Source organism: Bacillus glycinifermentans, from assembly GCF_001042475.2.
Classification (GTDB): Bacteria; Bacillota; Bacilli; order Bacillales; family Bacillaceae; genus Bacillus; species Bacillus glycinifermentans.
In genome coordinates this window covers 1-115,343 of record NZ_LECW02000021.1, presented here as the reverse complement: position 1 = coordinate 115,343, position 115,343 = coordinate 1, and the positions used below count along the sequence as shown (strand labels likewise).

Below are 115,343 nucleotides of genomic sequence, written 5' to 3'. Positions count from 1 at the left end.
GGTCTTCCCGCTTGAATTTCTTTTCCCATCGCCCTTAGACGGTTTACGGTGTCGGGATCGGCCACGACTGCAGCATTGGCACCGTACGGATCGTTTTTCAGCGCTTGGACGACGGAGTATTTAACGGACTCGACTTTGCTGCGCTCCAAATTATCTTTGACATCGATGCCGACGACGGCGAGCCTGCCGAGAACGACGGCTGTTGCATCATTGACTCCAGGAACGCTTTCGGTAATTTTCACGAGTCGTCTGGCAATGGCTTGGCCGTCTTTGCGGCCGACCGGCTCCTGGGCGGTGTTTTTCACTTGAACGGTCCCGTTGCGCGGACGTTCATTCGCGTTATTTTGTGCATTATTTTGAATGCCGCAGGCTGAAAGGAGCATAACGGTTTGAATGAAGATCAAAAAAAAGATTCGCACTTGAGGTTGCCTCCTTAAAAATGCTTTCAATATTTTTATTGTTGAATTAACCTTCTATCTTTATTCACGAAAACATATATTTTAGCGGGCGCTCCATCAGCTTTTAACCCGATTGAAACGAAAAGGCTAAAAATCCTGATCAGGAGGCGAAAGATTGAGTAAAATTTATGTGTTAGATACGAATGTGTTATTGCAGGATCCAAATTCAATCTTTTCTTTCGAGGATAATGAGGTTGTCATTCCGGCTGTTGTATTGGAGGAGGTAGATTCTAAAAAACGCTATATGGATGAAATTGGAAGAAATGCGAGGCGCGTATCTAAACTGATAGATGATTTGCGTGAAAAAGGAAGGCTGTATGAAAACGTATGGCTTCAAAATGGAGGGAGCATCAGAATCGAACTCAATCACCGCTCCTTTCATCAGCTTCAGGAAATTTTTGTGGAAAAAACAAACGACAACCGCATTTTAGCCGTTGCGAAAAACTTGAGTCTTGAGGAAGAAACGAAAGAGGACGGGCGTCCCGTCATCCTCGTCAGCAAAGACATGCTCGTCCGCGTCAAAGCCGATGCGATCGGCTTGATGTCAGAGGATTTTCTGCATGACCGGGTTGTTGAAAATGATGATATATACAGCGGTTTTACCGAATTATATATTCATGCCGACCAGATGAACGCTTTTTACGAACGCCATTGTTTGCCTCTTGATGAGATCAGCAGTGAACCGTTTTGCCCGAACCAGTTCATCATCATGAAGGATGCGCTCGGCGGCTCATCATCTGCGGTCGGGATCGTCGATCAGAGTGGAAAAGCCGTCAGAAAACTGATTTTTGATCAGGAGCAGGTTTGGGGTATCCGCTCGAGAAATGTCCAGCAGACGATGGCGCTTGAACTTCTTTTGAGGCGGGATATTCCGCTTGTCACGCTGATCGGAAAGGCCGGCACAGGGAAGACGCTGCTTGCGCTGGCTGCCGGCTTATTGCAGACGGAAGACTTGGGGAACTTTAAAAAGCTGGTCGTCACAAGGCCGATTGTGCCTGTCGGGAAGGATATCGGATATCTGCCCGGGGAAAAAGAAGAAAAGCTCCGCCCGTGGATTCAGCCGATTTTTGATAACCTGGAATATTTATTCAACGCGAAAAAGCCCGGGGAGCTTGACGATATTTTAGCCGGGATGGGTTCCATTCAGGTCGAAGCTCTCACATATATACGGGGCCGAAGCATTCCCGATCAATTTATTATCATCGACGAGGCGCAAAATCTGACCAAGCACGAAGTCAAAACGCTCCTTACACGCGTCGGAGAGGGCAGTAAAATCGTCTTGATGGGGGACACCGAACAAATCGACCATCCGTATTTGGATGCGATGAACAACGGCTTGGCCTACGTCGTGGAGCGCTTTAAAGATCAGAAAATTTCCGGAAACGTTAAGCTTTTAAAAGGGGAGCGCTCAGGGCTTGCAAGGCTGGCCGCCGATCTCTTGTAAAGAAAAAACCTGGACGGAATCCAGGTTTTTTCTTAGAATGCGCTAGATCATAGGCTTATTGAACATGAATTTCTTTTACGTTTTTGATCGGGTTTGTCCGGTTTGAGCCGTCTGCGAAATAAACATGGACGGGCCCGTCTTCTGTCAGCGGCTTTCCGTTTTTGCTGAAGCAGAGAAGGATGCCGCCGGCTTCCCCGATCGGAACTGAGAAATCTCCTGCTTCTGTTTTAAAAATGCAAAAAGCGGCAGTCTCAGACACTTCCGCGTTGTGTAAAAACGGTTCGAGCTTGATCGCGAATGTCCCGTCAAGCAATTTTTCCCGTTCGTATTTCTTCTCTGATTTTAGAGTCGGGGGCGATACGGCGCCTTCCCTGATGATGCGCTCACGATCGATGTCAAGGTACTCCTGCTCCTGTTCCGCCTCTTTTGAAAAAAAACGGTCCAGTTCGAATTTTCGGTCGTCAAAAATCCAGACGCTCGGATCAAGCGTAATCGCGTATTTCACATTTCCTGTAATCGTTATGATCTCCATTGTTTCTCACCACTCCCTCACAGAGATTATAAGCGCTTTCTTTCGGATTGTCACTTCTCATAACGCGGGCTTTCTCAGGGAAAGATAAAAGAAACTCATGCTTTGGATGGAGGGAAGAGACGTGAATTGCCGGCATAATGACGAGCTCGAACATTTTGTCACGGAAGCGAAAAAAGTAACCGTAAAAGGAAAGGTAGCCTCATACATACCGGCTTTAGCGGAGCAGTCAGGGGATGATTTGTCGGTTGCGGTCTATTATACGGATGGGACGTGCCTTTCGGCGGGGGATGTGAAAGAAGTCTTTACGCTTCAAAGCATTTCAAAGGTGCTGGCGCTGGCGCTCGTTTTGATGGAACACGGACCTGAAAAAGTGTTTCATTTTGTAGGGAAAGAACCGACGGGCGACCCGTTTAATTCGATCATCAAGCTCGAAACCGTTAATCCTGGCAAGCCGCTGAACCCGATGATCAATGCCGGCGCACTTGTCGTAACCAGCATGATGAAAGGGTCGACATCTTCTGAAAGAATCGGCAGGCTCTTGGAGTTTGTCAGGGCGCTTGCAAACAATCGGAGCATCTCTGTTTGCAAAAAGGTCGCGGAATCGGAATTTCAAACGTCAATGGTCAACAGGGCGATGTGTTATTACATGAAAGAGCACGGGATTTTTCAGGCGGAAGTAGAGGACGTTATGGATCTGTATACGAAACAATGCGCCATTGAGATGAACAGCCTTGACTTGGCGAAGATCGGCTGTGTGTTTGCCTTAAACGGCAAACACCCCGAAACAGGGGAACAGCTCATTCCGAAAGATATAGCGAGAATTTGCAAAACGTTTATGGTGACCTGCGGCATGTACAATGCAAGCGGTGAATTTGCGATTAAAATCGGAATCCCGGCAAAAAGCGGCGTCTCCGGCGGAATCATGGGGCTTGTTCCGTACAGCTTCGGAATCGGCATTTTCGGCCCTGCTCTGGATGAAAAAGGAAACAGTATCGCCGGAATCCGCCTGCTCGAGCTTTTGTCCGAAAATTACAGCCTAAGCATTTTTTAAGATCCAAAATGATCCCGAGATGCGCCGAAGGGGCAGAAATAGCTTGCAATTTTATAGGTTAGGCTTTATTATAAATAGAAGAATTAGGTACTCGCCTGGGGAACGGAGGGATACTTTTGGCGTCTGAGATTGTAGTCAATCATCGTGAAAAAGCACTTGCTCTTTTAAAACGTGATGCTGATAAAATTTTGAAGCTGATTCAAGTGCAAATGGACAACTTAACGATGCCTCAATGTCCTCTTTATGAAGAGGTTTTAGATACACAAATGTTCGGACTTTCAAGGGAAATTGACTTTGCTGTCCGCCTTGGATTGGTAGAGGAACAAGAAGGAAAAGAACTGCTTTACAGGCTTGAGCGAGAATTGTCTGCATTGCATGAAGCCTTTACAAAAAAATAAACGGATAGCTAAAGGGGATGCTTCTTTAGTCTGAGTCAGCTTGTCGACGACGTGTCTGTAAGTACAGATGGCCGGCAGGCTTTTTTTATTAGGAATAAACGAAGATGCCCGTTCTGCCGATAAAAAACAGACCGGGATATCGAAGGTTTATAAAAGGGTATCTTTCGTTCTTTTAAAGAAAGTGTAGTAAAATAACGAAAGATCATATCAAATTTTAAGGGCAAAAGTAAGGAAGAGGATAATATGATAAAAAGAGTACTCAAATCGTATGATTATTCACTAATCTTCGCTGTATTTCTCCTGTGCGGGTTCGGACTCGTGATGGTGTACAGCTCAAGCATGATCACGGCGGTGACAAGGTACAATAAAGACAGCTCCTATTTTTTTGACAAGCAGCTCACGTTCCTGGTGTTCGGAACGATCGTCTTTTTATTCACGGCGCTTTTTCCGTACAAGGCATTCGCCGATCAAAAATTCCAAAAAATATTGCTGCTTACTTCCGTCATCGCCCTGGTCGCCCTGTTTGCAGTCGGTCATGTAGCGGGAAACGCCCAAAGCTGGTACAAGTTGGGGAGCTTAAGCATTCAGCCGGGAGAATTCGTCAAGCTGACGATCATCTTGTATCTTTCTTCCGTGTATGCCAAAAAACAAAGCTACATCGACAACTTGGGAGCGGGAATCGCCCCTCCGGCGCTGATTACGCTCATCATCTGCGCATTGGTAGCCGCTCAGCCCGATGTTGGGACAGCGACGATCATCGGTTTGATTGCGTTGTGCATTATTCTGTGTTCCGGATTCAGCGGGAAGACGCTGCTGAAGCTTCTGATGCTGGCGGGCATTGTTCTTTTGCTTGTCAGTCCCCTGATTTTGCTGAATTTGGACAACATCTTAACCCCGGGGCGGCTGAGCCGGTTTGAAAGCTACCAAAACCCGTTTGAGGATGCTCAAAAATCGGGATTTCAGGTCGTCAATTCATACCTTGCGCTCGGTTCCGGAGGGCTTTTTGGCCTCGGACTCGGAGAAAGCGTCCAGAAGTACGGCTATCTGCCTGAATCGCACACCGATTTCATCATGGCGATCATCGCCGAAGAGCTCGGTATATTCGGCGTTTTATTTGTCGTGCTGCTGCTCGGCTTCATCGTTTTAAAAGGTTTTTATATTGCGAGAAAATGCGATGACCCGTTTGGGAGCCTTTTAGCGATCGGGATATCAAGCATGATTGCGATCCAGTCGTTCATCAACCTGGGAGGCATCTCGGGCCTGATTCCTTTGACAGGCGTCACGCTTCCGTTCGTCAGCTATGGAGGCTCATCGCTCATATTGCTTATGGCATGCGCCGGGATACTGGTGAATATCAGCATGTTCAATGAATATTTTGACAGATACAAGCGAAAAGAGTCTGTTGATACTACAAAAAATAAAGAAAATCAATATAAAAAAAGTATAAATTTTTAAAAAAGTAATCGTGTACAAGCCTCATTTGATTCATTTAGAATAGATACATATGAAAACAGCGGATGAGGAGGAGCGACATGTCACAACAGCCTATACAAAAAATACTTGTTGCAAACAGGGGGGAAATCGCAATTCGGGTGTTTCGCGCCTGTACAGAACTGAATATTCACACGGTGGCGATTTACTCAAAAGAAGACAGCGGATCCTATCACAGATACAAGGCTGATGAAGCGTATTTGGTCGGCGAAGGGAAAAAGCCGATCGATGCTTATCTGGATATTGAAGGCATCATCGAAATCGCCAAGCGAAACCACGTAGATGCGATACATCCGGGTTACGGATTTTTATCGGAGAATATCCAGTTTGCCAAGCGCTGTGAAGAGGAAGGCATCATTTTTATCGGTCCGACCTCAAAGCACCTCGATATGTTCGGGGATAAAGTCAAAGCCCGTGAACAAGCGGAAAAGGCGGGCATTCCGGTTATTCCGGGAAGCGACGGCCCTGTCGCAAGCGTCGAAGACGTCAAGCGTTTTGCTGAACAATTCGGATATCCGTTTATCATCAAAGCATCCCTTGGCGGGGGAGGCCGCGGTATGCGGATCGTCAGAAACGAGTCCGAATTGGAGGAGTCTTATAACCGGGCGAAGTCAGAAGCGAAAGCCGCTTTTGGGAATGATGAAGTTTATGTTGAAAAGCTGATCGAAAAGCCGAAGCATATTGAGGTTCAGGTGATCGGGGACAAGGAAGGAAATGTAGTGCACCTCTATGACCGCGACTGCTCCATACAGAGGCGCCATCAAAAGGTCATCGAAATCGCACCGAGCGTTTCGCTTTCCGATTCCCTGAGGGAAAAAATCTGTGACGCCGCCGTTGCGCTCGCGAAAAACGTTGATTACGTCAATGCGGGGACGGTCGAATTTTTAGTCGCAAACGACGAATTTTTCTTTATTGAAGTCAATCCGCGCGTTCAAGTTGAACACACCATCACGGAGATGGTGACGGGCGTTGATATCGTTCAGACGCAGATTTTGATCGCCGGCGGGCTGAGCCTGAAGAGCAAAGAGGTGAACATCCCGGATCAGGATGCGATCACTTTGCACGGCTATGCGATTCAGTCGAGGGTGACGACAGAGGACCCGTCAAACAACTTTATGCCTGATACCGGAAAGATTATGGCATACCGGTCAGGCGGCGGATTCGGCGTTCGCCTTGATACGGGGAACAGCTTCCAGGGAGCGGTGATTACGCCTTACTACGATTCTCTGCTCGTCAAGCTGTCGACCTGGGCGCTGACGTTTGAGCAGGCTGCCGCGAAAATGGTTCGAAACCTTCAGGAATTCCGGATTAGAGGAATTAAAACGAACATTCCTTTTCTTGAAAATGTGGCGAAACACGAAAAGTTCCTGACAGGGCAATACGATACATCATTTATCGATACGACGCCTGAGCTCTTTGTATTTCCTAAACAAAAAGACCGCGGCACAAAGATGCTGACCTATATCGGAAACGTAACGGTTAACGGGTTCCCAGGCATCGACAAAAAGGGAAAACCCGAGTTTGACAAGCCGCGAATTGTCAAAACAGACGTTGATCAGCCGCTTGCAAACGGCACGAAACAGATCCTTGACGAACAGGGAGCCGACGGGCTGGTCAAGTGGGTGAAAGAGCAGGAATCGGTGCTTTTGACCGATACAACGTTCCGAGACGCCCATCAGTCACTGCTCGCGACGAGGGTCAGAACCCACGACCTGAAGAAGATCGCTAACCCGACGGCTGCGCTCTGGCCGGAGCTGTTCAGCCTCGAAATGTGGGGCGGGGCCACATTTGACGTGGCATACCGCTTCCTGAAAGAAGATCCGTGGAAACGGCTCGAGGAACTGCGGGAAGAAATTCCGAACACAATGTTCCAAATGCTGTTAAGGTCGTCAAATGCGGTCGGTTATAAGAACTATCCGGACAATCTGATCCGGAAGTTTGTCAGTGAATCGGCAGCAGCCGGGATCGACGTGTTCCGTATTTTTGACAGCCTGAACTGGGTGAAAGGCATGACGCTTGCGATCGATGCCGTCCGCGAATCCGGAAAACTCGCCGAGGCGGCGATCTGCTATACCGGGGACATTCTTGATCCGGCAAGAACGAAGTACAACCTCGAGTATTACACATCGATGGCTAAGGAACTCGAAGCGGCCGGTGCCCACATTCTCGGCATTAAAGATATGGCCGGTTTGTTAAAGCCTCAGGCAGCCTATGAATTGGTGTCTGCGCTGAAAGAGACGGTTGATATTCCGATTCATTTGCATACGCATGATACGAGCGGAAACGGCATTTACATGTATGCAAAGGCGATCGAAGCCGGCATCGACATCGTAGACGTGGCCGTCAGCTCCATGTCGGGATTGACGTCACAGCCGAGCGCAAGCTCTCTATATCACGCGCTTGAAGGCCATAAACGCCGTCCTCAGCTAAATGTCGATGCGGTTGAATCGTTGTCCCAATATTGGGAATCCGTCAGAAAATATTACAGTGAGTTTGAGAGCGGAATGAATGCGCCTCATACCGAAATCTATCACCACGAAATGCCTGGCGGACAATACAGCAATCTTCAGCAGCAGGCCAAAGGCGTCGGCCTCGGCGAACGCTGGAACGAAGTAAAAGCGATGTACAGGCGGGTCAACGATCTGTTCGGAGATATCGTAAAGGTTACGCCGTCTTCCAAAGTAGTTGGAGATATGGCGCTTTACATGGTACAGAATAAACTGACTGAAGAAGATATTTACGAAAGGGGAGAATCCCTTGACTTCCCTGATTCGGTCGTTGAAATGTTTAAAGGATATATCGGCCAGCCTCACGGCGGGTTCCCGGAAAAGCTCCAAAAGCTCATTTTAAAAGGACAGGAGCCGATTACCGTCCGTCCTGGAGAACTGCTTGAACCGGTCTCCTTTGATGGGATAAAGGCGGAATTTTTGGAAAAACACGATGTTGAGCTTTCTGATCAGGATGCCGTTGCCTACGCGCTCTATCCGAAAGTGTTTACAGAATATGTTCAAACCGCTGAGCTTTACGGAAATATTTCCGTTTTGGACACGCCGACCTTCTTCTACGGCATGACGCTCGGTGAAGAGATTGAAGTCGAGATCGAAAGAGGAAAAACGCTGATCGTGAAGCTGGTCTCCATCGGTGAGCCTCGCTCTGATGCGACGCGGGTCGTCTACTTTGAGCTGAACGGACAGCCTCGTGAAGTGGTCATCAAAGATGAGAGCATCAAATCATCCGTTCACCAGAAAGTAAAGGCGGACCGTTCTAATCCGAATCATATCGCGGCATCGATGCCGGGAACGGTGATCAAGCTCTTGGTCAGCAAGGGAGATCAAGTCAATAAAGGCGACCATTTGATGATCAATGAAGCGATGAAAATGGAAACGACCGTCCAGGCTCCGTTTTCGGGCACAATCGAAAACATTCATGTCGTAAACGGGGAAGCAATTCAAACCGGAGACCTTCTCATCGAAATGAAGAAATAAACAAAACAGGCTGCCGATAAAAATCGGCAGCCTGTTTTGCACAGTTCAAAAGCCCCCGCTTCATGATGCAGGGGCTTTTGCCGTCTGTTTTTAATGTTTTGTTTTGGCTTGATGACGATAACGGGATACGAGCAGCAAGAAGTAGCAGAGAACCCCGAACAAGCATGAAATAAAGAATGCGTGAGCAAGAGCCAGGCTTAGCTGCAGGCGGGTCAGAACGACCAAAATTCCTGATACGGCCTGAAGGATGATCAATATAACCGAAATCATCCAGCCCCAATAAATCCGCTTCCGGTTTTTATAATGTCTTGCTGCGTGAACAGCCGCTATGATGATCCAGGCGAACAGAAGAAAGGCTGCCGCTCTGTGGCCCATCTGCACCCATTCGTGGAACTGCGACGGCGCCCAGCCTTTCACCCTGCTGCACATCGGAAAGTCCAGGCAGGCGAGGCTTGATTCTGTATGCCGGACATAGGCTCCCGTATAAACAACGATATACGTGTATACGGCGATTCCCGTCATATGAAACCGCATCGTTTTTCCTATATGAAAAGACTCAGACTTTTCATTGCTGTCGGCTTCGAATATGAGAAGCGTCAGCAGAAGAACCGAAGCGAAGGAAATGAGTGAAATCCCAAAATGCAGAGCCATAATTAAAGCCGATGAGCCGAAGACGACAGCTGCTGCCCCGAGAAGCGCCTGGAGAATCAGAAAGATGACCGACATCACCGCAAGGAATTTCGTTTCCCTGATATGGCCGATTTTTTTCCAGCTCCATATCGCAAGCGCCAGCACGAGAATGCCGGAGGTTCCGCTCACAAATCTGTGGCTCCATTCGATAATCGATTCCAATGTCAGCTCAGGGAATATGCTTCCGTGACAGAGCGGCCACGATCTGCCGCAGCCCATTCCGGAACCGGTCTTCGTGACCAGAGCCCCGCCGATCAGCACGAAGAGCATGGCGATAGTCGTAATAATTCCCAGCCATTTTAATGCTTTATTCATAAATTCAATTCCCCTTTTAATCCAAACTGCCTGATAAAAATAATTTTTATCCACTCTCAAGTTTAAGCGAATTTATGTTCTGCTGCAATTCATAATGATTATTGTTCACAAAAATGCAATACAAACCGTTCACATTTTTCTTGAATTTGAAGACTTGATTATTCCGGTCCGGTTTGATAGAACTATATTTGAATAGCGGAGATTTCTTCGCTCTCGTTCACAATTTTTCCTTCATCTGTAATGAAAGTCATAAAAAGTTCACAAATATAAACCGGTTTGTCGATTAATATCTAATAGGATGTTTTTTTCCATCCGGTAATCTTGTATGATAGAGTTGTAGGTTTTTTATGAATATACGGCTTCTCTTGACGTGATGAAGGTTTGAGTAAGGGGGGTTAACGTTATTGGCTAATTCAAGAATTACAGCTGATACAGCAATGAATGGACAAATAGAAGAAACAACGGCATGGAAGGATTTCCTCGCCCTGATCAAAGTCGGGATTGTATACTCAAACCTGATAACAACATTTACAGGCATGTGGCTTGCCTTTTATTTATCAAATCAGAGCTTTCTTGGAAATCTGGATATCGTGCTGTTCACATTGGCAGGGTCGTCGCTCATCATAGCGGGGGCTTGCGTCATCAACAACTACTATGACCGCGATATCGACCGGCTCATGCAGCGGACGAAAACGAGGCCGACTGTAACCGGCAAAATCCAGCCCTCCCAGGCATTGTGGTTTGGCATTTTGCTGATTGCGTTCGGTTTTATCATGCTTCTGATGACAACCGTTATGGCCGCTGTCGTCGGATTCGTCGGCGTCTTTACGTACGTTTTTCTCTACACGATGTGGTCAAAGCGCCGCTATACAATCAATACGATTATCGGCAGTATTTCCGGGGCCGTTCCTCCGCTGATCGGCTGGACTGCTGTCGAAGGATCGATCGGCGTTGTGGCGTGGGTTCTGTTTTTAATCATGTTTATTTGGCAGATTCCTCACTTTCTGGCGCTTGCCATCAAGAAGACGGAGGAGTACAGAGCTGCGGACATTCCGATGCTGCCGGTTGTCCACGGATTTGAAGTGACGAAAAGGCAGATTATCATCTGGACCGCCTGCTTAATGCCGCTGCCGTTTTTCCTCGGCGGACTCGGCATGCCGATCGTCGTCCTCGGGACGGTATTGAACATCGGCTGGCTCGTCTGCGGTCTTTTAGGCTTCAGAAGCAAAGATATCATGAAGTGGGCAACGCTTATGTTTGTATATTCATTAAATTACTTGACCATTTTCTTTGTGGCAATGGTCGTTCTTACGCTATTTAAGATTGGATAAAAACTCTATATTCATCACATTGAAGGCTGTCACCTAAACACGGAAACAGACAACAATCTTGTAAAAGCCGCCTTAGACGATTACTCGATCATCTGATATGGGCGGCTTTACGTTCATACATAGATGGTATTTTGAGTAAAAATGATCATTATTTAAGAAAAGAGGAAATGTAAGTGCTTTACTGGGGATGGGAGTCAGATGGGTGAATGGGTGTTCTATAAAGATGGAGTAGTGAAAGTTTCAAAAGGATTCATTGAAAAGGGGTTGGGGTGAAATGTTAAAGAAATGGCGTCTGATTTCGCTGTTCACTATTTTGACGCTCGTTTTAGCAGGATGCGGAGAGCCGTTTTTATCAACGCTGAAACCCGCGGGAGAAGTGGCTGATCAGCAGTATTTCCTGATGATTCTCAGCACGCTGATCATGGTGGTCGTCGTCATCGTAGTGAGCTTCATTTTCATCTTTGTCATCGTGAAATACAGAAGGTCCCGTCTCGGCGAAGACCACATGCCGAAACAGATTGAGGGAAATCGCAATTTAGAAATTTTATGGACTGTTATTCCGATTATTCTTTTGCTTGTACTGGTCGTTCCCGTCGTCGCGCAAACCTTCAGCCAGGCGGATACGAAGCCGATGGATAAGAAGAACAGAGACCCTGAAAAAACGCTTGTCGTCAATGTCAGGGCAAATCTTTACTGGTGGGAATTCGAGTATCCTGATTACGGCGTCGTGACGAGCCAGGAGCTGGTCGTGCCGACGGATGAACGCGTTTATTTTAAACTGAAGGCTTCAGACGTGAAACATTCCTTCTGGGTGCCTTCCGCCGGCGGTAAGATGGATACGAACACAGACAATGACAACAAATTCTTTCTGACATTCGATTCAAAGAAGGCTGAACAGGCGGGCGAATATTTTTACGGCAAATGCGCCGAGCTTTGCGGTCCATCCCACGCGTTAATGGATTTTAAAGTTAAGGCGCTTTCAAAGGCTGAGTTCAAACAGTGGATGAAGAACATGGAAAACGAAAAAGCAAAGCCGAAAACAGACCTCGCTGTTGAAGGGGAGAAGGTTTTCAAAGAAAAAAACTGCCTGAGCTGCCATGCGACCGATTCGAAGGATCAGAGGGCGGAAGCGGCCAGAACGGCGCCGAACCTCGCGACTTTTGGGGAAAGGTCGAAAATAGCGGGCGTCAAAGACTTCAATGACGAGAACCTGAGAGCGTGGCTCAAGGATCCTGAGAGCATTAAACCGGGGAATAAAATGACGGGAACATACCCGGCTTTAAACGATAAGGAGCTCGATGCACTGACCGAATACTTAAAGGGGCTAAAAACACAAGATTAACGCTTCAAAGGGAGAAGAGGGAGGTTACATTGTGAGTACGCTTAGAAAAAAGCAAGGTTTTGGGGCTGTGTTATGGGACTATTTAACGACTGTCGATCATAAAAAAATAGCCGTGCTTTATTTAGTGGCCGGGGGATTCTTCTTTGTGCTCGGCGGAATTGAAGCGATGATGATCAGAATTCAGCTGATGTTTCCGCAAAACGACTTCGTCAGCGCCGGCGTCTACAATGAAATTATGACGATGCACGGTACGACGATGATCTTCCTGGCGGCCATGCCGCTGTTGTTCGCCTTGATGAATGCGGTCGTCCCGCTTCAAATCGGGGCGAGGGATGTCGCGTTTCCATTTTTGAATTCACTCGGATTTTGGCTGTTCCTGTTCGGCGGCATCTTTTTGAACTTAAGCTGGTTTTTGGGAGGGGCGCCTGACGCCGGCTGGACGTCGTATGCTTCATTGTCCCTTCATTCAGAAGGGCACGGAATCGATTTCTTTGTGCTCGGTCTGCAAATCTCCGGGATCGGCACGCTGATTGCGGGCATCAACTTCATCGCTACGATCATCACCATGAGGGCGCCGGGGATGACCTACATGAGACTCCCGCTTTTTACGTGGACGACGTTCGTCTCTTCCTCCCTCATACTGTTTGCGTTTCCTCCGTTAACGGTCGGAATCGCGCTCTTAATGTTTGACCGCCTGTTCGGCACGAGCTTTTTCAACCCTGAATTAGGCGGAAATACGGTAATCTGGGAGCACCTGTTCTGGATTTTCGGCCACCCTGAAGTGTATATTCTCGTCCTTCCGGCATTCGGAATTTTTTCCGAAATTATTCCGGTTTTTTCGAGAAAAAGGCTTTTCGGTTATTCGTCAATGGTATTTGCGACAGTATTGATCGGATTTTTAGGCTTCATGGTATGGGCTCACCACATGTTTACAACCGGGCTCGGTCCCGTTGCAAACGCCATTTTTGCGGTGGCGACGATGGCCATCGCGGTTCCGACGGGGATCAAAGTATTCAACTGGCTGCTGACGATCTGGGGCGGCAGCATCAAGTTTACGACGCCGATGCTTTATGCGGTATCATTTATTCCGTCTTTCGTCCTCGGCGGGGTGACCGGGGTTATGCTTGCCGCCGCGCCTGCCGACTACCAGTTCCATGACACGTACTTTGTCGTCGCCCATTTCCATTACGTCATCATAGGCGGAGTCGTGTTCGCTATCTTAGCCGGAGCTCATTACTGGTGGCCGAAAATGTTCGGGAAAATGCTCTATGAATCTTTAGGGAAGATTACGTTCGTGCTCTTTTTCATCGGCTTCCATCTGACGTTTTTTATTCAGCACTGGCTCGGGCTGTGGGGAATGCCGAGACGCGTGTTCACATTTTTGCCGAATCAGGGGTTTGAAACGGCGAACATGGTCAGTACGATTGGAGCATTTTTGATGGCTGTGGCCGTCATCATTCTGGTGATTAATATCATCGCAACGACAGTGAAAGGGGAAAAAGCCGGCAGCGATCCGTGGCTTGACGGAAGAACGCTGGAATGGGCCGTTTCGTCCCCGCCGCCTGAATATAACTTTAAACAGCTGCCTTTGGTCAGGGGACTTGATGCATTATGGATCGAGAAAAGGGCAGGAAAACGGTCATTAACGGCTGCGGAGCCGCTGCAGGATGTCCACATGCCGAACGGTTCCATTCTTCCTTTCTTTATTTCTTTCGGCCTTTTTGTATCGGCATTCGGCTTTATGTACCGTTCGGAGTTTGCCTGGGGCTTGCCTGTCATCCTGATCGGACTCGGGATCACATTCTTTTCGATGCTCCTTCGTTCGGTTATTGATGATCACGGCTACCACATTCATAAGGAAGATCTGATGGATGACGATGACAAAGGGGTGAAGGCATAATGCACACAGAAGAGAAATTAACGGCTGAAACCTTCCCGGCTAATCCTGAAAAGGCAACCTTAGAAGGAAAAAACAAGTTTATCGGATTTTGGCTGTTTCTTGGAGGAGAGACGGTTCTGTTTGCGTCTCTCTTCGCAACCTTTATCGCGCTGAGGGACTCTACAGCAGGAGGGCCGAAAACGAGCGAAATGTTTGACCTCGGCCTTGTGTTTCTTGCGACGATGCTTCTGTTGACGAGCAGCTTAACAAGCGTGTATGCGATGCATCACATGAAGAATTTTGCCTTTAAAAAAATGCAGATTTGGCTCGGGATCACCGTTTTGCTGGGCGCAGGCTTTCTTGCGCTTGAGATTTATGAGTTTACACATTACATTCATGAGTATAAATTCAGCATTACGAGCTCCGCTCTCGGCTCTGCTTTTTATACGCTTGTCGGCACGCACGGAGCCCACGTAACCTTCGGGCTTCTCTGGATTCTTGCACTGATAATCCGGAATATGAAACGGGGATTGAACCTGTACAACGCTCCGAAATTTTATGTAGCGAGCCTTTATTGGCACTTTATCGACGTTGTCTGGGTGTTTATCTTTACCGTTGTATATTTAATGGGGATGGTGGGATAACATGGTCAATAACGAAAACAGAGGGAACCCCAAAACAGATCTCGTGTACCGCAGAAAGAAAAATGCGGAGGATATGAGATATCAGGTGATTTCATTCGGCTTGATGATCGGTTTGACCGTTGTCGCATTTTTAGCGGTGGCCGCTGATGTCGGGGTGTGGTTTACGGTTCCGTTCATTCTTCTGCTTGCGATCATTCAGGTTGCGTTTCAGCTGTATTATTTTATGCACATGAGCCAGCGGGGGCATGAAGCGCCTTCCTTGTTTCTCTACGCAGGGATTTTGGTCGCTTTCGTCACCGTCTTAGCGTTTATGACCTTGATCTGGTGGTAAAGAAAGGAGGATGCTCACATGGGCACCCTTGAGATATTCGGCTTTCGCGCCCTTTGGAGCCCCTATTTCCTAGGGGCCGTCCTTTTCCTGATCGCTCTTTATTTTGTGCTGATCAGACGTTTTGGTTCTGAAGACGAACGGGCTTCACGGAAAGAAATCATCCTGTTTTTGTCGGGCATGGTTCTTTTATATGTTTCCAAGGGAAGTCCGCTCGACTTGCTAGGCCATATTATGTTCAGCGCGCATATGGCACAGATGGCGATTTTATACTTGGTTGTGCCGCCGCTTCTCATCCTTGGAGTACCGGCCTGGTTTTGGAAAAAAGCGATTTTTCGTCCGCTTGTAAAGCCCTTGTTTCAGTTTTGTTCCAAGCCATTAATAGCGATCATCGTTTTTAACGGTTTATTTTCGATGTACCATATTCCGCTCGTGTTTGATTTTATTAAAACAAACGCCGTTTATCACGCGGCTGTTACCGTTTTGATCTTTATCGCCGCATTTTTCATGTGGTGGCCGCTTATTCACCGGGTGAAAGAACTGCCGCACATGAACGGCCTCTTGAAAATGGGCTACATCATGGCTGACGGCATATTGCTGACGCCTGCCTGCGCATTGATTATGTTTAGCGGTACGGCCCTGTATTCGACGTATTCGGATCCTTCGGCATGGGCGGAAGCAATGAAGCTGTGTGTTCCGCTTGACATGCTGAGCGGCATGACGCTCACAGGACCGGAGATGTTCAGCAGCATGCCGGTCATTGAAGACCAGCAGCTGGGAGCGATCATTATGAAGATCATCCAGGAAATTGTGTATGGAACATTTTTAGCGATCGTCTTTTTCAGCTGGGCTAAAAAGGAGAGGGCCAAAGATGAACTGGAGGAGCCTTATTCTCCGTCAACGGTTCATTGAAACGAAAAAGGGTACAGCCGGGTTGGGCTGTACCTTTTTATGTAAGCTTAAACGTTGAGAGCGGATACTTTTTCTTTTATTTTTTTTAAAACGTTATCGCTCGTTTGCAGCAATTGCTTTGGAAAATACTCTTCTTCACCATACTCGACACCGTGCGGGTAATAATATTTTCCTAAAAGCGGTGTCAGCAGTTTGATGACTGCTCGCCTTGCGCCGACATCGCCTTCGACTGTATATCCGAAAACGCGCAAGTAGTATCTTCCCTCCACCATGTCAAACTTGCGGTCATAGGTGACTCGTTCATAATCCCATTGTCCAGCCCTGACGAATCCTTCTTCTTTCATGATATCGTCAAGCCGGTTAAGGTCAGCGGTAAGCCCTTCAATACCGGATTCTTCAAATTTCATCCCTTAAAGCCCCCTTTTTAAAAAATTACCTTTACTGACAATCATAGTATGAAAGCGTTAAACTTTCAATCCTGCTGAAGCCTGTAATCTAAATATTTTTGTGAAAGTATGAATCATGAAAGGCTTGACGACAATAGGAACAAAAAGAGGAGGTCTTTGTTTTGGCAAGTGTTAAGGATATCATGACAAAGGAATTGTTATATTGTACGGTTCTCGATAATGTATACGAAGCAGCGGTGAAAATGAAGGAAGGCAACATTGGCGCGGTTCCCGTCGTTCGCGATGACAGCCTTGAGCTTGTCGGCATTGTGACTGACAGGGACTTGGTGCTGCGGGGCATAGCCGAGAGAAAGCCGAATTCGCAAAAAGTAACAAATGTTATGACGACAGATCTTGTGACATTGCAAGAAGATGATTCCCTCGAAAAGGCAATCGAGCTCATGGGCGATCATCAGATCAGGCGGATCCCGGTTACAAACGGGAAAACATTAACGGGAATCATCACGCTGGGGGATGTCTCGACTTACGAAAAATCAAACCGTCAAGCAGGAGATGCGCTGACGTTTATTTCGGAAAATGAAGAGAGATCAGGCGATTTTCTTCATTAAAAAACATATTTGCGGTCATTTGCAAATAGGCTGTATTGTGATTGAAAATTCGTCCGAGTTCTGTTTAAATGACACTAAAGACAAGTTTTTCGGCGGAATGCGATGTATGCCGTTTATGTGATATATTGATCCGTTGGCAGGAGGTGGAAATTTGAAGAATGTATTAAGAGCTTTCTTGATCCTTCTCATTGTTGCGGCATCGTATGCTCTTTTTATCCAATACGGTTCAAGCCCTGAAAAAATCGTCAAAGAAGACAAGCCGCAAGTGTCCAACGATGATGCGAAGAAGGAAAGAGCGCTGAACATCCCTTCATCCGGTTTGCTTTCATTCATCGGGAAATCGGCTGATACGGTGGAAAAGAAGCTGGGCAAACCGGACAGGATCGACCCGTCTGCTTACGATTACAAATGGTGGGTGTACAATAAGGGGCCGGAACAATACGTTCAAATCGGCATTTTGGATCATAAGGCTGTCACGCTTTTTGCGACAGGCGAGAAGATCAATACGGCACCGTTTAAAATCGGGCAGCCGGCAAGGGACGTGTTTAAGAAAACCCAAATTGCTCCATACGTTAATGTCAAATACGACGGTAGCTCGTACCGGTTTGAGTTTTCAGAGGAAGATATGAACACGAGGCCGACTGTAAAAGCAGGCGATCTTTATGTTCAGCTGTATATGGATAAATTCGAAGGAACGCTGTCAAGCGTCAGGGCGTTCGATGCCGAAACGCTGATCAAGCAGAGGCCGTATGAGGTCGTCTACAGGGGAACGCTGATCGAACCGAAGGCGCTGACTGAATCTGATTGGCAGCAAGTCGAGAAAGCAAATGAAAAACAAATCTTTGATTTGACAAACGTGATCCGTGCAAAGCGCGGACTGTCCCGGCTTTCCTGGGATGAAGCCGTCGCAAAGGTCGCCTACGGCCACAGCCGCGATATGAAAGAACACAGCTATTTCTCTCACGTTTCCAAAACGGACGGCACGTTAAAGGACCGTCTTGAAAAAGGACACGTGAACTTTGAGCAGGCGGGGGAAAACATCGCCCTCAATTACGTTGACGGCCCGGCTGCGGTTGAAGGCTGGCTCAACAGCGAAGGACACAGAAAGGCTCTGTTAAACGCCGATTATACCCATCTGGGGGTAGGTGTGGATCAGAAGTATTATACGCAAAATTTTATCAAACAGTGGAATTGAGTAAGAGCCCGGGGATGCCCCGGGCTTGTCTTATATACGATTTCACAGCAATTCGATCGTCCTGTTCGCGGTGACGCTTTTTTTATTGCCGATCCTTTCGGAGATGGAGGTTCTGGAGAAAAACGGCATTGAGACGATTCCGCCCGGCGTTTCAGAGATTCGAAAAATGGGAGGCGGCATTCACTGTTCGACGCTTCCCTTTTAAGGAAAGACATTCAGCAGGGGAATTTTAGGCGAACACATTTTGCATGATCACGATACATTATAGTAGGCACTTGTTTTTCGGAGGGGGTGTAGACGTTGGCAAATCAAAACGCAAAATCATCGATCGATGAATTTAAGCGGTTTATTAAGCGGCATCCTAAGCTGATTTCCGCGGTGCGGAAGGAGGAGAAAAGCTGGCAGGAAGTGTATGAGAACTGGGTTTTGCTAGGGGAAAACGACGCGATTTGGGAGCCGTACAGAGAGGAAAAAGAGATGAAAGAAAAGCCGTCCGGCGGGGGCGGGAAAAACGATTTCATTTCGAAAATGGTGACGGCCGTCAAAAGAATGGACGCCGACCAAATGAACGAACAAATCAATAAAGTGAGCCAGTCTATTTCTTCACTGCAAAGCTTGCTCAGCCAGTTTTCCGGAGGCGGCCAAAAAAATGTGAACCATAGCGGTGGACAGCATCCGTTTTCTTTCCGAAAAGATTAACAAAGGAGTTTGTCATGCGTAAAGAAGTGCAGGAATATGTGTTCGCAAGTGAGGAGCGCCGCCGCTTTATCCGGGAGCAGCCGGTCTGGTACCGCAAGCTTTCGCGCCGTCCGGATGATTTGTCAGAGTTTCAGCTTGATATGATGAATTTTTACGAAAAAACGATTCCCCACCGTGTAAGCCAGTTTTCAAGCAGCCTACAGATGGCCCAAATGATGATTCAAATGTTTCAGGCCATGCGAACTCAGGACTAATCGGACCCTGAGTCTTTTTTTATGATCATAAAACATCCCTCATCAGTCAAAACTAGCCGGTAAGGGAGTTGATCCACATGAAGAAAAGGTGTCTGATTGCCTGCGTTTGCCTGCTTTTGGCCGGCTGCACGACTTATAAGCCGAAGCCTAAAGGCATCACAGAAGAAGATATGCTGAAAGCTTTCGATGTATCAAAGACAATAGACATTTTGAAAAATGCCGTTTTATGATACACTAATATTCGGAGGTGCATGTCAATGTATGCCACAACGGAATCCTTGCGGCTTCAAAACGAAGCGGATGTTTTGGCCAACATGATTCTTCAATCAGAGGCGGCTGAACATTACAGAATGTGCTACAAGCGTCTCCGAGAAGATGAAGAGGCCGGGCGTATCATCGCTTCATTCACAAAAGTAAAAGAACAATACGAGGATGTACAGCGTTTTGGGAAGTATCATCCTGATTATAAAGAGATTTCAAAAAAAATGAGGGATATTAAACGAAAGCTGGACCTTCATGATACAGTCGCCGATTTTAAAAAGGCGGAAACCGAGCTGCAAAGCATACTTGATGAGGTCAGTGTAGAGATCGGCCGGGCGGTGTCAGAACACATCAAAGTACCGACTGGAAATCCTTATTTTGACAATCTTTCATCCTGCAGCGGCGGCTGCGGATCAGGCGGAAGCTGCGGCTGTAAAGTATCCTGACGAGACCCTTTTTAGTCTCGTCCTTTTTCTTAGAACGTGACATAGCGACAGGCAGGTGAAAAATATGGAAGATCGACGTCAAGGATTAATCGTCTGGCTCCATTCCTTAAAGCAGGCGAAAATGCTCAGGAAATTCGGGAACGTTCACTACGTCTCAAAACGTTTGAAATATGTAGTTGTTTACTGCAATATGGATGAAGCTGAAAGAATCGCGGCTAAGATTGGTTCGTATTCTTTTGTCAAACAGGTGGATCTGTCCTATAGACCGTTTTTAAAAGTGGAATTTGAATCTAAGCTCGACAAGGCAAAAGAGTACGATTATAAAGCAGGAATTTAATATTTTGTTAAAAAAATCCCCGCAGAAAACCTGCGGGGTCCTTCTATTCCTTAACGATTTAAGGAGAAGGCAAAGGGAGAGGAGAAACCGGAGGAAGAACTTATGGGGAAACGTAAGTCTTCTCCGCGGTTGGCAACAACATCAATCGATGCTGTTGCTACTAGTATCACCAGGTGTTCAGTCTCCTATACATAAGAAATCACACTTTGGCTGTTTGTGCCAAAAAACACTTTATGATAAGATAGTGATGATTTTTTTCGAGTTTTAAGGAAAAAGTGGTGGAAATATGAGAGTGATTTCTGGGACTTATAAAGGGCGTGCATTAAAGGCGGTTCCCGGCACGTCAACAAGGCCGACGACTGACAAAGTGAAAGAATCCATTTTTAATATGGTCGGCCCTTATTTTGACGGCGGAGACGGCCTTGATCTGTATGCGGGGAGCGGCGGATTAGGCATCGAAGCGCTCTCCAGAGGCTTTGACCGGATCGTTTTCGTTGACCGGGATTTTAAAGCGATTCAAACCGTAAAAAACAACCTGCAAACATTGGGGATCCAAAAGCGCGCGGAGGTCTACAGAAACGACGCTGACCGGGCTTTGCACGCATTGGTGAAAAGGGGCTTGACGTTCGATGCGATTTTTTTGGATCCGCCATATCGGGAGCAAAAACTGGAAGCGCTTCTTTCGATCGTTGACAAAGCCAATATGTTGACTGATAAAGGGTTTATCCTGACGGAGCACGCAAAAGAAGTGGTGCTGCCGGAACAAGTGGGCGAACTCCTGAGAACACGGCAGGAAATATACGGTGTAACAGGGGTAACGATCTACAGAAAGAGAGGGAATGGGGATGGCTAGCATTGCCGTTTGTCCCGGAAGTTTTGATCCGGTGACCTTTGGACATTTGGATATCATCAGACGCGGAGCGAAAGTGTTTGACCGGGTCTATGTATGCGTTTTAAACAATTCTTCAAAACAGCCGTTGTTTACGGTAGAGGAGCGCTGTGATCTGCTGCGTGAAGTCACGCAGGACATCCCGAATGTCCATGTTGACTCATTTCAGGGGCTTTTGATCGAATATGCGAAAAGCAAGGACGCGAACGTCATCTTGCGTGGGCTGAGAGCTGTCTCCGATTTTGAATATGAGATGCAGGGGACCTCGATGAACAAAGTGCTTGACGAAAATATTGAAACGTTTTTCATGATGACAAACAACCAGTATTCGTTCTTGAGTTCAAGCATCGTCAAAGAGGTGGCGAAATACAAAGGATCAGTAGCAGAACTCGTGCCGGAAGCGGTAGAAGCTGCGCTTGAAAAAAAGTTTGCAAAAGAATGAGCGGCCTAAAACGGCTGCTCATTTTTTCGCAGTTGCCGTGCGTTTTGTGTAAAGAACGATGTAAAGCAAAAGAGTTGCAATTGTAAGAAGCGGGCCCGTTTGAACGATGGCATTCCACGTCTGTGTAAAAAACGTTTCAGGTTTCCCGTCCCGCAAAAATGAGAAAGCAGGCTGATTCGGGTAATGGAAGGCTGTGTAAAGAGGCTTCCATAGGATAAGGGCAAAAGCTGCAGCATAGATTCCCTGCAGGAGCCGTGCGAAAAAAAACGGTTTGAAACGAATGTCCGTTTCGGCCAAAATACCGGCGACCTGCGCCTGTACGCTGAACCCGCTGAAGCCTAAAATGAAGCTGACAACGATAGCTTTTTGCAGCAGATCGGCATCTGTTGCGCTGACAAGCTTGCTTCCGAGCGTGATCTCAAACAAGCCTGACAGTAAGGGCTTGTCAAAGCTTGCGGGAAAATGGAGCGCTGTCATGATCGAACGGGTGGCATAAGAAAGAACATCGGCAATTTTCACGGCGGAAAGAATGTTGTTGAAGACAGAAAAAAGAATGATGAAACCGCCGACCATGAGAAGCGTCTGCACGGAAGAAATAACAGCATCGCTCAATAGTTTTCCAAGCGGTCTTTTTTCTTGAAGCCTTGCCTGGTGAAGGGCTTTGAAGGCATCTTTCATGGAAGGCAGGGGAAGCTTCTTTTTTCTGGCGTGGAGGATTTCTTCTTTTCTTCCATATGATCGCATTGTCAGCCCGACAGCCAAATTGCCTAAATAGTGAGCCGCGGCAAGCAAGATGCCTAGCGACGGATTATGAAAAAAGCCGACCGCGACAGCCCCGAAAATAAAGAGCGGGTTCGACGAATTCGTAAATGAAACGAGCCGCTCGGCTTCAACCCGGGAAATCTGCCGTTCCTGCCTGAGCCTTGAGGTGAGCTTTGCTCCTGCAGGGTTTCCGGAAGCCATGCCCATCGCGAGAACGAATCCGCCGACGCCGGGAACCCGGAAGACGGGTCTCATAAAAGGCTCGAGGAGGAGCCCGACAAACTTGACGATCCCGAACCCGATTAAGAGCTCTGATAAAATGAAAAAGGGCAATAAGGAAGGGAAAACGACTTCCCACCACATGGCAAGCCCGCTTTTTGAAGCGTTTAGCGATTCCTGCGGGTGGGTGATGACGGCAGCGGTAAACATAAGCAGCACACCGGCAATGAGTATAGTCTTTATCTTTGACATGTCCATTTCTATCCCTCCTTACGGCTAACTGCACACCTAAAAAACCGGATCATGGTAAAATAAACGGGAGCGAAGAATCCTCCCAAGAAACTTCTTTATCATTATACGAGGCTTGGTCTGCATTTTAGACCATCAGATTCTCTCCCGTTTTTTGACAAAAAGCTGAATGTCTTGACCATACTAAACCCGAAAAGCTCTTCTCTTGAAATGGGGTCAATAGAAGGTATTTGGACATTCATACAGGCCGGGCGCGATGCCGGCCCGCTGTCAGCACGTTAATTTAAAGATGGAGGGTTACATATTCATGCTAAAAAGAAGATTTATCCGTATCGCATTATTGATCATGATCATCGGGGCCGCCCTGTCATTTGTCAAGCTGCCGTATTACATTACAGAGCCCGGCGAAGCGACGGAGCTCAATCCGTTAATCAAAGTGGACGGCGGGTATTCCGAAAAAGGCAGCTTTTCTTTGATGACCGTAAAAGTAGGGCCCGCAAATCCGATTACATACCTATGGGCAAAGGTGCGCCCTTATCATGAAATTCTTCCTGAAGACAACTTTAAACAAAAGGGCGAATCTGATGAGGAATATATGAAAAGACAGCTGCAGATGATGAGAGATTCCCAGGAAAATGCGATGATCGCCGCCTATAAGCGGGCGGGGAAAACCGTCAGCTACACATCGAACGGCGTTTATGCCATGGCGGTTGTTGACGGCATGCCTGCCAAAGGGAAGATAAAGGTCGGAGACAAAATCAAAAAAGTTGACGGAAAAACGTTTCAGTCGGCGGAGCGCTTTGTCCGCTATATCGAAACGAAAAAAGCCGGAGACACCGTCAAAGTCGTCATCGAACGGGATAACAAAGATGCGACATACGACATGAAGCTGAAAACGTTCAAGGACGATCCGAACAGAGCGGGACTGGGCGTTTCCCTTATAACGGACCGGAAAGTGAAAGTAAAACCGGCTGTTAAAATGGATATCGAAAACATCGGCGGACCGTCAGCAGGGCTGATGATGTCCATGGAGATCTACAATCAGCTCACAAAACAAGATGAAACAAAGGGTCATCACATTGCCGGAACAGGAACGATCGACGATGAAGGAAAAGTCGGACCGATCGGCGGAATCAGTCAAAAAATCGTTGCCGCAGACCGGGCGGGAGCCGATATCTTTTTTGCGCCGAATGAAGGAGGGAGAAAAGGGTCAAACTATGAGGAAGCGGTCAAAACAGCGAAAGATATTAACAGCGACATGAAAATCGTCCCCGTCGATACGATGGATGACGCGATCGAATATTTGAACAAAAAGGTAAAAAGCGCCTGAGTGAAAGACAGGCGCTTTTTTATGTTCGCAAAAATGTCCGGTTTTCTTCATCATATATGACCGGTGACAGCGAATACTCCTGCCCGGTCAGCATCGTTTGTGCGGGCTCCTTCAGCGGTGCGCTGTAAACCCGTCCGGCTTTGATGTCCAGGTCGAGGGACGGGTGGGAAAAGGCTCCGATTTTGGTGATGAGCGGAACGCGCAGCTCCTTTTTCTTTTTCGAAAGATACGCCTGCCCTTTTTTTGTCATCCCGAGAAGCCTGATGTAGGAAGGACGCTTTTCGGCAAGGATGCTGCGGATATCGGCTTTTTTTGCCCTCGTTAAAATGTGTGTGTTCATCCGCTGCAGCCGCGTCCATGTGTACCGTTTCGTTTTTAGCTGCTCCATGTACTCCGAATAAGAACGGGCGGTGCGGATTGCTTTCGCAATGCGATGCTCAAGGCCTTCTTCAACCTCATAAATCCCCTCTAACTCTTTTGTATCCATCGTATGGATGCTGTATTTCAAAAACGGAAAATAATTTTCCGGCGAGTGCCAAAGGCCGAAGGTTCCGGCGTATTCCTCGAGCTCCTCAGCCGATGCTTCAGGGAGAAAGGAGCTGCTGTCTGAAAGGCTCATCGTTTCCAGGATCGATTTGCGGATTGATGTCGCGCTTGCGATATGGCTTGGTCCTTCGGGGAGGTCGATATCATGATAGTCGGAGGAAAGGCGCGTTAAGGTTGCAGGTTTCATCCCGATATCATCCTGAAGGATCGCTTTGACATAGTGAAATCCGAGAATATTGTTCGGTTTTGACAAGTCGAGCGCGCGCGTTCCGTCTGACACGTTATGAAACGCCTTTGCCATCGCAGCGGGATAGCTCATTCCCGTTGATATATGCCGCTTCACTTCTTCATCGAGCTCATCTTTATGCTTGATCGTATAAATTGCCGTGTCAAGAAACGAATCAATATCGCCGTTTTCGCTTCCGAAAAACAAGGAAGTGCACTGCAGTTCGCCGAGGATCGAAACGGCGCCTTCGGCAAACGTTTCGGCCTTTTGGACGGCGAAAGCGTACGGAAGCTCAACGACGATATCAGCGTGGGACTTGAGCGCCATCTTCGTCCTCGCCCACTTCGAGACGATGGCGGGCTCGCCCCGCTGCAAAAAGTAGCCGCTCATCACTGCGATCGCAACATCGCTATGAGTCTGTGCCTTTGCCTCTTTTATATGGTATAAGTGACCGTTGTGAAAAGGGTTATATTCAACGATAACGCCGACCGCTTTCATTTTTCCACCTCTCTTGCATCTCTTGAAATAGTTGTGATACATTTACACAAGGAATGTGCAGAATGCCCGCTGTCAGCGGTGTTTTTTCTAAGTGTATGAATTGTTGTTCACGATGTCAACGCATGACTGAAGCGGGCCTGTGATCTGTAAAGAAAAAATATTGACAAAAAACATGATGAAAGCTATAATCATGTTTGTTGCTCTCTTAGAGGTGATACAATGAAATGGACGATACATCAGCTGAATCAAATGCCGAAGACGGGCTTTGAATTTGATGAAACAGTTGATCTGAGCGAACTCTCTCAACACTCGGATATACGCAGCATTTCACCGGTGCGGGTGAAAGGAAATGCGGAGATCGGATCAAAGCAGGCTGCATTTGATTTTACCATTTCGGGCGAGATGATCTTGCCTTGTTCCAGAACGCTTGTTGATGTTCGTTATCCATTCAGTATTTCAACAAAAGAACTGTTTATATTTCATAAGACCGACGAAATGGAGGATGAAGACGTCCGCATCGTTGAGGATGATCTGATCGATTTGACGCCGGTCGTAAAAGAAGAAATCCTTCTTGAGATCCCTATGCAAATCTTTTGTGAATCTGTTCAAAACGAAGAAGGTGCTCCACAGGAAGGCAAGGATTGGAAAGTCATTACAGAAGATGACCGGAAAAATCAAATCGATCCCAGACTTGCCGGTCTTGGGAAGCTCTTAAAACAAGAAGATGAATCTTAACGCTCTTTAAGGAGGTGGGAATAATGGCTGTACCTTTTAGAAGAACTTCTAAAATGAAAAAAAGACTTCGTCGTACTCACTTTAAATTGCAAGTGCCTGGTATGGTAGAATGCCCAAACTGCGGTGAGATGAAACTTTCACACCGCGTCTGCAAAGCATGTGGATCATACAAAGGAAAAGACGTAAAAAGCAACTAATCCATAAGAAACGAAAACACAAGACTTCCCGTCTTGTGTTTTTTTTGCGCGAAATCCCCTTCTAAAAAGAAAATAGTCTATCTACTCTATTAGCTGCATATGTATGAATTAAATTCATAAAGTCATGGAGGGGGATAACTTTTGACGGTTACAAGACAGGATGCATGGACGCAGGATGAAGATATATTGCTGGCTGAGGTCGTATTGCGGCACATCAGGGAAGGCGGCACACAGCTGTCGGCGTTTGAGGAAGTCGGCAAAGCGCTGAGCAGGACGGCCGCTGCCTGCGGCTTCCGCTGGAATTCCTTTGTCAGAAAGCAATACCAGTCTGGCATCGAGCTGGCCAAAAAACAGCGCAAAGAATTGCGGAAAAAAATAGGAATCCACTCGGCCAACATGCCGAATGCGGTAAAAAGCATTTCCGGAGGCGCGGCGGACAGCCTGACGATTGACGATGTCATCCGTTTTTTAGAAAAATTGAAACATGCACCAGGCCACAAAGATGCGAGCGATGAAAAGGAGCGGCTTATCGAAGAAGTCAACGCCTTGAAAGAAGAGGTTGAAAAGCTCAAGAGTGAAAACGAATCGCTGAAGAAACAGCTTGAACTGACAGAGGAGGATTATAAAGCGCTGATCGAAATCATGGAGCGGGCCAGAAAAATGGTGGTTCTTCAGGAGGATGAACGGAACAAAAAGGCCAAATTTCAAATGGAACCGAACGGGAGCCTCGAAAAAATGGAAAAGTAGAGAACCGGCCATTGTTTTCGGCCGGTTTTTGCTTATGCGGATTCAGAGCTTTGCCCGGTTTCGCTGTTTGGATGCCAAATCAGCGGATTTTCCCCTTTGTCACGGGCCATGTCGTATTTGACTAATTGGAAGCCCATTTTGTTCCAGAAGTCTGAAGATTTCACGCGCGGACTTGTGCGAATCGGGAGCCCGAACGATTTGGCGAATTCCACCAGCATTGTCCCGTACCCGTTGCGCTGATAGCCCGGCAATACTTCGAGCTTCCAAAGCTCAAGGTAATCTTCGCCTTCATCGAAATATTGATTGTATTTCCCATCCGCTTTATACAGGCTCATTCTTGCCACGAGCCGATCCCCGTAATAGATGCCGTAAAACGGCGAGTCGCTGTCGTTTTCGATCATATTGCTTTCAAGGTCCTCCAGCATGGAAAGCTCTTGAATCCCGTATTCCCGGAATTTTTTAAATTCCTCAAGCGTTTTATAATTGATCTGCAAACGTTCGACTTTGACCATTTTGTTACCCCCTTGTTTGTGGTCTATCTATATTGTAATCGCTTTATTGGAAAAATCCAAATGATAATAAATTTTCTAAATAAACGCGCAAAACGATTTTCTGAAAATTTGAAACGCCCAGGAAGTCAACCGTTTAAATTTTTGCTATGATATACAGTATATAAAAAACGGGCAGGATGTGAGAATTTGAAAATCGGAGTAATTGGAGGAGGCTCGGTCGGGCTCCTTTTTGCGTATTATTTTTCGTTCCGCCATGAAGTGACGGTGATCACAAAAAGGCGGGAGCAGGCGGAAGCGATTCGGCAAAACGGTATCCGCCTTATAGCGGATGGAAAAGAAGGTGCCGCCAAAACGGAAGCAACCGTAAAGCCTGATGCGGCATACGACCTTCTGTTTGTCGCGGTAAAGGCGCATCAGCTCGAATCCGTTTTGCCGCAATTGGAAAATGCGGCTCCCCGGAATATTATGTTTTTGCAAAACGGTATGGGTCACATTCCCGAGCTTGAGAAATGGGATGCCGGGCACCGCGTTTTTGTCGGGGCCGTGGAGCACGGAGCCGTTAAAGAAAATGACTATACGGTCCGCCATACCGGAAAAGGGGCCGTCAAATGGAGCGCGTTTTCAGGGAATTCAGCTTCGGAGGCGCTTATCAAAGAGCTGGCTTCCGTTCATGAAGCGTTTCCTTTCATGTGGCAGGAAGACTGGTACGACATGCTTGCCGGCAAATTGATCGTCAACGCGTGCATCAACCCGATGACGGCACTTTTGCGGGTGAAAAACGGCAAGCTCGTCGAAGAACAGGCCTATTTTTCATATATGAAGCTCGTTTTTGAAGAAGCGAGCCGGATTTTAGCCGTTGAAGATCCGGAAGCGTCCTGGGAAAACGTTCTGTCGGTTTGCCGAAACACAAAGCGGAACACTTCTTCGATGCTTGCGGATGTTGCTGCAGGAAGGAAAACGGAAGCTGATGCCATTATGGGCTATTTGCTGAAACGGGCGAAGGAAGCTGGGGAATCCGCTCCTCATCTCGCCTTTTTATACGACAGCATCAAGGCGCTGGAAAAGGGATGAAGCTAAATCTTTTGACCAAAACGCCGAACGTGCTATACTCTTTTCGGAAAGCTAACTATTTACTGGAGAAAGGAAGTTCGAAAGATGCAGCTTACTGAACTTTCCATGAAAAGTCAAAACCCATTTGTACGAGACTATCTAGATGGAAAAGAGGAGACAACTCCATTTTTTGATTACGGTTTAAACAGAGAAGATTGGGAAGTCCGGTTGTGCGATCTTTCCTCAAGGACATATGACCGCAGCGCCTTAGCCGATTATCTGCTCGGCTACCACAGCAAATTCCGGTCAAAAAAGATGAATGAGGCAATCGAGCGGCTCCGCGATCCCGCGAGCGTCGCAGTCGTCGGGGGACAGCAGGCCGGTCTTTTGACAGGGCCCCTATACACCATACATAAAATCGTATCGATCCTTGTGTTTGCACACGAAAAAGAACAAGAACTGAACGTTCCGGTCGTTCCTGTTTTTTGGGTGGCGGGGGAAGACCACGATTTAGACGAAATCAATCATCTGTATGTATCAGACGGCGGAAATGTGAAAAAGCACAAGCTCGCTCAAGCTCATTGGAAGAAAAGCCAGGCCGCAAAAACGGCGCTTGATTCCGATAAAGCCGAGCAATGGCTGAACAGGTTGTTCGCTTCCTTTGAAGAAACCGAGTACACGAACGGGCTTCTCTCAAAGCTGAAGCGATGTTTGCGGCAATCTTCTTCCATTGCCGAGTTTTTTGAATATATCATCGCCGATCTGTTCGAGAATGACGGGCTCGTCTTGCTGAATTCGGGCGATCCTGGACTAAGGTCTCTTGAGGTTCGTTTTTTTCAGGAATTGCTTGAGAAAAACGATGAGCTCTCCCAAGCCGTGAAACAACAGCAGGCGCACATGGAGGAACTGGGCTATTCCCCGATTATTGAAGGGGCGGCTGAGCATGCGAACCTTTTTTACGAACACGACGGAGAGCGGTTTTTGATCGAAAAAAAGGACGGTGCTTTTTTCGTAAAGGAGCTTGAACTCGAGTTGACGCGGGCAGAGCTTCATCAGCTGATGGGCGAACAACCTGAAGCATTCAGCAACAATGTTGTCACAAGGCCGTTAATGCAGGAATTTCTCCTTCCGACCCTGGCATTTATCGCAGGGCCGGGCGAAATCAATTACTGGGGAGAGCTAAAAAGCGCTTTTCAAGTGATGGGCTTTAAAATGCCGCCTGTTGTGCCGAGGCTGAACATCACGTTTTTGGAACGGCATATCGAAAAAAAACTGGCTGAGCGGGGCATTGACCTCAAGGAAGCGCTGGAACAGGGATCTGCCGCCAAAAAAGAGCAGTTTTTCGAAAGCAGGGTGCCAAGCGGGTTTACTGAGGCCGTCAAACGGGCCAAAGAAGAAATCGAAAGCATTCATTCCGGCATCCGGATAGAAGCGCTCGACATTGACCGCAGCCTTGAGCCTCTTCTTGAGAAAAACGCCGGCTTTATTCAGGATCAGCTATCATTCGTCGAAAGAGCGGTCATCAGAAGGATTGAGGAAAAGGAAAACAACATTCTGCGCGATTTTGACAAAATTCAAACGAGCATCAGGCCGTTGGGTGCTCCGCAAGAGAGAATTTGGAATATCATGTATTATTTGAACAAATACGGTCCTGATTTCTTGGAAAACTACAAAAAATTACCATATTCTTTTCAGAATATGCATCAAGTTGTCAAACTTTGAAATAATTTTTTAAAAAACCTTGACTAGTTCAGGGTTTTTTTTTGTTCTAAAACAGTGTAAAATGAATTTGTGGAGGGAAGTGGTGGATAGTGGTGAGTTAAGGAACGAAAGTGGGGGCCGAGATCATGTTTATGGGTGAATATCAGCATACGATAGATGCAAAAGGCCGCATGATCGTTCCGGCAAAGTTCAGAGAAGGCCTCGGCGAGCAGTTTGTACTGACGAGAGGGCTTGATCAGTGCCTGTTTGGCTATCCCATGTCCGAATGGAAACTCATCGAAGAAAAATTGAAGGCTCTTCCTCTCACTAAGAAAGATGCACGCGCGTTTACCCGCTTTTTTTTCTCCGGCGCCACGGAATGCGAGCTGGACAAGCAGGGAAGAATTAACATTGCCTCTCCGCTGTTAAGCTACGCGAAGCTTGAAAAGGAATGCGTGGTTATCGGGGTTTCAAATCGGATTGAATTGTGGAGCAAAGAGATTTGGGAACAATATGTAGAAGAGCAGGAAGATTCATTTGCCGAAATTGCTGAAAACATGATCGGCTTTGATATATAATGAATCTTTGCGAGATGAAAGCAACGCTCACAGCCAGTTCATTTGAAAAAAAGGTGGGACTAGTTAAGAAATGTTTCAGCATACAACAGTACTATTAAAGGAAACAGTTGACGGTTTAAACGTAAAAGAGGACGGTACATATGTAGACTGCACGTTAGGCGGAGCAGGACACAGCGCATATTTACTTTCCAAGCTGTCAAAGGACGGCAGATTAATCGCTTTTGATCAGGATGATACAGCGCTCCGCCATGCGCAGGAAAAACTGGCGGATGATGAAGGGAAAGTGACTTTCATAAAAAGTAATTTTCGGTATTTAAAAGACCGTCTAAACGAAATCGGCATCACAAAGGTGGACGGTGTTTTATTTGATTTGGGCGTCTCATCTCCTCAGCTGGACACGCCTGAAAGGGGATTCAGCTATCATCATGATGCCCCGCTCGATATGCGTATGGATCAATCCGCAAGCCTTTCGGCGAAAGAAGTCGTCAATGAGTGGCGCTACGAGGATCTGGTCAGGATTTTCTTCAAATACGGCGAAGAAAAGTTCAGCAAACAGATTGCCAGAAAAATCGAAGAGGCAAGAGGAAAATCGCCTATTCAAACGACAGGGCAGCTTGTCGATATCATTAAGGAAGCAATTCCGGCACCCGCGAGACGAAGCGGCGGCCATCCCGCCAAGCGGATTTTCCAGGCGATTCGGATTGCGGTAAACGATGAGCTGAAGGTATTTGAAGAAGCGCTTATACAGGCGGTTGACGTTCTCAAACCGGGCGGAAGGGTGTCTGTCATCACATTCCACTCGCTGGAGGACCGGATCTGCAAAACGGCGTTTAAAGAAATGTCTTCACTGCCTGAACTGCCTCACGGATTGCCGGTGATTCCAGAGGAGTTTGAACCGAAATTAAAATTAGTCAATAAAAAGCCGATCACTCCTTCGAAAGAGGAGCTTGAAAACAATAACCGCGCCCGTTCAGCGAAGCTGCGCATCGCGGAAAAAGCACGAGAATGAGCGATGAATAAAAAGGAGGTCATCAGTCTATGAGCAATTTAGCTTATCAAGCGGAAAAACAGCAAAGACATACACAGCAAAGCCCGGAAAAATCCGTTGTCATCCGGAGAAGGGCATCGATCACATTGGGGGAAAAGGTGCTGATCGTCCTGTTCGCCCTGGCTGTTCTCGGCGGTTCGCTCTTTATGATTTCACGAGCGTTCGCTGCGTACCAGACGAATATCGAAATCCAAAAACTCGAAAAAAAGGTTGAAGCGGAAGGCAATAGAGTTGATGACCTCAAAAAGACGGCAGATGAGCTGAAGGAACCTGAACGGATCATGGAAATCGCGCGGAAAAAAGGCCTTCATTTAACAGACAAAAAAGTGAAAAACATACAGGAATGATGCGAAATGCCGAAAAAGAATAAATTTATGAACAGAGGAGCGGCAATACTCAGTATTTGTTTTGCCCTCTTTTTCTTTGTCATTTTAGGAAGATTCGTCTTTATTCAAGCGACAGGCAAAGTCAACGGGGAAGTTCTTGCCGTCAAGGCGAAAGAAAAGTATGAAAAAAAACGGACGATCGAAGCGCATAGAGGATCGATCCTTGACCAAAACGGAAAAGTGCTGGCAGAGGACACCTCGACCTATAAGGTGATCGCGATTTTGGATAAAAAGATGACAGTGGATATGAAACACCCTCAGCACGTCGTCAACAAGGAAGAAACGGCGAAAAAGCTCGCCCCGATCCTAGGAATGGATGAAGGAAAAATACTTGACATCCTCAATAAAAAAGGATTCCAAGTCGAATTCGGTTCAGCAGGCCGCGACATTTCGTACAGCCAAAAAGAAAAAATCGAAAAGCTCAACCTCCCGGGCATCGCCTTTATCCGCGATACAAAACGATATTATCCGAACGGAATTTTCGCTTCCAACCTGATCGGCTACTCCCAGGTGAACGGGAAAACGGGTGAAATGAAAGGCATGATGGGCCTCGAAAAAACGCTGAACGACTATTTGAAGGACACGGACGGCTATGTCACATATGACACGGACAGAACAGGGTGGCGCCTGCCGAACAGCGGCGAAAAAGTGACAGCGCCCAATAACGGGGACAACGTGTACTTGACGGTCGACCAGAAGATCCAAGCCTTTTTGGAAGACAGCATGACGACGGTTCAGAAGGAATATCAGCCGAAGAAAATCATGGCAGCGGTCGTCGACCCGAAAACGGGCAAAGTGCTTGCGATGGGGCAAAGGCCGAGCTTTGACCCGAACAAGCGGGATGTCACCAACTATTACAACGACCTGGTCTCCTACAGCTTTGAGCCGGGATCGACGATGAAGATCTTCACCCTGGCGGCCGCGATCGAAGAAGGCGTCTATAACGGGGGAGATTCATACAAGTCGGGCACCTATTCGGTCTCCAAAAAGGATAAGCCGATTCAAGACCACAACAACGGCAACGGCTGGGGACCGATCACGTTTAATGAAGGCGTTGAGCGCTCTTCAAACGTCGCCTTTGCGATTCTTGCCAACGAAAAGCTCGGAACCGACCGCTTCAACCAGTATTTAAGGAAGTTTCATTTTTATGATAAAACAGGCATCGATTTGCCTGGAGAAGCGTCCAGCAAAATCAACTTTAAATATTTGCGGGATAAAGTATCTACTGCCTTTGGTCAAAGTTCAGCGGTAACGCCGATCCAGCAGCTCCAGGCTGCGACAGCGATCGCCAACAACGGAAAGATGGTGAAACCGTATGTGATCGATCATATCGTTGATCCGGACGACAAGAAAACGGTTATGCAAAATAAACCGAAGCAGGTCGGCCAGCCGATTTCCGCGAAAACGGCGAAAGAAGTGCGCGATCTTCTCGGTAAAGTCGTCACCTCCAAAAAAGGGACGGGGCAGCCGTATCAGATCGAAGGGTTTGACGTCGCCGGAAAAACGGGAACGGCGCAGATCGCAGGCCCTGACGGCAAGTATTTAACCGGAAAGGACAACTACGTGTTTTCCTTCATGGGAATGGCACCGAAGGACGATCCGAAGCTGTTGATCTATGTCGCCGTCCAGCAGCCGAAGCTAAAAGATACAGAAACGGGATCAGCACCTGTTGCAAAGATTTTCAATCCGGTTATGAAAAACAGTCTTCACTATTTAAATATCACGCCGTCGAGCAGCAAGAAGGACGGCAAAAAAGACCAGGACAAGGAAATAACGATGCCTGACCTGACAGGCAAACGAACAGAGTCTGCGGCAAAAGAGGCGAAAGAGGAAGGCCTTGATCCGGTTGTGATCGGCGACGGAATGGCCGTGATAGAACAGTATCCGAAAGCAGGCGAAGAAGTGCTCCCGAATGAACGGGTATTCTTAAAAGCAGACGGGAAGATCACGATGCCTGACATGACGGGCTGGTCAAAACGCGACGTCCTCCGCTTCGCTTCGGTTTCGGGCATTCACATCGAAACGAGCGGACAGGGGTATGTGACAGGTCAAAGCGTGAAAAAAGGCAAGACATTAAAAACAAAAACAGTCATAAAAGTGACTTTGAAAAACTCTTAAAGCAAATCTAAAAGGCTGTCGGCTAAGGTCGATAGCCTTCTATATTGCAAGAGGCGGCGCCTGGTCCGAAAATAGAGAAAACGAGGCCGTTCTATCAAAACGCTCCAAAGCATAAAATGAAACAAGCCTATATAAGGAGTGAACGGTCCCTTGCGCGTTTCTAATGTGACTGTCAGAAAACGCTTAATTTTTGTTCTGATTTTTGGCGTGATCATCTTTTTGATTATCGATACAAGGCTCGGATATGTTCAATTTGTGCTGGGAGATAAGCTGACGTCTTTGGCAAAGGATTCGTGGAGCCGGAATCTCCCATTTGAACCGGAACGCGGGGAAATTCTTGACCGGAACGGGGTCAAGCTTGCGACAAATCAAAGCGCGCCGTCTGTTTTGGTCGTTCCGAAGCAGGTCGACAACCCGATCAGAACGAGCAAACTGCTGGCCAATGTTCTAAATATGTCAGAGGAAAAAGCGTACAAACACGTGACGAAAAAAACTTCCATTGAAAGGATCAATCCGGAAGGGCGGAAAATATCACACGAAAAGGCAAAAGAAGTCAGGGATTTGAATTTAAAAGGCGTGTATATCGCAGAAGACAGCATCCGCCATTATCCGTTCGGCAGCTATCTGTCCCACGTTCTCGGCTTTGCGGGGATCGACAACCAGGGGCTGCTTGGACTTGAAGCGTTTTACGATGACGAGCTGAAGGGCGAAAAAGGCTATGTGAAGTTTTACTCTGATGCAAAAGGAAAAAGAATGCCGGGCGAAGCTGATGACTATACGCCGCCAAAAGACGGTCTCGATATGAAGCTGACGATCGATTCGCGGGTGCAGACGATCATGGAGCGCGAGTTTGACATCGCTGAAGCCAAATACAACCCGGACGGGATGGTCGGCGTTGCGATGAATCCGAAAAACGGCGAGATTTTGGCGATGGTGAGCAGGCCGGATTTTGATCCGGCAAACTATAAATCTGTCGATCCGAAAATCTATAACCGGAATTTGCCGGTATGGAGCACGTACGAACCGGGGTCGACATTTAAGATCATTACGCTTGCGGCAGCCCTTGAAGAGCAAAAAGTCAATCTGCAGAAAGATCATTTCTACGATAAAGGATCTGTTGAAGTGGACGGGGCGAGGCTGAAATGCTGGAAGCGGGGCGGGCACGGATCACAGTCGTTTCTCGAAGTCGTCCAAAATTCGTGCAACCCGGGCTTTGTCGAGCTCGGCCAGCGGCTCGGCAAGGATAAGCTGTTCAGCTACATTAAAGATTTCGGCTTTGGCAAAAAAACCGGGATCGACCTTCAGGGGGAAGGTACAGGCATTTTGTTCCCGCTTGACCGCGTCGGCCCCGTCGAACAGGCGACAACAGCCTTCGGGCAGGGCGTATCAGTGACGCCGATTCAGCAGGTTGCAGCCGTATCAGCGGCGGTCAACGGAGGAACGCTGTACACGCCGTACATCGCGAAAGAATGGATCGATCCAGCCACAAAACAAACCGTCAAAAAACAGACGCCGATGCCGAAAAAGAAGGTCATCTCTGAAGAAACGTCCAAACAAATCCGCTATGCGCTCGAGAGCGTCGTCGCCCAAGGGACGGGACGGAACGCGTTTGTCGACGGCTACCGCGTCGGCGGCAAAACGGGTACCGCGCAAAAAGTTAAAGACGGCAAGTACTTGAAAAACAACCATATCGTTTCATTTATCGGCACTGCGCCTTCTGACGATCCGGGCATCGTCGTGTACGTTGCCGTCGATAATCCGAAAGGAACGATTCAATTCGGGGGTACCGTCGCGGCTCCGATCGTCGGCAATATTATGAGAGACAGCCTCCCGCAGCTCGGCATCGAAAAGCGAAAAGACCAAATTGAACGCAAGTACCAATGGCTGGACAAAAAACTGGTGGAAGTCCCGAACCTTATAGGGCTGTCTGTGACAGAGCTTGAACCGCTGCTCATCAACCTCAACCTGAAAGCATCGGGGAAAGGGGACGTCGTCGTTCAGCAATCGCCGAAACCGGGCGAGAAGGTAAAAGAAGGTTCGACGATCCGTATATATCTTGACGACCAAGATTAATATAACGATAGACAAAAACGGCAGCCGGCTTTCTCAGCGGTTGCCCGTTTTTCAAAAAATGCATAGATTTTAAAGGATTAGCTGGATGTCTCCTCTTTTTTGCGCTAAAATATGAACTGTATGTCTGGCGCACCTTAAGTGGGCGCAAACCGTTAAAAACGGGACAGCGAATGAGATCCAATAGAACGCGAGAGGTTTGATACAATGAAATTAACGAAGCTTCTTACATACTTAAAAAACGAACCTTCCTATAAAGGACAAGAAGACCCTGACATTACTTCGATCGAAATGGATTCCAGGGAAGTCAAGACAGGAAGTCTTTTTGTTTGTATAAAAGGATATACAGTCGACGGGCACGACTACGTCCGGCAGGCCGCTGATAAAGGAGCGGCGGCGATCGTGGCCGAAAGGCAGGTCGATGCCGATGTTCCCGTGATTATCGTCCGCCAATCGAAGAGGGCGCTTGCCGTGCTTTCCGATGCCTTCTACGGCCAGCCGACCAAGCGGCTCAGACTCGTCGGCATCACCGGCACGAACGGGAAGACGTCGACGTCCCACATGGCTGAAGAAATCTTCAGAAAAGCGGGCTGCAAGACGGGCCTGATCGGCACGATGTACACGAAGATCAACGATGAGACATTCGATGTGAAAAATACGACGCCTGAAAGCGTAACTCTCCAAAAAACGTTCAAAAAAATGGTTGACCGCGAAGTGGATACAGCCATTATGGAAGTTTCTTCACACGCTCTTCATATGGGCCGGGTGCACGGCTGTGATTACGATATCGCCGCTTTTACCAACCTGACGCAGGATCACCTCGATTATCATCAGACAATGGACGAATACAAGCATGCGAAAAGCCTTCTTTTCTCACAGCTCGGCGGTTCTTTTAACCACGAACGTCCGAAGTGGGCCGTGTTAAATGCAGATGATCCCGCTTCAGAATACTTTGCCCAGGTCACGTCAGCCCATCTTCTGACTTACGGAATCTCCAATCGCGCCGATATCATGGCAGACAATATCGAGATGGCCCCGAAAGGGACAACCTTTGATCTCGTGACGCCGAAAGGGACGGAACGGGTGACGATCCCGCTCGTCGGCCTGTTTAACGTGTATAACGTGCTGACGGCGGCAGCGATCGGCTTCGCTGCGGATATTCCGTTTTCCGTGATTGTCGAAGCGATTAAGGGCTTAAAAGGCGTCAGGGGAAGATTTGAACTCGTTGATGCCGGACAGGACTTTCCGGTGATCGTCGACTACGCCCATACGCCGGACAGCCTTGAAAACGTCCTGAATACGTGCAGGGGCCTTACGGAAGGAAAGCTGTTTGTCGTCGTCGGCTGCGGGGGCGACCGCGATAAAACGAAGCGCCCGAAAATGGCGAAAATCGCCGCTGAATTGGCGGATGAGCCGGTCTTTACAGCCGACAACCCGAGAAGCGAGGATCCGCTCGCGATTTTGCGCGACATGGAAGAAGGGGTCAAAGGCGCTTATTATCACAGCATCGTCAACCGCGAGCAGGCGATCTTTTTCGCAATCGCAAACGCCAAAAAAGGCGACGTTGTCCTCATCGCCGGCAAAGGCCATGAAACCTATCAGCAAATCGGCGGCGAGACCTTCGACTTTGACGATGCCGAAGTGGCGAAACGAGCTGTTCTTGAGCTGAAATAAAACGAAAAAGATCTAGAGGAAAGAGTTGTTAAAGTGATGGATGCGTTTAAAATAAATCAACATATGAAAAAAAACGGTGAATATGATAAATGCGTATGCTGTTTCTTAAAAATCGGGGAAGGAGAGAAGAACAATGCTTGAACAAGTGATTTTGTTTACGATCATCATCGGCTTTTTAATCAGCGTTGTTTTGTCTCCGGTGTTTATCCCGTTTTTAAGAAGGCTGAAATTCGGTCAGAGCATCCGCGAGGAAGGGCCGAAGTCCCACCAGAAAAAATCGGGTACGCCGACGATGGGCGGCGTGATGATCATCATATCGATCATCATCACAACGATTGCCATGACGATCAAATTTTCCGAAGTCAGCATGAATATGTTCATGCTGCTGTTTGTTACGGTTGGGTACGGACTGCTCGGCTTTTTGGATGATTATATAAAAGTTGCGATGAAGCGGAACCTCGGCCTTACGTCAAAGCAAAAGCTCATCGGGCAAATCGTGATTGCCGCCGTGTTCTACGCCGTCTATTATGCTCAGGGGCTGCCGACGGACATCCGCATTCCGGGCACGGACGTATCGTTTGATCTCGGCTTTGTTTATCCGATCCTTGTGATCTTTATGCTTGTGGGCGGCTCAAACGCCGTCAACTTGACAGACGGGCTTGACGGGCTTTTGTCCGGGACAGCGGCGATTGCTTTCGGAGCATTTGCAATTTTGGCATGGAATCAGTCGCAATACGATGTCGCGATTTTCTCGGTTGCCGTCGTCGGGGCTGTTTTAGGCTTCCTTGTCTTCAATGCCCATCCCGCGAAGGTCTTCATGGGAGATACGGGATCGCTTGCCCTTGGCGGCGCGATCGTGACGGTTGCGATTTTAACGAAGCTCGAAATTCTGCTCGTGATCATCGGCGGTGTATTCGTCATCGAAACCCTTTCTGTCATCTTGCAGGTAATCTCGTTTAAAACGACAGGTAAACGAATCTTTAAAATGAGCCCGCTTCATCATCATTATGAGCTTGTGGGCTGGTCGGAGTGGAGAGTTGTCGTCACATTTTGGACAGCGGGTCTTCTGCTTGCCGTCTTAGGAATATACATCGAGGTGTGGTTATAAGTGGATACTCAAGATTTATTACAAAATCAAAACGTCCTAGTTTTGGGACTGGCAAAAAGCGGATATGCGGCTGCTTCGATCCTGCATGAAAGAGGCGTACACGTTGTGGTGAACGACCAAAAGCCTTTTGAAGAAAACGAGGAGGCCCAGATTCTTGCCGGAAAAGGGGTCGAAGTCATCTGCGGCTCCCATCCGACGGAGCTGTTCGACCTCCATTCCATCAGCATCCTGATTAAAAATCCGGGCATTCGCTATGAAAACCCGATGGTCGAGGAAGCGCTGAATAGAAACATCCCCGTCTGGACGGAGGTCGAGCTCGCGTATCATCTGACCGATGCGCCGTTCATCGGCATTACGGGTTCAAACGGAAAAACGACAACGACAACGCTTGTTTATGAAATGCTGAAAGCCGATTCCAAAAAAGCGCTTGTCGCGGGAAATATCGGAACGGCGGCGAGCGAGGTGGCTAACCGGACGAAAGGGAACGAATGGATCGTTACAGAGCTTTCCTCTTTTCAATTGATGGGGACGTATCAATTCAGGCCGAAAATCGGTTTATTATTAAACGTATTTGACGCCCACCTTGATTATCACCATTCACGGGAGAATTATGAACTTGCCAAGCAGCAGATATACCGAAATCAATCGGAAACAGACGTTGCCGTTGTCAATTTGGACGATGATACCGTTGTGAGGCTCGCCGAGTGTTCAAAAGCGGAAAAGGTCTGCTTCTCTGTCAGACAAGAGCTCGAACAGGGAGCCTGCGTTAAAGACGGAATGATCATGTTTAACGATCAGCAGGTGATGCCGCTGAAAGATGTCGTGCTGCCGGGCGAGCACAATCTTGAGAACATTTTGGCCGCAGTGTGCATCGTCAAAACGGCGGGAGTTTCCAATGAGGCGATCCGCCGAGTGCTGACAAGCTTTACAGGGGTTAAGCACAGAATGCAGTACGTGGCCACGATTCAAAACAGAACGTTTTACAATGACAGCAAAGCGACGAACATCCTCGCGACGAAAAAGGCGCTGTCATCCTTTGAAAAACCGGTGATTTTGCTTGCGGGAGGGCTTGACCGCGGAAACGAATTTGACGAATTAAAGCCGCACATGTCTTCTGTTAAAGCGATCATCACATTCGGCGAAACAGCGCCGAAGTTTGAGAAGCTGGCTGAGGATTTGGGAATACAACAGGTTAAACGTGTCGATAATGTTGAACAAGCAGCATCTGCGGCGTTCAGCCTGTCAGACGAAGGAGATGTCATTCTTCTGTCACCGGCATGCGCAAGCTGGGATCAGTACAAAACATTTGAAGAACGTGGTGACATGTTTGTAAACGCCGTGCATATGCTTAAATAAGGGCTTGTCTTTTAGTCTGAAAGCCCAAAGAAATGAAGCTTGGGGTGTTCGGCTTTGCAAACAAAAAAAACGTCACCGGATTTTTTACTGGTTATCATTACGTTATTATTGTTAACAATCGGGCTCATCATGGTATACAGCGCCAGCGCGGTATGGGCGACATACAAATATGACGATTCCTTTTTCTTTGCCAAACGGCAGCTGTTGTTTGCCGGCATCGGGATCATCGCCATGTTTTTCATTATGAACGTCGACTACTGGACGTGGAGGACGTATGCGAAAATCCTGATTATCGTTTGTTTTTTTCTCTTGGTCATCGTTCTCATTCCGGGGATCGGCATGGAACGAAACGGATCGCGGAGCTGGATCGGAGTCGGCGCGTTCAGCATTCAGCCGTCCGAATTTATGAAGCTTGCGATGATCGCGTTTTTAGCCAAGTTTTTATCGGAAAGGCAAAAGAACATCACATCGTTCAGAAAAGGCTTTGTGCCGGCGCTCGGCATCGTCTTTTCCGCGTTTCTCATCATCATGATGCAGCCTGACCTCGGAACGGGAACGGTCATGGTCGGCACGTGCATCGTCATGATCTTTGTGGCCGGGGCGAGAATTTCGCACTTTGTGTTTCTCGGTCTGATCGGCCTCAGCGGCTTTGCCGCCCTCGTCCTGTCGGCCCCATACCGGATCAAAAGGATTACGTCTTACTTAAACCCGTGGGAAGACCCTTTAGGAAGCGGCTTTCAGATCATTCAGTCGCTTTACGCGGTCGGTCCGGGCGGACTTTTTGGCCTCGGACTCGGCCAGAGCAGGCAAAAATTCTTTTATCTCCCTGAGCCGCAGACGGACTTTATTTTTGCGATTCTGTCGGAAGAGCTCGGATTTATCGGGGGATCGCTCATTCTGCTGCTCTTCAGCGTCCTTTTATGGAGAGGCATCAGAATCGCGTTGGGCGCGCCCGATTTATACGGCAGTTTCGTCGCTGTCGGAGTCATTTCGATGATCGCGATCCAGGTGATGATCAATATCGGAGTCGTAACCGGATTGATTCCTGTAACAGGCATTACCCTCCCGTTCTTAAGCTACGGAGGGTCATCGCTTACCCTGATGCTGATGGCGGTCGGCGTGCTGCTCAATGTCAGCAGGTATTCAAGATATTAGCGTCAACATCGTTTTGCCGGATAACCCTGTTCGAAAAAGCAGGGTTATCGTTATGTACATAAGAAATGAGGGGGAAACCAGATGCGGATCGTTGTAAGCGGAGGCGGAACGGGCGGACATATTTATCCCGCCCTCGCATTTATTAAAGAAGTCAAACAGCACCATCCCGACGTGGAGTTTTTGTACATCGGAACAGAGAAAGGCCTTGAGAAAAATATCGTCGAGCGGGAAGACATCCCGTTTAAAGCGATTGACATCACAGGCTTTAAACGAAAGCTTTCATTTGAAAATGTCAAAACGGTGATGCGGTTTTTAAAAGGAGTCAAGGAGTGCAAGAAGGAGCTAAAGCGCTTTAAGCCCGATGCGGTGATCGGAACGGGCGGCTACGTGTGCGGACCGGTCGTATATGCCGCCTCGAAATTGGGAATTCCGACGATCATACACGAGCAGAACAGCCTTCCTGGACTCACCAATAAATTTTTATCCAAATATGTTGATAAGGTAGCCATTTGTTTTGAAGAGGCAAAAGCACATTTTCCGGCTGAAAAAGTTGTATTCACAGGAAACCCGAGGGCCTCTGAAGTCGTCTCAATAAAAGGGGCCCAGTCTCTGAAGTCCCTCGGGCTTCAGGAAAACAAGAAAACGGTCCTCATTTTCGGAGGAAGCCGCGGCGCCGCTCCGATTAACAAAGCTGTGATCGGCATGCAGCAGGAGCTCAAAACACGGGATTATCAAGTTCTTTATGTAACAGGGGAAGTTCACTATGATAAAGTAACGGAAGAGCTGAAAAAACAGGGTGCGGCCGAAAATATGGCCGTCAAACCGTTTTTGCATCAAATGCCGGAATATTTAAAAGCGCTGGATGTCATCGTGGCGCGGGCCGGAGCGACGACCATCGCCGAAATCACCGCGCTCGGCATTCCGAGCGTCCTGATACCGAGCCCGTATGTTACGGCCAACCACCAGGAAGTCAATGCGCGCTCGCTCGGCGACCGGAACGCCGCAGTCGTTTTGAAAGAATCAGAGCTTAATGGACAGCGGCTCATTCAGGCGATCGATCATATTTTACAAGACGAAAAAACGTTACAAGAGATGAGCGAGCGTACGAAGTCTCTCGGTGTTCCAGACGCGGCCCAGCGTTTGTATCAAGTATTGAATGAACTAAAGCAAGCGAAATAAGTTTATAAGAGTTTTTGGAGGTTTTTCGATGGATAAGGTGATACAAGAATTAAAAGATCTTCAAGTCGGCAAAGTTCTGGAAAATGAACCGCTCGCAAATCATACGACGATTAAAATCGGCGGCCCTGCCGATTGTCTCGTCATTCCAAAGGACATTCAGGCCGTCCGCGATACGATGGAAGTCGTGAAAAAGCATGGCGTCCAATGGAGGGCGATCGGCAGAGGCTCAAACCTTCTCGTTCTTGATGAAGGCATTAGGGGCGTCGTCATCAAGCTCGGAGCAGGGCTCGATCATATGGAAATCGACGGCGAGCAGGTGACGGTCGGCGGGGGCTATTCCGTCGTGCGGCTGTCTACGAGCATCAGCAAAAAAGGGCTTTCAGGCCTTGAATTTGCTTCAGGCATTCCGGGATCTGTCGGGGGAGCGGTGTACATGAACGCCGGCGCCCACGGCTCAGATATCAGCCGGATTTTGGTTAAAGCTTTGATTCTCTTTGAAGACGGGACGATGGAATGGTTGACGAACGAAGAGATGGAATTCAGCTACCGCACATCAATCCTGCAGAACAAGCGGCCGGGTATTTGCCTTGAAGCGGTTTTGCAGCTCGAACAAAAAGAGCGCGATGCGATCGTCACACAAATGCAAAAAAACAAAGACTACCGGAAGGAAACGCAGCCTGTCTCAAACCCTTGCGCCGGAAGCATCTTCAGAAATCCCCTGCCGGATCACGCCGGAAGACTTGTTGAACAGGCCGGGCTGAAAGGGCATCAGATCGGCGGAGCAAAGGTTTCCGAAATGCACGGCAACTTCATCGTTAACGCAGGCGGCGCAACCGCAAAAGACGTTCTTGATTTGATTGCGTTTATCCAAAAAACGATTAAAGAAAAATACGATATCGACATGCACACAGAAGTTGAAATCGTCGGAGAAAAACGGTAAACGACAAGACCGCCTTATGATATAATGTAACAAAAAACAAACGGCATCCTCAGTATGTCGTTTGTTTCGCTAACGGAAGTTTTTCGTTTTCAAGTCTCCGTTTGGGGGCTTAGCGTCTTCTTCCCGAATAAATATAAGCAAATAAAAGTTTTTTTGTCTGCTTGATTGAACCTGAGGTGAGCCCAACGTGAAACCCGGTATTGATAAGGAAAAAGTAGTAAATATAGAAGAGCGGATTCCAAAAATCAAAGAACAGAGAAAGCAAAAGGCAAACCGCCGGCTGATCACATTTATTCTGCTTTTTTTTACGATGATGCTGATCATCATCTACCTTCAGACCCCGATCAGCAAGGTGTCCGAAGTCGAGATCAAAGGCAATCAAAACGTTCCGGCAGACGACGTCATTTCACAGTCCCAAATCTATAAAGGGCAGACGGAATTTTGGAGCCTCAGTAAAGAAAAAACCGAAAAAAGGCTGGAGGAAAATAAATTAATAAAAAAAGCCGAGGTATCAAAAAAGCTGCCCAACAAAATCGCAATCTCGATCGAAGAATATAAGAGTATCGCGTTTTTGCAAAAGCATAATGTGTATTACTCGGTGCTTGAAAACGGGACGGTCCTCCCTGAAGAAGTGACGCCGACTGACAATGGACCGATATTGAACGGCTGGACGGAGGACAAAAAGCTCGTTCAAATGGCCAGACAGCTGGACAAACTCCCTGATTCAGTAAAGGATTCGATTTCTGAGATCGACTACGCGCCTCAAAAATCAAACCCTTGGCTCGTCAGGCTGTATATGAATGACGGCTACACCGTCACGGCTTCAATTAAAACATTTGCGAAAAATATGAAGAACTATCCCGCCATCGTCAGCGAGCTTCCAAAAGGAGAAAAAGGCATCATCCATTTGGAAGTTGCGGCATACTTCGAATCTCTGCAAAAGAAGTCCAAAGACAGCAAGAAGGAAGACGGACGTTGAAGAGGCATACGGTCAACCTCTCGCTTGCCATGCTCGTATTGGGTTTCCTTTTGTCTTTTTCCTACCAGTTCACAAAAGAAAACAAAGACCGCGGAGAAGCCGCAGAGGACTGGAAAACGGAATATTCCCTCCGCGACCGGCTGATAACGGAGGAAAAGCAGAACAAAGCGCTGGAAAAGGAATTATACAAGAAACAGCAGGAAGTGCAGAAAACGGAAGCATCGCTCAAAAACGAGAAAAAGGAATACTACAACATTGTGGAAGATGTTGAAAGATACAGAATGTTTGTCGGCGAAATCGGCGTTCAGGGAAAGGGCATTGAAGTCACGCTGAAAGATTCATCATATGTGCCGGAAGGGGAGAATGTAAACAGTTATATCGTCCATGAAAGCCACATTTTCCGCCTGCTGAATGAATTGTGGATCTCAGGCGCGGCTGCTGTATCGATTAACGGACAGCGCGTGACGCATCATTCCTATATTTCCTGCAACGGACCGGTCATCACGGTTGACGGCACACAGCATCCGGCTCCGTTTGTCGTTTCGGCCATCGGGGAGGCGGACGTGCTGCTCTCTGCGCTGAACATAGAGGGAGGCATCGTCGACCAGCTGACCCGTGACCATGTTTCAGTCAGCATCGAGAAAAAAGATAAAATCGAGATGGAGCCTCTTTTGAAACAAGGGGAATGAAGAAGAAAAGTTGGTGGGCGGATCTTGAAAAAACACGATCGTTTCGTCAGTTTAAGCGCTTTGATGCTCATATTCGGGATCATGCTGGCCGTTCAGTTTAATTCCTTGAAGGAGCCCGAAGTCCGCGACACAAGGGATATTTGGCAGCTTCGCGAGGATTTAAAAAAGGAGCAGAAAAAGCAGCTTGAACTGATCGGCGAAATCGACAAATACGAAAACATGCTCGGCACGTACAGCCGGGAGGAAGACCATTCGCGGACAAAAGCGCTGAATGACACGCTTCAGCACTTAAAAAAACAGGCCGGCTTCACCGATGTCACCGGCAGCGGCATCACGATCACGATCTCCCGGCTGTTCTCCGATGAATTAACGGGAGAGCCCCTCAAAAACCCACCCCCCGATCTTTTGAAAAAGCTGATCAATGAATTAAACATGTATGAGGCGGAGGACATTTCCATCAATGACAGGAGGGTTGTCAATACGACCGTGATCAGAGACATCAATGGAACGACGAAAATAGACGGCTATCCTTTGGACAACTATCCGATAACAGTAAAAGTCATTGGGAAAGACGCCGATAAACTATATAGCCGAATGAATGCTTCATCCCTTCAAGATCTGTTTGCGGGAGAAAATCTGGATTTGCAAATCAACAGACCTGAAAAACGCATCAAAATCAAGGCTTACGATGGTCAAATGCAAGTGGCACCATTGAAACCGCTCGAAAAATCAAAAGGAGAGAATTCCTAATGTGGCTTCCGGTTTTAGGGCTTTTGCTCGGAATTGCCATCGGGTTCAGCACGAACTTGACAATTCCGGAAGAGTACTCGAATTATTTGTCCTTAGCCATTCTCGCATCGCTCGATACGCTGATCGGGGGAATTAGGGCCCATTTACAATGTGTATACGATGAACTAGTTTTTGTGACGGGCTTTTTTTTCAACATCATTCTCGCGATAAGTTTGGCTTTTCTGGGCGTTCATCTTGGTGTAGACTTGTATTTAGTCGGCATGTTCGCGTTTGGCGTCAGACTGTTTCAAAACATAGCGGTCATCAGAAGAATATTGCTCGCCAAATGGACGGCCGCAAGGAGAAAAAAATAAAAAAAATCGGATTTAAAAGAGGATATACATAGGATATAACGAATATTCACAGTAATCCTAAAACTAAACAGAAGCGTGTTGGTTCGTTATTTATTGTTACACACTTGTAAAACCAGATTCATTGTATTGTTGTTCGGCAAATAATAGAATAGAATTGACTGAAATGTGAGGAGGTGCCATAGAATGAACAACAATGAACTTTACGTCAGTCTAGACATCGGTACGTCCAATATAAAAGTGATCGTCGGTGAAATGTCAGATGAATCGCTAAACATTATCGGAGTCGGAAATGTTCCCTCAGAGGGGCTGAAAAAAGGATCAATCGTTGATATAGATGAAACGGTTCATTCTATAAAAAAAGCGTTTGAACAAGCTGAAAGAATGATAGGTTTTCCGCTGAGACACGCCATTGTCGGGGTTAACGGCAACTACATCCATATCCAGGATACGAACGGCGTTGTGGCGGTTTCAAGCGAAAACAAAGAGATACACGTTGAAGATGTACGGCGGGTCATGGAGGCGGCCCAGGTCGTCTCCATCCCTCCCGAACAGCTGATTGTCGATGTGATTCCGCGGCAATTTATCGTTGACGGAAGAGGCGACATTACAGATCCGAAGAAGATGCTCGGCGTCCGCCTTGAAGTTGAAGGCTCGCTGATCACCGGTTCAAAAACGATTCTACATAACCTGCTCCGCTGTGTGGAACGGGCAGGAATTGAAATTACGGATATATGCCTGCAGCCGCTGGCTGCCGGATCTGTCGCTTTATCGAAGGACGAAAAGAACCTCGGGGTGGCTTTAATCGATATCGGAGGCGGCTCGACGACGGTCGCCGTATTTGAAAACGGCCATCTGCTGGCGACCCGCGTCGTTCCGCTCGGGGGCGAAAACATTACGAAGGACATTTCGATCGGTCTCCGCACGTCTACGGACGAGGCCGAGAGGGTGAAAAAACAGTTTGGACATGCTTTCTACGAAGAAGCGTCAGAAGAGGAAGCATTCGAGGTCGCCGTGATCGGGACAGACCAAAAACAGACGTTCACCCAGCGGGAAGTGGCTGACATCATCGAAGCCAGGCTCGAGGAAATCTTTTTGTTTGTGGCGGAAGAGCTTCGGAGCATGGGGATTAAAGAATTGCCTGGCGGGTTCGTCCTTACGGGCGGACAGGCGGGAATGCCGGGTGTCCTCAGCCTCGCACAGGAAGTTCTTCAAAACAACGTCAGAGTGGCTAGCCCGAATTATATCGGCGTGAGGGAGCCCCAATACATGACAGGGGTCGGGCTCATCCAATTCGCATACCGGAACGCAAAAATCCAAGGCAGAAAAGTAGGCTTTAAAATGCCGGCGGAAGCGGTTCAGGAAGTCGCGGCAACTCACCAGAAAGAAGTGCAGCAGCGTCCGAAGCCAAAATCCAAGCAGCAGGCTCAACCTGAGAAAAAGCAAAGCAAAATGAAGAAAATATTTAACTTCTTTTGGGAATAGAGATTAGTCATTCGACGGATTAGGAGGATATAGCATGTTAGAGTTTGAAACAAATATAGACGGCTTAGCATCGATTAAAGTAATTGGAGTAGGTGGCGGCGGAAACAATGCCGTCAATCGGATGATCGAAAATGACGTTCAGGGAGTCGAGTTTATCGCGGTCAACACCGATGCTCAAGCCCTTAACCTTTCAAAAGCGGAAACGAAAATGCAGATCGGCGCGAAGCTGACGCGCGGCCTCGGTGCCGGAGCCAATCCGGAAGTCGGCAAAAAAGCGGCAGAAGAAAGCAAAGAACAAATCGAAGAAGCGTTAAAAGGCGCTGACATGGTGTTCGTTACAGCCGGAATGGGCGGAGGAACAGGAACAGGAGCCGCACCGGTTATCGCCCAAATCGCCAAAGACCTCGGCGCGCTGACTGTCGGCGTCGTGACAAGACCGTTTACGTTTGAAGGAAGAAAAAGACAGCTTCAAGCAGCAGGCGGCATTTCGGCAATGAAGGAATCGGTCGACACATTGATCGTCATCCCGAATGACAGACTTCTTGAGATCGTTGATAAAAATACACCGATGCTTGAAGCGTTCCGCGAAGCGGATAACGTCCTCCGCCAAGGTGTTCAGGGCATTTCAGACCTGATTGCAACACCGGGACTGATCAACCTTGACTTCGCCGATGTCAAAACGATCATGTCAAACAAGGGGTCTGCACTGATGGGTATCGGTATCGCCACAGGCGAAAACCGCGCTGCCGAAGCCGCTAAAAAAGCCGTTTCCAGCCCGCTTCTTGAAACGGCGATTGACGGCGCACAAGGCGTCCTCATGAACATCACGGGCGGAACGAACCTGAGCCTTTATGAAGTGCAGGAAGCGGCTGATATCGTCGCTGCTGCGTCAGATCAGGACGTCAACATGATCTTCGGATCTGTCATCAATGAAAACTTAAAAGACGAGATTGTCGTAACCGTTATTGCGACCGGGTTTATCGAACAGGAGCCGGATGCAGCAAAGCCGCAGAACAGACCTTTAAACCAAGGCTTCAAACAGCATCAGCCAGCTCCGAAACGCGAACCGAAGCGCGACGAACAGGTCAGCATGCCTCACCGCAGCCAATCCCAGCCTGCCGAGGATACGCTTGACATCCCGACTTTCTTGAGAAACCGCAATAACCGCTAATGAATAAACGAGAGGCTGCTGATCCATTCAGCAGCCTTTTGAATGTAAATGAACATCCCCATCGCTTTCCACCTGATACAACCAGAACAAAAGGCTTGCTTCTCCATATGCCCTTTCTGCCTACAATTGGGGTATGGCGGCAAGTACGGCGGACTATACCGTAAACACGCGGATACGTAAAAAGTATCAATTTATCGATTAATTGCAGCGCGGTGACAAAAACCGACAAAATCTACGAGCTTTTTCTTTTACATTATAGATGCCTTCTTTTTTCTAGACATAGAAATGCAAGAAGCGGCAAATCACGACTAGATTCGCAATGTAAAAGGAGGATGCCAGTTGAAGAAAAAGTCAATATATCGCACATTGACGTGCGCGGCAATCATCGGTGCACTGCTGGTGCCTGGGGCTGTCCAAGCCGACGGCGGCACAGCGGGGAATGACGCGAAGGGACACAATAAAATATCAGACTCTCTTTACAAAGACTTTGAATCACACAAAAAGGTCACATTTTTAATTAAAATGAAAGATCAGGCCAATCCGCAGCAAACCGCACGAGTGGCAGAGACGAATGCCAAGGCGAGCATTATGACAAAGAAAAGGGTAAAAGAGCTCAAACGTTCGGCAGTACTCACCTCTTTAAAGACAAAAGCCGAAAACACGCAAAAAGACTTGAAAACGTATTTGCAGACACAAACGAAAAAAGGTGCAGCATCGCAGGTGGAATCATTTTATATCGTAAATGGAATGGCGGTGACGGCCACAAAAGAAGTGATGGAAAAAATAGCGGCATTTCCAGAAGTGGAGCAGGTGCTTCCAAATCAAACGATCAAATTGAGCGAAACGGAAAAAGCCACAATCGATACAACGTCGAAAGCTTCATCTTCCGAGGCAGACGCAAACATCAAGCAAGTGCATGCGCCTGATGTCTGGAAGAAACGGTATAAAGGCAAAGGAACTGTCGTCGCATCGATTGATACCGGCGTTGAATGGGATCATCCGGCATTAAAGAAAAAATACCGCGGATATAATCCTTCAAAGCCGAACAGCCCGAACAACGAATATAACTGGTTTGACGCCACAAGCAATAAAAAAACGCCGTACGACGATCTCGGGCACGGCACACACGTGACCGGAACGATGGTCGGATCAGAATCAGGCGGAAAAAACCAGATCGGTGTTGCACCTACTGCGAAATGGATTGCTGTCAAAGCTTTTTCTGAAGAGGGCGGAAGTGAAAAAGACCTTTTAGAAGCGGGCGAATGGATTTTGGCGCCGAAGGATGCAAAAGGAAAACCGCACCCTGAAAAAGCTCCGGATGTCGTCAATAACTCCTGGGCCGGCGAGCGCGGGCTTAATGAATGGTATCGCGACATGGTGAAGGCTTGGCACGCGGCGGATATTTTCCCTGTATTCGCAGCGGGCAATGTGAGCGAAACCGAGCCGGGCGGACCGGGATCTGTCGAAAATCCTTCCAACTATCCGGAATCTTTTGCAATCGGTGCGGTTGACAGCACGAACGCTTTAGCCGATTTTTCATTGCAGGGGCCATCTCCATACGATGAAGTTAAACCGGACCTTTCTGCTCCCGGCGTGAGCATCCGCTCAGCTTATCCGGGACACAGATACGCAACGATGGACGGCACATCGATGGCGACTCCGCATGTTTCAGGCGTCGTCGCATTAATGAGGCAAGCAGATCCGAACATCACCGTTGATGAAATCGAACACATTTTGCGGAAAACGGCGAAGCCTCTGACGGACAAAACGTTTAAAAGTTCGCCAAACAACGGGTATGGATACGGATTGGTCGATGCGCTAAAAGCGTTCAAAGAGGCCAAGAAATAAATATCTTCTCAAAAAAGACAAAACCTTTTACCGGTTTTGTCTTTTTTTAACTAATTTTAAAAAGCCATGACAAATAACGACAAAAATATTAACCAATATTTACTATATTTAAAGGAACAACCCGGTCAGACAAAAGATTACAAACGAGAGGAGGATCGTCTGCATTTACCCATTTTTAATTGAAAAAGGGGGATTTCATTTGAAAAGAAAGCTGAAAAAGAAGGCCTTCTGTTCCATGTTAAGCGGGCTTCTGGCCGCATCTATGCTGATGCCCTCCGCTTCTGCCGCAGAATCGGCATCACCGCTCACTTCTTACAAAGAACAAGCAAAACAAAATGCTTCCATCAAGAAAAAAATTTCGTCATCCCTTGTCAAACAGTTCAAAAAAGAAGATCAAGTCACGTTTTTGATTAAAATGAAAGATCAAGTCGACACGCAAAAAGTCGCGAAACAGGCGGAAAAGAAAGCAAAATCGAAATCTCTGAGCTCGGCGAAAACGGAATATCAAAAACGTTCAGCAATTGTTTCATCATTAAGAATCAAAGCGGATGAGACGCAAAGTCATCTTCAAAGCTATTTAAAAAAGCAAGCGAAAAAGGGTAAAGCAAAAGATATTCGCTCATTCTACATCGTGAACGGAATGGCGGTCAGGGCGACAAAAGACGTGATGGAGCAGGTGGCCTCCTTTCCTGAAGTCGAAAAAGTGCTTCCGAATGAAACGAGGCACTTGATCAAACCGGCCAACAAGTCCGTCAGCAAAAAATCGGTCCAAGCCAGTGACGGTATCGAATGGAACATCGATCAAATCGGCGCTCCGAAAGCATGGGAGGCTGGGTATGACGGAAGTGGAACCGTCGTCGCTTCCATCGATACGGGCGTTCAGTGGGATCACCCGGCGCTTAAAGAAAAATACCGCGGATACGATCCGGCGCATCCTGACAGTCCAGATCACGAATTCAGCTGGTTTGACGCAACAGCCGGAAGATCAGAGCCTTATGACGACCTTGAGCATGGAACGCATGTGACAGGCACAATGGCCGGCTCAGAGCCCGGCGGCAAAAATCAGATCGGTGTGGCGCCTGGAGCCAAATGGATTGCGGTGAAAGCTTTTTCCGAAGATGGCGGTACAGATGAGGATCTCCTCGAGGCGGGGGAATGGATTTTGGCGCCTAAGGACAAAGACGGAAATCCGCACCCTGAAATGGCTCCGGATGTCGTCAATAATTCATGGGCAGGCAATGCCGGTCTTGATGAATGGTACAGGGACATGGTTAAAGCGTGGAGAGCCGCCGGCATTTTCCCTGAATTTTCCGCAGGCAATGTCGATTTCTTTAACCCGGGAGGTCCGGCTTCAATCGCAAACCCGGCAAATTATCCGGAGGCGTTTGCAACGGGTGCGACAGACATCAACAAGAAACTGGGCGACTTTTCTTTGCTTGGTCCGTCCCCTTATGATGAGACAAAACCCGAAATCACCGCCCCCGGCGTAAACATTCGATCATCGGTTCCGGGAAGCGGATATCAAGACGGCTGGGACGGCACTTCAATGGCCGGGCCGCATGTCTCGGCTGTTGCAGCACTTTTAAAACAAGCAGATTCATCGCTTTCCGTCGATGAAATTGAACAGATTTTAATGGATACAGCAACACCTTTGACTGACAGCAAATTTACCGAATCGCCGAACAACGGGTACGGTCACGGGCTCGTCAACGCGTATGAAGCGGTATCAGCCGTCACGGTAGGACTCGGCAAAGCCGAAGGCACAGTCGGAAAAGAAGGGGAAGACCAAAATCCGCCGGCCGTAAGCCATGAAGCGCAGAAAGAGGTATTTGCAGGCGTCGATATTCCGTTTACGGCTGAAGCAGAAGATGACGTTAGCATCGTCTCGGTCAAACTGAGCTATAAAACGGATTCTTCCGATTGGCAGACGGTAGATGCGAAGCGAATCAGCGGCGATCATAAAAAAGGTTCGTATGAAGCGGTCATTCCTTCTTTGGAAGGAAAAGTCCTCACCTATAAGTGGATCGTTGCGGACTTCGGCGGAAATCAAACGGAATCCGACGTATATGAAGTACCGATATCTCCGGCGGTGTCAACCGGCTATAAACAGGATTTCGAGAAGCCTGCGCTCGGCTGGTCAAGCAACGGCGAAAAAAACTCGTGGCAGCAGGGAGTCCCGGAATCAGGTCCGAAATCAGCCGCCTCAGGCAAGCAGGTATACGGGACGAATTTGACAGGTCCGTATGATGATTCAGCCAATATGAATCTTTTGATGCCTCCGGTCCACGTGCCACAAAATCAAAAGCTGTTTCTTCATTTTAAGTACTGGCATGAATTTGAAGAGGACTTTGACTACGGCTTCGTTTTCATACAGCCTGAAGGAAAAGAAGAATGGGTGCAGGTTATTCAATTCAATGGCGTAACGCCTGATTGGATGGATGAAGAAATCGATCTGTCTCAATACGCGGGGCAGACGATCAAAATCATGTTTAACCTTCAATCTGACGACAGCATTTCAAAAGACGGCCTTTACATCGATGATGTCGAACTCATCAAGGAGCCGAAAGGTGTCGGCAAGAAAAGCCGCTTAGGCGTTGAAAAACGTTCGGCGGGCATGAAGGACAGAAATTCGAAAAAGCAGACGATCGATCCGAAAAAAGCGAAACCTGCTGATGCCATCGTGCGCGGGCAGCAGAACGGAAAAGCGTCACCGGCTGTGCTTCCGCTCAGGGCAAAGGTGAGCGTGCTCGAAACGGGAAAATCGACATACTCAAGCCAAGCTGACGGATCATACAGCATGGCTCATTCGCCGGGAACGTATACGATGAAAGCCGAGGCGTACGGATATGAGTCAAGCGAACAAACCGTAACCATTGAGGCTGATAAGACGACAGCCGCCGACTTCGTGCTGAAGGAATTGAAAAAAGGCACGATCACGGGGACTGTGAAAAACAAAAAAACCTGAGAACCCGTTCGAAACGCAAAGTTGTACATCCTTGAAGATGCGGCCGTCAAACCGGTGCAAACCGATGAAAACGGCAAGTATTCAATAACGGCCTACGAAAATTCCTACACGGTAAAAGTCGGGGCGAAAGGGTATTACAGCAGCGAATTTACGGTTGACCTAAAAGGCGATGTCACAAAAGACATTGAGCTCGACCCTTATATCGGCTATCCGGGAGAAATCGGCTATGATGACGGAACCGCAGAAAACGCTTATGCTTTTTATGACAAAGGCAATGCGGTCGCCGTCAAAATGACGCTTGACAAAGGACAGGAAAAAGCGATGCTGAAAGGCGGTATATTTAAATTTTGGGGAGCCGATTTTCCGGATCCGGGCGGCACCGATTTTGCGGTCGAAGTCTATGATGCGTCAGGCGATAAAGGATCTCCGGGCAAAAAAATCGCCGGCCCGTTCAAGGGTGAAGCGCTGCGGAACGGCGAATGGACCGATGTTGATCTGAGCGAAGAGGGCATTATCGTCGGGAAGGATTTTTACCTCGTATATGTCCAAACGAACGATATGGATCATTCCCCTGGCCTCGCCTCTGACGAAGACGGGGAATACTCGGGACGGAACTTTCAATTTACGGACGGCGCCTGGTCGAAAACGCCTGCAGAACAAGGCAATTTCATGATCCGTGCCCTCGTCGACTACGAGGTATCAGTCCCGGTTATCACATCGCCGAAAGACGGACTGGTCACCAATCAGAAAAAAGTCGTCATCGAAGGAACGTCTTCTCCGACAACGACCGTGCATCTATTTAACGGCAAGGAAGAAATCGGAACGGCAGAAACAGCAGAAGACGGCACATTTTCAAAAGAAATCGAGCTTCAAAAAGGGGAAAACGTCATAACCGCCAAAGCTTCCGCGGCTTCGGGAACGACGGATGCCTCATCTCCGGTGCGGATCGTACTTGACCAGACAAAACCGCGGCTTTCCATTGATTCGCCTGAAGACGGATCAAAGCTTAACAAAGAAACCGTAACTGTAAAAGGAACCGTCTCAGACGATAATTTGGATTCGGTAAAAGTGAACGGCAAAAAAGCAACAGTTGAAAACGGCCAATATTCGGCCCGGATTCTCCTGGACAACGGGAAAAACGAAATCAAAGTGACGGCGGCTGACGCGGCGGGAAATAAAACGACCAAAAAGCGGCCGATCGATGTGAACTTTGAAGCGCCGAACATCACAAATTTAAAGCCGGATGAGGATCGGCAGCTGAAAACGGGAGAAACGGTAAAAATCGAGTTTGAAAGCAGCGCCGATTTGGAGGCCGTGTTTGTCATCAGAATGCCGCTGACTAACTTAAAAACAGCCGCGCAAAACGTGACTGAACTTCCGCTGAGAGAAGTGTCGAAGGGCAAGTATGAAGGCTATTGGACCGCCACCTCAGCTTCAAAAGCAAAGGGAGCGGAAATCGAAGTCATCGTCCGCGATGATTACGGGAATGAAGCAAGAAAAACGGCAAAGGGCAAGCTGTATATTAATGAAAAACCTTAAAATAAAGGTGAAGCGCTGTCGGATGACGACAGCGCTTCTTCTTTTTGTCATCGACAAATTCGGTATGAATTTCTCAAAAAATGTGCCATCTGCGCAACATTAATTGACAGACTTTCCCTTTGGGCTTGATTTATACTTATGAAAACAACTATGCAGGAAAGAGAATACGAACCGAAAGGGGACGGACGTGGAAGTTTATTTGGATGCGATTTGGCTGTTGAATTTTTGTTTTGACTTGCTGCTTTTACTGTTGACCGCATTTATGCTGAAGCGGAGGGTTAAAAAGCGGAGGCTGATCTTAGGGGCGCTTATCGCGTCAAGCATCGTTCTGTTCATGTTTACTCCTTTTTCGCCGTATGTCCTCCATCCGGCCGGCAAGCTGTCTTTTTCCATCGTGATCGTTCTTTCGACTTTCGGGTTTAAACGGTTTCGCTTTTTTTTGCAGCATTTGTTTTCTTTTTATTTTGTCACTTTTTTAATGGGAGGGGGAATCATCGGAGTTCATTCTTTGATGGAGACGGACTCGATCATGGAAAACGGCGTCTTTATGACCAATTGGTCCGGATTTGGCGACCCTGTCAGCTGGCTGTTTGTTGCTGCGGGATTTCCGGCTGTCTGGCTGTTTTCCAAAAAGCGTTTTGAGGACGTCGAGGCGAAAAAGATCCAATACGACGAACGCGTTTTGCTAGAGGTGGATGTCGAGGGGCATACGCTTCATTTTCATGGACTGATCGATTCCGGCAACCAGCTCTATGACCCGATTACAAAAACGCCTGTCATGATTGTCAATATCGGAAAACTGAAAAGCATGCTTGGCGAAGATGCAAGCGCGGTTATCATGAAAAACAGCCCGCTTGACGCCGTCGGCCTGCTCGATGACCGGTTTCCGCACATCGGCCGAATCCGCTTGATCCCATACAGGGGCGTCGGCCATCAGCATCAGTTTTTGCTGTGTGTAAAGCCGGATCGTGTGCTCATTTATACGAAAAAGGAGGTTCTTGAAGCGCCCAAATGCCTGATCGGCATCAATACGTCGCCGCTTTCGGCCGACGATGAATTCGATGCGATCGTCCACCCGAAAATGATGTCCGGCCATCCTGTCAAACGCGTTTCGTAAAACCTCGGGCCCCGTTACACTATCATACTCCCGGGGACGCTTATTTAGAAGGGGGAGGAAAATGAAAAAACTAAAATTAAGGCTGACCTATCTATGGTATAAACTTTTAATGAAGCTCGGTTTAAAAAGCGATGAAATTTACTATATCGGAGGAAGCGAAGCACTGCCGCCTCCATTATCGAAAGACGAGGAACAGGTGCTTCTCCATAAGCTGCCAGACGGCGATCAGGCGGCGCGGGCAATTTTGATCGAACGCAATTTGCGGCTTGTCGTATATATCGCCAGAAAATTTGAAAATACGGGCATCAACATCGAGGATTTAATTTCGATCGGCACGATCGGCCTCATCAAGGCGGTGAACACGTTTAATCCCGAGAAGAAAATCAAGCTGGCTACATATGCTTCAAGATGCATTGAAAACGAAATATTAATGTACTTGCGGCGGAACAATAAAATCCGTTCCGAAGTATCGTTTGACGAACCGTTGAACATCGACTGGGACGGAAACGAACTTTTGCTTTCGGATGTGCTCGGCACGGAAAACGACATCATCACGAAAGATATCGAAGCAAACGTCGACAAAAAGCTGTTGAAAAAAGCGCTCGAGCAGCTGAACGACAGGGAAAAGCAAATCATGGAGCTGCGATTCGGCCTTGTCGGAGGAGAAGAAAAAACGCAAAAAGATGTGGCGGATATGCTCGGTATATCGCAATCGTATATTTCCCGGCTTGAAAAAAGGATCATCAAAAGGTTGAGGAAAGAATTCAACAAAATGGTGTAATTTTTTTATAAAAAATTGAAGCATTGGCAGCAAAGGGTTTGTCTGATCACCTGCTTATTTTTGGGAATTCACGATGCATATTTTTCCCACCCGAGGAGATACTGAACTTTGTACAGCAGCTCCTGTAGGGAGGGAAAAAAGTGTCGAGAAATAAAGTTGAAATCTGCGGGGTTGATACATCAAAACTGCCCGTGCTCAAGAATGAAGAGATGAGAAAGTTATTCAAGCAAATGCAGGAAGAAGGAGACCGCTCAGCAAGAGAAAAGCTTGTTAACGGCAATTTGCGCCTTGTCTTAAGCGTCATTCAAAGGTTTAACAACAGAGGAGAATATGTTGATGACTTATTTCAAGTCGGCTGTATCGGACTAATGAAATCAATTGATAATTTTGATCTGAGCCACAATGTTAAGTTTTCAACATACGCTGTACCAATGATCATTGGAGAAATCCGCAGATATTTGCGCGACAACAATCCGATCCGCGTATCGCGGTCACTCAGGGATATCGCGTACAAAGCGCTTCAGGTAAGGGAGCGTCTCATCAGTGAGACAAGCAGGGAACCGACAGCCGAAGAAATCGCCAAAGTACTGGAAGTCCCTCACGAAGAAATCGTCTTCGCCCTCGATGCCATCCAGGATCCCGTATCGCTGTTTGAGCCGATCTATAATGACGGTGGAGATCCGATCTATGTGATGGATCAAATCAGCGATGAGCGGAACAAAGATACGCAATGGATTGAAGAGCTTGCTTTAAAAGAGGGCATGAGACGGCTCAATGAGCGCGAAAAAATGATCCTCAGAAAGCGCTTCTTTCAAGGGAAGACGCAAATGGAAGTCGCCGAGGAGATCGGAATCTCCCAGGCTCAAGTATCACGGCTCGAAAAAGCCGCAATTAAACAAATGAATAAGAATATCCATTAAAGCCGCAGACAACCTGCGGCTTTTACATGTTCACAAATGGAAAATGATCATTCACATTGCCGTCTTTATAAGCTATAATAAAAGAATTATATTTTAATTTATCAGAATATTTACATAAAGAGAGAGGGGCATAACGATGGGTTTACAGCTTGAACAAGCGTCATTAAAGCGAAACGGAAAATGGATATTAAAGGGAGTGGACTGGACCGTAAAGGGTGGAGAGCACTGGGCGCTTTATGGTTTAAACGGCGCCGGCAAAACGGCTTTGCTCAATATGCTGTGCGCATACTATTTTCCTACTACAGGAAGGGTGAACGTACTCGGGCATGAGTTCGGCAAATCGGAGCTCGGCGAAAAACTCCGCCGCAAGATCGGGCTTGTCTCAGCCGCATTGCAGCAAAAGCTCCACCCTGAGGACTCAGCCTTTGAAATCGTCCTCAGCGGCGCATTTGCTTCGATCGGACTGTACCAAACACCGACACAAGACATCAGGAAAAAAGCCATTTCCTTTTTGGAAGAATTCGGGTCGATCGATTATGCGGACAGAAGGTATGAAACGCTGTCACAGGGAGAAAAGCAAAAAGTGCTGATCTCACGGGCGCTAATGGCCGACCCCGAGCTCCTGATTCTTGATGAGCCTGTCACAGGCCTTGATTTTATCGCTAGGGAACAGGTGCTGGAAACGATCGAAAGCATAGCGAAAAAAGAAGGCGCGCCATCGATGCTGTATGTCACTCACCACGCCGAGGAAATTCTTCCGGTTTTCGGCAAAACGCTGCTGCTGAAAAAAGGGGAAGTGTTTGCAAAAGGGAAAACGGGCGAGATGATGTGTGACGACGTTCTGTCCGCTTTCTTTGAAACGCCTGTAAAAGCCGTCTGGACGGATGGCAGGCCGTATTTATCAAAGAAAAAGCCCGCCAATGTGAACGGATAGATTCAAGGAACGGCGGCTGATGAAAGCGGAAGCCGTCTTCTGAATGTCTGTATCAAACAAATGCCGCTTTCCAAATCGGCAAGGTATAAGTTAAGATATAGAAGAACGTCATTAATAAAGGAGTTCATCATCATGATCATCCAATTCATTCGCTACAGATAATAAAAGGTATAGACAAACGAACGGCACCCACACTGTCGGTTTTTTAACAATCCGATTGGGCGGGTTTATTTGTCTATGCCTTTTTCATTTATCTAACAAACGAATGAATGAGGTGTAACATGATGAATAAGAAGTTAAAAAGCGCAGCTCTCATGAAGAGGCATGAGACGATGTTTCAATGCCCGCTTTGCTCCGCAGATATGACCGTTATCGATTTGAAAAGTTTTATTTGCAGAAACAGGCATACATTTGACATTGCAAAAGCAGGGTATCTGAATGTCGTGCAGCATTCTTCCGCTGTCAAATATGACAAGGATTTGTTTGAAGCAAGGAGAGCAATAGCCGCCGGCGGCTTTTTCGAACCGCTCGAAAGAATGGTCACAGACCGGATGAAACAAGCAGGTCTGCCGTCCGGCAAAACCGTTACAATCCTTGATGCAGGCTGCGGAGAAGGCTCTCATTTGGCTAGAATTACCGAAAAACTTCAATCGGGCTCAGGGCTGTCCCTTCTTGGCGTCGGGATGGATTTGTCGAAAACGGGGATTTTGGCGGCAGCCAAGCATGAAAGAGAGGCGATTTGGTGTGTCGCCGATCTGGCAAACGCCCCGTTTCGGAACCGTTCAATCGATGTGATCCTCAATATTTTGTCGCCTTCCAATTATGCGGAATTTAAGCGGCTGTTATCAGACGACGGCATCGTCATCAAAGCGATTCCAAAGGGCGGCCATCTGAAGGAATTAAGGGAAGCCTTCTACGATGCTCCGGAAAAGCCGTCCCGGTCCGACCCGGCAGACCGATTCTGCGCGCACTTTGACCTGAAAGACAGGACGGAGCTTATCTACCGCACTGTTTTAGACCGGCAGCAGCTTCTGCCGCTCATCAAAATGACGCCTTTATCCTGGAACGCAGAGAAGGAACGGATCGCATCCTTTGCCAAAAAAGAATCGGCTTCCATTACCGTTCACCTTGATATTTTAATCGGCGGAAAAAAAGCTGAATAAAGTAACCGAAAAGGCAGTCTAAATGAGAGACTGCCTTTCATATAAATAGAAAAGGACAGCTGATGATAAGGGAGGCGCGCTTAAAAAAGATGATGAACATTTCCGAATTCCAGGTGAAGGATGTCGTCAATGTGTCAAACGGAAAAAAGCTCGGCAGCATCGGCGACATTGACATCAATGTGACAACAGGGAAAATCCAGGCGATCGTGATCGGGGGAACGGGGAAAGTATTCGGATTTTTCGGAAAAGAAGAGGAGATTGTCATTCCGTGGCGAAATATAGTTAAAATTGGGGAAGACGTCATTTTAGTTCGTTTAAGCTAAAACATATTTCAAAAAATACATTTCGTTTAGTTTTTTGAAACGAAACTAAACGAAAGCGGAAAGTTGTGTTAAAATAGGAGCGATATGATGTAAGAATAAGACGTTTGTCGAAAGGCTGATCAGCATGAGTACATATAAACCCTTTCGTCTTGATGCTCCGTCATTGCTTTTGATCGAGGATTGGGATCAGCCGGCGGAAGCCGGCGGAGCGATTACAGCGGGATTTACGACAAAAAACGGCGGGGAAAGTAAGCCGCCTTTTCAATCATTAAATACAGGGCTGCACGTTCAGGATGATGAGCGGCATGTCGAAAAGAACCGAAAAAAGATTGCCGGCTTTCTGCAAACAGATCTCCGTAACTGGGTGTTTGCCGACCAGACGCATGAAGACCGCATTCAAAAAGTGACGCGCGAACACGAAGGCAGAGGCGCTTTCCAATATGACACGGCTTTAGAGGCAACAGACGGGCTTTATACAAATGAGAAAAATCTATTTTTAGCACTCTGTTTTGCCGATTGCGTTCCTGTTTATTTTTACGACCCCGTGCGCTCGCTTGTCGGTGTCGCCCACGCGGGATGGAAAGGAACCGTCAAGGGAATTGCCGGGAAAATGGTTGAAACCTGGGTCACCCGTGAAGGGTCTAATCCAGGGGATATCCAAGCCGTGATCGGTCCTTCAATCGGCGCTTGCTGTTACACGGTGGACGACCGCGTCATCAACAAAGTGAAACAGCTTCCGCTTCAAGAGGAAGACAAAGCTTTTTTGCCGATAAAAGAAGGGGAGTTCCGCCTGGAACTGAAAGAAGTGAACAGGCAGCTTCTTAGACATGCGGGAATTCCCGACGCGCAAATTAAAGTCAGTTCGCTGTGCACAAGCTGCGAGCGCTCCCTGTTTTTCTCCCACCGCAGAGACCGGGGAAAGACGGGACGGATGATGTCCTTCATCGGGTTAAAGGAGGTATAGCTAACAGGTGGATGTAAAAAGCAATCTACGACATATACAGGATAGAATAGACGAAGCGTGTAAAAGGGCGGGAAGATCGCCCGGCGAGGTATCCATCATCGCTGTTACCAAATACGTCTCGCCCGAGAGAGCGAGGGAAGCGCTTGATGCAGGGATCAAGCATTTGGGTGAAAACCGGGATTCCGGGCTGCTTCATAAGCATGAGCTGCTGAAGGATGACGGTCCGGTATGGCATTTTATCGGAACGCTGCAAACGAGAAAAGTAAAAGCGATTATCGATCACGTTTCATATATTCATTCTTTGGACAGGCTTTCGCTTGCAGATGAAATCCAAAAAAGGGCGGGAAAACAGGTTGACTGTTTCGTGCAGGTCAATACGTCCCTTGAGACTTCAAAACACGGCATGGCGAAGGAAGAGGTTCTTCCTTTTGTGAAAAAACTGTCCGCTTATGAAAACATCAGAATCGTCGGGCTGATGACGATGGCCCCGTTTACGGACGATGAGGCGGTAATCAGAAACTGTTTTCGCCAGCTGAGAGAGCTGCGCGACGAGGTTCGGAAGCTGGATCAATGGAACGCGCCGTGCAGCGAGCTGTCGATGGGAATGTCGAATGATTTTACAATCGCTGTCGAGGAAGGCGCGACATTCGTCAGAATCGGATCTTCCTTAGTCGGAAATGAAACTGGAGGTGGACAATCATGAGTCTTAAAAACAAGTTCAAAAACTTTTTTTCCTTAGAAGATGAGGAATATGAATACGAATATATTGAAACAGACAGGGAGGAAATCCCTGAAGAAGAGGAATCAAAAGACAGAACCGCCTACCAGTCAAAAGCGGCTGGGAAGCAGAATGTCGTAAGTTTGCAAAGCGTTCAAAAATCTTCTAAAGTAGTGTTAAGTGAGCCTCGGGTGTACGCGGAAGCCCAGGAAATTGCAGACCACGTGAAAAACCGCCGCTCCGTCGTCGTCAACCTGCAGCGCATTCAGCACGATCAGGCCAAAAGAATCGTCGATTTCTTAAGCGGAACGGTCTACGCCCTCGGCGGCGATATTCAGCGGATCGGATCTGACATCTTTTTATGCACGCCTGAAAACGTCGATGTCTCCGGCACGATTTCCGAGCTCATAGAAGAAGAACATCAGAGGTGGTAAATCATAGATGATCCTACTTTATAACATTTTAAGCTCGCTTTTGACCGTTTATTCCTTTGCGCTGATCATTTACATCTTTATGTCCTGGGTGCCGAACGCCCGGGAAACATCGATCGGCAGGGTGCTGGCATCTTTATGCGAACCGTATCTTGAGCCGTTCAGAAAAATCATTCCGCCGATCGGCATGATTGACATTTCTCCGGTCGTGGCGATTTTCGTCCTGCGATTTGCAGACATGGGTCTTGCTGCGGTTTTCAGAATGCTTTCTTCGATTTAAGCGCTTGTCCTGTAAGGCCGGCGGAATCAAGACTCGCAGCATCTTGAGCGCCGCCTCCGGGATGAGCGGGCAAGCTTTGGGCTTGGCCTTCAAAAGCCGGCCCTCTTTACATAGAAAGGGAAGACGATGAGCGATATTTACCAGCATTTCAGAAAAGACGAAGAGCCATTCATCGACCAGGTGCTCGAATGGAAAAGAATCGTGACAGAACAATACCGGATGAAGCTGACCGATTTTCTCGATCCTCGGGAACAGGTCATTGTAACATCCGTCATCGGCCGGTCGGACGAAGTGAAGCTGGCTTTTTGCGGCGGCTACCCCGAAGCAGAGCGGAAACGGGCCGTGCTTTATCCGGAATATATAGAGCCTGACGCGGAAGACTTTCAGCTTCAGGCCTGGGAAGTGGCGTATCCGGAGAAGTTTGCTTCGATCGAGCATCGCGAGCTTCTCGGGTCGCTGATGGGGATCGGGCTGAAAAGGCAAAAATTCGGCGACCTCATCTTTTCGGGAGAAACGCGGCAGTTTATTTGTTCAGAGGACGTTGCCGATTTCGTTTTTTCCCAGCTGACTCATGTCGGGAGGGTGAAGGTGTCTCTCGAAAAAATTCCGCTGTCAAAGCTTAAAATCCCTGAACAAGATGTCGAAATGAGAGATGACACAGTTTCATCCTTGAGGCTTGATGCACTTTGCTCGTCAGTGAGCAGACAATCCCGGCAAAAAGCGCAGACGCTTGTCAAAAACGGTCTTGTGAAAGTGAACTGGAAGATGGTCGATGATCCTTCTTATTCGCTCGCGGAAGGGGACATGCTGTCTGTCCGCGGATTCGGCCGTTTCACGCTGAAAAGCATTGAAGGGAAAACGAAAAAGGGCAAGTGGAGAGTAACGTTTGCAAAACAAAAATAAGCCGTTTTACAGTTTTTTTCTCCGTCCGGTCGAATTTTGCTTTATAATGTTGAATAGGACGTTTGTACATACAGAAAAATAATGGAGGTGGGCAGAATGCCTTTGACGCCAAATGATATTCATAATAAGACATTTACCAAAGCGTTCCGCGGCTATGATGAAGACGAAGTGAACGAATTTCTGAACCAGGTGAGAAAAGATTACGAAATCGTTCTCCGCAAAAAAACGGAGCTTGAAGCAAAGGTAAATGAGCTTGATGAGCGTCTCGGACACTTTTCAACGATTGAAGAGACGTTGAATAAATCGATTCTTGTCGCACAGGAAGCAGCAGAGGACGTAAAGCGCAGCTCTGAAAAAGAAGCGAAGCTCATCGTCCGCGAAGCTGAGAAGAACGCCGACCGGATCATCAATGAAGCATTGTCCAAATCGAGAAAGATCGCCATGGAAATCGAAGAGCTGAAAAAACAGTCAAAAGTATTCAGAACCCGCTTCCAAATGCTGATCGAAGCGCAGCTTGACCTTCTGAAAAACGACGATTGGGATCATTTGCTCGAATACGAAGTGGACGCTGTCATGGATGAAAGGGAATAGATTTTCCGTTCAATCTTGACATGTTTGTGCCAATTCGCATATAATACGTTCATAAAATCGAGATGAAAAACGTTTGAGAGGGACCGGCATCAATTCCTAAAAAGCAATCGAAGCGACCCGGGGGCGGTGTGAGCCCGGGATTGCCGGAATTTTTGTGAATCAGCCCTCAAGTTTCCTTTCTGAACCTTGCAGTAGGAAAGGACGTCCCATCACGTTACGATGTTTGAGCGGATAAGCCGAAATCAGGCTTATCTAAAAGGGTGGTACCGCGAGATCAAAGCCTTCTCGTCCCTTATGGGATGAAAAGGCTTTTTTTGTTTTACAAAAATGGTTTGGAGGAATGGGAATGGATTACAAAGATACGCTCTTGATGCCGAAGACGGATTTTCCAATGAGGGGAAACCTGCCGAAGCGGGAGCCTGAGATTCAGGAAAAATGGGAGGATATGGACATCTACCGCCTCGTTCAGAAACGGACGGAAGGCAGACCGCTGTTCGTCCTGCATGACGGACCTCCGTATGCGAACGGCGACATCCATATGGGGCATGCCCTCAATAAAATCATGAAGGATATCATCGTCCGTTCCAAATCGATGAACGGCTATCATGCGCCATATGTGCCCGGCTGGGACACCCACGGGCTGCCGATTGAAACGGCCCTTACGAAAAACAAAAAAGTAAAGCGCAAAGAAATGTCTGTAGCCGAATTCCGCAAGCTTTGCGAAGAGTATGCGTGGCAGCAAATCGAAGGCCAAAAAACGCAATTTAAGCGCCTCGGTGTCAGAGGAGATTGGAAAAATCCGTATGTGACGCTAAAACCTGAGTTTGAAGCGCAGCAAATTAAAGTGTTCGGCGAAATGGCGAAAAAAGGCTATATTTACAAAGGCTTAAAGCCTGTTTACTGGTCCCCTTCAAGCGAATCCGCTTTGGCTGAAGCGGAAATCGAATATTACGACAAACGCTCGCCGTCAATCTATGTTGCGTTTGACGTAAAAGACGGAAAAGGCGTTTTGACAAACGGCGAAAAATTCATCATCTGGACGACGACGCCTTGGACGATTCCGGCAAACCTTGGAATCGCCGTGCATCCTGATTTGGAATACAGTGTCGTCGCTTCAGGCGGCTCACGCTATGTCATCGCAAGCGCATTGGTCGACAGCACGGCACAAGCGCTCGGCTTTGAAAATCCGGAAGTCGTCAAGACGGTAAAAGGAAAAGATTTGGAACACATCACAGCCATCCATCCGTTATACGGCAGAGACTCGCTCGTTATGCTCGGCGAGCACGTGACGACAGACGCCGGTACGGGGTGCGTTCATACCGCTCCCGGACACGGGGAAGACGACTTTATCATCGGCCAGAAATACGGCCTTGACGTTCTGTGCCCTGTCGATGAGAAAGGAAATATGACAAGCGAAGCGCCGGGATTTGAAGGACTGTTTTACGATCAGGCCAACAAGGCGATTACGGAAAAGCTTGAAGAAAACGGCGCTTTGATGAAGCTCGATTTCATCACTCACTCTTATCCGCACGACTGGAGAACGAAAAAACCGACGATTTTCCGCGCGACTGCGCAATGGTTTGCGTCAATCAAAGATTTTAGAGACGAGCTGCTCGAAGCCGTTAAGGAAACAAAATGGGTGCCTGAATGGGGCGAAACGCGCCTTTACAATATGGTTCGCGACCGCGGCGACTGGTGTATTTCAAGACAGCGCGCATGGGGCGTGCCGATTCCGGTATTCTACGCCGAAAACGGCGAACCGATCATTACCGATGAAACGATTGAACACGTTTCTGCATTGTTCAGGGAGCACGGATCAAACATTTGGTTTGAAAAAGAGGCGAATGAGCTGCTTCCTGAAGGCTTTACACATCCTGGAAGCCCGAACGGCAAGTTCACGAAAGAGCAGGATATCATGGATGTCTGGTTTGATTCCGGTTCATCCCACCAGGGCGTGTTAGTAGAACGGGAAGAACTGGTCAGACCTGCCGACTTATATCTTGAAGGCTCTGACCAATACCGCGGCTGGTTCAACTCATCGATTTCAACAGCGGTCGCCGTAACCGGAAAAGCGCCGTATAAAGGCGTGTTGTCTCACGGATTTGCGCTCGACGGAGAAGGTCGCAAAATGAGCAAGTCCCTCGGCAATGTCGTCGTTCCGGCTAAAATCATGAACCAGTTCGGCGCTGATATTTTGCGGCTGTGGGTGGCATCTGTCGACTATCAAGCAGACGTCCGCGTATCAGACGCGATTTTGAAGCAAGTCGCTGAAGTGTACCGGAAAATCCGCAACACGTTCCGCTTCCTTCACGGGAACATTGCCGATTTTGACCCGGCAAAAGATGCGGTACCAGTAAAGGATCTCCGTGAAGTGGATCAGTACATGCTGATCAAGCTGAACAACGTTATTGAAAAAGTTAAAAAAGCGTATGAAGAATACGAATTTGCCGCGATCTATCATACGATCCACAACTTCTGCGCAATCGAGCTCAGCTCATTTTACATGGATTTCGCAAAGGATGTCGTTTATATTGAGCATGCCGATCAAAAAGACCGCCGCTCAATGCAGACCGTGTTCTACGAAACATTGGTCGCACTCGTTAAGCTCGTTACGCCGATCCTGCCGCATACGGCAGAAGAAATGTGGAGCCACTTCACATTTGTAACGGAAAAAAGCGTGCAGCTTACCGATATGCCGGAAACGAAAGAAATTCCGAATGCGAAAGAGACGGAAGAGAAATTCGACCGCTTCATGAACCTTCGCGACGATGTGTTAAAGGCGCTTGAAACAGCGCGGAACGAAAAGGTGATCGGAAAATCTTCCGTTGCCAGCCTGACGCTGTATCCAACCGAACAGTCAAGGGCGCTGCTTTCTTCGATCAAGGAAGATTTGAAACAGCTCTTTATCGTTTCCGAATTGACCATCGCCGAAACGGAAGCTCCGGAAGATGCGCAAACGTTTGAGACGGGTCAAATCGTCGTTAAACAGGCGGAAGGCGAGACTTGCGAACGGTGCCGCATGGTTTCTAAAGAAATCGGCCATGATCCTGATCATCCTGAGCTTTGCCCTCGCTGTGCAGAGATCATCAAAACGTATTATTAACATTACTCAAAAAGCGGTTCGGACATCCGAACCGCTTTTTTTGCCTGCTTTCCCAAACCTGACACTGTTTTGAACGTCAGGAAAAATCTTATGGGCTTTGAGATCTGCATTGTCGGTAACACTAAAAGTACAACGATAAAAGCAGGAGTTGATGCAGGAGTGAACGATCAGCTGGCAAACATACAAGACGAACTTCTTCAAATGAAGCAGGAACTCGAATCACGGTTGTTTGAGTATTCCTTTTTTCAGCAGGATTCTCAGGCAAACCTGTCCTATCAGCAGACGACTCTTATATACCATGTGAAAGAAGAACTCCAGGATGTGCTTTTAGCCCTTTCAAAAATAGAAAACGGCACGTACGGGATTTGCGAGGAAACAGGAAAGATGATCCCGTATTCAAAGATGGCCGTTTTGCCGACGGCAAGGACGGCGGATGACTTTTTGTACCATATCCAGTTTGAGAAAAAGACGCTTCCTATTTGGGCTGAAACAGACGAAACGTACGATGAGGCGCTTTATTCGTAATGTTGGAAAGGGGGCAGGCGGTCCGCCCTCTTTTCAGGATGTCAATGATTATTCCTTTACTCCTTTTCTTTTTCTTGATAAAATGCTTAAATGAAGAGAAACAGAAACTGGAGGAACGGTTTGTGCCTTATTACATACTTGCATTGTTTATTATCGGCATCGATCAATTGACGAAATGGCTTGTCGTGAGCAACATGGTATACGGGGAAAGCATTCCTGTCATCGGCAGCTTCCTGCAGATCACGTCACATCGGAATACCGGAGCGGCATGGGGAATTCTGGCCGGGCAGATGTGGTTTTTCTACATCATCACAACGGTTGTGATTATCGGCATCATCTACTACATCCAAAAGCATGCAAAAGGGCAGAAGCTGCTCGGCATCTCGCTCGGTTTGATGCTCGGCGGGGCAATCGGCAATTTTATCGACCGCGTGTTCAGACAAGAGGTCGTCGATTTTATTCATGTGACGATCGTCAACTATCATTACCCGATTTTTAATGTTGCCGATTCGTCTTTATGCATCGGCGTCCTGCTCTTGTTTGTGCAAATGCTGTTAGACGGAAAGAAGAAGAAGGAGCTGTAACATGGAGCAATACGAAATGACCGTTCAAAACGACCATAAAAGCGAACGGATTGATAAATACTTGACCGGGATGGAAACGGACTGGTCGCGGACGCAAGTTCAGCAGTGGATTAAAGAAGACCGCATTCATGTGAACGAAAAGGCTGTCAAAGCAAACTACAAAGTACAGCCGGGCGATGTCGTAAAAGTCGTTGTCCCTGACCCGGAGCCGCTCGACGTTTTGGCTGAACCGATGGATCTCGATATTTATTATGAAGATCAGGATGTCCTTGTCGTTAACAAACCGCGCGGGATGGTCGTCCATCCGGCTCCCGGCCATCTGACGGGAACGCTTGTCAACGGTTTGATGGCGCATTGCGATGATCTGTCAGGCATCAACGGTGTTATGCGTCCGGGGATCGTGCACCGGATTGATAAAGATACGTCAGGGCTTTTGATGGTCGCCAAAAACGATATGGCCCATGAGTCGCTTGTATCCCAGCTTGTCAATAAAACGGTGACAAGGATCTATACGGCGCTCGTTCATGGCGTGATTCCCCATGACCACGGAACGATCGATGCGCCGATCGGAAGAGATAAAAAAGACCGGCAGAGCATGACGGTCACAAGGGAAAACGGAAAGCATGCGGTGACTCATTTCGAAGTGAAAGAGCGGTTTGACGATTTTACCGTGGTCGAATGCCGGCTGGAGACTGGAAGAACCCATCAGATTCGGGTGCATATGAAATACATCGGCTTTCCGCTTGCCGGAGACCCGAAATACGGACCGAAGAAAACGATCGATTTCAACGGCCAGGCTCTGCATGCCGGTGTTTTAGGGTTTGATCACCCGCGGACCGGAGAATATATCGAATTTAAGGCGCCGCTGCCTGACGATATGAAAAATCTTCTCGACAAACTTCGAAATAATCATTGACAGGAGATTTCTTTTTTGAAATAATAAACGAAGTTAGAACAGATTCTTTAACACAGTCCAGAGAGGCTGAGAAGGATATCGGACAAGTGAATGAGTATATTCGCTTTAAAGACCCCTCTCTGCCCGATGCAGAAGGGGTTTTTGTTTTATCCTTTTAACAAGAGATGAGGTGCATCTGTCATGGAAGAACAGGAAAAGGCTGTTGTACTTGACGAACAAGCGATCAGAAGGGCGCTGACAAGAATCGCCCACGAAATGATCGAGCGAAACAAGGGAATGAACAACTGCATCCTCGTCGGAATCAAGACGAGAGGGATTTATTTGGCAAAGCGCCTTGCCGAACGAATCGAACAAATTGAAGGAAACAAAGTGATCGTCGGAGAACTCGACATTACGCTGTACAGAGACGATCTGTCCAAAAAAACGGCCAATGAGGAACCGCTAGTCAAAGGCGCGGATATTCCGGTTGACATTACCGATCAAAAGGTGATCGTCGTCGATGATGTCCTCTACACGGGAAGGACGGTCAGAGCGGCGATGGACGCGCTCGTAGACGTCGGACGGCCTTCCGCAATCCAGCTCGCCGTCCTCGTTGACCGCGGTCATAGGGAGCTGCCGATCAGGGCTGATTTCATCGGAAAAAACATTCCGACTTCAAAATCCGAAAAGGTCATGGTTCAGCTCGAAGAAGTTGACGGCCGCGACCTTGCGGCGATTTATAAAAAATGAATGATCATATCCTTTTTTAAGTGCATTCCAGAGAGTTTGCAAAGAGGGATTAGACGGGATTAGTCACTTCATAGCAGTGACGATTTTGGTCTGCCTCTTTGCGCATATGCAAAGAGGCTTTTTTAATGGTCGTTATCTTTACCGGATTTAAGACATCATAGAAAATGAGTCGATCATCAGGAGGAAAAATTATGAGTCAGAAAAACGTTAACTTAGATGTAAGAGAAGTACCAAAACCGCTGAATTGGCTTTCATTCAGTCTTCAGCATTTGTTCGCCATGTTCGGATCGACCATCCTCGTGCCGAAACTGGTCGGCTTGAGCCCGGGTGTCGCGCTGATTACGAGCGGACTCGGAACACTCGCATACCTGTTGATTACAAAAGGACAGATTCCCGCTTACTTAGGATCATCGTTCGCGTTTATCGCTCCGATCCTTGCGGCTAAAGCGGCCGGCGGCCCTGGAGCGGCCATGATCGGCGCGTTTATGGCCGGGATTGTCTACGGCCTGATCGCTTTATTCATTCAGCGGCTCGGCACGGGCTGGCTGATGAAGCTTCTGCCGCCGATTGTCATCGGACCGGTCATCATCGTCATCGGGCTCGGACTGGCGAGCACAGCGGTTAATATGGCGATGTACGAAAATCCGAATGCCGAAACGCTCGTTTACAGCGCGAAGCACTTCGGAGTAGCCGGGTTTACGCTTGCTGTGACGATCGTATGCGCAATCTTCCTGCGCGGTTTTTTCAGCCTGATTCCGGTACTTATAGGAATCATCTGCGGATACTTGTTCGCCCTCACCCAAGGAATCGTCGACTTTCAAATGGTGGCGGAAGCCAAATGGTTCGCGGTTCCGGATTTCGTTCTGCCGTTTGTTGATTATACGCCGACCACCGCAGCTGCCGTCATCGGACTGGCCATGGTGCCCGTCGCATTCGTAACCATGTCTGAGCATATCGGACACCAGATGGTTCTAAGCAAAGTCGTCGGCCGGGATTTCATTAAGAAGCCCGGGCTCCATCGCTCAATCTTAGGAGACAGCGTCGCGACGATGATCGCTTCTTTCATCGGCGGACCGCCGACAACGACATACGGAGAAAACATCGGCGTTTTGGCGATCACGAGGGTCTTCAGCGTGTTCGTCATCGGCGGAGCCGCTGTCATTGCATTGTGCTTCGGCTTCGTCGGCAAAATTTCCGCGCTGATCAGCTCGGTTCCTTCAGCCGTCATGGGAGGCGTGTCCTTCCTGCTCTTCGGCATCATCGCATCAAGCGGGCTCCGCATGCTGATTGACAATAAAATCGATTTGGAAAACAAACGAAACTTGATCATTTCATCCGTCATTCTCGTCATCGGCGTCGGCGGCGCATTCATCAAAATCTCCGGATTTGAGCTGTCCAGCATGGCGCTTGCCGCAATCGTCGGCGTGATCTTAAACCTTGTCCTGCCGGAATCAAAAGAAGATCAGGGTGGGACAGAAGCTTAAAAAACGTATACAGAAGACCTTTTAAATGAAGTCCAGAGAGGCTTGAAAGGGTTGTTGAAAGGGAAGTGCATAAGCGCATTCTCTGATTCACTATACCCCAAGCCATTCGGTTTGGGGTTTTTTTATAAAAACATTCAATGAAAGCGGAGGGGTAACAATGAAACATTTGACCGCAATGAACGAGCTGAGTCTTGAGGAGATTTTCAGTCTGATTGAAGAGGCGGAAGCGCTGAAAAAAGGCAAATCTGATCGCGTTCTCTCCGGAAAGTTTGCTGCTAACTTGTTCTTTGAGCCGAGTACACGGACGCGCTTCAGCTTTGAAGTTGCAGAGAAGAAGCTCGGCATGAATGTTTTGAATTTGGACGGTGTATCGACAAGCGTTCAAAAAGGGGAGTCATTGTACGATACGGTACGAACGCTTGAATCCATCGGCGCCGATGTTTGCGTGATCAGGCACTCAGAGGATGATTATTACAAGGAATTGATCGGGCGTGTCGGCATACCGGTAATCAATGCCGGAGACGGCTGCGGCCAGCATCCGACGCAATCTCTGCTCGACTTAATGACGATTCACGAGGAATTCGGCAAATTTGACGGACTGACCGTATCGATTCACGGCGACATCAAGCACAGCAGAGTGGCACGGTCGAATGCCGAAGTGCTCTCAAGGCTCGGGGCCGCGGTTATTTTCTCAGGACCGGACGAGTGGCGGGATGCGGATAATCCGTACGGGACTTATGTGCCGGCGGACGAAGCCGTCGCCAATTCAGACGTCGTGATGCTGCTTCGGATTCAGCACGAGCGCCATCATACGAAAACGGCCGATCGAGGATTTTTGCAAACATTCGGATTGTCGCTGGAGCGGGCGAAGCGTTTGAAAAAGGGTGCGATCATTATGCACCCGGCCCCGGTCAATCGCGGCGTCGAAATCGACAGCGCGCTCGTGGAATCGGCGCAATCAAGGATTTTTAAACAAATGGAAAACGGGGTCTACATCAGAATGGCGGTTTTAAAAAGAGCGCTTGAGAAACGCGAAAATGAAAAAAGGGGAGATCAGGCTTATGTCTTATTTAATTAAAAACGGCTTCATGCTGGATGAAAACGGCGAAAAAATAAAGCGTGACATCAGGATAGATGGAGAAGTCATAAGCGGGATCGGCACCCTTGAGGCCGAACCGGGCGAATCGGTCATTGATGCAGAAGGACTGTTCGTCTCTCCCGGGCTCATCGACCTTCACGTCCATTTCAGAGAGCCGGGCGGAGAGAAAAAGGAGACGATTGAAACGGGTGCACAAGCAGCGGCAAGAGGCGGTTTCACAACGGTAGCTGCGATGCCGAACACACGCCCTGTCCCTGATACGAAAGAACATATGGAGTGGCTGACAAATCGTATTCAGGAAACGGCATCTGTCAGGGTCCTTCCGTACGCCTCGATTACGGTCAGACAGACCGGCGAAGACATAACCGATTTCGACGAATTATCGGAAGCCGGCGCATTCGCCTTTACAGACGACGGAGTCGGCGTCCAAACTGCCGGAATGATGTTCGAGGCCATGAAAAAGGCGGCCTCGATCAACAAAGCGATCGTCGCCCATTGTGAAGACAATTCGCTGATCTACGGGGGAAGCGTGCACGACGGGGAATTGGCAAAAAAACACGGTTTAAACGGGATTCCTTCGATCTGTGAAGCGGTTCATATTGCGCGGGATGTGCTGCTGGCGGAAGCGGCCGGCTGCCATTATCACGTCTGCCATATCAGCACGAAGGAATCGGTCAGGACCGTCCGCGACGCCAAAAAGGCCGGAATCCGCGTCACTGCGGAAGTGACGCCGCACCATTTGCTGCTTTGCGACACCGATATACCGGGGCTTGATACGAATTACAAAATGAATCCGCCTCTCAGAAGCAAAGAAGACAGGGAAGCGCTTTTGGAAGGGCTTCTTGATGGAACGATCGATTTTATCGCGACAGACCATGCCCCGCATACGGAAGCGGAAAAACAGCAGACGATGAGCCTCGCCCCGTTCGGAATCGTCGGCTTGGAAACGGCTTTTCCGCTTCTGTACACGCACTTTGTCAGAAACGGTGCCTGGACATTAAAACAGCTTGTCGATTATATGACGGTTAAGCCTTGCGAAGCATTCGGACTGCCATACGGAAAGCTTGAAGCCGGACGCCCGGCGGACATCACACTGATCGATCTTGAAAAAGAAGACAAAATCGATAAAAACCGCTTCCTTTCCAAAGGAAAAAATACGCCGTTTGACGGCATCAGCTGCTTCGGCTGGCCTGTATTGACAATGGCTGCGGGAAAAGTCGTTTACAAAGAGGGGAGACTCGTAAAATGAAAAGACGTCTAGTGCTGGAAAACGGAACGATATTTGAAGGGAAGGCCTTCGGCAGCCTGGAGAACACGATGGGAGAAGTCGTGTTCAACACGGGGATGACGGGTTATCAGGAAATCCTCTCAGACCCTTCCTACTGCGGGCAGATTGTCACATTAACCTATCCTCTGATCGGAAACTACGGCATCAACAGAGACGATTTTGAATCGATCACACCTTATGTCAAAGGGTTTATAGTAAAAGAGTTATGTCAACTTCCTTCAAACTGGCGTTCGGCATATACGCTTGATGACTATTTGAAAATGAAGAACATTCCGGGCTTATCAGGGATTGATACGAGAAAGCTGACGAGAATGATCCGTACGGCAGGGACGCTGAAAGGGATGTTCGCCGGTCCTGATGAGGACGCGGACGCCTTGATCAGAAAAATGAAAGAAACAGAGCTTCCGCGGGATCAGGTCAGCCAAGTGTCAACGAAAACCGCCTATCCGAGCCCTGGAAGAGGCAAGCGGATCGTACTTGTTGATTTCGGCATGAAACACGGCATCTTAAGAGAATTGAACAAGCGCAAATGCGATTGTATCGTCGTCCCCCATCATGTAACCGCTGAAGAAATCATGCAGCTCAAGCCTGACGGCGTCATGCTGTCAAACGGACCCGGAGATCCGAAGGACGTACCAGAAGCAATTGAAATGATCCAAAACATTCTCGGCAAGGTGCCGCTGTTCGGAATCTGCCTCGGACATCAACTGTTCGCGCTCGCATGCGGCGCTGAGACCGTCAAGATGAAATTCGGCCACCGCGGCTCCAACCACCCGGTAAAAAGCTTGAAAACCGGCAAAGTATCGATCACGGCGCAGAACCACGGCTACACGGTTTCATCTGTTGAAAATACGCCGCTTGAAGTGACGCACGTGGCGATCAATGACAACACGATCGAAGGGCTGAAACATAAATCAGAGCCTGCCTTTACCGTGCAATATCACCCGGAAGCTTCACCGGGACCGGAGGATGCCAACCATTTATTTGATCAATTTCTGCAGATGATTGAAACGACAGAGAAAGAAGGGGAAACGGTATGCCTAAACGCGTAGACATTCAAAAGATTTTAGTGATCGGCTCAGGTCCGATTATTATCGGCCAGGCGGCAGAATTTGATTATGCAGGTACCCAAGCGTGCCTTGCTTTAAAAGAAGAGGGCTATGAAGTCATTCTTGTCAACTCCAATCCGGCGACGATCATGACGGATACGGAAATGGCCGACAGGGTTTATATCGAACCGCTGACGCTCGAGTTTTTAACGCGGATTATCCGTAAAGAGCGACCTGATGCGATTTTGCCTACCTTGGGCGGCCAGACAGGTCTGAATTTGGCGGTCGAATTGTCAGAGAACGGCATTTTGGAAGAGTGCGGCGTGGAAGTGCTCGGCACGAAATTGTCCGCGATTCAAAAGGCGGAAGACCGCGATCTGTTCAGAAGCTTAATGAATGAGCTTAACGAGCCGGTACCGGAAAGCGACATTATCCATTCGCTAGCCGAAGCCCAAGATTTTGTCGGGAAAATCGGGTTTCCGGTCATCGTCAGACCTGCATACACGCTCGGCGGAACCGGCGGAGGGATCTGTTCAAATGAAGATGAACTGAAGGAAATCGTTGAGAACGGCTTGAAAATGAGCCCTGTTCATCAATGTCTGCTCGAAAAAAGCATTGCCGGATATAAAGAGATCGAATATGAAGTGATGAGAGACTCGAGCGATCACGCGATCGTTGTCTGCAATATGGAAAACATCGATCCCGTCGGCATCCATACCGGGGACAGCATCGTCGTCGCACCGAGCCAGACGCTGAGCGACCGCGAATACCAAATGCTTCGCAACGTATCGCTCAAAATCATCCGCGCGCTCGAAATCGAAGGAGGCTGCAATGTGCAGCTGGCGCTTGATCCGGACAGTTTCCAATACTACATTATCGAGGTCAATCCGCGGGTCAGCCGTTCTTCGGCGCTCGCTTCAAAGGCGACAGGGTACCCGATCGCAAAGCTTGCTGCCAAAATCGCCGTCGGCTTGTCTCTTGATGAAATGATGAATCCTGTGACAGGAAAAACGTATGCTTCGTTTGAGCCGGCGCTTGATTATGTCGTCTCAAAGATTCCGCGTTGGCCGTTCGATAAGTTTGAATCGGCAAACCGAAAACTCGGCACGCAGATGAAAGCGACGGGCGAGGTGATGGCGATCGGCAGAACGTTGGAGGAATCGCTTCTTAAAGCGGTCCGCTCGCTTGAAGCAGACGTGTACCACCTTGAATTAAAAGATGCGGAAGACATTACTAATGACGTGCTTGAGAAGCGGATCAAAAAAGCGGGCGATGAACGGCTCTTCTATTTGGCAGAAGCGTTCAGAAGAGGCTACACCGTCCTTGATCTCCACGAATTTTCTAAGATTGACGTTTTCTTCCTCTATAAACTGGAAGGGATCATCCGCTTCGAAGAAATGCTGCAAGCGGAGCGCGGTGATCTTGAGATGCTGAAAAAGGCGAAAGAACTCGGTTTTTCAGACCGCTTCATCAGCCGCCTGTGGGAAATGCCTGAACGAAAGGTGTATGAGCTTAGAAAAGAAGCGGGCATTACGCCGGTTTATAAAATGGTTGATACGTGCGCGGCCGAATTTGAATCGGAAACGCCTTACTTTTACAGCACGTATGAAGAAGAAAACGAGTCTTTAAGAACCGGGAAAAAGAGCGTGGTCGTTCTTGGCTCAGGTCCGATTCGGATCGGCCAGGGGGTTGAGTTTGACTATGCGACTGTGCATTCGGTCTGGGCGATTAAAGAAGCCGGCTATGAAGCGATTATCATTAACAACAACCCTGAGACTGTGTCGACGGACTTCAGCATTTCCGACAAGCTGTACTTTGAGCCGCTGACGATTGAAGATGTCATGCATGTCATCGACTTGGAGCAGCCGGAAGGCGTCGTCGTCCAATTCGGCGGACAAACCGCGATCAATCTCGCCAATGAACTGGCAGAGAGAGGGGTAAACATTCTCGGAACGTCGCTGGAGGACTTGGATCGCGCCGAAGACCGCGACAAATTCGAGCATGCGCTTGAAACGCTGAACGTTCCTCAGCCGCTCGGCAAAACGGCAACTTCTGTGGATGAAGCCGTCACAATCGCAGGCCGCATCGGCTATCCGGTGCTTGTGCGCCCATCCTACGTTCTCGGCGGACGGGCGATGGAGATCGTGTACCATGAAGAAGAGCTTCTTCATTATATGGAACATGCGGTCAAAATCAACCCGCTGCATCCCGTTCTCATCGATAAATATTTAATCGGAAAAGAAATCGAAGTCGACGCGATTTCCGACGGGGAAACGGTCGTCATTCCGGGGATCATGGAGCATATCGAACGGGCGGGCGTCCACTCCGGAGACTCGATTGCCGTGTATCCGCCGCAATCGCTCTCTATAGAGATCAAGAAAAAGATCGAAAAGTATACGATCGAACTTGCGAAAGGCTTGAACATCATCGGACTGCTCAACATTCAGTTCGTCCTTTCAAAAGATGAGGTTTATGTCCTTGAGGTGAATCCGCGCTCAAGCCGGACGGTGCCGTTCCTCAGCAAAATCACCGGAATTCCGATGGCGAATCTCGCGACAAAGGTCATTCTCGGCCGGAAGCTTGCGGACATGGGCTACTGCAGCGGCCTTCAAAAAGAACAGGAAGGCGTCTATGTAAAAGTTCCGGTCTTCTCCTTCGCAAAGCTGAGAAGAGTGGATATCACGCTCGGTCCGGAAATGAAATCGACGGGTGAAGTCATGGGGAAAGATACGACACTCGAAAAGGCGCTTTACAAAGGGTTAATCGCCTCAGGCATCCAGATTCCGAATTACGGATCTGTGCTTCTGACCGTCGCTGATAAGGACAAAGAGGAAGGACTTCTCATCGCCAAGCGGTTCCACGCCATCGGCTATAAAATCCTGGCGACAGAAGGAACGGCAGACTGCCTGCGGGAAGCATCCGTCCCTGTGAGAACCGTCGGAAAAATCGGCGAAGATGGCACGAATCTGCTTGACGTCATCCGCAACGGGGAAGCGCAGTTCGTCGTGAATACTTTGACAAAAGGAAAGCAGCCGGCAAGGGACGGTTTCAGAATCAGACGGGAATCGGTGGAAAACGGCGTGGCCTGCCTGACGTCATTAGACACGGCAGAAGCGATTTTGAGGGTGCTTGAAAGCATGAGTTTCCGCGCCGATCATATGCCCGCTATCAAAGTCGGTCAAGAGGCGGCGGCTGTCAGATGAAAAAAGGATATATGACGGTTCGTTCCAACGATTGTATTGCTGATAACATTTATCAAATGGTGCTGAAAGGGGAGCTCGCTGAATCGTGCAGCGCCCCCGGCCAGTTCCTTCATTTGAAAGTCGCCGAGTCTGTCACCCCTTTGTTAAGGCGGCCGATCAGCATCGCCCGCATTGATCAGGACAACCGGGAAATCACGATTATTTTCCGAAAGGACGGAGAGGGGACACGGCTTCTCTCATTAAAGAAAAAGGGGGATATCGTTGATGTGCTCGGACCGCTCGGAAACGGATTTCCGCAAGATGCGCTTGCTCCCGGCCAAACGGCTCTTTTAGTCGGAGGGGGAATCGGCGTCCCGCCGCTTTACGAGCTCGCAAAGCAGCTGAATAGACAGGGAGTCAATGTCGTGCATGTGTTAGGATTTGCGTCAGCCAAAGACGTTTTTTACGAGCGGGAATTCTCTGAGTACGGCCCTGTCTATATCGCCACAGCGGACGGCACCCATGGAACGAAGGGGTTTGTCACAGATGTCATCGAAGCAGAAGAGCTTCAGTTTGACTGCCTTCTTGCCTGCGGGCCGACGCCGATGCTGAAAGCGTTAAAGGAGCGCTATCCGGATAAAGACGTTTACTTGTCGATGGAAGAGCGGATGGGCTGCGGAATCGGCGCTTGCTTTGCCTGTGTATGCCATACGGATGAAAGTGAAAAGCCGTACGTGAAAGTCTGTCTGGACGGCCCTGTTTTTAAAGCGCAGGAGGTGCTTTTGTAATGCTTGAAGTAAATTTGCCCGGCCTCAGGTTGAAAAATCCGATCATTCCGGCTTCCGGGTGCTTCGGTTTCGGAAAAGAGTTTGCAAACTTATATGATCTTTCATGCCTCGGGGCGATCATGATCAAAGCGACGACGAGCGAACCGCGCTTCGGGAATCCGACGCCGAGGGTCGCGGAAACGCAAGCCGGCATGCTGAATGCGATCGGACTGCAAAATCCCGGCCTTCAGGCTGTCATGGAACACGAACTTCCGCGGCTCGAACAATTCGATACGCCGATTATCGCCAATGTAGCCGGTTCACAGCTTGAAGATTATGTCGAGGTTGCGCAAGAAATCAGCAAAGCGCCGAATGTCCATGCGCTCGAGCTGAACATTTCCTGTCCGAACGTCAAAACGGGCGGGATCGCGTTCGGCACGCGGCCGGAAATGGCGGCCGAGCTGACGAAGGCGGTTAAGGAAGTTTCCGATGTGCCCGTTTATGTGAAGCTGTCGCCGAATGTCACAGACATTACTGAAATCGCCCAAGCGATCGAAGAAGCGGGCGCCGACGGGCTGACGATGATCAACACCCTGATCGGCATGAGGCTCGACTTGAAAACAGGCAAGCCGATTTTGGCGAACAAAACCGGAGGATTATCAGGTCCGGCCGTAAAACCGGTCGCGATCAGGATGGTTTATGAAGTCAGCCAGGCGGTCAGCATTCCGATCATCGGCATGGGCGGCGTGCAGTCGGCGGAAGATGCACTTGAATTTCTGCTGGCGGGGGCGAGCGCGGTCGCGGTCGGCACAGCCAATTTCGTCAATCCGTTCGCCTGTCCGGAAATCATTGAAGACTTGCCGCGCGTTTTGGAAAAATACGGATACCGATCTATTGATGAATGCATCGGAAGGAGCTGGAAACATGAACAATACGCCGCCCATCATCGCGCTTGATTTTCCATCCGCACAGGAAACGTTTGCGTTTTTGAAGCAGTTTGACGGAGAAAACCTTTTTGTAAAAGTCGGAATGGAGCTCTTTTATCAGGAAGGTCCTTACATCCTTGAGCAGCTAAAGAAGCAAAACTGCCGGATATTTCTCGATTTGAAGTGCCATGACATTCCGACGACCGTATATAAGGCGATGAAGAGGCTGGCGGGTTTTGGCGTCAGTCTTGTCAATGTGCACGCAGCAGGCGGAAGCCGGATGATGGAGGCTGCGCTTGAAGGCCTTGAAGCGGGGACTGCCGCAGGGCAGAAACGGCCGTCATTAATCGCTGTGACACAGCTGACAAGCACGTCGCCTGAGATGCTGCAGCATGAGCTTTTGATCAAAACGCCGCTTGAAGAAACCGTTCTTCGCTACAGCAAGCTTGCAGAAGAGAGCGGGCTTGACGGCGTCGTCTGTTCGGTTCACGAAGCGGAGCGGATCTGCAGGGAGACGTCTCCTTCCTTTCTGACGGTGACGCCGGGAATCCGGCTTGCCGATGATAAAAAGAACGATCAAGTCAGAGTGGCAACACCAGCCATGGCGAGGGAAAAAGGCGTTTCCGCGATCGTGGTCGGCCGTTCGATCACACAAGCGGAAGAGCCGGTTTCGGCTTATCGAAACATAGTGCGTGAGTGGGAGGGAATCAAAGCATGAAAACAGAAATTGCAAAACATCTATTAGCGATCAAGGCGGTTTTCCTTCGGCCGAATGAGCCGTTTACATGGGCGAGCGGCATGAAGTCGCCGATTTACTGCGACAACCGGCTGACGCTTTCGTATCCTGAGGTAAGGGCTGACATCGCATCAGGCCTTGCCGGGATGATCAAAGACAAATATCCGGAAGCGGAAATCATTGCGGGCACGGCGACAGCGGGAATTCCTCACGCTGCGCTTGCCGCTGACAGGCTCCGCCTGCCGATGTGCTACGTCAGAAGCAAGCCGAAAGCGCACGGAAAAGGAAATCAAATCGAAGGAGCGGTCAAAAAAGGGCACAAAGTCGTTGTCATCGAAGATCTGATCTCGACCGGCGGAAGCGTTCTTGAAGCCGTCTCCGCTTTAAAGGATGCCGGCTGCGAGGTGCTTGGCGTTGCTGCAATCTTCACGTACGGTCTTCCGAAAGCGGGTATCGCCTTCGATGGAGCGGGCGTTGAATACCATACCCTGACCGACTACGACACGCTGACAGAAGCAGCGCTTGCCGAAGGTTATATCAGCGAAGCCGATGCCGCAAAGCTGAAAGAATGGAAAGCAGATCCGCAATCAACAGCATGGATGAAAATATGAAGAAAACCGTCGCCTCTTTTGAAGGGGCGGCTTTTTTGATCCTCTATAAAAATAGTAAAATCGAACCATTTTTATTTTTTATTAATCCTATAAAAAAAGTCGGGTTGACTTTTATTCGAATTGTGCTAAAATTTAAAAATACAAAAGCAAACTTATCAAGAGCGGTGGAGGGACTGGTCCGATGAAACCCGGCAACCTGCGTGTATTCGTAAGGTGCTACTTCCAGCAAAATGCGCTCATTTTGAGAGATAAGGAATATATAAAGTTCCTCGTCTTTCTTTCACATTTGGAAGAAAGATTTTATTTTTCGGGGCAAAAGGAGGAGCTGGCAATGAAAACGGATGAGCAGCTGGACAAAGCGATCATCACAATGAAAGACATGCTGAAGGATATGAGCTACGGATCCATCACAATCGTTGTCCAGGATGGAAAGGTCATTCAAATCGAAAAAAATGAAAAAATAAGATTGAAATAGCTGACTAGACAAACTAGAGGCGGTTTTCACAGAGTTTTTTTCTGCTGAAAGCCGTTTTTTTGTTGGCAAAAAAAGGGGGAACCAAAAATATTTACTTACAGTACATGGGAAGAACCGGCGATCACGTTTCAGGAGGATGATTCTTATAAAGGCGCGCTGTCCGTCCTCAAATGGGCGTACGGCCATTACGGCGATCAGCTCGTATACGCTTGCAGCTTCGGAATCGAAGGGATCGTCCTCATTGATTTAATCTACAAGGTGAAAAAAGACGCCGTCATCGTTTTTCTTGATACAGGGCTTCATTTTAAAGAAACGTATGAAACGATAGAGGCTGTCAAAGAACGATATCCGGGCCTTCAGATTATGATGAAGAAACCGGAACTTACAGTCGAACAGCAGGCTCAGGAATACGGGGACAAACTTTGGGAGACCAACCCGAACCTCTGCTGTGAAATGAGAAAGGTCATCCCTCTCCGCGAGACGCTTTCAGCATATCCGGCATGGCTGTCGGGGCTGCGCCGCGAGCAGTCCGAGGGACGGAGCAAGACGAACTTTTTAAATAAGGACGATAAATTCAAGTCGATCAAAGTCTGCCCGCTCATCCATTGGACATGGAAGGATATTTGGAGATATGTGACAAAGCACGATCTGCCGTACAATCCGCTTCACGATCAGGGCTATCCGAGCATCGGCTGCGCCCCGTGCACGTCGCCGGCCTTTAAGATGGACGATCTCCGCTCCGGCCGCTGGAATGGATTGAATAAAACAGAATGCGGATTACACGAGTAAGGAGATGAGTCATGGAACTTGCCGCCATTATATTTAGCCTGTTTTTTGCGATGAATATCGGTGCGAGCGGTGCAGCGGCCTCGATGGGCATCGCCTACGGGTCGGAAGCTGTGAAAAAACAGTTTCACGCGCTTCTGATCTGTGCGGCTGGCATTCTTCTCGGAGCCGTTATCGGCGGAGGGGAAGTCGTCAAAACGATCAGCTCAGGGATCATTCCCGAACGGGTGATTACGCTTGAAATCGTCTGCATCATCATCGGATCCGCAGCTTTGTCGCTCTTTATCGCAAACGTTCTCGGCATTCCTTTATCTACAAGTGAAGTGACAGTCGGATCTGTCGTCGGTGTAGGTGTCGCGTATCAAGTATTGTATGTCAAATCTTTGACGGTGATTGTCGCGTTTTGGGTGATTATCCCTTTTATCGCGTTTTGTTTTACTTACGTGATGGCCAAGATCATGAAAAAGATGGTCAAACCGGCCTCAGGAAAAAAACTTCAGATCCTGACAGCCGTTCTGGTCATCGCCGGTTTTATGGAAGCTTTCTCGGCGGGAATGAACAATGTCGCAAACGCTGTTGGGCCGCTGGTGGCGGCGCATGTTTTGACCGTCGGCCAAGGAACGCTGTACGGCGGGGTGTTTGTCGCGATCGGCGCCCTTTTATTGGGCCGGCGCGTCCTTGAAACAAACGGCAAAAAGATCACCAGATTCTCCAAAGGAGAGGGGATCCTTCTTTCGGGGACTGGATCGGGCCTTGTCATTATCAGTTCTATTTTCGGCCTTCCGGTTCCGCTCACGCAAGTGACATCATCTTCTATTATAGGGATGGGAATGGCGAAAAACGGCGGCAATGTTTTTCATAAACAGGTGGTCAAAACGATGCTGAAAGTGTGGATCGTTTCGCCATTTCTTTCCTTGAGCCTGTCTTATATGCTGGTCAGCCTTTTCTTAAAAGGAGACTACTATTCTCTCATCGTTGTCACGAGCGTTCTTCTGGCATCAGTAGGAACGATCAGCCTGATGAGAGCAGTAAAAAAAGAACACAGCTCCGTTCATGAACAGGGCGGGGGAATTTAAACACCAAGTAGGGGGAAATAAAGTTATGAGTTTAGCGCCACACGGCGGTGTATTGGTTAACCGCGTCAATGAAGCATACGATGTGAAACATATCGGACCTGAAATCGAACTTGACCTGATCGCATTCGCCGATCTCGAATTGATCGGGATCGGGGCGTACAGCCCGATCGAAGGCTTTTTAACGGAAAAAGACTACCTTTCTGTCGTAGAAACGATGAGGCTTGCAAGCGGCGATGTTTGGACGCTTCCGATCAGCCTTCCCGTTGACGGGCAAAAAGCCGCCGAATTCAAAACAGGCGACACCGTCCGCCTCACATACAAAGGAGAAACATACGGGGTCATCGATATCGAAGACATCTATAGGCCTGATAAGAATAAGGAAGCTGTGAACGTCTATAAAACCGACGACCTGAACCATCCGGGCGTCAAAAAATTGTTCGAGCGGGGCGATGTCTATGTCGGCGGCCCGATCACACTCATCAAACGGAGCGAAAAGCAGTTCCCTGCCCATACGTTTGAACCGGCGGAAACGAGACGGAAGTTTGCCGAGCTCGGCTGGAAAACGATCGTCGGATTTCAAACGAGAAATCCTGTGCACAGAGCACATGAATACATTCAAAAAACCGCGCTGGAAACAGTTGACGGACTTTTCCTCAATCCGTTAGTCGGAGAAACGAAGTCAGACGATATTCCGGCAGATGTCAGGATGAAAAGCTACCGGGTGCTGCTTGACGGATATTACCCGAAAGACCGCGTCTTCCTCGGCGTCTTCCCGGCAGCGATGCGTTATGCAGGCCCGAAAGAGGCGATTTTCCATGCGCTCGTCAGAAAAAATTACGGCTGCACCCATTTCATCGTCGGAAGGGACCATGCGGGTGTCGGCGATTATTACGGAACATATGAAGCGCAGGAGCTGTTCGATCAGTTCACGCCTGAAGAAATCGGCATCACTCCGATGAAATTTGAACACAGCTTTTACTGCAATGTGTGCGGATCAATGGCGACGGCGAAAACATGCCCGCATGACAGGGAGCACCATGTCATTTTGTCCGGCACAAAGGTGAGGGGAATGCTGAGAAACGGCGAGTTCCCACCAAGCACATTCAGCCGTCCTGAAGTCATCGAAACATTAATCAAAGGCTTAGCAGCCGGCGTTTCTTAAAGGGAGGAAAAACTGTTGGTGAATAAAGACATCGTCTGGCATGAGGCATCCATTACAAAGAAGGAATATCATGAAAAAAACGGCCATAAAAGCGGAATTATTTGGCTGACAGGTTTGAGCGGCTCTGGGAAATCAACGATTGCCAACGCAGCCGCCCGCCAGCTGTTTGAAGAAGGCTTTCAGGTGACGGTGCTTGACGGCGATAACGTCAGACACGGCCTGAACAAAGACCTCGGATTTTCGGATGAGGACCGGAAAGAGAACATCCGCCGGATCGGCGAAGTCGCAAAGCTGTTCGTCGAGCAGGGTACGATCGTGATTACGGCGTTTATTTCTCCTTTTAAAGAAGACCGCGATCTTGTCAGACAGCTCGTCGGGGAAAACGAATTCCACGAAGTGTACGTCAAATGCGATTTGGAAACGTGCGAAAAAAGGGATCCGAAAGGCTTGTACAAAAAAGCGAGAAACGGGGAAATTCCATTTTTCACGGGCATCGATTCGCCGTATGAAGAACCTGAATCGCCTGAGCTCATCCTTAATACGAGTGAGCATGAAAGGAACGAGTGCAAAGACAGGCTCGTTGAATACGTGAAAAACGAAACGAAATAAAACGCTTGGCAAATAGGAAAGTGCATCGACTGCACTTTCCTATTTCATAAAGAAAACGTTTGGCGTGTTGTGACATTTTCATCACCGAACGCTTTCTTTATGATTTATAATGAAGTGAAACGATTTTGATCGATCGGGGGAAAGTGCAAGATGGGGAAAGTATATATCGTTGGGGCAGGTCCTGGAGACCCCGATTTACTGACAATCAAAGCTTTGAAAGCGATCCAGAAAGCCGACGTCATTTTATACGACCGGCTTGTCAACAAACAGATCCTTCAGCACGCAAAAGCGGGAGCAGACCTCATATATTGCGGAAAGCTTCCCGATTATCATATGATGAAGCAGGAGACGATCAACCATTTTCTCGTCAAATATGCGAAAAAAGGAAAAATCGTCGTCAGATTAAAAGGGGGAGACCCTTTCGTTTTCGGCAGAGGAGGAGAGGAAGCCGCGAGCCTCGCAGAAAACGGGATTCCTTTTGAAATCGTTCCCGGGATCACTTCAGGAATCGCAGCGGCCGCTTATGCCGGCATCCCCGTAACTCACCGGGATGCGAGTTCAAACGTCGCTTTCGTGACGGGCCATTACAAGGCGGAAGAAGACTTTGAGGAAAAGTGGAAAGCGCTGGCGACGGGCATCGATACCCTCGTCATCTATATGGGGATCAAAAACGTGAAGCAAATCGAAAGGCTTTTAATCGAAAACGGCAGAGACCGTTCAACACCGGCTGCTTTCATCCACTGGGGAACGACGGACAAGCAGAAAACGGTGATTTGCACGGTTGAAACGCTTGCCGAAACCGCTGAAAACGAAAAAATCGTTAACCCGAGCCTCATCGTCATCGGCGATGTGGTCAACTTCCGCTCGCGTTTAAACTGGTATGAAACCGAGCTGAAAAATACAGCATTAAGCGAGGCGCTTTAACATGAAACAAGCCATTTTGTATATCGGCCACGGCAGCCGTCTGAAAAAAGCACAACAAGAAGCAGCCGCTTTTTTGGAAGGGTGCAGAGGCGACATGTCCGCATCCATTCAGGAAATCTCTTTTTTGGAGCTTGCACCGCCTGATATTGAAACGGGATTTAAAGCGTGCGCGGAAAAGGGCGCGACGCATATCGCCGCGGTGCCGCTTCTCCTTTTGACCGCCGCACACGCCAAAAAAGACATTCCGGCAGAAATCGCCCGTGTTTCTTCCCAATATCCTTCCGTAAGCGTCACTTACGGAAAGCCGATCGGCGTTGATCAGGAGGTCGTCAAAGCCGTTTTGACGCGGATCGAAGAGACTGGCGTTCCTTATGAACATGCGAGGATCGTATTGATCGGAAGGGGGAGCTCAGATCCGGATGTCTTGCGGGATGTCACAGAGATCGCAGCCCGCCTCAAAGCGATGGCTCCGGTTGATGAGGTCATTCCTTGTTTTATGACCGCCTGTAAACCGCATTATCGCGACGTTTTTTCACAGCTTAAAGAAAGCGGCGGAAAAACGACATTCATCGTTCCGTATCTGCTGTTTACCGGGATGTTGATGAAGGAGATCGAAAGGGAGACCGAAAAGCTGAAGGAAACCAATCCCGACGTTGTGCTCTCTGAATATCTCGGCTTCCATCCGCACGTCAAAAACGCCTTTTTAAACCGCGTCAAGGAAGCCGTTATGAATCATGACCGTTCCTTCGATTTCAAAGGAGCCGCCGATGCTGCCGCTTCACATTAACATGAGCGGCAAGCCCGTCGTCATCGCAGGCGGGGGACGGATCGCGGCAAGGCGGCTGAAAGCGGTGGCGGGTGAAGGTGCATCTGTTACCGTCATAAGCCCTGACGTATCGGCTGACATGCTCGAGCTGATCGAAAAACACGGGGTTTGCTGGAAGCGGAAAAAAGCAGAGCCGGAAGATGTAAAAGGCGCATTTCTCATCATACTTGCAACAGATGATTGCGAGGCGAATAAGCGGATTGCAAGATCAGCCGGAGAAGGCCAGCTCGTCAATGTTGCGAGCGAGGCTGAGCTCGGAAATGTGTACGTTCCGAAAATCGTCAAAAAAGGAAACATCACCATCAGCGTTTCGACAAACGGCGCAAGCCCGAGCCATACGATCGAATTGGCCGGGCGGATCGACGGACTGATCGATGACGAGCTCATCAGGGAGATCGATGAGCTTTTCCGAAAAAGAAGAGGCCCGAACCGATAACGGTTCAGGCCTTTTTTTCGTTTAGCGCGATGTTTTCAGCTTGATGACAAGGTCTTCATCAGGCGTCACGAAAACGGTTTGCTGTCGGTCATATGTGACAAAGCCGGGCTTTGCGCCGTTCGGCTTTTTGACATGGCGTATTTTCGTATAGTCGACAGGGACTGAAGCTGAGTTTTTCGCTTTGCTGAAGTATGCTGCGATCCGGGCTGCTTCAAGGATCGTTTGTTCGTCAGGGTCGCTTGCGCGGATCACGACGTGCGAGCCCGGAATATCTTTCGTGTGCAGCCAAAGGTCGTCCCGGGCGGCAAGCTTCATCGTCAAATATTCGTTCTGCTTGTTGTTTTTTCCGACGAGGATCGTTTCTCCTGCCGTAGATTCATAAGTTTCCAGAGAAGGCGCTTGTTTTTTCTGCTTTTTCTGGCCCGGCTGCTGTTTGGCGCGCAAATAGTTTCCTTCTTGAAGCTCTTCGCGAATTTCCTGCAGATCCTTTGGCGATGCAGACGCGAGTTGCTGCATCAGCTGGTCGAAATAAGCGATCTCTTCCTCAGCGAGCCTGATTTGTTCTTTGACGACCTCCACTGAATTTTTCGCCTTCTGATATTTTGTAAAATAGCTTTGCGCATTTTCAGACGGCGTTTTATTCGGATTGAGGGAAATTGTGACCTCCCCGCCGTTTTCATCATAATAGTTGACGACTTTGGCTTCTTTATCGCCTTTTTTCAGCTTGTAAAGGTTTGCCGTCAACAGCTCTCCGTACAGCTGGTATTCCTTGGCGTTTTCGGAATCCGCCAGCGTTTTTTTGAGCTTTTTGATCTTGTTTTCGTTCTTTTTCTTTTCGTTCATGACGAACCGTTCCAAGTCATGAGCCTGCTGTTTGACGCGGTCCCTTTCCGCTTTTCCGAAATAGTAGCGGTCAAGGAGTCCGCTCAGCGTCCCGAATGGCCGCCTGTCTCCTTTTACATGCGTCAAATCAAGCAGATAGAAATATTCCTTTCCGTCTTCTGTCACAAGCTGAGGGGTAAAGCACCGGTTTTTGACGTCGGCAAACATCGTCATGAGCGCATCTGGAAGCGTTGCCCTGTTTGCAAGCCCGGCCCGAAACACGGCTTCTTTTGCAAAGAGGGGGGAGATCCCGGAGAAGGTGTCGACGATCTGTCTGTCCAATTTTCCCTCCTGAAAATTGAGATGGCGGAGAATGTCTTCCTTATCCGCCTCAAGCAGTGACAGCTTGTTTTGCGCGGGCGGCAGGATGTAATCATAGCCTGGAAGAACGGTCCGATAGCTGTTAATCGATGGAGAAAGGTGCTTTAAGCTGTCAATGATGACGCCTTTTTCCCCGTCGGTCAAGACGATGTTGCTGTGCCTTCCCATGATTTCCACGACGAGCTTTCTCGTGAGCATGTCGCCGACTTCATTGCGGCTTTTCATGTGAAATACGATCACCCTGTCCATGCCGACTTGTTCGATCTGTTCGACGAAACCGCCCTCCAAATGCTTGCGAAGAAGCATGCAAAACATCGGCGGAGCGCTCGGATTGTCGTACGCTTCCTCTGTAAGATGAACCCTGGCATAGCTGGGGTGGGCGGAGAGCAGCAGTTTGCGGTTTTTTCCGTTCGCCCTGATGTGAAAAATCAGCTCGTGCTTAAACGGCTGATGGATTTTGGTGATCCGCCCGCCCCTAATCGTTTCATTCAATTCTCCTATCATTCCGTATGTAAAAATGCCGTCAAAAGACATATTAAAAACACCCTTTTCTTATTAATCCTCTTCATCATGTGTCTGTCCGAATAATTATAGCATGATTTAGGACGAGTCTGAATAAATTGACTTATAGAGACAAAGGAAAGCTTTAAGGGCAGAAGGAGTGGACGATTCAATGAAATGGCACGAGATGGGACAAACCGAATTGTTAAACGTAACAAAAACGTCCATTGAGAAAGGGCTGACAGAAAAAGAGGTTAAAAAGCGGCTTGAAAGACACGGGGCAAACGAACTTCTTGAAGGCGAAAAAACGTCGGCACTGGCTTTGTTTTTTTCGCAGTTTAAAGACTTCATGGTTCTTGTGCTGCTTGCGGCGACGTTGGTTTCCGGCTTTTTGGGTGAATATATCGACGCGATTGCCATCATTGCGATCATCTTCGTAAACGGCATCCTCGGTTTTTTCCAGGAACGAAAGGCGGAGAAATCGCTTCAGGCATTGAAGGAACTGTCCGCCCCGCAGGTGACGGCGCTCCGCGACGGAAGCTGGGTTAAAATTCCTTCAAAAGAGCTTGTGCCGGGAGATGTTGTGCGCTTTTCAAGCGGGGACAGAATCGGCGCTGATCTCAGGCTGATCGAGACGAAAAGCCTTGAAATAGAAGAGTCGGCCCTTACCGGCGAGTCGCTCCCGGTATCAAAGCAGTCGGAACGTTTTCAGGCTTCGGATGTGTCGCTCGGCGATTTGAAGAATATGGCCTTTATGGGAACGCTCGTGACAAGGGGAAGCGGGATCGGCATCGTCATTGGCACCGGGATGAACTCGGCGATGGGAAAAATCGCCGATATGCTTGAATCGGCCGGAAATGCGGCGACTCCGCTACAAAGAAGGCTGGAGGAGCTCGGAAAAATTCTGATCGTGGCGGCGCTGTTATTGACGCTCCTTGTCGTGGTGGCAGGCGTTGTGCGAGGCCATGATCTGTACAGCATGTTTTTAGCCGGCGTTTCGCTCGCCGTCGCCGCCATTCCTGAAGGGCTGCCGGCGATTGTCACGGTCGCCCTGTCCCTCGGCGTTCAGCGGATGATCAGGCAAAAATCGATCGTCAGAAAGCTGCCCGCCGTTGAAACGCTGGGATGCGCTTCGATTATTTGCTCCGATAAGACGGGAACGATGACGCAGAACAAAATGACCGTCACCCACGTATGGTCAGAGGGGAAAACGTGGAACGTGTCAGGCATCGGCTATGATCCCCAAGGCTCTTTCAGCATGAACGGCCGGGATATTCAAGTCAAAAACCACAAGTCATTGCAGCAGGTGCTCCTGTTTGGGGCATTGTGCAATTCATCCTCGATCATTGAAGAAGACGGCGAGTTCCGCCTCGATGGAGACCCGACGGAAGGCGCTTTGCTGACGGCCGCCAAAAAAGCGGGGTTTACGGACCGGTATGTCGGCGAACATTTTAAGATTGTCGAAGAGTTTCCGTTCGATTCCGCCCGGAAAATGATGTCCGTCGTCGCGGAGGATGCAAGCGGCAAGCGCTTTGTCATTGCCAAGGGAGCTCCCGATGTGTTAATGAAGCGCTCCTCCGCCGTTTATAAAGAAGGCAGGCGAGAGCCGTTTTCAAAAGAGAGACTCGCCGAAACGAACACAGCGCTGGAAATGCTCGCATCCCAGGCGCTGAGGACGATTGCAGTGGCCTATAAACCGGTCAAGGAATCTGCGAATCTCTCCATTGAGAAAGCGGAGTCCGACTTAACGTTTATCGGGCTTATGGGAATGATTGACCCGCCTCGGCCTGAAGTAAAACAGGCCATTAAAGAATGCCGCGATGCCGGGATCAAAACGGTCATGATCACAGGCGACCACGTGACAACGGCACAGGCGATTGCGAAACAACTGGGGCTCTTGCCGCGGGGCGGTAAAGTCATGGACGGGCAGACGCTCAATGAGCTTACACAGGAAGAGCTGACAGAAATCGTCGAAGATGTGTACGTGTTTGCCAGAGTATCGCCAGAGCACAAGCTGAAAATCGTCACCGCCTATCAGGAAAACGGCCATGTGGTCGCGATGACAGGTGACGGCGTCAATGATGCGCCGGCGATCAAGCAGGCCGATATCGGCATCGCGATGGGCATCACCGGAACGGACGTTGCCAAAGAAGCTTCATCCCTCATTCTCGTCGATGATAATTTTGCCACGATCAAGTCGGCGATCAAAGAAGGGCGGAACATCTACGAAAATATTAGGAAGTTTATCAGATATCTGCTCGCTTCAAATGTCGGGGAAATTCTTGTCATGCTGTTTGCGATGATGCTTGCCCTGCCGTTGCCGCTCGTTCCGATCCAGATCCTTTGGGTCAACCTTGTGACGGACGGACTGCCGGCCATGGCGCTCGGAATGGATCAGCCGGAAGGCGATGTGATGAGGCGGAAGCCGCGCCACCCGAAAGAGGGGGTCTTTGCGAGAGGCCTTGGCTGGAAAGTCGTATCGCGCGGCTTTTTAATCGGGGCGGCGACGCTTGCGGCGTTCATGTTTATCTACCACCGCAACCCGGATGCGCTTGCATATGCCCAGACCGTCGCGTTTGCTACTCTGGTGCTTGCCCAGCTCATTCACGTGTTTGACTGCCGCAGCGAGCGGTCCATTTTTGAACGGAACCCGTTTGAAAACGTTTATTTGCTCGGCGCTGTGTTGTCTTCGATCGTATTGATGCTTGTCGTCATTTACTATCCGCCGCTGCAGCCGATCTTCCACACCGTGCCGATCTTAATGGCGGACTGGCTGCTGATTATCGGAATGTCGGCCATCCCAACTTTTTTGCTTGCCGGGTCACTTTTGACAAGAAAAAAGTAGGCTTGTATGATATAATCTTAAAGGTAATAGAGGTTTCTATTGCCTTTTTAAGCTTGCCGGAAAACGCTCCGGCTTTTTCGGGGAGAAGGCACGTCATTGCCTAAAGCATCATCAATTTTTGATGAAAGTATACAGAATTGGGTGTGTTTTATGATACGGAGTATGACCGGTTTCGGCAGCGCGAGCAAAGCGGAGGATGGTCTGACAGTAGCTGTTGAGCTGAAATCTGTCAACTATCGCTTTAAAGAAGTGAACGCCCGCATGCCAAGGCCATTGCTCTATTTGGAAGACAAAATAAAGCAGACGATTTTTAAACATATACAAAGAGGACGGCTGGAGCTGTTCGTTTCGGTTGACGACGAGGCGCTCATCAGCCGGAAAATCCAGGTCGACTGGCCGCTGCTTGAAGAATACATGAAAACGGCTGACGAGCTGAAAGACCGCTATAAGCTTTCAGGCGAGATCACGCTTCATGACGCCTTTCGGTTTGAACACGTCATTCAAATCGAAGAGGAGCCCGTTTATCACGAACACCTTGAGCGGGTTCTCCTTGAGACGGTTGAAGCGGCCGTCAGCGAACTGTGCAGCATGCGCGAAGCTGAGGGAGCGAGGCTGAAAGACGACTGCCTTCAGCACATCGCTAAGCTTGAGAAGCTGACCGGCGAAATCGAAGCGCTCGCCCCCGCGGTCGTCGACCATTACCGCGAACGCCTTGAATCAAGGCTTGAAGAATGGTCGGCCGACCGTTTTGACGAAAGCCGCCTGCTGACGGAAGTGGCCTTATTTGCAGACCGCTCCGACATCACGGAAGAAGTAACGAGGCTGAAAAGCCATTTCCGCCAGTTCCGCGATATTTGCGAAGCGGGAGGCGCCAGCGGCCGCAAGCTCGACTTCCTCGTTCAGGAATTAAACCGCGAAGCCAACACGATTGGTTCAAAGGCAAATGATCACCGCATCACAAAATGCGTGGTCGAAATGAAAAGCTCTATTGAAAAAATAAAAGAACAAGTGCAAAATATAGAATAGCGATTGTGCGTATTGTTTACGGACGTTCTCATCAGGTTAAACTAGAGACGTCCAAATATACAGGGGGAACGTATAGGATGACGATTAAACTGATCAATATCGGCTTTGGAAATATCATATCCGCCAACCGGCTCATCTCGATTGTGAGTCCTGAGTCCGCGCCCATCAAACGGATGATCCAGGATGCGAGGGACCGCGGCATGCTCATAGATGCTACATATGGAAGAAGAACGCGTGCGGTTGTCATTATGGACAGTGACCATATCATCTTATCTGCCGTCCAGCCTGAGACAGTAGCACAAAGGCTTTCTGTAAAAGAAGAAATCATGGATGAAGGGCAGGGATAAAGAGCCTTATGAAAGAAAGAGGATTATTGATCGTTCTCTCCGGCCCTTCAGGCGTCGGCAAAGGAACAGTCAGACAGGCGCTGTTTGCTCAGGAGGACACAAAATTTGAATATTCGATTTCCGTCACGACGAGAAAGCCGAGACAAGGCGAACGGGACGGAGTGGACTACTTTTTTAAAACCCGCGAAGAGTTTGAAGAAATGATTGAGAACAACAAGCTGCTCGAATGGGCTGAGTACGTCGGCAACTATTACGGCACGCCCATTGACTACGTTGAAAAAACGCTTCAGGAAGGAAAGGACGTTTTCCTTGAAATCGAGGTTCAGGGAGCGCTTCAAGTGAGGAAGGCCTTTCCTGAAGGGCTGTTTATCTTTTTGGCGCCGCCGAGCCTCGCCGAGCTGAAAAACCGGATCGTCACAAGAGGGACGGAAACAGAGGCCCTCATCGAAAACCGGATGAAAGCGGCGAAGGAAGAAATCGAACTGATGGACGCCTATGACTATGTTGTCGAAAATGACAGCATCGAGCTTGCTTGCGAAAAAATTAAAGCAATCGTTCTCGCCGAGCATTTGAGGCGGGATCGCGTTGCCCCGAGATATAAGAAAATGCTGGAGGTTGAATAACTTATGCTAGATCCGTCAATTGACTCTCTCATGAATAAACTGGATTCAAAATACACGCTTGTGACCGTTGCTGCAAGACGCGCCCGCGAAATGCAGATGAACAAAGACGAACAGATCGAAAATCCGAAATCTCACAAATTTGTCGGCAGAGCCCTTGAAGAAATTGATGCTGGCCTATTGACGTTTGAAAAGGAAAATCGCTAATAGCCGAAAAAATAGCAACCTATCCATTAGGTTGTTATTTTTTTCACGGCCACGAACCAAAACTTAAGGGGGAAAAACGATGCTGAAAAATCGAAACATCTTGCTGGGCGTAAGCGGAGGGATTGCGGTTTATAAAGCGGCCGCACTGACGAGTAAGCTTGTTCAGGCAGGGGCAAACGTGAAGGTCATCATGACAAAATCCGCCTGTGAATTTGTTTCCCCGCTCACCTTTCAGGCGCTCTCCCGGCATGAAGTATATACAAATACATTTGAAGAACCGAATCCCCGCGTGATCGCCCACATCGATGCCGCCGACTGGGCCGATCTCGTCATCGTCGCTCCGGCTACGGCCAATATCATCGGAAAACTCGCGTCAGGCATCGCCGATGACATGCTGACGACGACGCTTTTGGCGACGACCGCGCCGGTATGGATCGCGCCGGCGATGAACGTTCATATGTATGACCATCCGGCCGTAAAACGGAATATCGGCATTCTGTATCAAGACGGCTACCGGTTTATTGAACCGAGTGAAGGGTACCTTGCGTGCGGTTATGTCGGCAAAGGCAGGCTGGAGGAGCCTGAGCGGATCGTCGAACTTGCCGAAGAGCACTTTTCAGGCGGAAGGATGGGCCCTTTGAAAGGTAAACACGTTGTGGTCACAGCGGGTCCGACAAGGGAGCAGATCGACCCTGTCCGCTTTTTCTCAAACCGTTCGACGGGCAAGATGGGCTATGCCATCGCTGAAGAAGCGGCAAAGCTGGGCGCCCGTGTGACACTGGTTTCCGGTCCGACATCGCTTGAAGCGCCGTCCGCTGTTGACGTCGTCCGCGTCAATTCGGCTGATGACATGTATGATGCGGTCTTATCCGTATTTGAAGACGCAGACATCGTTTTTAAAACCGCAGCGGTCGCGGACTATAAGCCAAAATACGTCCATGACCAAAAAATGAAGAAAAAAGACGGGAGCCTCGTGATTGAGCTTGAGCGGACAAAAGATATTTTAAAAGAGCTCGGTCAGCGGAAAACAAAACAAATCTTAATCGGCTTCGCTGCGGAAACACAGCATGTCGAAGAGTACGCGCAAAAAAAGCTGGCATCTAAAAACCTCGACATGGTCGTCGCCAACAACATTACGGCTGAAGGCGCCGGCTTTGGAACGGAGACGAACATTGTGACGGTTTTTTATAAAAACGGAGATAAGAAAGCGCACCCGCTCATGACGAAGCGGGAGGTCGCATCTGAAATCCTGAAGGACGCCGCAGCGCTCGCCGAACGGGGCGGGACGTCTTCATGAATTTTGCCGAAGTGATCGTCGATGTCACCACTAAAAATATAGACAGACCGTTTGATTACCGGATACCTGACAAATGGAGGGGAATGATCAAGAAAGGGATGCGGGTTGTCGTCCCCTTCGGTCCCCGTAAAATTCAAGGGTTCGTCATCAATGTGAAAGACGCTTCAGATCTTTCCGGGCGGTCTGTCAAGGACATTGAGGAAATCCTTGACCTGACGCCTGTTTTGACTGAAGAGCTTCTCGAGCTGTCCGACTGGCTGACGGAAAAGACGCTTTCATATAAAATCACGGCTTTACAGGCGATGCTTCCGCCGGCCATGAAAGCGAAATACGCAAAAGAAATCAAAGTGATCGGGAACGAACCGCTTCCAGAACCATTACAAAGCCTGTTTTCTGAAAGAAACGCGCTTTCCTATTCAGATATCGAAGATCCCCGGACACTAAAGCTCATTCAGCGCCAGGTACAAGAGGGAAACCTTGAAGTGACATACAAGGTCAACCAAAAAACGAACAAAAAGACGCAGCGCACGGTATCGGCCCTCCGTTCGAAAGCTGAACTGAAAGAGGCGCTTTCGGGGCTTTCCCCGCAGGCTGTCAAACAAAAAGCGATTCTCGAATTTTTTATTGAGGGCAGTGAAGGGATGACCGTAACCGTAAAAGAGCTTGTAGACAAAACCGGAGGGTCGTCCGCTTCCTTGAAACCGCTTTTGCAAAAAGGTTTGTTACAGGAAGGCGAACGGGAGGTTTACCGGGACCCCTATCAGGACAGAATGTTCAAAAAAACCGAACCGCTTCCGCTGACAGAAGAGCAGTCGCGGGCTTATGAAGCGATTTCTGAAGCGGTTGAAAACGATCGTCATGACGTCTTCCTCCTTCACGGTGTAACGGGAAGCGGCAAAACGGAAATCTATCTGCAATCGATTGAAAAGGTGCTGAACGCCGGAAAAGAAGCGATCGTCCTCGTGCCGGAAATCTCGTTGACTCCGCAGATGGTTCATCGTTTTAAAGGCCGGTTCGGCTCACAGGTGGCGGTTTTGCACAGCGGCCTTTCCACAGGAGAAAAGTATGATGAATGGCGAAAAATCCACCGCAAAGAGGTCCGCCTTGCCGTAGGGGCTCGCTCTGCGATTTTCGCCCCGTTTGAAAACCTCGGAATGATCATCATTGATGAAGAGCATGAGACGTCATACAAACAGGAAGAAATGCCGAGATATCATGCGAAGGAAGCGGCGATTAAACGTGCTGAGCACCACCGGTGTCCGGTTGTTCTCGGGAGCGCGACGCCGACGCTCGAATCGTATGCAAGAGCCAAAAAAGGCGTGTACAAGCTTCTGTCCCTCAAGCACCGCGTCAACAGCCAGGTCATGCCTGATGTTTCGCTGGTCGATATGAGGGAGGAGCTGAGAAACGGAAACCGCTCGATGTTTTCGAGAGCTTTAATGGAAGAACTCGAAAAAACGCTTGAAAAAGGCGAACAGGCCGTCCTCTTTTTAAACAAAAGGGGCTATTCCTCATTTGTGATGTGCAGGGACTGCGGCTATGTCATCCAGTGTCCGCATTGCGAAATTTCCCTCACATACCACAGATTCGGACAGCGCCTGAAATGCCACTACTGCGGCTTTGAAACCGGCATGCCGTCAACATGTCCCGAATGCACAAGCGAGCACATCCGCTACTTTGGCACAGGGACGCAGCGCGTCGAAGAAGAATTGACGAAAATTCTCCCGCAAGCCAGAGTGATCCGCATGGATGTTGATACAACGTCCCGGAAAGGAGCGCATGAAAAGCTGCTGACATCCTTCGGCAAAGGTGAAGCCGACATTTTGCTCGGGACGCAGATGATCGCCAAAGGCCTTGATTTCGAAAACGTCACGCTCGTCGGCGTGCTGAGCGCAGACACGATGCTGCACATCCCTGATTTCAGGGCCGCTGAAAAGACGTTTCAGCTGATGACGCAAGTCAGCGGGAGAGCGGGGCGCCACGAAAAACCGGGCAAGGTGATCATTCAAACCTATACACCGTCACACTACAGCATCCAGCTTACAAAAACGCACGACTATGAAACGTTTTTTCAGCAGGAGATGATGCACAGAAGGGTACAGGCGTATCCGCCGTATTATTACTTGGCTCTGATCACCGTGTCCCATGAAGAAGTGACAAAGACGGCTCTCGTTACTGAAAAAATCGTCCAATATTTAAAGGCGAACATTCAGGGAGATGCGAAAATCCTCGGGCCCGTCGCTTCGCCGATCGCCAGGATCAAGGATAGATATCGCTACCAATGCGTGATAAAATACAAACAGGATCATCAGCTGGCACCTTTGCTGAAAAACATCATGGATCATTACAAGCGCGATATCGAACAAAAGCAATTGACGATCTCGATCGATATGAATCCGTATATGATGATGTAACAATACAATGTGATGGAGGAATTTTAGATTGGCAGTAAAACCGATTGTGACGTACCCGGCAGATGTTCTCGAAACGCCTGCCGAGCCCGTTACGGCTTTTGATAAATCGTTGAAAAAACTACTTGATAACATGTATGATACGATGCTTGAACTTGACGGAGTCGGACTGGCTGCACCGCAAATCGGCGTCTCCAAAAGGGCGGCAGTCGTCGATATCGGTGATGAAACGGGAAGAATCGAACTGATTAATCCCGAGGTCATCGAGGAGCGCGGCGAACAAACAGGACCGGAAGGATGCTTAAGCTTCCCCGATCTGTACGGTGAGGTCATGCGGTCTGATTACGTGAAAGTGCGGGCGCTCGACCGCCGCGGAAAGCCGTTCACCATTGAAGCGGAGGGCTTTTTGGCCAGAGCGCTGCTTCATGAAATCGACCATTTGGACGGCATTTTATTTACATCAAAAATCACGCGCTATTATGATGCGGAAGAACTTGCGGAAATGGAAGGATGATTGGATGACAAGGATTGTCTTTATGGGAACGCCGGATTTTTCGGTTCCTGTGCTGAACACGCTGATTAAGGACGGCTATGAAGTGGTGGGCGTCGTCACCCAGCCTGACCGTCCGAAAGGCAGAAAAAAAGTGATGACACCGCCGCCGGTTAAGGAGGAAGCGCTGCGCCACGGAATTCCCGTGCTTCAGCCGGAAAAAGTGAGGGAAGAACAGGAGACCGACAAGATCCTTGAGCTTAAGCCTGATTTAATCGTAACGGCGGCATTCGGGCAAATCCTGCCGAAAAAGCTGTTGGATTATCCGAAATACGGCTGCATCAACGTCCATGCGTCCCTTCTCCCTGAGCTGCGCGGAGGAGCGCCGATCCATTATGCGATCCTTGAAGGAAAGCAAAAGACAGGCGTGACGATCATGTACATGGTCGAAAAGCTCGATGCCGGAGATATGCTGTCAAAAGTCGAAGTTGACATCGAAGAGCACGATAATGTCGGCACGCTCCACGACAAATTGAGCAAAGCGGGGGCCGCGCTTCTTTCTGAAACGGTGCCGAAAGTAGTAGACGGCTCCGTGACGCCGGAAGAGCAGGATGAGGAAAAAGCGACATACGCTCCAAACATTAAGCGCGATCAAGAGCGGATCGACTGGTCACAGCCCGGCGAGGTATTGTACAACCAGGTCCGCGGCTTAAACCCATGGCCTGTCGCATATACGACCCTCGGGGGACAAATCTTGAAAGTATGGGCGGCCGAAAAAGTTTCCGCAGAAAAACAGGCTGAGCCGGGAGAGATCATCGCTATTGAAAAAGACGGCATCGTTGTCGCCGCAGGAAACGGCACTTCACTTAAACTAACGGAAGTGCAGCCTGCCGGGAAAAAAAGAATGAAAGGCGAAGATTTCGTCAGGGGAGCGGGTCTTCAAGCCGGAATGAAATTAGGGTATAACGATGAAAAAAAGTAATGTCAGGGAAGTCGCGCTCGATACATTGATTAAGCTTGATCAAAATCAAGCGTACAGCAACCTTCTTTTGCAGTCGGTCATGAAAACGAACGATTTAAACGACAAGGACAGGGGTCTTTTAACTGAACTCGTATACGGCACCCTTCAAAACAAGCTTGCCCTCGACTATATGCTGAAGCCGTTTATTAAAAAGCCGGAAAAAGTGAAGCCGTGGGTAATCCACCTGTTAAGATTGTCGCTGTATCAAATGGAATATTTGGAGAAAATCCCGGATCGGGCCGCATTGTTTGAAGCGGTAGAAATCGCGAAAAAACGCGGGCATAAAGGAATTTCTTCATTTGTCAACGGGGTTTTGCGTTCCGTCCAGAGGGAAGGCGTTCCTTCATTTGCGGAAATCGGCGATCCGGTTAAGCGCCTGGCGACCGAAACGAGCCATCCGGAATGGCTTGTCAAAGAATGGGCGGAAGCGTACGGATTTGAGGCGGCCGAACGCATTTGCCGCATTCATATGATACCGCCAAAGCAGACGATCCGCGTCAACAGGCTGAAAAACGACAGGGACACGATGCTCAAGCACTTGAGCGAAGCGGGAATTGAGGCCGAAAAAGGCGACCTCTCGCCGGACGCACTCAAACTGTCAAAGGGAACGATTGCTTCAACCCCATTTTTCAAGGAAGGCGATGTGACGATCCAGGATGAAAGCTCGATGCTCGTCGCGAGGGCCCTCGGTCCAAAGCCGGGTGAAACAGTACTTGATGCGTGCGCGGCTCCGGGAGGGAAATCGACTCATATCGGCGAGCTCCTTGAAAATACCGGGAAGGTCGTTTCCCTCGATCTGCACAAGCATAAAGTGAAGCTCATCAGGGAAACCGCCGGCCGGCTCGGACTTTCCAACATTGAAACGGCAGCAATGGATGCCAGAAAAGCGGCCGAAGTTTTTCAGCCGGAGCAATTTGACCGGATTCTCGTCGACGCGCCGTGCTCAGGGTTCGGCGTCATCCGCAGGAAGCCGGATCTCAAATACAGCAAAACACCGGAAGACAGCGCCCGCCTTTCCGGCATTCAACTCGCGATTTTAAACGAAATCGCGCCGCTTTTGAAAAAAGGCGGCACACTGGTCTACAGTACGTGTACAATAGACCGGACAGAAAACGAACAAGTCATGCATGCGTTTTTGGAAGAACACGATGAATTTGAACTTGATCCGACGCTGAAGGACCGGCTGCCGGAAAAAGCCGCGCCTTATGTGAAGGACGGAAGTATTCAAATTCTTCCCCATTATTTCGGTACAGACGGCTTCTTTATTTGCAGCATGAGAAAGAGGGATCACAATGATTGAATCAAAACAAAAGGCAAGAAAAGAATTGCGGACTGAGAAACCGTCGATTTATTCTTTTGAAATCGATGACATCAAAAGCTGGCTTGAGGAAAACGGCGAAAAGCCTTTCCGCGCCACGCAAATCTTTGAATGGCTATATAGTAAAAGAGTTTCGTCATTTGACGAGATGACAAACCTTTCAAAAGAGCTTCGCAATAAGCTCAAAGAGCATTTTGTATTGACAACGCTCAAAACGGCCGTCAAGCAGACATCCCAGGACGGAACGATGAAATTCTTATTCGAACTTCATGACGGGTATACGATCGAAACCGTTTTAATGAGACACGATTACGGCAATTCTGTTTGTGTCACCACACAGGTCGGCTGCCGCATCGGCTGTACATTTTGCGCATCCACGCTCGGCGGGCTGAAGCGGAACCTTGAAGCCGGGGAAATCGTCGCACAGGTTGTCAAGGTGCAGCAGGCGCTCGATGAAACAGATGAGCGCGTCAGCTCTATCGTGATCATGGGAATCGGCGAACCGTTCGATAATTTCCAGGAGATGCTCGCCTTTTTAAAAATCGTCAACCATGATAAAGGACTGAACATCGGCGCGCGCCATATTACAGTGTCAACGAGCGGGATCATTCCGAAAATCTACGAGTTTGCAGATGAAAAGCTGCAAATCAACTTTGCGATTTCACTGCATGCGCCAAACACCGAGATCAGAAGCCGGCTGATGCCGATCAACAGGGCATACAAGCTGCCTGAGCTGATGAAGGCCGTCGATTACTATATCAAGAAAACCGGCAGAAGGATCACCTTTGAGTACGGGCTTTTCGGCGGTGTCAACGATCAGGTTGAACACGCGGAAGAACTCGCAGCGCTATTAAAAGGAATCAAGTGTCACGTCAATTTAATTCCCGTCAATTATGTACCCGAACGAGACTATGTCAGAACACCTAAAGAACAGATTTTCGCCTTTGAAAAAACATTAAAGTCTCATGGAGTCAATGTTACGATCAGAAGAGAGCAAGGCCATGATATTGACGCTGCCTGCGGACAGCTGCGTGCGAAGGAGCGTCAAGAAGAGACGAGGTGAATCAAGGTTGAAGACAGCCTTAAAAACAGACAGGGGAAAGATACGTCAGCACAATGAAGATGATGCCGGCATTTTTACAGGAAAAGAAGAGCGGGTTTTGGCCGTTGTCTGCGACGGAATGGGAGGCCATCTTGCGGGAGACGTCGCCAGCAGGATGGCGGTCTCTGCCCTCAAGGACGCCTGGGAGCAGGCGCAAGATATTCCGGATTCACCGGCTGAAACCGAAACCTGGCTAAAAGGACAGATTACCGCCGTCAACCAAAAGGTTTACGACCATTCGAGGGCGCACGAAGAATGCCATGGAATGGGGACGACGGTCGTCTGCGCCTTATATACGGGAAAAACGCTGACGGTAGCCCATATCGGAGACAGCCGCTGCTACCTCCTGCACAAAGACAGCTTCACACAGCTGACCGAAGACCATTCGCTTGTCAATGAACTGGTGCGGACAGGGGGGATTTCAAAAGAAGACGCCGAACATCACCCGCGGAAAAATGTGCTGACGAAAGCGCTCGGCACAGATCCCGAAGTGGAGGTAGAGGCCCATTCCTTTGAAATGGAACCAGGTGATAAGGTTCTGTTATGTTCCGACGGCCTGACGAACAAGGTCGATGATGTGAAGCTGAAAGATATGCTTCAATCTGCTTCTTCCTTGGAAGAAAAAGCGGAGCGGCTTGTTCAGGCGGCAAATGACAACGGCGGTGAAGACAACATTACCGTTGTGCTGCTGGAGCTTCCTTCTCAAACTGAAGAAGGTGAAGACAAGTGCTAATCGGCAAACGGATCAGCGGACGTTATCACATCCTGCGAGCCATTGGCGGAGGGGGAATGGCTAACGTTTATTTGGCAAATGACATCATACTCGACCGGGAAGTCGCGATTAAGGTGCTGCGGTTTGACTTCGTTCATGACGCCGATTTTATCAGGCGTTTCAGAAGGGAAGCCCAGGCCGCCGCAAGTCTCGATCATCCGAATATCGTCAGCATTTATGATGTCGGAGAAGAAGATGACATCTATTATATCGTGATGGAGTACGTAGAGGGAATGACCCTGAAAGAATACATAAACCAATCCGGCCCCCTTCACCCAAAAGAAGCGGTCCAGATCACGGAGCAAATCGTGTCGGCTATCGCACACGCCCATGATAATCGGATTGTCCACAGGGATATCAAGCCGCACAATATCCTGATTGACCATTTGGGACATATTAAAGTCACCGATTTCGGCATCGCCATGGCGTTAAGCTCTACGACCATCACACACACCAACTCGGTTTTGGGCTCGGTCCATTACCTTTCGCCCGAACAGGCAAGGGGCGGCCTGTCCACGAAAAAATCCGATATTTATTCGCTCGGCATCGTGCTGTTTGAGCTGTTAACCGCACGTACGCCGTTTGAAGGGGAGTCAGCGGTCAGCATCGCGCTCAAGCACCTGCAATCGGAAACGCCTTCAGTGAAAAGGTGGAATCCGGCCGTGCCGCAAAGCTTGGAAAACGTCGTTCTAAAGGCGACAGCCAAAGATCCGTTTCACCGCTACGAAACGGCCGAGGACATGGAAAGCGATTTGAGGACGGCTTTTGATCCGGACAGGATGAACGAACAGAAATTCACGATCCCGCCGGACGATGAAATGACAAAAGCGGTCCCTGTCATCAAAGATGTGCCTGATGACGGAAACGGGGGGCATTCAAGCGCCCCGGTTGACGAGCCGGCTGCACCACACAAAAAAGCAAAGAAAAAAAGGAAGAAGTGGCCGCTCGTTGTATTGACGCTGTTTTTTATTTTGGTCACGTCCGTTATCTTGGCGGTGACGGTATTTCCGTCGCTGTTCATACCGAAAGATGTGAAGGTTCCCAATGTGGCCGGCCTTGAGTATGAAGAGGCTGTCACCCTTCTTGAAAATGACGGATTTGAAGTTGATCCGAACGCCGAAGACATTGCCGACGAAAAAATCAAGGAAGGCCTGATCGTCAAATCCGATCCGGCGGCCGGCGATGTTGTCAAGGAAGGCGCGACGGTCAAGCTTTATAAAAGTTCGGGCAAGGAGAAAAAAGAGGTTGACGATGTTGTCGGCCAGAACATCGATACGGCGAAAGACCTGCTTGAACAAAAAGGCTTTAAACACGTTACAACAGAAGAGGTGTATGATGATGAGGAAGCGGGAACCGTCATCGGTCAGCAGCCGTCAGCGGGAGCGGAAATCGTCCCCGGCGATGATGACGTCAAATTGACGGTCAGCCTGGGGCCTGAAAATATTACGCTCAGGGATTTGAAAACGTACAGCAAACAGGCGGCTTCCGGCTATTTGGAAGACCACCAGCTCGTCCTTGTTGAGAAGGAGAAACATTCCGACGATGTTCCGGAAGGCCAGGTCATAAAGCAAAAGCCTGCGGCCGGGACGTCTGTCAAACCGGGATCAAAAGTCGAGGTCACGTTTTCGCTCGGACCTGAAAAAAAACCGGCCAAGACGGTGACGGAAAAGATCGACATCCCTTATGAGCCGGATACGCCGGGCGAAGAGCTCGACGTCCAGATCTCAATCGATGATGCCGAGCACAGCATCTCAGATTCCTATGAAAACTTTAAAATCACCGCCCCGGCCGAGCGGACGATCAAATTTAAAATTGAGCCGGGCCAAAAAGGGTATTATCAAGTGACGGTCAACAATAAAGTGATCAGGTCAAAAACGATCGAATATCCTGACGATGAATAAAGGAGGTGCAATATGCCCGAGGGCAAAATCATTAAAGCGTTAAGCGGCTTTTATTACGTATTGGATGGTGATCAGGTCATTCAATGCAGGGGGAGGGGGATATTCAGGAAAAATAAAGTCACCCCCCTTGTCGGCGACGATGTCGTATATCAAGCCGACAATGATAAGGAAGGCTACCTTCTTGAGATAAAAAAAAGGGTCAACGAATTGGTGAGGCCTCCGATCAGCAATGTCGATCAGGCGGTTCTTGTGTTTTCGGCAAAAGAGCCGAATTTCAGCACTTCGCTTTTGGATCGTTTTTTAGTTCTCGTTGAAGCGAATGATATCAAGCCGATTATCTGCATTACGAAAATGGACTTGGCCGGGGAGGACCGGGAAGGCGAAATCAGGCGCTATGCCGAAGACTACCGGCAGATCGGCTATCACGTCTATTTGACGTCAACGAAAAACGGAAGCGGCACGGAAGAGATCATTCCGCATTTTCAAGACAGCATTACCGTGTTTGCCGGCCAGTCCGGCGTCGGGAAATCTTCGCTGTTAAATGCGATCAGCCCCGGCCTTGAATTGAAAACCGCACGTATCTCGGCTCATCTCGGCAGGGGAAAGCATACGACGCGCCACGTCGAGCTGATTCATGCGGGCGGCGGACTCATCGCGGATACGCCGGGATTCAGCTCGCTTGAGTTCACGGGCATTGAAGCGGAAGATTTGGGCTATACATTTTTGGAGATCGCAGAAAAAAGCGCTGCGTGCAAATTCCGCGGATGCCTGCATGTAAAAGAGCCGGACTGCGCCGTGAAAAAAGCGGTGGAAAATGGAGAAATCGCTTCATACCGGTATGATCATTATGTTGAATTTTTATCAGAGATCAAAGACAGAAAGCCGAGGTATTAAAATATGGTATATGTTGCTCCATCGATTCTTTCAGCAGATTTTGCCCGATTGGGCGAAGAGATTAAAGATGTTGAACAAGGCGGTGCCGATTACATCCATATTGACGTGATGGACGGGCATTTTGTTCCCAACCTGACGATCGGACCGCTTGTCGTAGAAGCCGTCCGCCCGATTACGAAGCTGCCGCTCGATGTCCACTTGATGATTGAAGAGCCGGACCGCTATATTCCCGCGTTTGCAAAAGCGGGGGCGGACATGATTTCCGTCCATGTCGAAGCCTGTCCGCATCTTCACCGGACGATCCAGCTGATCAAGGAGCAGGGGGTGAAAGCGGGCGTCGTGTTAAACCCGCACACCCCTGTCCAGCAGATCGAACATGTGATAAAAGACCTTGATCTCGTGTTATTGATGACGGTGAACCCCGGCTTTGGCGGGCAGTCGTTTATTTCTTCCGTCGTTTCGAAAATCAGGCAAGTCAAAGAGCTTGCAGATAAGAACGGGCTTTCCGATCTATTGATCGAAGTCGATGGAGGCGTCAACAAAGAGACGGCTGCACAGTGTACAGAAGCAGGCGCTAACCTGCTTGTTGCGGGTTCTGCAATCTACAACGAGAAAGACCGCAAAAAAGCCATTGCAGACATTAGAGGAGCGCTTAGATAACACGTTTTAGCCAAAAAGAGAGCCGGCCTTCGAAGCCGGGCTCTTTTTTAAAACGGCGTGAGAAAGGATACATCGATCATGAACATCAATATTGTTGCCGGAGGACCCGGGAACCTCATCCCCGATTTGTCAGAGTACCGGGAAAAGGATGCGTTTTGGATCGGCGTTGACAGGGGAGCGGTGACGCTTCTCGATTCAGGGATCATTCCGGATGAAGCGTTCGGCGATTTTGACAGCATCACAATAGAGCAAAAAAAAGCGATTGAAAAAGCCGCGCCCGGCCTCCATATCTATCAAGCCGAGAAGGACAAGACAGACCTGGACCTCGCCCTCAGCTGGGCAGTCGAGCAGCGGCCAGCCTCCATCAGGATGTTCGGCATCTCAGGAGGCAGGGCCGACCATTTTCTCGGAAATCTGCAGCTTCTTTACCAGGCGCTCCAACGCAATGTGAGCGCCGTAATGATCGACCGGCAAAATACGATCAGCATGTTCTCCCCAGGCTCCTATACCGTCCTGCGCGACCCCGTGAAGCCGTACGTGTCATTCCTGCCGTTTACAGAAACGGTGAATAACCTTTCTCTCGAAGGATTTAAGTATTCTTTAAATAAGTGTCATATTGCACTTGGTTCGACACTATGTATTAGTAACGAACTCATCCGATCACAAGGTGCTTTTTCGTTTACTGAAGGCATATTAATAATGATAAGAAGCACTGATTAAAATATCGCGGCTCTTTCCGCTAAGCGGATGTTTAGGGATCCGGTTGTCAGACATGCGGTTTACAGGGGCTCTTATAGGAGGGAACGGAATGAAATTTTACACCATTAAATTACCGAAGTTTCTGGGGGGAATCGTCCGGGCGATGCTGGGTTCGTTTCGCAAAGACTAGCAAGCGCCCCTTCTTCCCTGGACGAAAAAGAACGAAAAAACGCCTGCCCTCAAACACAGTCGCTTTGGGCAGGCGTTTATTTTTTCTTATACACGCTCAACTTTTCCAGATTTCAAAGCTCGAGCAGATACATATACTTTTTTAGGCTTGCCGTTCACAAGGATGCGCACTTTTTGAACGTTTGCGCCCCATGTGCGTTTAGAAGCGTTCATCGCGTGAGAACGAGAATTGCCAGAACGTGATTTTCTGCCTGTAATAACGCATTTACGTGCCATTCGTTTCCCTCCTAACTCTAAAAACAAACATCATTATTCATTATCATTTGATCGTTTGTGATGCTTCACATACTTTAATAATTTACCACAGCTGAAAACCGTTTGCAACTATTGATTACTCTCCTTTCAAGAATAATTCCTTGACATCTTGAAAAAATAACCCCGCTGTAGTATAAGTAGGGTTGGGTCCAGAGGGAAGCTTGCCTGTTCTTTTAAAAAGAAGATCCTTATAGTAGAATGATGATAACTCGGTCATAGAGACTCAAAAAGGAGGAACCGACGTGTCCATCGAATTTCGAACAAAATACGGACAGATTGATATATCGAACGAAGTCATCGCCATGGTTGCCGGAGGGGCGGCGATTGACTGCTACGGGATCGTAGGTATGGCATCCAAGAACCAAATTAAAGACGGGCTGACTGAAATCCTCAGAAAAGAGAACTTCAGCCGCGGAGTGATTGTCCGTCAGGAAGAAGACCGCATTCACATTGACATGTACATCATTGTCAGCTACGGAACAAAAATTTCAGAAGTGGCACACAATGTTCAAACAAAAGTCAAATACACGCTGGATCACACAATAGGTCTTGCAGTTGATTCCGTAAACATTTACGTACAAGGAGTACGAGTGACGAACCCGTAGTTAGGAGGAAAACAAGAGTGTCTATACGAAACCTGGATGGGAAGGCCTTTGCAGAAATGATTCTGTACGGCGCGCACCATCTGTCTCAAAACGCAAACGTGGTTGATGCGTTAAACGTTTTTCCCGTGCCGGACGGTGATACAGGAACGAACATGAATTTATCGATGACATCCGGTGCAAAAGAAGTGGAGCAAATCGATACGGCAAATATCGGCAAAGTGGCGGCAAGCCTTTCTAAAGGGCTCCTCATGGGAGCCCGGGGAAACTCCGGCGTCATTTTATCGCAGCTGTTCAGGGGCTTTGGAAAGTCGATCGAACAGAAAAGCGAAATTGATGCAAAGGAATTTGCGGCCGCGTTTCAGGCCGGGGTCGACACCGCCTATAAAGCGGTCATGAAACCGGTAGAAGGCACGATTTTGACGGTTGCGAAAGACGCGGCCAGAAAAGCCGTCCACGCCGCGCGAACTGAAACCGATATCATTGCCGTCATGGAGGCCGTTGTCAAGGAAGCGTCTGCTTCATTGGAGCGGACCCCTGAGCTCTTGCCGGTATTAAAAGAAGTCGGCGTCGTCGACAGCGGAGGAAAAGGACTCTTGTACGTATATGAGGGTTTCCTTGCTTCTTTAAAAGGAGAAAAGCTGTCGGATAAAGCGGCCGCGCTTCCGTCATTGGACGATCTCGTCAGCGCGGAGCATCATAAAAGCGCACAAAGTCATATGAACACTGAAGACATCGAATTCGGCTATTGCACGGAATTCATGGTAAAGCTTGACAAGGAGAAAGACAGCTTTCAAGAAGACGCGTTCCGCCGGGATTTAAGCAGATTCGGCGATTCGCTGCTCGTCGTCTCTGACGAGAACCTTGCAAAAGTGCACATCCATGCCGAAGTTCCGGGTGAAGTCCTGACATATGCGCAAAAGTACGGAAGCTTGATCAATATGAAGATTGAAAATATGAGAGAGCAGCACAGCGCGATTGTCGGTCAAACGAAGGAAGATGCTGCTGTTAAGGCTCCAGCCGAAAAACAGCCGTACGGCGTTGTCACCGTAGCGATGGGTGAAGGGATTGCCGAGCTCCTCAAAAGCATCGGTGCGACGGTTGTGATCGAAGGCGGCCAGACGATGAATCCGAGCACGGAAGACATCGTTCAGGCGATAAAGGATGCCAATGCGGACACAGTCGTGATCCTGCCGAATAACTCCAACATCGTCATGGCGGCCAACCAGGCGGCAGACGTCGCGGATCAAACCGTGATCGTCGTCCCGACAAAGACCGTTCCTCAAGGAATGGCCGCGCTTCTCGCATTCAACTCTGCCGCAAGCACGGAAGAAAACGAGTCGAATATGCTTGAAGCGATCACCCATGTCAAAAGCGGACAGATCACATATGCTGTCAGAGATACGAACATTGACGGCATCGACATTAAAAAAGGCGACTTCATGGGCATCCTCGACGGAAAAATCATTGAAACAGCGTCAGAGCAATTGACGGCAGCCAAAAAGCTGATCGCCGAAATGATCGATGAAGACAGCGAAATCGTGACGATTATGAAAGGCGAAGACGCTTCAGAAGAAGAAGCAGAAGAGCTCGCCAAGTATGTCAGCGAAACATTCGAAGATGTTGAAGTCGAAATTCATGACGGCAAACAGCCGCTGTATTCTTACATTTTGGCTGTGGAATAATCATTGACGGCAGAAGGGCGTTTTAAAAAAGCCCTTCTCTTCTTTTGGCTTTTTTTAAAGCGTGCTCGCGGGCTCCTCGCGGCTGTCTGCTTGCCAATTGAACTTAGATCGATTAGTCTAAAAAAAACGGCTGTTTTCCGGTATTCACAGTGAAATCTGTGAACGCATGAAAGGGGGATATACATGAAATACAGAAGTGTGTTTGATATTATCGGGCCTGTCATGATCGGACCGTCAAGTTCTCATACTGCAGGCGCCGCCAGAATCGGCAGGGTCGCCAGAAGCGTGTTTGGAAGAGAACCGAAACGCATCATCGTTTCTTTATACGGCTCTTTTGCCGAAACCTATAAAGGGCACGGGACGGATGTGGCGATCATCGGCGGTCTTTTAGATTTTGATACATTTGACGAAAGAATTAAAGAATCCATCCGCATCGCGGAAGAAAAGGGAATCGAAATCGAGTTCCGCGAAGAAGACGCGGTGCCGAAACACCCGAATACAGCCCGCCTTCTCATCTCTGATGAAGAAGGATCCCTTGAACTTGTGGGCATTTCGATCGGCGGAGGAAAAATCGAAATTATAGAGCTTAACGGCTTTGAACTCAGATTGTCGGGTAATCACCCTGCTATTTTAGTCGTCCATAATGACCGGTACGGAACCATTGCAGGCGTTGCCAACGTGCTGGCAAAATTCGCGATTAACATCGGCCATATGGAAGTGGCCCGCAAAGACGTCGGACAGGAAGCACTCATGACAATCGAGGTCGATCAGGCGATCGATCCGGCCGTATTTGACGAACTGCGGACGCTGCCGAATATCATCGAAGTGACGCAGATCGCCGACTAAAGGACAAAGAGAGGGAGTTTATATGTTTCGAAACGTAAAAGAATTGATACAGCTGACGAATGAGAAAAACGTCTCCATCTCAGAAATCATGATCACCCAGGAAATCGAGGTGTCAGGCCGGACGAGAGAAGAGATTTTCGAGCAGATGGAGGCCAATTTAGAAGTGATGGAAGCGGCTGTGGAAAAAGGCATCAGCGGCGTTCAGTCACACTCGGGATTAACCGGCGGCGATGCCGTCAAGCTGCAGGCTTATCTCAAATCGGGAAAAGGGCTGTCAGGAGACGTGATTTTGGACGCCGTCAGCAAAGCGGTTGCGACAAATGAAGTCAACGCCGCAATGGGGACGATCTGCGCGACACCAACGGCAGGATCGGCAGGCGTCGTGCCCGGCACGCTGTTTGCCGTCAAAGACAAGCTCAATCCGACAAAAGAGCAGATGGTCCGCTTTTTATTCACCTCAGGCGCGTTCGGATTTGTCGTCGCCAACAATGCGAGCATCTCCGGAGCGGCCGGGGGATGTCAGGCTGAAGTCGGATCTGCCTCAGGAATGGCTGCGGCGGCCATCGTCGAAATGGCGGGAGGAACGCCTGAACAGTGCGCCGAAGCGATGGCAATCGCCTTGAAAAACGTGCTCGGTCTTGTGTGCGATCCCGTCGCAGGGCTTGTCGAAGTTCCTTGTGTGAAACGAAATGCGATGGGAGCGGCAAATGCGATGGTTGCGGCAGATATGGCGCTCGCCGGTATTACGAGCCGGATTCCGTGCGATGAAGTCATTGATGCGATGTACAAAATCGGGCAAACGATGCCGACGGCTTTAAGGGAAACTGGCCGCGGCGGTCTCGCTGCAACCCCGACAGGTAAAGAATTGGAGAAAAAAATATTCGGAGGGGCGTCAACTGCACGTGAAGAACAATCTGCAAAATAGCGTATCTGTTGTAAAAGGAATCGGGGCGGAAACGGAAAAGACGCTGAACGAGCTCGGCATCTACGACGTTTCCGATCTTTTGAACTACTTCCCGTACCGGTATGACGATTATGAATTGCGCGATTTGGAAGAAGTGGCACACGAGGAGAGAGTGACGGTCGAAGGGAAGGTTCACAGCGAGCCTTCTCTTACATATTACGGAAAAAAACGGAGCCGACTCACGTTTCGGCTTTTGGTCGGAAACTACCTGATCACGGCGATTTGCTTTAACCGGCCGTATTTGAAAAAGAAGCTGGCCATCGGGTCGGTTGTCACCGTTTCAGGAAAATGGGACAAGCACAGGCAGTCGGTGATGGTCCAGGAATTGAAAAACGGACCCCATAAGGAAGATCAAACGATAGAACCCGTCTATTCGGTGAAAGAAAACATCACGGTAAAGACGATGCGGAAACTGATTCAGGAAGCTGTTCACACCCATCTGCAATACGCCGAGGATCCACTTCCGGAAAAGCTGCGGCTCGCCTACAAACTTCCTTCTTACCGGGATGCGGTAAAAGCGATCCACAAACCGGAGACGAGGGAGGCGTTAAAACAGGCGCGCCGCCGCTTTGTCTATGAAGAATTTTTATTGTTTCAGCTCAAAATGCAGGCGCTGCGGAAATTTGAGCGGGAAGAGTCCCGGGGGATCAGGCACGCCTTTAAACGCGAAGACGTCGATCAATTTGTCAAAAGCCTTCCGTTTACGCTGACAAACGCCCAGGCGAAAGCCCTTGGCGACATCTTAAACGATATGGCTTCCGAATACAAAATGAACCGGCTGCTGCAGGGCGACGTCGGCTCGGGCAAAACGGCAGTCGCCGCCATCGCTTTGTACGCTTCGATTTTATCCGGCTGTCAGGGCGCGCTGATGGTTCCGACCGAAATACTGGCCGAACAGCACGCGGACTCATTGGTTTCCCTGTTTGAAAACATGGATGTCAATGTCGCGCTTTTGACAAGCTCTGTAAAAGGCAAAAGAAGGCGGGAGCTTTTGGAAAGGCTGCAAGAAGGCGAAATTGATATTTTAGTAGGAACGCACGCCCTCATCCAGGACGATGTGCATTTTCAGCAGCTCGGCCTTGTCATTACGGATGAACAGCACCGGTTTGGCGTCGAGCAGCGAAAAAAATTGCGAAGCAAAGGAAAGGACCCCGACGTCCTGTTCATGACGGCGACGCCGATTCCAAGAACGCTCGCGATCACGGTATTTGGCGAAATGGATGTCTCGATCATTGACGAAATGCCGGCGGGACGCAAGCGAATTGAGACGTATTGGGTGAAGCACGACATGCTTGAACGGATTCTTGCCTTTATTGAAAAAGAACTGAAAAAAGGCAGGCAGGCTTACGTCATCTGCCCGCTGATCGAAGAGTCGGACAAACTTGACGTGCAAAATGCGATCGATGTGCACAGCATGCTGACCCACGCTTTTCAAGGGAGATGGCGGATCGGGCTGATGCACGGAAAACTGTCCAACGATGAAAAAGAACAAGTGATGAGACAGTTCAGCAGCAATGAATGCCAGATTCTCGTCTCGACCACCGTTGTGGAAGTCGGCGTAAACGTGCCGAACGCGACCATGATGCTGATCTATGATGCCGACCGCTTCGGACTCTCGCAGCTTCACCAGCTTCGCGGCCGCGTCGGACGCGGCGACCATCAGTCGTACTGCATCCTGATGGCTGATCCGAAGTCTGAAACAGGCAAGGAGCGGATGGCGATCATGTCCGAAACGACCGACGGCTTTGAGCTTTCTGAAAAGGATCTCGAACTAAGGGGGCCGGGCGACTTTTTCGGCAAAAAGCAAAGCGGAATGCCGGAGTTTAAAGTCGCTGACATGGTCCATGACTACCGCGCGCTTGAGACTGCCAGAAAAGACGCGGCAGAGCTCGTCTCCTCAAAAGCGTTCTGGACGGATTCCGAATATGCCCCGTTAAGGGAGCATTTGCAAAAAAGCGGAATCATAGGCGGTGAAAAACTAAGCTGACTCAGAAATTTCAACCGTGAACAGGAGAAAGAAAGATTGCATTCCAATCTATGAAATTATATACTACTATTAGTACCTAGTCACAATTGCGCGGATGGTGTTTATAAATATGAGAAAAAGCAAAAGGGAACGCCAAGAATTGCTGCAGCAGACGATTAAAATGACCCCGTTCATTACAGACGAAGAGTTGGCGGAGAAATTTAAAGTCAGCATTCAGACGATTCGTTTAGACCGTTTGGAACTTTCGATACCCGAGCTTCGGGAAAGAATCAAAAGTGTTGCCGAAAAATCGCTCGAGGACGAAGTGAAGTCGCTGTCGCTTGATGAAGTCATCGGAGAAATCATCGACCTTGAGCTTGATGAACATGCGATTTCGATCCTTGAGATCCGAAGGGAACACGTGTTCAGCCGCAACCAAATCGCCAGGGGGCACCATTTGTTCGCCCAGGCCAACTCGCTTGCCGTCGCCCTCATCGACGATGAGCTTGCGCTGACCGCAAAAGCGGATATCCGCTTTACAAGGCAGGTCAAACAAGGCGAGCGGGTTGTGGCAAAAGCGAAAGTCGTGAAGCTTGATAAAGATAAAGGCAGAACGGTTGTCGAAGTGAACAGCTTTGTTGCCGAAGAGCCTGTGTTTTCAGGCGAATTTGTCATGTATCGTTCAAAACAATCATAGAAGGTGGCGCGTTTGTCATGAGAATTGCAGTAGATGCTATGGGAGGCGACAATGCTCCTAAAGCGGTAATCGACGGAGTGATGCAGGCGGTCAAGGATTTTCAGGACCTTGAGATCACACTCATCGGAGACCGGGAAAAAATAGCCGGCCATTTAACAGAACACGGACGGATCACCGTCAAACATGCAGAAGAAGTCATTGAAGCGACAGACGAACCTGTCCGGGCTGTCAGAAGAAAGAAAAACTCTTCGATGGTCCTCATGGCGCAAGAAGTTGCAGAAGGCAGAGCCGACGCTTGTATTTCGGCTGGAAACACCGGCGCTTTAATGACAGCCGGACTTTTTATCGT

The 115,343-nt window shown here is 48.8% G+C and carries 112 protein-coding genes, 2 pseudogenes, 1 riboswitch and 1 other annotated feature (1 of these 116 running past the window's edge); of the genes and pseudogenes, 105 read left to right on the top strand and 9 right to left on the bottom strand.

Annotated elements, in window-relative coordinates; translation table 11 throughout:
* A protein-coding gene (locus AB447_RS13245; RefSeq protein ID WP_057957603.1) for a YhcN/YlaJ family sporulation lipoprotein crosses the window boundary here: on the bottom strand, positions 1-419 show its 5' portion. It extends 196 nt beyond the left edge of the window; the window shows 419 of its 615 coding nt (coding positions 1-419); the start codon lies at positions 417-419; the stop codon falls past the left edge of the window.
* 154 nt (positions 420-573) lie between these two features.
* Between AB447_RS13245 and AB447_RS13240 the strand changes: the two genes are divergently transcribed.
* Positions 574-1,902: a PhoH family protein gene (locus AB447_RS13240; RefSeq protein WP_048353086.1), complete on the top strand. Its 1,329-nt coding sequence runs from the start codon at positions 574-576 to the stop codon at positions 1,900-1,902.
* 55 nt (positions 1,903-1,957) lie between these two features.
* On the opposite strand, the gene AB447_RS13235 is transcribed toward AB447_RS13240, so the two are convergent.
* Positions 1,958-2,434, bottom strand: coding sequence for a hypothetical protein (locus AB447_RS13235; RefSeq protein ID WP_057957602.1), 477 nt, complete (start codon positions 2,432-2,434; stop codon positions 1,958-1,960).
* Positions 2,435-2,555: 121 nt separating this feature from the next.
* Here AB447_RS13235 and glsA point away from each other — a divergent pair, with 121 nt between their 5' ends.
* From glsA to pyc, 4 genes are all read left to right on the top strand, one after another.
* Positions 2,556-3,485 (top strand): glutaminase A, encoded by a 930-nt coding sequence (gene glsA, locus AB447_RS13230; RefSeq protein WP_048353087.1) that lies wholly within the window; start codon positions 2,556-2,558, stop codon positions 3,483-3,485.
* A gap of 116 nt (positions 3,486-3,601) precedes the next feature.
* Positions 3,602-3,883 carry an Fpa/YlaN family protein gene (locus tag AB447_RS13225; RefSeq protein WP_048353088.1) on the top strand — a complete coding sequence of 94 codons (282 nt, stop codon included), beginning with the start codon at positions 3,602-3,604 and terminating at the stop codon, positions 3,881-3,883.
* A 243-nt stretch (positions 3,884-4,126) separates the two neighbouring features.
* Positions 4,127-5,338, top strand: coding sequence for a putative lipid II flippase FtsW (gene ftsW / locus AB447_RS13220; protein WP_048406298.1), 1,212 nt, complete (start codon positions 4,127-4,129; stop codon positions 5,336-5,338).
* Positions 5,339-5,415: 77 nt separating this feature from the next.
* Positions 5,416-8,859, top strand: a complete 3,444-nt coding sequence (pyc, locus tag AB447_RS13215) for a pyruvate carboxylase (protein ID WP_048353089.1) — start codon at positions 5,416-5,418, stop codon at positions 8,857-8,859.
* A gap of 90 nt (positions 8,860-8,949) precedes the next feature.
* Here pyc and AB447_RS13210 read toward each other — a convergent pair whose 3' ends face one another.
* Positions 8,950-9,864 (bottom strand): COX15/CtaA family protein, encoded by a 915-nt coding sequence (locus tag AB447_RS13210; RefSeq protein WP_048353090.1) that lies wholly within the window; start codon positions 9,862-9,864, stop codon positions 8,950-8,952.
* A 404-nt stretch (positions 9,865-10,268) separates the two neighbouring features.
* On the opposite strand from AB447_RS13210, the gene cyoE reads away from it, so the two are divergent.
* The 6 genes from cyoE (at position 10,269) to ctaG (ending at position 16,300) form a co-directional block, all read left to right on the top strand.
* Positions 10,269-11,195: a heme o synthase gene (gene cyoE, locus AB447_RS13205; protein WP_048353091.1), complete on the top strand. Its 927-nt coding sequence runs from the start codon at positions 10,269-10,271 to the stop codon at positions 11,193-11,195.
* Between the two features lie 274 nt (positions 11,196-11,469).
* The gene (coxB, locus tag AB447_RS13200; protein ID WP_048407070.1) at positions 11,470-12,537 is read left to right on the top strand and encodes a cytochrome c oxidase subunit II; all 1,068 of its coding nucleotides are present in this window, start codon (positions 11,470-11,472) and stop codon (positions 12,535-12,537) included.
* Positions 12,538-12,568: 31 nt separating this feature from the next.
* Positions 12,569-14,437 (top strand): cytochrome c oxidase subunit I, encoded by a 1,869-nt coding sequence (gene ctaD, locus AB447_RS13195; protein WP_082142533.1) that lies wholly within the window; start codon positions 12,569-12,571, stop codon positions 14,435-14,437.
* Positions 14,437-15,060, top strand: a complete 624-nt coding sequence (gene ctaE, locus AB447_RS13190) for a cytochrome c oxidase subunit III (protein ID WP_048353093.1) — start codon at positions 14,437-14,439, stop codon at positions 15,058-15,060. The genes ctaD and ctaE overlap by 1 nt, the downstream gene beginning before the upstream one ends.
* 1 nt (position 15,061) lies before the next feature.
* Positions 15,062-15,391, top strand: coding sequence for a cytochrome c oxidase subunit IVB (ctaF, locus tag AB447_RS13185; RefSeq protein WP_048353094.1), 330 nt, complete (start codon positions 15,062-15,064; stop codon positions 15,389-15,391).
* A gap of 18 nt (positions 15,392-15,409) precedes the next feature.
* Positions 15,410-16,300, top strand: coding sequence for a cytochrome c oxidase assembly factor CtaG (gene ctaG / locus AB447_RS13180; RefSeq protein ID WP_048353095.1), 891 nt, complete (start codon positions 15,410-15,412; stop codon positions 16,298-16,300).
* Between the two features lie 47 nt (positions 16,301-16,347).
* Here ctaG and AB447_RS13175 read toward each other — a convergent pair whose 3' ends face one another.
* Positions 16,348-16,707 (bottom strand): YugN family protein, encoded by a 360-nt coding sequence (locus AB447_RS13175; protein WP_048353096.1) that lies wholly within the window; start codon positions 16,705-16,707, stop codon positions 16,348-16,350.
* Between the two features lie 161 nt (positions 16,708-16,868).
* Here AB447_RS13175 and AB447_RS13170 point away from each other — a divergent pair, with 161 nt between their 5' ends.
* From AB447_RS13170 to coaD, 10 genes are all read left to right on the top strand, one after another.
* Positions 16,869-17,315, top strand: coding sequence for a CBS domain-containing protein (locus tag AB447_RS13170; RefSeq protein ID WP_096891715.1), 447 nt, complete (start codon positions 16,869-16,871; stop codon positions 17,313-17,315).
* A 151-nt stretch (positions 17,316-17,466) separates the two neighbouring features.
* Positions 17,467-18,510, top strand: a complete 1,044-nt coding sequence (locus tag AB447_RS13165) for a CAP domain-containing protein (protein ID WP_048353097.1) — start codon at positions 17,467-17,469, stop codon at positions 18,508-18,510.
* Positions 18,511-18,535: 25 nt separating this feature from the next.
* A complete protein-coding gene (locus tag AB447_RS26510) occupies positions 18,536-18,715 on the top strand; it encodes a hypothetical protein (protein ID WP_048353098.1) in 180 nt (59 codons plus the stop codon).
* A 95-nt stretch (positions 18,716-18,810) separates the two neighbouring features.
* Complete coding sequence (gene ylbD / locus AB447_RS13155) at positions 18,811-19,209, top strand: YlbD family protein (protein WP_048353099.1); 399 nt, start codon at positions 18,811-18,813, stop codon at positions 19,207-19,209.
* 14 nt (positions 19,210-19,223) lie between these two features.
* A complete protein-coding gene (locus AB447_RS13150; RefSeq protein WP_048353100.1) occupies positions 19,224-19,463 on the top strand; it encodes a YlbE-like family protein in 240 nt (79 codons plus the stop codon).
* Positions 19,464-19,540: 77 nt separating this feature from the next.
* Entirely contained in the window at positions 19,541-19,693 is a 153-nt protein-coding gene (locus tag AB447_RS25825; RefSeq protein WP_156183658.1) for a hypothetical protein, read from the top strand.
* A 27-nt stretch (positions 19,694-19,720) separates the two neighbouring features.
* On the top strand, positions 19,721-20,170 hold the full coding sequence (gene ricF / locus AB447_RS13145; protein WP_048353101.1) for a regulatory iron-sulfur-containing complex subunit RicF: 450 nt from the start codon (positions 19,721-19,723) through the stop codon (positions 20,168-20,170).
* A 64-nt stretch (positions 20,171-20,234) separates the two neighbouring features.
* Entirely contained in the window at positions 20,235-20,507 is a 273-nt protein-coding gene (locus tag AB447_RS13140) for a YlbG family protein (protein WP_048353102.1), read from the top strand.
* 286 nt (positions 20,508-20,793) lie between these two features.
* A complete protein-coding gene (rsmD, locus tag AB447_RS13135) occupies positions 20,794-21,360 on the top strand; it encodes a 16S rRNA (guanine(966)-N(2))-methyltransferase RsmD (RefSeq protein WP_048407071.1) in 567 nt (188 codons plus the stop codon).
* Positions 21,353-21,838 carry a pantetheine-phosphate adenylyltransferase gene (gene coaD / locus AB447_RS13130; RefSeq protein WP_046130747.1) on the top strand — a complete coding sequence of 162 codons (486 nt, stop codon included), beginning with the start codon at positions 21,353-21,355 and terminating at the stop codon, positions 21,836-21,838. Before rsmD ends, coaD begins: the two co-directional genes overlap by 8 nt.
* An 18-nt stretch (positions 21,839-21,856) precedes the next feature.
* Here coaD and ylbJ read toward each other — a convergent pair whose 3' ends face one another.
* Positions 21,857-23,077 carry a sporulation integral membrane protein YlbJ gene (gene ylbJ / locus AB447_RS13125; protein ID WP_048353103.1) on the bottom strand — a complete coding sequence of 407 codons (1,221 nt, stop codon included), beginning with the start codon at positions 23,075-23,077 and terminating at the stop codon, positions 21,857-21,859.
* A gap of 298 nt (positions 23,078-23,375) precedes the next feature.
* On the opposite strand from ylbJ, the gene AB447_RS13120 reads away from it, so the two are divergent.
* Complete coding sequence (locus AB447_RS13120; protein WP_048353104.1) at positions 23,376-24,398, top strand: SepM family pheromone-processing serine protease; 1,023 nt, start codon at positions 23,376-23,378, stop codon at positions 24,396-24,398.
* Between the two features lie 19 nt (positions 24,399-24,417).
* Here the strand turns inward: AB447_RS13120 and AB447_RS13115 are convergent, their stop codons facing one another.
* On the bottom strand, positions 24,418-25,668 hold the full coding sequence (locus AB447_RS13115; protein WP_057957601.1) for a nucleotidyltransferase: 1,251 nt from the start codon (positions 25,666-25,668) through the stop codon (positions 24,418-24,420).
* Positions 25,669-25,887: 219 nt separating this feature from the next.
* On the opposite strand from AB447_RS13115, the gene AB447_RS13110 reads away from it, so the two are divergent.
* The 3 genes from AB447_RS13110 to gerR all read left to right on the top strand — a co-directional run bounded on the left by AB447_RS13110 (position 25,888) and on the right by gerR (position 27,347).
* A complete protein-coding gene (locus AB447_RS13110) occupies positions 25,888-26,403 on the top strand; it encodes a YceD family protein (RefSeq protein WP_048353105.1) in 516 nt (171 codons plus the stop codon).
* A 23-nt stretch (positions 26,404-26,426) separates the two neighbouring features.
* A complete protein-coding gene (gene rpmF, locus AB447_RS13105) occupies positions 26,427-26,600 on the top strand; it encodes a 50S ribosomal protein L32 (protein WP_046130742.1) in 174 nt (57 codons plus the stop codon).
* A 141-nt stretch (positions 26,601-26,741) separates the two neighbouring features.
* Positions 26,742-27,347, top strand: coding sequence for a sporulation-specific transcriptional regulator GerR (gerR, locus tag AB447_RS13100; RefSeq protein ID WP_048353106.1), 606 nt, complete (start codon positions 26,742-26,744; stop codon positions 27,345-27,347).
* 32 nt (positions 27,348-27,379) lie between these two features.
* Here the strand turns inward: gerR and AB447_RS13095 are convergent, their stop codons facing one another.
* Complete coding sequence (locus tag AB447_RS13095; protein ID WP_048407073.1) at positions 27,380-27,859, bottom strand: N-acetyltransferase; 480 nt, start codon at positions 27,857-27,859, stop codon at positions 27,380-27,382.
* Positions 27,860-28,045: 186 nt separating this feature from the next.
* Between AB447_RS13095 and AB447_RS13090 the strand changes: the two genes are divergently transcribed.
* From AB447_RS13090 to AB447_RS12820, 56 genes and pseudogenes are all read left to right on the top strand, one after another.
* Entirely contained in the window at positions 28,046-28,930 is an 885-nt protein-coding gene (locus AB447_RS13090) for a 2-dehydropantoate 2-reductase (protein ID WP_048353107.1), read from the top strand.
* Positions 28,931-29,014: 84 nt separating this feature from the next.
* Positions 29,015-30,631 carry a bacillithiol biosynthesis cysteine-adding enzyme BshC gene (gene bshC / locus AB447_RS13085; protein WP_048353108.1) on the top strand — a complete coding sequence of 539 codons (1,617 nt, stop codon included), beginning with the start codon at positions 29,015-29,017 and terminating at the stop codon, positions 30,629-30,631.
* A 125-nt stretch (positions 30,632-30,756) separates the two neighbouring features.
* Entirely contained in the window at positions 30,757-31,188 is a 432-nt protein-coding gene (gene mraZ / locus AB447_RS13080; RefSeq protein WP_048353109.1) for a division/cell wall cluster transcriptional repressor MraZ, read from the top strand.
* 70 nt (positions 31,189-31,258) lie between these two features.
* Positions 31,259-32,197 carry a 16S rRNA (cytosine(1402)-N(4))-methyltransferase RsmH gene (gene rsmH, locus AB447_RS13075; protein WP_048353110.1) on the top strand — a complete coding sequence of 313 codons (939 nt, stop codon included), beginning with the start codon at positions 31,259-31,261 and terminating at the stop codon, positions 32,195-32,197.
* 29 nt (positions 32,198-32,226) lie between these two features.
* The gene (ftsL, locus tag AB447_RS13070; protein ID WP_048353111.1) at positions 32,227-32,583 is read left to right on the top strand and encodes a cell division protein FtsL; all 357 of its coding nucleotides are present in this window, start codon (positions 32,227-32,229) and stop codon (positions 32,581-32,583) included.
* A gap of 6 nt (positions 32,584-32,589) precedes the next feature.
* On the top strand, positions 32,590-34,740 hold the full coding sequence (locus AB447_RS13065) for a penicillin-binding protein (RefSeq protein ID WP_048353112.1): 2,151 nt from the start codon (positions 32,590-32,592) through the stop codon (positions 34,738-34,740).
* A 150-nt stretch (positions 34,741-34,890) separates the two neighbouring features.
* Positions 34,891-36,813 (top strand): stage V sporulation protein D, encoded by a 1,923-nt coding sequence (locus tag AB447_RS13060; RefSeq protein WP_048353113.1) that lies wholly within the window; start codon positions 34,891-34,893, stop codon positions 36,811-36,813.
* Between the two features lie 204 nt (positions 36,814-37,017).
* The gene (locus tag AB447_RS13055; protein WP_048353114.1) at positions 37,018-38,484 is read left to right on the top strand and encodes a UDP-N-acetylmuramoyl-L-alanyl-D-glutamate--2,6-diaminopimelate ligase; all 1,467 of its coding nucleotides are present in this window, start codon (positions 37,018-37,020) and stop codon (positions 38,482-38,484) included.
* A gap of 133 nt (positions 38,485-38,617) precedes the next feature.
* On the top strand, positions 38,618-39,592 hold the full coding sequence (gene mraY, locus AB447_RS13050) for a phospho-N-acetylmuramoyl-pentapeptide-transferase (protein ID WP_046130731.1): 975 nt from the start codon (positions 38,618-38,620) through the stop codon (positions 39,590-39,592).
* A complete protein-coding gene (gene murD / locus AB447_RS13045; protein WP_048353115.1) occupies positions 39,593-40,948 on the top strand; it encodes a UDP-N-acetylmuramoyl-L-alanine--D-glutamate ligase in 1,356 nt (451 codons plus the stop codon).
* Between the two features lie 54 nt (positions 40,949-41,002).
* Positions 41,003-42,103: a stage V sporulation protein E gene (gene spoVE, locus AB447_RS13040; protein WP_046130729.1), complete on the top strand. Its 1,101-nt coding sequence runs from the start codon at positions 41,003-41,005 to the stop codon at positions 42,101-42,103.
* Positions 42,104-42,184: 81 nt separating this feature from the next.
* The gene (murG, locus tag AB447_RS13035; RefSeq protein WP_048353116.1) at positions 42,185-43,282 is read left to right on the top strand and encodes an undecaprenyldiphospho-muramoylpentapeptide beta-N-acetylglucosaminyltransferase; all 1,098 of its coding nucleotides are present in this window, start codon (positions 42,185-42,187) and stop codon (positions 43,280-43,282) included.
* A gap of 28 nt (positions 43,283-43,310) precedes the next feature.
* Positions 43,311-44,222: a UDP-N-acetylmuramate dehydrogenase gene (murB, locus tag AB447_RS13030; protein WP_048353117.1), complete on the top strand. Its 912-nt coding sequence runs from the start codon at positions 43,311-43,313 to the stop codon at positions 44,220-44,222.
* Between the two features lie 187 nt (positions 44,223-44,409).
* Positions 44,410-45,201, top strand: coding sequence for a cell division protein FtsQ/DivIB (locus AB447_RS13025; RefSeq protein ID WP_048407049.1), 792 nt, complete (start codon positions 44,410-44,412; stop codon positions 45,199-45,201).
* Positions 45,202-45,230: 29 nt separating this feature from the next.
* Complete coding sequence (locus AB447_RS13020; RefSeq protein ID WP_411801422.1) at positions 45,231-45,890, top strand: DUF881 domain-containing protein; 660 nt, start codon at positions 45,231-45,233, stop codon at positions 45,888-45,890.
* Positions 45,891-45,914: 24 nt separating this feature from the next.
* Positions 45,915-46,640, top strand: a complete 726-nt coding sequence (locus tag AB447_RS13015; RefSeq protein WP_046130724.1) for a DUF881 domain-containing protein — start codon at positions 45,915-45,917, stop codon at positions 46,638-46,640.
* Positions 46,640-46,993, top strand: a complete 354-nt coding sequence (locus tag AB447_RS13010) for a small basic family protein (protein WP_048353119.1) — start codon at positions 46,640-46,642, stop codon at positions 46,991-46,993. The genes AB447_RS13015 and AB447_RS13010 overlap by 1 nt, the downstream gene beginning before the upstream one ends.
* Positions 46,994-47,176: 183 nt before the next feature.
* Complete coding sequence (ftsA, locus tag AB447_RS13005) at positions 47,177-48,475, top strand: cell division protein FtsA (protein WP_048353120.1); 1,299 nt, start codon at positions 47,177-47,179, stop codon at positions 48,473-48,475.
* Positions 48,476-48,509: 34 nt separating this feature from the next.
* Positions 48,510-49,646 (top strand): cell division protein FtsZ, encoded by a 1,137-nt coding sequence (gene ftsZ, locus AB447_RS13000; RefSeq protein WP_048353121.1) that lies wholly within the window; start codon positions 48,510-48,512, stop codon positions 49,644-49,646.
* 399 nt (positions 49,647-50,045) lie between these two features.
* Positions 50,046-51,494: a S8 family serine peptidase gene (locus AB447_RS12995; RefSeq protein ID WP_326076760.1), complete on the top strand. Its 1,449-nt coding sequence runs from the start codon at positions 50,046-50,048 to the stop codon at positions 51,492-51,494.
* Positions 51,495-51,693: 199 nt separating this feature from the next.
* Positions 51,694-55,998, top strand: a pseudogene (locus tag AB447_RS12990) (S8 family serine peptidase).
* Positions 55,999-56,185: 187 nt separating this feature from the next.
* Positions 56,186-57,115 (top strand): sigma-E processing peptidase SpoIIGA, encoded by a 930-nt coding sequence (gene spoIIGA / locus AB447_RS12985; RefSeq protein ID WP_048353122.1) that lies wholly within the window; start codon positions 56,186-56,188, stop codon positions 57,113-57,115.
* A gap of 61 nt (positions 57,116-57,176) precedes the next feature.
* A complete protein-coding gene (gene sigE, locus AB447_RS12980; protein WP_003181573.1) occupies positions 57,177-57,896 on the top strand; it encodes an RNA polymerase sporulation sigma factor SigE in 720 nt (239 codons plus the stop codon).
* Positions 57,897-58,036: 140 nt separating this feature from the next.
* The gene (gene sigG / locus AB447_RS12975) at positions 58,037-58,816 is read left to right on the top strand and encodes an RNA polymerase sporulation sigma factor SigG (protein WP_048353123.1); all 780 of its coding nucleotides are present in this window, start codon (positions 58,037-58,039) and stop codon (positions 58,814-58,816) included.
* A 136-nt stretch (positions 58,817-58,952) separates the two neighbouring features.
* Positions 58,953-59,750: an ABC transporter ATP-binding protein gene (locus AB447_RS12970; protein ID WP_048353124.1), complete on the top strand. Its 798-nt coding sequence runs from the start codon at positions 58,953-58,955 to the stop codon at positions 59,748-59,750.
* Positions 59,751-60,034: 284 nt separating this feature from the next.
* Positions 60,035-60,913, top strand: coding sequence for a putative RNA methyltransferase (locus AB447_RS12965; RefSeq protein WP_048353142.1), 879 nt, complete (start codon positions 60,035-60,037; stop codon positions 60,911-60,913).
* Between the two features lie 89 nt (positions 60,914-61,002).
* Positions 61,003-61,236 (top strand): YlmC/YmxH family sporulation protein, encoded by a 234-nt coding sequence (locus tag AB447_RS12960; protein ID WP_046130773.1) that lies wholly within the window; start codon positions 61,003-61,005, stop codon positions 61,234-61,236.
* A 124-nt stretch (positions 61,237-61,360) separates the two neighbouring features.
* A complete protein-coding gene (gene pgeF, locus AB447_RS12955; RefSeq protein ID WP_048353125.1) occupies positions 61,361-62,200 on the top strand; it encodes a peptidoglycan editing factor PgeF in 840 nt (279 codons plus the stop codon).
* A 7-nt stretch (positions 62,201-62,207) separates the two neighbouring features.
* A complete protein-coding gene (locus AB447_RS12950) occupies positions 62,208-62,903 on the top strand; it encodes a YggS family pyridoxal phosphate-dependent enzyme (protein ID WP_048353126.1) in 696 nt (231 codons plus the stop codon).
* Complete coding sequence (sepF, locus tag AB447_RS12945; protein WP_048353127.1) at positions 62,900-63,352, top strand: cell division protein SepF; 453 nt, start codon at positions 62,900-62,902, stop codon at positions 63,350-63,352. The genes AB447_RS12950 and sepF overlap by 4 nt, the downstream gene beginning before the upstream one ends.
* Positions 63,353-63,359: 7 nt before the next feature.
* Complete coding sequence (locus tag AB447_RS12940; RefSeq protein ID WP_048353128.1) at positions 63,360-63,629, top strand: YggT family protein; 270 nt, start codon at positions 63,360-63,362, stop codon at positions 63,627-63,629.
* Between the two features lie 126 nt (positions 63,630-63,755).
* The gene (locus tag AB447_RS12935) at positions 63,756-64,532 is read left to right on the top strand and encodes a YlmH family RNA-binding protein (protein WP_048353129.1); all 777 of its coding nucleotides are present in this window, start codon (positions 63,756-63,758) and stop codon (positions 64,530-64,532) included.
* Positions 64,533-64,628: 96 nt separating this feature from the next.
* Positions 64,629-65,123, top strand: coding sequence for a DivIVA domain-containing protein (locus tag AB447_RS12930; RefSeq protein ID WP_046130711.1), 495 nt, complete (start codon positions 64,629-64,631; stop codon positions 65,121-65,123).
* 63 nt (positions 65,124-65,186) lie between these two features.
* Positions 65,187-65,419 (top strand) — a binding site (T-box leader).
* 50 nt (positions 65,420-65,469) lie between these two features.
* Entirely contained in the window at positions 65,470-68,226 is a 2,757-nt protein-coding gene (gene ileS, locus AB447_RS12925; protein ID WP_048353130.1) for an isoleucine--tRNA ligase, read from the top strand.
* A gap of 159 nt (positions 68,227-68,385) precedes the next feature.
* Positions 68,386-68,751, top strand: a complete 366-nt coding sequence (locus AB447_RS12920; RefSeq protein ID WP_048353143.1) for a TraR/DksA family transcriptional regulator — start codon at positions 68,386-68,388, stop codon at positions 68,749-68,751.
* 44 nt (positions 68,752-68,795) lie between these two features.
* Positions 68,796-69,335 carry a signal peptidase II gene (lspA, locus tag AB447_RS12915; RefSeq protein ID WP_236809822.1) on the top strand — a complete coding sequence of 180 codons (540 nt, stop codon included), beginning with the start codon at positions 68,796-68,798 and terminating at the stop codon, positions 69,333-69,335.
* Position 69,336: 1 nt separating this feature from the next.
* The gene (locus tag AB447_RS12910; protein ID WP_048406809.1) at positions 69,337-70,251 is read left to right on the top strand and encodes an RluA family pseudouridine synthase; all 915 of its coding nucleotides are present in this window, start codon (positions 69,337-69,339) and stop codon (positions 70,249-70,251) included.
* A gap of 180 nt (positions 70,252-70,431) precedes the next feature.
* Positions 70,432-70,980 (top strand): bifunctional pyr operon transcriptional regulator/uracil phosphoribosyltransferase PyrR, encoded by a 549-nt coding sequence (gene pyrR / locus AB447_RS12905; RefSeq protein ID WP_048354661.1) that lies wholly within the window; start codon positions 70,432-70,434, stop codon positions 70,978-70,980.
* 191 nt (positions 70,981-71,171) lie between these two features.
* On the top strand, positions 71,172-72,464 hold the full coding sequence (pyrP, locus tag AB447_RS12900; protein WP_057957600.1) for a uracil permease PyrP: 1,293 nt from the start codon (positions 71,172-71,174) through the stop codon (positions 72,462-72,464).
* Positions 72,465-72,621: 157 nt separating this feature from the next.
* Positions 72,622-73,542 (top strand): aspartate carbamoyltransferase catalytic subunit, encoded by a 921-nt coding sequence (locus tag AB447_RS12895; protein ID WP_048354660.1) that lies wholly within the window; start codon positions 72,622-72,624, stop codon positions 73,540-73,542.
* Complete coding sequence (locus tag AB447_RS12890; RefSeq protein WP_048354659.1) at positions 73,526-74,812, top strand: dihydroorotase; 1,287 nt, start codon at positions 73,526-73,528, stop codon at positions 74,810-74,812. Before AB447_RS12895 ends, AB447_RS12890 begins: the two co-directional genes overlap by 17 nt.
* On the top strand, positions 74,809-75,903 hold the full coding sequence (locus AB447_RS12885; protein WP_048354658.1) for a carbamoyl phosphate synthase small subunit: 1,095 nt from the start codon (positions 74,809-74,811) through the stop codon (positions 75,901-75,903). Before AB447_RS12890 ends, AB447_RS12885 begins: the two co-directional genes overlap by 4 nt.
* Positions 75,888-79,103, top strand: a complete 3,216-nt coding sequence (gene carB, locus AB447_RS12880) for a carbamoyl-phosphate synthase (glutamine-hydrolyzing) large subunit (RefSeq protein ID WP_048354657.1) — start codon at positions 75,888-75,890, stop codon at positions 79,101-79,103. Before AB447_RS12885 ends, carB begins: the two co-directional genes overlap by 16 nt.
* Positions 79,100-79,870, top strand: coding sequence for a dihydroorotate dehydrogenase electron transfer subunit (locus tag AB447_RS12875; protein ID WP_057957599.1), 771 nt, complete (start codon positions 79,100-79,102; stop codon positions 79,868-79,870). The genes carB and AB447_RS12875 overlap by 4 nt, the downstream gene beginning before the upstream one ends.
* Positions 79,870-80,805 (top strand): dihydroorotate dehydrogenase, encoded by a 936-nt coding sequence (locus tag AB447_RS12870; RefSeq protein ID WP_048354656.1) that lies wholly within the window; start codon positions 79,870-79,872, stop codon positions 80,803-80,805. The genes AB447_RS12875 and AB447_RS12870 overlap by 1 nt, the downstream gene beginning before the upstream one ends.
* The gene (gene pyrF, locus AB447_RS12865) at positions 80,774-81,493 is read left to right on the top strand and encodes an orotidine-5'-phosphate decarboxylase (protein WP_048406812.1); all 720 of its coding nucleotides are present in this window, start codon (positions 80,774-80,776) and stop codon (positions 81,491-81,493) included. Before AB447_RS12870 ends, pyrF begins: the two co-directional genes overlap by 32 nt.
* Positions 81,490-82,122, top strand: a complete 633-nt coding sequence (gene pyrE, locus AB447_RS12860) for an orotate phosphoribosyltransferase (RefSeq protein WP_048354655.1) — start codon at positions 81,490-81,492, stop codon at positions 82,120-82,122. The genes pyrF and pyrE overlap by 4 nt, the downstream gene beginning before the upstream one ends.
* A complete protein-coding gene (locus AB447_RS25820; protein ID WP_156183645.1) occupies positions 82,119-82,307 on the top strand; it encodes a hypothetical protein in 189 nt (62 codons plus the stop codon). The genes pyrE and AB447_RS25820 overlap by 4 nt, the downstream gene beginning before the upstream one ends.
* Positions 82,272-82,377, top strand: a riboswitch (SAM riboswitch). (Overlaps the previous gene by 36 nt.)
* Positions 82,378-82,492: 115 nt before the next feature.
* Complete coding sequence (locus AB447_RS25245) at positions 82,493-82,597, top strand: YezD family protein (protein ID WP_373688014.1); 105 nt, start codon at positions 82,493-82,495, stop codon at positions 82,595-82,597.
* Between the two features lie 87 nt (positions 82,598-82,684).
* A complete protein-coding gene (locus tag AB447_RS12850) occupies positions 82,685-83,386 on the top strand; it encodes a phosphoadenylyl-sulfate reductase (protein ID WP_048354654.1) in 702 nt (233 codons plus the stop codon).
* Between the two features lie 11 nt (positions 83,387-83,397).
* The gene (locus tag AB447_RS12845) at positions 83,398-84,459 is read left to right on the top strand and encodes an inorganic phosphate transporter (protein ID WP_048354653.1); all 1,062 of its coding nucleotides are present in this window, start codon (positions 83,398-83,400) and stop codon (positions 84,457-84,459) included.
* 25 nt (positions 84,460-84,484) lie between these two features.
* Positions 84,485-85,621: a sulfate adenylyltransferase gene (gene sat / locus AB447_RS12840; RefSeq protein ID WP_048354652.1), complete on the top strand. Its 1,137-nt coding sequence runs from the start codon at positions 84,485-84,487 to the stop codon at positions 85,619-85,621.
* A 15-nt stretch (positions 85,622-85,636) separates the two neighbouring features.
* Complete coding sequence (gene cysC / locus AB447_RS12835) at positions 85,637-86,230, top strand: adenylyl-sulfate kinase (protein WP_048354651.1); 594 nt, start codon at positions 85,637-85,639, stop codon at positions 86,228-86,230.
* Between the two features lie 150 nt (positions 86,231-86,380).
* A complete protein-coding gene (gene cobA, locus AB447_RS12830) occupies positions 86,381-87,154 on the top strand; it encodes a uroporphyrinogen-III C-methyltransferase (protein WP_048406813.1) in 774 nt (257 codons plus the stop codon).
* Between the two features lies 1 nt (position 87,155).
* On the top strand, positions 87,156-87,941 hold the full coding sequence (locus tag AB447_RS12825; protein ID WP_048354650.1) for a sirohydrochlorin chelatase: 786 nt from the start codon (positions 87,156-87,158) through the stop codon (positions 87,939-87,941).
* A complete protein-coding gene (locus AB447_RS12820) occupies positions 87,922-88,416 on the top strand; it encodes a precorrin-2 dehydrogenase/sirohydrochlorin ferrochelatase family protein (RefSeq protein WP_048354649.1) in 495 nt (164 codons plus the stop codon). The genes AB447_RS12825 and AB447_RS12820 overlap by 20 nt, the downstream gene beginning before the upstream one ends.
* Positions 88,417-88,437: 21 nt before the next feature.
* Here AB447_RS12820 and AB447_RS12815 read toward each other — a convergent pair whose 3' ends face one another.
* Positions 88,438-90,153 (bottom strand): Rqc2 family fibronectin-binding protein, encoded by a 1,716-nt coding sequence (locus AB447_RS12815; protein ID WP_048406814.1) that lies wholly within the window; start codon positions 90,151-90,153, stop codon positions 88,438-88,440.
* Between the two features lie 139 nt (positions 90,154-90,292).
* On the opposite strand from AB447_RS12815, the gene AB447_RS12810 reads away from it, so the two are divergent.
* The 17 genes from AB447_RS12810 to spoVM all read left to right on the top strand — a co-directional run bounded on the left by AB447_RS12810 (position 90,293) and on the right by spoVM (position 107,920).
* The gene (locus tag AB447_RS12810; protein WP_048354648.1) at positions 90,293-92,965 is read left to right on the top strand and encodes a calcium-translocating P-type ATPase, SERCA-type; all 2,673 of its coding nucleotides are present in this window, start codon (positions 90,293-90,295) and stop codon (positions 92,963-92,965) included.
* A gap of 150 nt (positions 92,966-93,115) precedes the next feature.
* Positions 93,116-93,991 (top strand): YicC/YloC family endoribonuclease, encoded by an 876-nt coding sequence (locus tag AB447_RS12805; RefSeq protein WP_048354668.1) that lies wholly within the window; start codon positions 93,116-93,118, stop codon positions 93,989-93,991.
* Between the two features lie 77 nt (positions 93,992-94,068).
* Positions 94,069-94,338, top strand: a complete 270-nt coding sequence (remA, locus tag AB447_RS12800; protein WP_003181657.1) for an extracellular matrix/biofilm regulator RemA — start codon at positions 94,069-94,071, stop codon at positions 94,336-94,338.
* 8 nt (positions 94,339-94,346) lie between these two features.
* The gene (gene gmk, locus AB447_RS12795; protein ID WP_046129011.1) at positions 94,347-94,961 is read left to right on the top strand and encodes a guanylate kinase; all 615 of its coding nucleotides are present in this window, start codon (positions 94,347-94,349) and stop codon (positions 94,959-94,961) included.
* A 3-nt stretch (positions 94,962-94,964) separates the two neighbouring features.
* Positions 94,965-95,165: a DNA-directed RNA polymerase subunit omega gene (gene rpoZ / locus AB447_RS12790; RefSeq protein WP_048354647.1), complete on the top strand. Its 201-nt coding sequence runs from the start codon at positions 94,965-94,967 to the stop codon at positions 95,163-95,165.
* A gap of 79 nt (positions 95,166-95,244) precedes the next feature.
* Positions 95,245-96,462, top strand: a complete 1,218-nt coding sequence (coaBC, locus tag AB447_RS12785; RefSeq protein WP_048406815.1) for a bifunctional phosphopantothenoylcysteine decarboxylase/phosphopantothenate--cysteine ligase CoaBC — start codon at positions 95,245-95,247, stop codon at positions 96,460-96,462.
* The gene (gene priA, locus AB447_RS12780; RefSeq protein ID WP_048406816.1) at positions 96,459-98,876 is read left to right on the top strand and encodes a primosomal protein N'; all 2,418 of its coding nucleotides are present in this window, start codon (positions 96,459-96,461) and stop codon (positions 98,874-98,876) included. The genes coaBC and priA overlap by 4 nt, the downstream gene beginning before the upstream one ends.
* A 28-nt stretch (positions 98,877-98,904) precedes the next feature.
* Positions 98,905-99,387: a peptide deformylase gene (gene def / locus AB447_RS12775; RefSeq protein WP_048354646.1), complete on the top strand. Its 483-nt coding sequence runs from the start codon at positions 98,905-98,907 to the stop codon at positions 99,385-99,387.
* A 4-nt stretch (positions 99,388-99,391) separates the two neighbouring features.
* Positions 99,392-100,345, top strand: coding sequence for a methionyl-tRNA formyltransferase (gene fmt / locus AB447_RS12770; RefSeq protein WP_048354645.1), 954 nt, complete (start codon positions 99,392-99,394; stop codon positions 100,343-100,345).
* On the top strand, positions 100,332-101,684 hold the full coding sequence (rsmB, locus tag AB447_RS12765; protein ID WP_048354644.1) for a 16S rRNA (cytosine(967)-C(5))-methyltransferase RsmB: 1,353 nt from the start codon (positions 100,332-100,334) through the stop codon (positions 101,682-101,684). Before fmt ends, rsmB begins: the two co-directional genes overlap by 14 nt.
* A complete protein-coding gene (gene rlmN, locus AB447_RS12760) occupies positions 101,677-102,765 on the top strand; it encodes a dual-specificity RNA methyltransferase RlmN (RefSeq protein ID WP_048354643.1) in 1,089 nt (362 codons plus the stop codon). Before rsmB ends, rlmN begins: the two co-directional genes overlap by 8 nt.
* A gap of 7 nt (positions 102,766-102,772) precedes the next feature.
* Positions 102,773-103,537: a Stp1/IreP family PP2C-type Ser/Thr phosphatase gene (locus AB447_RS12755; RefSeq protein WP_048354642.1), complete on the top strand. Its 765-nt coding sequence runs from the start codon at positions 102,773-102,775 to the stop codon at positions 103,535-103,537.
* Positions 103,531-105,477 carry a Stk1 family PASTA domain-containing Ser/Thr kinase gene (gene pknB, locus AB447_RS12750; protein ID WP_048354641.1) on the top strand — a complete coding sequence of 649 codons (1,947 nt, stop codon included), beginning with the start codon at positions 103,531-103,533 and terminating at the stop codon, positions 105,475-105,477. The genes AB447_RS12755 and pknB overlap by 7 nt, the downstream gene beginning before the upstream one ends.
* A gap of 12 nt (positions 105,478-105,489) precedes the next feature.
* Positions 105,490-106,371 carry a ribosome small subunit-dependent GTPase A gene (gene rsgA / locus AB447_RS12745; protein WP_057957598.1) on the top strand — a complete coding sequence of 294 codons (882 nt, stop codon included), beginning with the start codon at positions 105,490-105,492 and terminating at the stop codon, positions 106,369-106,371.
* A gap of 3 nt (positions 106,372-106,374) precedes the next feature.
* Complete coding sequence (gene rpe, locus AB447_RS12740; RefSeq protein WP_048354640.1) at positions 106,375-107,031, top strand: ribulose-phosphate 3-epimerase; 657 nt, start codon at positions 106,375-106,377, stop codon at positions 107,029-107,031.
* A 75-nt stretch (positions 107,032-107,106) separates the two neighbouring features.
* The gene (locus tag AB447_RS12735) at positions 107,107-107,751 is read left to right on the top strand and encodes a thiamine diphosphokinase (protein WP_096892160.1); all 645 of its coding nucleotides are present in this window, start codon (positions 107,107-107,109) and stop codon (positions 107,749-107,751) included.
* 88 nt (positions 107,752-107,839) lie between these two features.
* Positions 107,840-107,920, top strand: a complete 81-nt coding sequence (gene spoVM, locus AB447_RS12730) for a stage V sporulation protein SpoVM (RefSeq protein WP_003221545.1) — start codon at positions 107,840-107,842, stop codon at positions 107,918-107,920.
* A gap of 86 nt (positions 107,921-108,006) precedes the next feature.
* Here the strand turns inward: spoVM and rpmB are convergent, their stop codons facing one another.
* The gene (gene rpmB, locus AB447_RS12725) at positions 108,007-108,195 is read right to left on the bottom strand and encodes a 50S ribosomal protein L28 (protein ID WP_003181685.1); all 189 of its coding nucleotides are present in this window, start codon (positions 108,193-108,195) and stop codon (positions 108,007-108,009) included.
* Between the two features lie 281 nt (positions 108,196-108,476).
* On the opposite strand from rpmB, the gene AB447_RS12720 reads away from it, so the two are divergent.
* The 7 genes and pseudogenes from AB447_RS12720 to AB447_RS12690 form a co-directional block, all read left to right on the top strand.
* On the top strand, positions 108,477-108,839 hold the full coding sequence (locus AB447_RS12720) for an Asp23/Gls24 family envelope stress response protein (protein ID WP_046128998.1): 363 nt from the start codon (positions 108,477-108,479) through the stop codon (positions 108,837-108,839).
* A 17-nt stretch (positions 108,840-108,856) separates the two neighbouring features.
* Positions 108,857-110,521 carry a DAK2 domain-containing protein gene (locus AB447_RS12715; RefSeq protein WP_057957597.1) on the top strand — a complete coding sequence of 555 codons (1,665 nt, stop codon included), beginning with the start codon at positions 108,857-108,859 and terminating at the stop codon, positions 110,519-110,521.
* Between the two features lie 183 nt (positions 110,522-110,704).
* A complete protein-coding gene (gene sdaAB, locus AB447_RS12710; protein ID WP_046128996.1) occupies positions 110,705-111,367 on the top strand; it encodes an L-serine ammonia-lyase, iron-sulfur-dependent subunit beta in 663 nt (220 codons plus the stop codon).
* A 22-nt stretch (positions 111,368-111,389) separates the two neighbouring features.
* Positions 111,390-112,292 carry an L-serine ammonia-lyase, iron-sulfur-dependent, subunit alpha gene (gene sdaAA / locus AB447_RS12705; protein ID WP_048354638.1) on the top strand — a complete coding sequence of 301 codons (903 nt, stop codon included), beginning with the start codon at positions 111,390-111,392 and terminating at the stop codon, positions 112,290-112,292.
* The gene (gene recG / locus AB447_RS12700; RefSeq protein ID WP_048354637.1) at positions 112,270-114,318 is read left to right on the top strand and encodes an ATP-dependent DNA helicase RecG; all 2,049 of its coding nucleotides are present in this window, start codon (positions 112,270-112,272) and stop codon (positions 114,316-114,318) included. The genes sdaAA and recG overlap by 23 nt, the downstream gene beginning before the upstream one ends.
* Positions 114,319-114,427: 109 nt before the next feature.
* A complete protein-coding gene (gene fapR, locus AB447_RS12695; protein WP_048354636.1) occupies positions 114,428-114,994 on the top strand; it encodes a transcription factor FapR in 567 nt (188 codons plus the stop codon).
* 17 nt (positions 114,995-115,011) lie between these two features.
* Positions 115,012-115,343: pseudogene (locus AB447_RS12690) on the top strand (phosphate acyltransferase PlsX); the annotation flags it as partial.

Excerpts from the sequence above, each read along its gene's own strand:
- AB447_RS13235 (WP_057957602.1), bottom strand. The coding sequence starts at position 2,434 with ATGGAGATCATAACGATTACAGGAAATGTGAAATACGCGATTACGCTT.
- ftsW (WP_048406298.1), top strand. The coding sequence starts at position 4,127 with ATGATAAAAAGAGTACTCAAATCGTATGATTATTCACTAATCTTCGCT.
- pyc (WP_048353089.1), top strand. The coding sequence starts at position 5,416 with ATGTCACAACAGCCTATACAAAAAATACTTGTTGCAAACAGGGGGGAA.
- AB447_RS13210 (WP_048353090.1), bottom strand. The coding sequence starts at position 9,864 with ATGAATAAAGCATTAAAATGGCTGGGAATTATTACGACTATCGCCATG.
- coxB (WP_048407070.1), top strand. The coding sequence starts at position 11,470 with ATGTTAAAGAAATGGCGTCTGATTTCGCTGTTCACTATTTTGACGCTC.
- ctaE (WP_048353093.1), top strand. The coding sequence starts at position 14,437 with ATGCACACAGAAGAGAAATTAACGGCTGAAACCTTCCCGGCTAATCCT.
- ctaF (WP_048353094.1), top strand. The coding sequence starts at position 15,062 with ATGGTCAATAACGAAAACAGAGGGAACCCCAAAACAGATCTCGTGTAC.
- ctaG (WP_048353095.1), top strand. The coding sequence starts at position 15,410 with ATGGGCACCCTTGAGATATTCGGCTTTCGCGCCCTTTGGAGCCCCTAT.
- AB447_RS13175 (WP_048353096.1), bottom strand. The coding sequence starts at position 16,707 with ATGAAATTTGAAGAATCCGGTATTGAAGGGCTTACCGCTGACCTTAAC.
- AB447_RS13150 (WP_048353100.1), top strand. The coding sequence starts at position 19,224 with ATGCGTAAAGAAGTGCAGGAATATGTGTTCGCAAGTGAGGAGCGCCGC.
- AB447_RS25825 (WP_156183658.1), top strand. The coding sequence starts at position 19,541 with ATGAAGAAAAGGTGTCTGATTGCCTGCGTTTGCCTGCTTTTGGCCGGC.
- ricF (WP_048353101.1), top strand. The coding sequence starts at position 19,721 with ATGTATGCCACAACGGAATCCTTGCGGCTTCAAAACGAAGCGGATGTT.
- AB447_RS13140 (WP_048353102.1), top strand. The coding sequence starts at position 20,235 with ATGGAAGATCGACGTCAAGGATTAATCGTCTGGCTCCATTCCTTAAAG.
- rsmD (WP_048407071.1), top strand. The coding sequence starts at position 20,794 with ATGAGAGTGATTTCTGGGACTTATAAAGGGCGTGCATTAAAGGCGGTT.
- coaD (WP_046130747.1), top strand. The coding sequence starts at position 21,353 with ATGGCTAGCATTGCCGTTTGTCCCGGAAGTTTTGATCCGGTGACCTTT.
- ylbJ (WP_048353103.1), bottom strand. The coding sequence starts at position 23,077 with ATGGACATGTCAAAGATAAAGACTATACTCATTGCCGGTGTGCTGCTT.
- AB447_RS13120 (WP_048353104.1), top strand. The coding sequence starts at position 23,376 with ATGCTAAAAAGAAGATTTATCCGTATCGCATTATTGATCATGATCATC.
- AB447_RS13115 (WP_057957601.1), bottom strand. The coding sequence starts at position 25,668 with ATGAAAGCGGTCGGCGTTATCGTTGAATATAACCCTTTTCACAACGGT.
- AB447_RS13110 (WP_048353105.1), top strand. The coding sequence starts at position 25,888 with ATGAAATGGACGATACATCAGCTGAATCAAATGCCGAAGACGGGCTTT.
- rpmF (WP_046130742.1), top strand. The coding sequence starts at position 26,427 with ATGGCTGTACCTTTTAGAAGAACTTCTAAAATGAAAAAAAGACTTCGT.
- AB447_RS13095 (WP_048407073.1), bottom strand. The coding sequence starts at position 27,859 with ATGGTCAAAGTCGAACGTTTGCAGATCAATTATAAAACGCTTGAGGAA.
- bshC (WP_048353108.1), top strand. The coding sequence starts at position 29,015 with ATGCAGCTTACTGAACTTTCCATGAAAAGTCAAAACCCATTTGTACGA.
- mraZ (WP_048353109.1), top strand. The coding sequence starts at position 30,757 with ATGTTTATGGGTGAATATCAGCATACGATAGATGCAAAAGGCCGCATG.
- rsmH (WP_048353110.1), top strand. The coding sequence starts at position 31,259 with ATGTTTCAGCATACAACAGTACTATTAAAGGAAACAGTTGACGGTTTA.
- ftsL (WP_048353111.1), top strand. The coding sequence starts at position 32,227 with ATGAGCAATTTAGCTTATCAAGCGGAAAAACAGCAAAGACATACACAG.
- AB447_RS13065 (WP_048353112.1), top strand. The coding sequence starts at position 32,590 with ATGCCGAAAAAGAATAAATTTATGAACAGAGGAGCGGCAATACTCAGT.
- AB447_RS13055 (WP_048353114.1), top strand. The coding sequence starts at position 37,018 with ATGAAATTAACGAAGCTTCTTACATACTTAAAAAACGAACCTTCCTAT.
- mraY (WP_046130731.1), top strand. The coding sequence starts at position 38,618 with ATGCTTGAACAAGTGATTTTGTTTACGATCATCATCGGCTTTTTAATC.
- murG (WP_048353116.1), top strand. The coding sequence starts at position 42,185 with ATGCGGATCGTTGTAAGCGGAGGCGGAACGGGCGGACATATTTATCCC.
- murB (WP_048353117.1), top strand. The coding sequence starts at position 43,311 with ATGGATAAGGTGATACAAGAATTAAAAGATCTTCAAGTCGGCAAAGTT.
- AB447_RS13020 (WP_411801422.1), top strand. The coding sequence starts at position 45,231 with ATGCTCGTATTGGGTTTCCTTTTGTCTTTTTCCTACCAGTTCACAAAA.
- AB447_RS13010 (WP_048353119.1), top strand. The coding sequence starts at position 46,640 with ATGTGGCTTCCGGTTTTAGGGCTTTTGCTCGGAATTGCCATCGGGTTC.
- ftsA (WP_048353120.1), top strand. The coding sequence starts at position 47,177 with ATGAACAACAATGAACTTTACGTCAGTCTAGACATCGGTACGTCCAAT.
- ftsZ (WP_048353121.1), top strand. The coding sequence starts at position 48,510 with ATGTTAGAGTTTGAAACAAATATAGACGGCTTAGCATCGATTAAAGTA.
- sigE (WP_003181573.1), top strand. The coding sequence starts at position 57,177 with ATGAAAAAACTAAAATTAAGGCTGACCTATCTATGGTATAAACTTTTA.
- AB447_RS12970 (WP_048353124.1), top strand. The coding sequence starts at position 58,953 with ATGGGTTTACAGCTTGAACAAGCGTCATTAAAGCGAAACGGAAAATGG.
- AB447_RS12965 (WP_048353142.1), top strand. The coding sequence starts at position 60,035 with ATGAATAAGAAGTTAAAAAGCGCAGCTCTCATGAAGAGGCATGAGACG.
- AB447_RS12960 (WP_046130773.1), top strand. The coding sequence starts at position 61,003 with ATGATGAACATTTCCGAATTCCAGGTGAAGGATGTCGTCAATGTGTCA.
- pgeF (WP_048353125.1), top strand. The coding sequence starts at position 61,361 with ATGAGTACATATAAACCCTTTCGTCTTGATGCTCCGTCATTGCTTTTG.
- sepF (WP_048353127.1), top strand. The coding sequence starts at position 62,900 with ATGAGTCTTAAAAACAAGTTCAAAAACTTTTTTTCCTTAGAAGATGAG.
- AB447_RS12940 (WP_048353128.1), top strand. The coding sequence starts at position 63,360 with ATGATCCTACTTTATAACATTTTAAGCTCGCTTTTGACCGTTTATTCC.
- AB447_RS12935 (WP_048353129.1), top strand. The coding sequence starts at position 63,756 with ATGAGCGATATTTACCAGCATTTCAGAAAAGACGAAGAGCCATTCATC.
- AB447_RS12930 (WP_046130711.1), top strand. The coding sequence starts at position 64,629 with ATGCCTTTGACGCCAAATGATATTCATAATAAGACATTTACCAAAGCG.
- ileS (WP_048353130.1), top strand. The coding sequence starts at position 65,470 with ATGGATTACAAAGATACGCTCTTGATGCCGAAGACGGATTTTCCAATG.
- lspA (WP_236809822.1), top strand. The coding sequence starts at position 68,796 with ATGATTATTCCTTTACTCCTTTTCTTTTTCTTGATAAAATGCTTAAAT.
- AB447_RS12910 (WP_048406809.1), top strand. The coding sequence starts at position 69,337 with ATGGAGCAATACGAAATGACCGTTCAAAACGACCATAAAAGCGAACGG.
- pyrR (WP_048354661.1), top strand. The coding sequence starts at position 70,432 with ATGGAAGAACAGGAAAAGGCTGTTGTACTTGACGAACAAGCGATCAGA.
- pyrP (WP_057957600.1), top strand. The coding sequence starts at position 71,172 with ATGAGTCAGAAAAACGTTAACTTAGATGTAAGAGAAGTACCAAAACCG.
- AB447_RS12895 (WP_048354660.1), top strand. The coding sequence starts at position 72,622 with ATGAAACATTTGACCGCAATGAACGAGCTGAGTCTTGAGGAGATTTTC.
- AB447_RS12890 (WP_048354659.1), top strand. The coding sequence starts at position 73,526 with ATGTCTTATTTAATTAAAAACGGCTTCATGCTGGATGAAAACGGCGAA.
- AB447_RS12885 (WP_048354658.1), top strand. The coding sequence starts at position 74,809 with ATGAAAAGACGTCTAGTGCTGGAAAACGGAACGATATTTGAAGGGAAG.
- carB (WP_048354657.1), top strand. The coding sequence starts at position 75,888 with ATGCCTAAACGCGTAGACATTCAAAAGATTTTAGTGATCGGCTCAGGT.
- AB447_RS12875 (WP_057957599.1), top strand. The coding sequence starts at position 79,100 with ATGAAAAAAGGATATATGACGGTTCGTTCCAACGATTGTATTGCTGAT.
- AB447_RS12870 (WP_048354656.1), top strand. The coding sequence starts at position 79,870 with ATGCTTGAAGTAAATTTGCCCGGCCTCAGGTTGAAAAATCCGATCATT.
- pyrF (WP_048406812.1), top strand. The coding sequence starts at position 80,774 with ATGAACAATACGCCGCCCATCATCGCGCTTGATTTTCCATCCGCACAG.
- pyrE (WP_048354655.1), top strand. The coding sequence starts at position 81,490 with ATGAAAACAGAAATTGCAAAACATCTATTAGCGATCAAGGCGGTTTTC.
- AB447_RS25820 (WP_156183645.1), top strand. The coding sequence starts at position 82,119 with ATGAAGAAAACCGTCGCCTCTTTTGAAGGGGCGGCTTTTTTGATCCTC.
- AB447_RS25245 (WP_373688014.1), top strand. The coding sequence starts at position 82,493 with ATGAAAGACATGCTGAAGGATATGAGCTACGGATCCATCACAATCGTT.
- AB447_RS12845 (WP_048354653.1), top strand. The coding sequence starts at position 83,398 with ATGGAACTTGCCGCCATTATATTTAGCCTGTTTTTTGCGATGAATATC.
- sat (WP_048354652.1), top strand. The coding sequence starts at position 84,485 with ATGAGTTTAGCGCCACACGGCGGTGTATTGGTTAACCGCGTCAATGAA.
- cobA (WP_048406813.1), top strand. The coding sequence starts at position 86,381 with ATGGGGAAAGTATATATCGTTGGGGCAGGTCCTGGAGACCCCGATTTA.
- AB447_RS12825 (WP_048354650.1), top strand. The coding sequence starts at position 87,156 with ATGAAACAAGCCATTTTGTATATCGGCCACGGCAGCCGTCTGAAAAAA.
- AB447_RS12820 (WP_048354649.1), top strand. The coding sequence starts at position 87,922 with ATGCTGCCGCTTCACATTAACATGAGCGGCAAGCCCGTCGTCATCGCA.
- AB447_RS12815 (WP_048406814.1), bottom strand. The coding sequence starts at position 90,153 with ATGTCTTTTGACGGCATTTTTACATACGGAATGATAGGAGAATTGAAT.
- AB447_RS12810 (WP_048354648.1), top strand. The coding sequence starts at position 90,293 with ATGAAATGGCACGAGATGGGACAAACCGAATTGTTAAACGTAACAAAA.
- AB447_RS12805 (WP_048354668.1), top strand. The coding sequence starts at position 93,116 with ATGATACGGAGTATGACCGGTTTCGGCAGCGCGAGCAAAGCGGAGGAT.
- remA (WP_003181657.1), top strand. The coding sequence starts at position 94,069 with ATGACGATTAAACTGATCAATATCGGCTTTGGAAATATCATATCCGCC.
- gmk (WP_046129011.1), top strand. The coding sequence starts at position 94,347 with ATGAAAGAAAGAGGATTATTGATCGTTCTCTCCGGCCCTTCAGGCGTC.
- rpoZ (WP_048354647.1), top strand. The coding sequence starts at position 94,965 with ATGCTAGATCCGTCAATTGACTCTCTCATGAATAAACTGGATTCAAAA.
- coaBC (WP_048406815.1), top strand. The coding sequence starts at position 95,245 with ATGCTGAAAAATCGAAACATCTTGCTGGGCGTAAGCGGAGGGATTGCG.
- priA (WP_048406816.1), top strand. The coding sequence starts at position 96,459 with ATGAATTTTGCCGAAGTGATCGTCGATGTCACCACTAAAAATATAGAC.
- fmt (WP_048354645.1), top strand. The coding sequence starts at position 99,392 with ATGACAAGGATTGTCTTTATGGGAACGCCGGATTTTTCGGTTCCTGTG.
- rsmB (WP_048354644.1), top strand. The coding sequence starts at position 100,332 with ATGAAAAAAAGTAATGTCAGGGAAGTCGCGCTCGATACATTGATTAAG.
- rlmN (WP_048354643.1), top strand. The coding sequence starts at position 101,677 with ATGATTGAATCAAAACAAAAGGCAAGAAAAGAATTGCGGACTGAGAAA.
- rsgA (WP_057957598.1), top strand. The coding sequence starts at position 105,490 with ATGCCCGAGGGCAAAATCATTAAAGCGTTAAGCGGCTTTTATTACGTA.
- rpe (WP_048354640.1), top strand. The coding sequence starts at position 106,375 with ATGGTATATGTTGCTCCATCGATTCTTTCAGCAGATTTTGCCCGATTG.
- spoVM (WP_003221545.1), top strand. The coding sequence starts at position 107,840 with ATGAAATTTTACACCATTAAATTACCGAAGTTTCTGGGGGGAATCGTC.
- rpmB (WP_003181685.1), bottom strand. The coding sequence starts at position 108,195 with ATGGCACGTAAATGCGTTATTACAGGCAGAAAATCACGTTCTGGCAAT.
- sdaAB (WP_046128996.1), top strand. The coding sequence starts at position 110,705 with ATGAAATACAGAAGTGTGTTTGATATTATCGGGCCTGTCATGATCGGA.
- sdaAA (WP_048354638.1), top strand. The coding sequence starts at position 111,390 with ATGTTTCGAAACGTAAAAGAATTGATACAGCTGACGAATGAGAAAAAC.
- fapR (WP_048354636.1), top strand. The coding sequence starts at position 114,428 with ATGAGAAAAAGCAAAAGGGAACGCCAAGAATTGCTGCAGCAGACGATT.